Origin of the sequence: Planococcus sp. 11815, assembly GCF_051096385.1 — a bacterium.
Lineage (GTDB): Bacteria > Bacillota > Bacilli > Bacillales_A > Planococcaceae > Planococcus > Planococcus citreus.
Genome location: NZ_CP096991.1, coordinates 3007981 through 3123323 on the forward strand (window position 1 = coordinate 3007981; position 115343 = coordinate 3123323).

Annotated in this window: 121 protein-coding genes, 2 pseudogenes and 2 riboswitches (2 of these 125 only partly in view); of the genes and pseudogenes, 40 read left to right on the forward strand and 83 right to left on the reverse strand. The window is 45.6% G+C overall.

The window, feature by feature from the left end; all coding sequences use genetic code 11:
• Positions 1-386, reverse strand: partial view of an MBL fold metallo-hydrolase gene (locus M1Q06_RS15065; protein ID WP_434400401.1) — the 5' portion only. Its footprint begins 730 nt before the window's first position; 386 of the gene's 1116 nt are visible here — the first part of the coding sequence; it begins with the start codon at positions 384-386; its stop codon lies beyond the left edge, outside the window.
• Positions 387-741: 355 nt separating this feature from the next.
• Here M1Q06_RS15065 and M1Q06_RS15070 point away from each other — a divergent pair, with 355 nt between their 5' ends.
• Entirely contained in the window at positions 742-1755 is a 1014-nt protein-coding gene (locus M1Q06_RS15070) for a DNA/RNA non-specific endonuclease (RefSeq protein ID WP_434400403.1), read from the forward strand.
• 164 nt (positions 1756-1919) lie between these two features.
• On the opposite strand, the gene M1Q06_RS15075 is transcribed toward M1Q06_RS15070, so the two are convergent.
• Positions 1920-2354 (reverse strand): DUF4357 domain-containing protein, encoded by a 435-nt coding sequence (locus M1Q06_RS15075; RefSeq protein WP_434400405.1) that lies wholly within the window; start codon positions 2352-2354, stop codon positions 1920-1922.
• 146 nt (positions 2355-2500) lie between these two features.
• Positions 2501-2737, reverse strand: coding sequence for a glutaredoxin family protein (locus M1Q06_RS15080; protein ID WP_101191783.1), 237 nt, complete (start codon positions 2735-2737; stop codon positions 2501-2503).
• A gap of 188 nt (positions 2738-2925) precedes the next feature.
• Here M1Q06_RS15080 and M1Q06_RS15085 point away from each other — a divergent pair, with 188 nt between their 5' ends.
• Entirely contained in the window at positions 2926-3525 is a 600-nt protein-coding gene (locus tag M1Q06_RS15085; protein WP_101191784.1) for a hypothetical protein, read from the forward strand.
• A 63-nt stretch (positions 3526-3588) separates the two neighbouring features.
• Here M1Q06_RS15085 and M1Q06_RS15090 read toward each other — a convergent pair whose 3' ends face one another.
• The 6 genes from M1Q06_RS15090 to M1Q06_RS15115 all read right to left on the reverse strand — a co-directional run bounded on the left by M1Q06_RS15090 (position 3589) and on the right by M1Q06_RS15115 (position 8188).
• Positions 3589-6009: a DEAD/DEAH box helicase family protein gene (locus M1Q06_RS15090; protein ID WP_434400407.1), complete on the reverse strand. Its 2421-nt coding sequence runs from the start codon at positions 6007-6009 to the stop codon at positions 3589-3591.
• Positions 6002-6328, reverse strand: coding sequence for a nucleoside triphosphate pyrophosphohydrolase (locus M1Q06_RS15095; RefSeq protein WP_434400409.1), 327 nt, complete (start codon positions 6326-6328; stop codon positions 6002-6004). The genes M1Q06_RS15090 and M1Q06_RS15095 overlap by 8 nt, the downstream gene beginning before the upstream one ends.
• Positions 6329-6368: 40 nt before the next feature.
• A complete protein-coding gene (locus tag M1Q06_RS15100) occupies positions 6369-6611 on the reverse strand; it encodes a hypothetical protein (RefSeq protein ID WP_434400411.1) in 243 nt (80 codons plus the stop codon).
• Positions 6612-6836: 225 nt separating this feature from the next.
• The gene (locus tag M1Q06_RS15105) at positions 6837-7151 is read right to left on the reverse strand and encodes a hypothetical protein (protein ID WP_434400413.1); all 315 of its coding nucleotides are present in this window, start codon (positions 7149-7151) and stop codon (positions 6837-6839) included.
• A gap of 57 nt (positions 7152-7208) precedes the next feature.
• Positions 7209-7433, reverse strand: a complete 225-nt coding sequence (locus M1Q06_RS15110) for an HTH-like domain-containing protein (protein ID WP_434400415.1) — start codon at positions 7431-7433, stop codon at positions 7209-7211.
• A 32-nt stretch (positions 7434-7465) separates the two neighbouring features.
• A complete protein-coding gene (locus M1Q06_RS15115) occupies positions 7466-8188 on the reverse strand; it encodes an HNH endonuclease (protein WP_434400417.1) in 723 nt (240 codons plus the stop codon).
• Between the two features lie 245 nt (positions 8189-8433).
• On the opposite strand from M1Q06_RS15115, the gene M1Q06_RS15120 reads away from it, so the two are divergent.
• The 3 genes from M1Q06_RS15120 to M1Q06_RS15130 all read left to right on the forward strand — a co-directional run bounded on the left by M1Q06_RS15120 (position 8434) and on the right by M1Q06_RS15130 (position 11063).
• Complete coding sequence (locus tag M1Q06_RS15120) at positions 8434-8862, forward strand: very short patch repair endonuclease (protein ID WP_434400419.1); 429 nt, start codon at positions 8434-8436, stop codon at positions 8860-8862.
• A 115-nt stretch (positions 8863-8977) separates the two neighbouring features.
• Complete coding sequence (dcm, locus tag M1Q06_RS15125) at positions 8978-10240, forward strand: DNA (cytosine-5-)-methyltransferase (RefSeq protein ID WP_434400421.1); 1263 nt, start codon at positions 8978-8980, stop codon at positions 10238-10240.
• A 154-nt stretch (positions 10241-10394) separates the two neighbouring features.
• Complete coding sequence (locus M1Q06_RS15130; RefSeq protein WP_434400423.1) at positions 10395-11063, forward strand: BglII/BstYI family type II restriction endonuclease; 669 nt, start codon at positions 10395-10397, stop codon at positions 11061-11063.
• 41 nt (positions 11064-11104) lie between these two features.
• Here the strand turns inward: M1Q06_RS15130 and M1Q06_RS15135 are convergent, their stop codons facing one another.
• The 8 genes from M1Q06_RS15135 to M1Q06_RS15170 form a co-directional block, all read right to left on the reverse strand.
• A complete protein-coding gene (locus M1Q06_RS15135; protein ID WP_434400425.1) occupies positions 11105-13654 on the reverse strand; it encodes an SNF2-related protein in 2550 nt (849 codons plus the stop codon).
• Complete coding sequence (locus M1Q06_RS15140) at positions 13647-14855, reverse strand: ParB/RepB/Spo0J family partition protein (RefSeq protein ID WP_434400427.1); 1209 nt, start codon at positions 14853-14855, stop codon at positions 13647-13649. The genes M1Q06_RS15135 and M1Q06_RS15140 overlap by 8 nt, the downstream gene beginning before the upstream one ends.
• Before the next feature lie 24 nt (positions 14856-14879).
• The gene (locus tag M1Q06_RS15145; RefSeq protein WP_434400429.1) at positions 14880-16430 is read right to left on the reverse strand and encodes a MutH/Sau3AI family endonuclease; all 1551 of its coding nucleotides are present in this window, start codon (positions 16428-16430) and stop codon (positions 14880-14882) included.
• A 510-nt stretch (positions 16431-16940) separates the two neighbouring features.
• The gene (locus M1Q06_RS15150; RefSeq protein WP_434400431.1) at positions 16941-18020 is read right to left on the reverse strand and encodes an RNA-guided endonuclease InsQ/TnpB family protein; all 1080 of its coding nucleotides are present in this window, start codon (positions 18018-18020) and stop codon (positions 16941-16943) included.
• A 4-nt stretch (positions 18021-18024) separates the two neighbouring features.
• Positions 18025-18432 carry an IS200/IS605 family transposase gene (gene tnpA, locus M1Q06_RS15155; protein WP_434400433.1) on the reverse strand — a complete coding sequence of 136 codons (408 nt, stop codon included), beginning with the start codon at positions 18430-18432 and terminating at the stop codon, positions 18025-18027.
• Positions 18433-18731: 299 nt separating this feature from the next.
• Entirely contained in the window at positions 18732-19577 is an 846-nt protein-coding gene (locus M1Q06_RS15160) for a S1 family peptidase (RefSeq protein WP_434400437.1), read from the reverse strand.
• A 56-nt stretch (positions 19578-19633) separates the two neighbouring features.
• Positions 19634-19774, reverse strand: coding sequence for a hypothetical protein (locus M1Q06_RS15165; protein WP_434400439.1), 141 nt, complete (start codon positions 19772-19774; stop codon positions 19634-19636).
• A gap of 1 nt (position 19775) precedes the next feature.
• Positions 19776-20387 carry a DUF6338 family protein gene (locus tag M1Q06_RS15170; RefSeq protein WP_434400441.1) on the reverse strand — a complete coding sequence of 204 codons (612 nt, stop codon included), beginning with the start codon at positions 20385-20387 and terminating at the stop codon, positions 19776-19778.
• Between the two features lie 281 nt (positions 20388-20668).
• On the opposite strand from M1Q06_RS15170, the gene M1Q06_RS15175 reads away from it, so the two are divergent.
• The 5 genes and pseudogenes from M1Q06_RS15175 (at position 20669) to guaC (ending at position 24902) form a co-directional block, all read left to right on the forward strand.
• Positions 20669-21031: a cyclic-phosphate processing receiver domain-containing protein gene (locus M1Q06_RS15175; protein WP_434400443.1), complete on the forward strand. Its 363-nt coding sequence runs from the start codon at positions 20669-20671 to the stop codon at positions 21029-21031.
• 314 nt (positions 21032-21345) lie between these two features.
• Complete coding sequence (locus tag M1Q06_RS15180) at positions 21346-22128, forward strand: alpha/beta hydrolase (protein ID WP_434400445.1); 783 nt, start codon at positions 21346-21348, stop codon at positions 22126-22128.
• A 203-nt stretch (positions 22129-22331) separates the two neighbouring features.
• Positions 22332-22805 (forward strand): hypothetical protein, encoded by a 474-nt coding sequence (locus M1Q06_RS15185; RefSeq protein WP_434400447.1) that lies wholly within the window; start codon positions 22332-22334, stop codon positions 22803-22805.
• 196 nt (positions 22806-23001) lie between these two features.
• Positions 23002-23745, forward strand: a pseudogene (locus tag M1Q06_RS15190) (DUF817 domain-containing protein); the annotation flags it as partial.
• A gap of 173 nt (positions 23746-23918) precedes the next feature.
• A complete protein-coding gene (gene guaC, locus M1Q06_RS15195; protein WP_434400449.1) occupies positions 23919-24902 on the forward strand; it encodes a GMP reductase in 984 nt (327 codons plus the stop codon).
• Positions 24903-25095: 193 nt separating this feature from the next.
• Here guaC and M1Q06_RS15200 read toward each other — a convergent pair whose 3' ends face one another.
• From M1Q06_RS15200 to M1Q06_RS15225, 6 genes are all read right to left on the reverse strand, one after another.
• Positions 25096-25848: a CPBP family intramembrane glutamic endopeptidase gene (locus tag M1Q06_RS15200; protein ID WP_434400451.1), complete on the reverse strand. Its 753-nt coding sequence runs from the start codon at positions 25846-25848 to the stop codon at positions 25096-25098.
• A 197-nt stretch (positions 25849-26045) separates the two neighbouring features.
• Positions 26046-26492 carry a GNAT family N-acetyltransferase gene (locus M1Q06_RS15205; RefSeq protein ID WP_404466881.1) on the reverse strand — a complete coding sequence of 149 codons (447 nt, stop codon included), beginning with the start codon at positions 26490-26492 and terminating at the stop codon, positions 26046-26048.
• Between the two features lie 29 nt (positions 26493-26521).
• Positions 26522-27037 carry a hypothetical protein gene (locus M1Q06_RS15210; RefSeq protein ID WP_404466882.1) on the reverse strand — a complete coding sequence of 172 codons (516 nt, stop codon included), beginning with the start codon at positions 27035-27037 and terminating at the stop codon, positions 26522-26524.
• Between the two features lie 14 nt (positions 27038-27051).
• Complete coding sequence (locus M1Q06_RS15215) at positions 27052-27327, reverse strand: hypothetical protein (protein WP_434400454.1); 276 nt, start codon at positions 27325-27327, stop codon at positions 27052-27054.
• A 13-nt stretch (positions 27328-27340) separates the two neighbouring features.
• The gene (locus tag M1Q06_RS15220) at positions 27341-27751 is read right to left on the reverse strand and encodes a DUF4181 domain-containing protein (RefSeq protein WP_434400456.1); all 411 of its coding nucleotides are present in this window, start codon (positions 27749-27751) and stop codon (positions 27341-27343) included.
• Between the two features lie 136 nt (positions 27752-27887).
• On the reverse strand, positions 27888-28709 hold the full coding sequence (locus tag M1Q06_RS15225) for an SDR family oxidoreductase (RefSeq protein WP_434400458.1): 822 nt from the start codon (positions 28707-28709) through the stop codon (positions 27888-27890).
• 98 nt (positions 28710-28807) lie between these two features.
• Between M1Q06_RS15225 and M1Q06_RS15230 the strand changes: the two genes are divergently transcribed.
• The 3 genes from M1Q06_RS15230 to M1Q06_RS15240 all read left to right on the forward strand — a co-directional run bounded on the left by M1Q06_RS15230 (position 28808) and on the right by M1Q06_RS15240 (position 30317).
• Positions 28808-29323 carry a TetR/AcrR family transcriptional regulator gene (locus M1Q06_RS15230; protein WP_434400460.1) on the forward strand — a complete coding sequence of 172 codons (516 nt, stop codon included), beginning with the start codon at positions 28808-28810 and terminating at the stop codon, positions 29321-29323.
• Between the two features lie 57 nt (positions 29324-29380).
• A complete protein-coding gene (locus M1Q06_RS15235) occupies positions 29381-29776 on the forward strand; it encodes a hypothetical protein (protein WP_434400462.1) in 396 nt (131 codons plus the stop codon).
• 163 nt (positions 29777-29939) lie between these two features.
• Positions 29940-30317 carry a hypothetical protein gene (locus M1Q06_RS15240; RefSeq protein WP_434400464.1) on the forward strand — a complete coding sequence of 126 codons (378 nt, stop codon included), beginning with the start codon at positions 29940-29942 and terminating at the stop codon, positions 30315-30317.
• A gap of 54 nt (positions 30318-30371) precedes the next feature.
• Here M1Q06_RS15240 and M1Q06_RS15245 read toward each other — a convergent pair whose 3' ends face one another.
• Positions 30372-30662, reverse strand: coding sequence for an RNA polymerase alpha subunit C-terminal domain-containing protein (locus M1Q06_RS15245; RefSeq protein WP_434400465.1), 291 nt, complete (start codon positions 30660-30662; stop codon positions 30372-30374).
• 144 nt (positions 30663-30806) lie between these two features.
• On the opposite strand from M1Q06_RS15245, the gene M1Q06_RS15250 reads away from it, so the two are divergent.
• Positions 30807-31181, forward strand: a complete 375-nt coding sequence (locus tag M1Q06_RS15250; RefSeq protein ID WP_434400467.1) for a hypothetical protein — start codon at positions 30807-30809, stop codon at positions 31179-31181.
• Between the two features lie 47 nt (positions 31182-31228).
• Here M1Q06_RS15250 and M1Q06_RS15255 read toward each other — a convergent pair whose 3' ends face one another.
• Genes M1Q06_RS15255 through M1Q06_RS15265 form a run of 3 tightly spaced genes read right to left on the reverse strand, consistent with a single transcriptional unit; the run spans position 31229 to position 33146 of the window.
• Positions 31229-31780 carry a class I SAM-dependent methyltransferase gene (locus tag M1Q06_RS15255; protein ID WP_112229835.1) on the reverse strand — a complete coding sequence of 184 codons (552 nt, stop codon included), beginning with the start codon at positions 31778-31780 and terminating at the stop codon, positions 31229-31231.
• A 23-nt stretch (positions 31781-31803) separates the two neighbouring features.
• The gene (locus M1Q06_RS15260; RefSeq protein WP_434400470.1) at positions 31804-32733 is read right to left on the reverse strand and encodes an NAD(P)/FAD-dependent oxidoreductase; all 930 of its coding nucleotides are present in this window, start codon (positions 32731-32733) and stop codon (positions 31804-31806) included.
• On the reverse strand, positions 32730-33146 hold the full coding sequence (locus tag M1Q06_RS15265) for an Rrf2 family transcriptional regulator (protein ID WP_434400471.1): 417 nt from the start codon (positions 33144-33146) through the stop codon (positions 32730-32732). The genes M1Q06_RS15260 and M1Q06_RS15265 overlap by 4 nt, the downstream gene beginning before the upstream one ends.
• A 322-nt stretch (positions 33147-33468) precedes the next feature.
• On the opposite strand from M1Q06_RS15265, the gene M1Q06_RS15270 reads away from it, so the two are divergent.
• The 3 genes from M1Q06_RS15270 (at position 33469) to M1Q06_RS15280 (ending at position 34458) form a co-directional block, all read left to right on the forward strand.
• A complete protein-coding gene (locus tag M1Q06_RS15270) occupies positions 33469-33756 on the forward strand; it encodes a hypothetical protein (protein WP_434400473.1) in 288 nt (95 codons plus the stop codon).
• Positions 33757-33848: 92 nt separating this feature from the next.
• Positions 33849-34130, forward strand: a complete 282-nt coding sequence (locus M1Q06_RS15275) for a DJ-1/PfpI family protein (RefSeq protein ID WP_434400475.1) — start codon at positions 33849-33851, stop codon at positions 34128-34130.
• Positions 34063-34458: a DJ-1/PfpI family protein gene (locus M1Q06_RS15280; RefSeq protein ID WP_434400477.1), complete on the forward strand. Its 396-nt coding sequence runs from the start codon at positions 34063-34065 to the stop codon at positions 34456-34458. Before M1Q06_RS15275 ends, M1Q06_RS15280 begins: the two co-directional genes overlap by 68 nt.
• A 49-nt stretch (positions 34459-34507) precedes the next feature.
• Here M1Q06_RS15280 and M1Q06_RS15285 read toward each other — a convergent pair whose 3' ends face one another.
• The 5 genes from M1Q06_RS15285 to M1Q06_RS15305 form a co-directional block, all read right to left on the reverse strand.
• Positions 34508-35071 (reverse strand): GNAT family N-acetyltransferase, encoded by a 564-nt coding sequence (locus M1Q06_RS15285; RefSeq protein ID WP_434400479.1) that lies wholly within the window; start codon positions 35069-35071, stop codon positions 34508-34510.
• A gap of 88 nt (positions 35072-35159) precedes the next feature.
• The gene (locus M1Q06_RS15290; RefSeq protein ID WP_434400481.1) at positions 35160-35936 is read right to left on the reverse strand and encodes a PAS domain-containing protein; all 777 of its coding nucleotides are present in this window, start codon (positions 35934-35936) and stop codon (positions 35160-35162) included.
• Positions 35937-36014: 78 nt separating this feature from the next.
• The gene (locus tag M1Q06_RS15295) at positions 36015-36407 is read right to left on the reverse strand and encodes a hypothetical protein (RefSeq protein WP_404466898.1); all 393 of its coding nucleotides are present in this window, start codon (positions 36405-36407) and stop codon (positions 36015-36017) included.
• A 623-nt stretch (positions 36408-37030) separates the two neighbouring features.
• The gene (locus M1Q06_RS15300) at positions 37031-37876 is read right to left on the reverse strand and encodes an alpha/beta fold hydrolase (RefSeq protein WP_434400483.1); all 846 of its coding nucleotides are present in this window, start codon (positions 37874-37876) and stop codon (positions 37031-37033) included.
• A 30-nt stretch (positions 37877-37906) separates the two neighbouring features.
• Positions 37907-38095: a hypothetical protein gene (locus M1Q06_RS15305; RefSeq protein ID WP_434400485.1), complete on the reverse strand. Its 189-nt coding sequence runs from the start codon at positions 38093-38095 to the stop codon at positions 37907-37909.
• A 277-nt stretch (positions 38096-38372) separates the two neighbouring features.
• On the opposite strand from M1Q06_RS15305, the gene M1Q06_RS15310 reads away from it, so the two are divergent.
• Entirely contained in the window at positions 38373-38828 is a 456-nt protein-coding gene (locus M1Q06_RS15310; protein WP_404466905.1) for a GNAT family N-acetyltransferase, read from the forward strand.
• Positions 38829-38878: 50 nt separating this feature from the next.
• Here M1Q06_RS15310 and M1Q06_RS15315 read toward each other — a convergent pair whose 3' ends face one another.
• The 7 genes from M1Q06_RS15315 to M1Q06_RS15345 all read right to left on the reverse strand — a co-directional run bounded on the left by M1Q06_RS15315 (position 38879) and on the right by M1Q06_RS15345 (position 48258).
• A complete protein-coding gene (locus M1Q06_RS15315) occupies positions 38879-39418 on the reverse strand; it encodes a GNAT family N-acetyltransferase (RefSeq protein WP_434400488.1) in 540 nt (179 codons plus the stop codon).
• Positions 39419-39721: a hypothetical protein gene (locus M1Q06_RS15320; protein ID WP_404335201.1), complete on the reverse strand. Its 303-nt coding sequence runs from the start codon at positions 39719-39721 to the stop codon at positions 39419-39421. It abuts the gene before it with no gap.
• Between the two features lie 66 nt (positions 39722-39787).
• Positions 39788-42832, reverse strand: coding sequence for a cell wall-binding repeat-containing protein (locus M1Q06_RS15325; RefSeq protein ID WP_434400490.1), 3045 nt, complete (start codon positions 42830-42832; stop codon positions 39788-39790).
• Between the two features lie 198 nt (positions 42833-43030).
• The gene (locus tag M1Q06_RS15330) at positions 43031-43942 is read right to left on the reverse strand and encodes a DUF5996 family protein (protein WP_404466909.1); all 912 of its coding nucleotides are present in this window, start codon (positions 43940-43942) and stop codon (positions 43031-43033) included.
• Positions 43943-44140: 198 nt separating this feature from the next.
• Positions 44141-45586 carry a M20/M25/M40 family metallo-hydrolase gene (locus tag M1Q06_RS15335; protein ID WP_434400493.1) on the reverse strand — a complete coding sequence of 482 codons (1446 nt, stop codon included), beginning with the start codon at positions 45584-45586 and terminating at the stop codon, positions 44141-44143.
• Positions 45587-45610: 24 nt separating this feature from the next.
• A complete protein-coding gene (locus tag M1Q06_RS15340; RefSeq protein WP_434402898.1) occupies positions 45611-46948 on the reverse strand; it encodes a M20/M25/M40 family metallo-hydrolase in 1338 nt (445 codons plus the stop codon).
• 326 nt (positions 46949-47274) lie between these two features.
• The gene (locus M1Q06_RS15345; RefSeq protein WP_434400495.1) at positions 47275-48258 is read right to left on the reverse strand and encodes a ketoacyl-ACP synthase III; all 984 of its coding nucleotides are present in this window, start codon (positions 48256-48258) and stop codon (positions 47275-47277) included.
• A 397-nt stretch (positions 48259-48655) separates the two neighbouring features.
• On the opposite strand from M1Q06_RS15345, the gene M1Q06_RS15350 reads away from it, so the two are divergent.
• Entirely contained in the window at positions 48656-50605 is a 1950-nt protein-coding gene (locus tag M1Q06_RS15350; protein WP_434400497.1) for an FUSC family protein, read from the forward strand.
• 115 nt (positions 50606-50720) lie between these two features.
• Here M1Q06_RS15350 and M1Q06_RS15355 read toward each other — a convergent pair whose 3' ends face one another.
• On the reverse strand, positions 50721-50930 hold the full coding sequence (locus tag M1Q06_RS15355; protein ID WP_112229815.1) for a hypothetical protein: 210 nt from the start codon (positions 50928-50930) through the stop codon (positions 50721-50723).
• 158 nt (positions 50931-51088) lie between these two features.
• Positions 51089-52062 (reverse strand): annotated as a pseudogene (gene bsh / locus M1Q06_RS15360) (choloylglycine hydrolase).
• Between the two features lie 209 nt (positions 52063-52271).
• Between bsh and M1Q06_RS15365 the strand changes: the two are divergent.
• The gene (locus M1Q06_RS15365; RefSeq protein ID WP_112229811.1) at positions 52272-53141 is read left to right on the forward strand and encodes a cation diffusion facilitator family transporter; all 870 of its coding nucleotides are present in this window, start codon (positions 52272-52274) and stop codon (positions 53139-53141) included.
• Positions 53142-53181: 40 nt separating this feature from the next.
• Here M1Q06_RS15365 and M1Q06_RS15370 read toward each other — a convergent pair whose 3' ends face one another.
• The 4 genes from M1Q06_RS15370 to M1Q06_RS15385 form a co-directional block, all read right to left on the reverse strand.
• The gene (locus tag M1Q06_RS15370; RefSeq protein WP_112229809.1) at positions 53182-53745 is read right to left on the reverse strand and encodes a GNAT family N-acetyltransferase; all 564 of its coding nucleotides are present in this window, start codon (positions 53743-53745) and stop codon (positions 53182-53184) included.
• A gap of 65 nt (positions 53746-53810) precedes the next feature.
• Complete coding sequence (locus M1Q06_RS15375; protein ID WP_434400500.1) at positions 53811-54275, reverse strand: GNAT family N-acetyltransferase; 465 nt, start codon at positions 54273-54275, stop codon at positions 53811-53813.
• Positions 54276-54305: 30 nt separating this feature from the next.
• Complete coding sequence (locus M1Q06_RS15380) at positions 54306-54800, reverse strand: GNAT family N-acetyltransferase (RefSeq protein ID WP_434400502.1); 495 nt, start codon at positions 54798-54800, stop codon at positions 54306-54308.
• A gap of 152 nt (positions 54801-54952) precedes the next feature.
• A complete protein-coding gene (locus M1Q06_RS15385) occupies positions 54953-55387 on the reverse strand; it encodes an Rrf2 family transcriptional regulator (protein WP_434400504.1) in 435 nt (144 codons plus the stop codon).
• Positions 55388-55574: 187 nt separating this feature from the next.
• Here M1Q06_RS15385 and M1Q06_RS15390 point away from each other — a divergent pair, with 187 nt between their 5' ends.
• The gene (locus tag M1Q06_RS15390) at positions 55575-56432 is read left to right on the forward strand and encodes an SDR family oxidoreductase (RefSeq protein ID WP_434400506.1); all 858 of its coding nucleotides are present in this window, start codon (positions 55575-55577) and stop codon (positions 56430-56432) included.
• Positions 56433-56519: 87 nt separating this feature from the next.
• Here M1Q06_RS15390 and M1Q06_RS15395 read toward each other — a convergent pair whose 3' ends face one another.
• The 5 genes from M1Q06_RS15395 to M1Q06_RS15415 all read right to left on the reverse strand — a co-directional run bounded on the left by M1Q06_RS15395 (position 56520) and on the right by M1Q06_RS15415 (position 60552).
• The gene (locus M1Q06_RS15395) at positions 56520-56699 is read right to left on the reverse strand and encodes a hypothetical protein (RefSeq protein WP_434400508.1); all 180 of its coding nucleotides are present in this window, start codon (positions 56697-56699) and stop codon (positions 56520-56522) included.
• A 33-nt stretch (positions 56700-56732) separates the two neighbouring features.
• The gene (locus M1Q06_RS15400; protein WP_434400510.1) at positions 56733-57080 is read right to left on the reverse strand and encodes an ASCH domain-containing protein; all 348 of its coding nucleotides are present in this window, start codon (positions 57078-57080) and stop codon (positions 56733-56735) included.
• A 61-nt stretch (positions 57081-57141) separates the two neighbouring features.
• Positions 57142-58566, reverse strand: a complete 1425-nt coding sequence (locus tag M1Q06_RS15405; RefSeq protein WP_404335237.1) for an anion permease — start codon at positions 58564-58566, stop codon at positions 57142-57144.
• A gap of 331 nt (positions 58567-58897) precedes the next feature.
• Positions 58898-59434, reverse strand: a complete 537-nt coding sequence (locus M1Q06_RS15410; protein WP_404466920.1) for a hypothetical protein — start codon at positions 59432-59434, stop codon at positions 58898-58900.
• 341 nt (positions 59435-59775) lie between these two features.
• Positions 59776-60552 (reverse strand): DUF2785 domain-containing protein, encoded by a 777-nt coding sequence (locus M1Q06_RS15415; RefSeq protein ID WP_404466921.1) that lies wholly within the window; start codon positions 60550-60552, stop codon positions 59776-59778.
• Between the two features lie 161 nt (positions 60553-60713).
• Here M1Q06_RS15415 and M1Q06_RS15420 point away from each other — a divergent pair, with 161 nt between their 5' ends.
• Complete coding sequence (locus M1Q06_RS15420) at positions 60714-61472, forward strand: alpha/beta fold hydrolase (protein ID WP_404335249.1); 759 nt, start codon at positions 60714-60716, stop codon at positions 61470-61472.
• A 126-nt stretch (positions 61473-61598) separates the two neighbouring features.
• Positions 61599-62009, forward strand: coding sequence for a GNAT family N-acetyltransferase (locus tag M1Q06_RS15425; RefSeq protein WP_404466923.1), 411 nt, complete (start codon positions 61599-61601; stop codon positions 62007-62009).
• Positions 62010-62181: 172 nt separating this feature from the next.
• Here the strand turns inward: M1Q06_RS15425 and M1Q06_RS15430 are convergent, their stop codons facing one another.
• Positions 62182-63174: an NADP-dependent oxidoreductase gene (locus M1Q06_RS15430; RefSeq protein ID WP_434400514.1), complete on the reverse strand. Its 993-nt coding sequence runs from the start codon at positions 63172-63174 to the stop codon at positions 62182-62184.
• A gap of 62 nt (positions 63175-63236) precedes the next feature.
• Positions 63237-64085: an alpha/beta fold hydrolase gene (locus tag M1Q06_RS15435; RefSeq protein WP_434400516.1), complete on the reverse strand. Its 849-nt coding sequence runs from the start codon at positions 64083-64085 to the stop codon at positions 63237-63239.
• Between the two features lie 237 nt (positions 64086-64322).
• On the opposite strand from M1Q06_RS15435, the gene M1Q06_RS15440 reads away from it, so the two are divergent.
• Positions 64323-65168: a GAF domain-containing protein gene (locus tag M1Q06_RS15440; protein ID WP_121299035.1), complete on the forward strand. Its 846-nt coding sequence runs from the start codon at positions 64323-64325 to the stop codon at positions 65166-65168.
• A gap of 88 nt (positions 65169-65256) precedes the next feature.
• Here the strand turns inward: M1Q06_RS15440 and M1Q06_RS15445 are convergent, their stop codons facing one another.
• Positions 65257-66096 carry an aldo/keto reductase gene (locus M1Q06_RS15445; protein ID WP_434400518.1) on the reverse strand — a complete coding sequence of 280 codons (840 nt, stop codon included), beginning with the start codon at positions 66094-66096 and terminating at the stop codon, positions 65257-65259.
• A 246-nt stretch (positions 66097-66342) separates the two neighbouring features.
• Positions 66343-66491: riboswitch (cyclic di-AMP (ydaO/yuaA leader) on the forward strand.
• Positions 66492-66610: 119 nt separating this feature from the next.
• Here M1Q06_RS15445 and M1Q06_RS15450 point away from each other — a divergent pair.
• A complete protein-coding gene (locus M1Q06_RS15450; protein ID WP_434400520.1) occupies positions 66611-67942 on the forward strand; it encodes a TrkH family potassium uptake protein in 1332 nt (443 codons plus the stop codon).
• A 63-nt stretch (positions 67943-68005) separates the two neighbouring features.
• Here the strand turns inward: M1Q06_RS15450 and M1Q06_RS15455 are convergent, their stop codons facing one another.
• The 14 genes from M1Q06_RS15455 to M1Q06_RS15520 form a co-directional block, all read right to left on the reverse strand.
• On the reverse strand, positions 68006-68758 hold the full coding sequence (locus M1Q06_RS15455; protein ID WP_434400523.1) for an SDR family oxidoreductase: 753 nt from the start codon (positions 68756-68758) through the stop codon (positions 68006-68008).
• A gap of 27 nt (positions 68759-68785) precedes the next feature.
• On the reverse strand, positions 68786-69283 hold the full coding sequence (locus M1Q06_RS15460) for a GNAT family N-acetyltransferase (RefSeq protein WP_434400525.1): 498 nt from the start codon (positions 69281-69283) through the stop codon (positions 68786-68788).
• Positions 69284-69413: 130 nt separating this feature from the next.
• Positions 69414-69905 (reverse strand): immunoglobulin-like domain-containing protein, encoded by a 492-nt coding sequence (locus M1Q06_RS15465; protein ID WP_404466937.1) that lies wholly within the window; start codon positions 69903-69905, stop codon positions 69414-69416.
• 199 nt (positions 69906-70104) lie between these two features.
• A complete protein-coding gene (locus M1Q06_RS15470) occupies positions 70105-72024 on the reverse strand; it encodes an FtsX-like permease family protein (protein ID WP_404466938.1) in 1920 nt (639 codons plus the stop codon).
• On the reverse strand, positions 72002-72808 hold the full coding sequence (locus M1Q06_RS15475) for an ABC transporter ATP-binding protein (protein WP_404466939.1): 807 nt from the start codon (positions 72806-72808) through the stop codon (positions 72002-72004). Before M1Q06_RS15475 ends, M1Q06_RS15470 begins: the two co-directional genes overlap by 23 nt.
• Before the next feature lie 101 nt (positions 72809-72909).
• Positions 72910-73932: a sensor histidine kinase gene (locus M1Q06_RS15480; protein ID WP_404466941.1), complete on the reverse strand. Its 1023-nt coding sequence runs from the start codon at positions 73930-73932 to the stop codon at positions 72910-72912.
• 14 nt (positions 73933-73946) lie between these two features.
• Positions 73947-74630 carry a response regulator transcription factor gene (locus M1Q06_RS15485; RefSeq protein ID WP_404466942.1) on the reverse strand — a complete coding sequence of 228 codons (684 nt, stop codon included), beginning with the start codon at positions 74628-74630 and terminating at the stop codon, positions 73947-73949.
• 125 nt (positions 74631-74755) lie between these two features.
• Positions 74756-76111, reverse strand: coding sequence for a tripartite tricarboxylate transporter permease (locus M1Q06_RS15490; RefSeq protein ID WP_404466943.1), 1356 nt, complete (start codon positions 76109-76111; stop codon positions 74756-74758).
• Complete coding sequence (locus M1Q06_RS15495) at positions 76111-76350, reverse strand: hypothetical protein (protein WP_404335325.1); 240 nt, start codon at positions 76348-76350, stop codon at positions 76111-76113. Before M1Q06_RS15495 ends, M1Q06_RS15490 begins: the two co-directional genes overlap by 1 nt.
• Before the next feature lie 11 nt (positions 76351-76361).
• Complete coding sequence (locus M1Q06_RS15500) at positions 76362-76979, reverse strand: helix-turn-helix domain-containing protein (protein WP_434400531.1); 618 nt, start codon at positions 76977-76979, stop codon at positions 76362-76364.
• Positions 76933-78222 carry a hydroxymethylglutaryl-CoA reductase, degradative gene (locus M1Q06_RS15505; protein WP_434400532.1) on the reverse strand — a complete coding sequence of 430 codons (1290 nt, stop codon included), beginning with the start codon at positions 78220-78222 and terminating at the stop codon, positions 76933-76935. Before M1Q06_RS15505 ends, M1Q06_RS15500 begins: the two co-directional genes overlap by 47 nt.
• Before the next feature lie 191 nt (positions 78223-78413).
• On the reverse strand, positions 78414-78977 hold the full coding sequence (locus M1Q06_RS15510) for a dihydrofolate reductase family protein (RefSeq protein ID WP_434400534.1): 564 nt from the start codon (positions 78975-78977) through the stop codon (positions 78414-78416).
• Positions 78978-79150: 173 nt separating this feature from the next.
• Positions 79151-79807, reverse strand: coding sequence for a potassium channel family protein (locus tag M1Q06_RS15515; protein WP_404335333.1), 657 nt, complete (start codon positions 79805-79807; stop codon positions 79151-79153).
• Positions 79808-80588: 781 nt separating this feature from the next.
• Positions 80589-81440 carry a mechanosensitive ion channel family protein gene (locus M1Q06_RS15520; RefSeq protein ID WP_434400537.1) on the reverse strand — a complete coding sequence of 284 codons (852 nt, stop codon included), beginning with the start codon at positions 81438-81440 and terminating at the stop codon, positions 80589-80591.
• A gap of 254 nt (positions 81441-81694) precedes the next feature.
• Here M1Q06_RS15520 and M1Q06_RS15525 point away from each other — a divergent pair, with 254 nt between their 5' ends.
• Positions 81695-82588 carry an SDR family oxidoreductase gene (locus M1Q06_RS15525; RefSeq protein ID WP_101191909.1) on the forward strand — a complete coding sequence of 298 codons (894 nt, stop codon included), beginning with the start codon at positions 81695-81697 and terminating at the stop codon, positions 82586-82588.
• Positions 82589-82644: 56 nt separating this feature from the next.
• On the opposite strand, the gene M1Q06_RS15530 is transcribed toward M1Q06_RS15525, so the two are convergent.
• From M1Q06_RS15530 to M1Q06_RS15545, 4 genes are all read right to left on the reverse strand, one after another.
• Positions 82645-82917 carry a hypothetical protein gene (locus M1Q06_RS15530; protein ID WP_434400539.1) on the reverse strand — a complete coding sequence of 91 codons (273 nt, stop codon included), beginning with the start codon at positions 82915-82917 and terminating at the stop codon, positions 82645-82647.
• A gap of 39 nt (positions 82918-82956) precedes the next feature.
• On the reverse strand, positions 82957-83190 hold the full coding sequence (locus tag M1Q06_RS15535; protein ID WP_434400541.1) for a hypothetical protein: 234 nt from the start codon (positions 83188-83190) through the stop codon (positions 82957-82959).
• 210 nt (positions 83191-83400) lie between these two features.
• Positions 83401-83700 carry a TIGR04104 family putative zinc finger protein gene (locus M1Q06_RS15540; RefSeq protein ID WP_434400543.1) on the reverse strand — a complete coding sequence of 100 codons (300 nt, stop codon included), beginning with the start codon at positions 83698-83700 and terminating at the stop codon, positions 83401-83403.
• A gap of 199 nt (positions 83701-83899) precedes the next feature.
• Positions 83900-85831: a fructose-1,6-bisphosphatase gene (locus M1Q06_RS15545; RefSeq protein WP_434402900.1), complete on the reverse strand. Its 1932-nt coding sequence runs from the start codon at positions 85829-85831 to the stop codon at positions 83900-83902.
• 634 nt (positions 85832-86465) lie between these two features.
• A riboswitch (cyclic di-GMP riboswitch) is annotated at positions 86466-86557 on the forward strand.
• Positions 86558-86604: 47 nt separating this feature from the next.
• Between M1Q06_RS15545 and M1Q06_RS15550 the strand changes: the two genes are divergently transcribed.
• The 5 genes from M1Q06_RS15550 to M1Q06_RS15570 all read left to right on the forward strand — a co-directional run bounded on the left by M1Q06_RS15550 (position 86605) and on the right by M1Q06_RS15570 (position 92193).
• Entirely contained in the window at positions 86605-87486 is an 882-nt protein-coding gene (locus M1Q06_RS15550; RefSeq protein ID WP_434400545.1) for an amidase, read from the forward strand.
• 273 nt (positions 87487-87759) lie between these two features.
• Positions 87760-89373, forward strand: coding sequence for a diguanylate cyclase (locus M1Q06_RS15555; protein ID WP_434400547.1), 1614 nt, complete (start codon positions 87760-87762; stop codon positions 89371-89373).
• Positions 89370-90422: a HEAT repeat domain-containing protein gene (locus tag M1Q06_RS15560; protein ID WP_434400549.1), complete on the forward strand. Its 1053-nt coding sequence runs from the start codon at positions 89370-89372 to the stop codon at positions 90420-90422. Before M1Q06_RS15555 ends, M1Q06_RS15560 begins: the two co-directional genes overlap by 4 nt.
• A complete protein-coding gene (locus M1Q06_RS15565; RefSeq protein WP_112229759.1) occupies positions 90422-91819 on the forward strand; it encodes a glycosyltransferase family 2 protein in 1398 nt (465 codons plus the stop codon). Before M1Q06_RS15560 ends, M1Q06_RS15565 begins: the two co-directional genes overlap by 1 nt.
• Before the next feature lie 17 nt (positions 91820-91836).
• Positions 91837-92193, forward strand: a complete 357-nt coding sequence (locus M1Q06_RS15570; RefSeq protein WP_058382484.1) for a response regulator transcription factor — start codon at positions 91837-91839, stop codon at positions 92191-92193.
• A 160-nt stretch (positions 92194-92353) separates the two neighbouring features.
• On the opposite strand, the gene M1Q06_RS15575 is transcribed toward M1Q06_RS15570, so the two are convergent.
• The 6 genes from M1Q06_RS15575 to M1Q06_RS15600 all read right to left on the reverse strand — a co-directional run bounded on the left by M1Q06_RS15575 (position 92354) and on the right by M1Q06_RS15600 (position 100647).
• On the reverse strand, positions 92354-95218 hold the full coding sequence (locus M1Q06_RS15575; protein ID WP_434400552.1) for an ATP-binding protein: 2865 nt from the start codon (positions 95216-95218) through the stop codon (positions 92354-92356).
• A 229-nt stretch (positions 95219-95447) separates the two neighbouring features.
• Positions 95448-96908, reverse strand: coding sequence for a cardiolipin synthase (gene cls / locus M1Q06_RS15580; RefSeq protein WP_434402902.1), 1461 nt, complete (start codon positions 96906-96908; stop codon positions 95448-95450).
• Positions 96909-97068: 160 nt separating this feature from the next.
• Entirely contained in the window at positions 97069-97251 is a 183-nt protein-coding gene (locus tag M1Q06_RS15585; protein WP_434400554.1) for a hypothetical protein, read from the reverse strand.
• 193 nt (positions 97252-97444) lie between these two features.
• The gene (locus M1Q06_RS15590; protein ID WP_434400556.1) at positions 97445-98320 is read right to left on the reverse strand and encodes a GAF domain-containing protein; all 876 of its coding nucleotides are present in this window, start codon (positions 98318-98320) and stop codon (positions 97445-97447) included.
• 160 nt (positions 98321-98480) lie between these two features.
• On the reverse strand, positions 98481-99053 hold the full coding sequence (locus M1Q06_RS15595; protein WP_434400558.1) for an MEDS domain-containing protein: 573 nt from the start codon (positions 99051-99053) through the stop codon (positions 98481-98483).
• A 259-nt stretch (positions 99054-99312) separates the two neighbouring features.
• Entirely contained in the window at positions 99313-100647 is a 1335-nt protein-coding gene (locus M1Q06_RS15600; RefSeq protein ID WP_434400561.1) for a hypothetical protein, read from the reverse strand.
• A 242-nt stretch (positions 100648-100889) separates the two neighbouring features.
• Here M1Q06_RS15600 and M1Q06_RS15605 point away from each other — a divergent pair, with 242 nt between their 5' ends.
• Positions 100890-101720, forward strand: a complete 831-nt coding sequence (locus M1Q06_RS15605) for an SDR family oxidoreductase (RefSeq protein ID WP_434400563.1) — start codon at positions 100890-100892, stop codon at positions 101718-101720.
• A gap of 60 nt (positions 101721-101780) precedes the next feature.
• Here M1Q06_RS15605 and M1Q06_RS15610 read toward each other — a convergent pair whose 3' ends face one another.
• Positions 101781-102173: an ion channel gene (locus tag M1Q06_RS15610; protein WP_434400565.1), complete on the reverse strand. Its 393-nt coding sequence runs from the start codon at positions 102171-102173 to the stop codon at positions 101781-101783.
• A gap of 21 nt (positions 102174-102194) precedes the next feature.
• Positions 102195-102734: a peptide-methionine (S)-S-oxide reductase gene (locus tag M1Q06_RS15615; protein ID WP_434400567.1), complete on the reverse strand. Its 540-nt coding sequence runs from the start codon at positions 102732-102734 to the stop codon at positions 102195-102197.
• A gap of 340 nt (positions 102735-103074) precedes the next feature.
• On the opposite strand from M1Q06_RS15615, the gene M1Q06_RS15620 reads away from it, so the two are divergent.
• The gene (locus tag M1Q06_RS15620; protein WP_434400569.1) at positions 103075-104733 is read left to right on the forward strand and encodes a M4 family metallopeptidase; all 1659 of its coding nucleotides are present in this window, start codon (positions 103075-103077) and stop codon (positions 104731-104733) included.
• Between the two features lie 129 nt (positions 104734-104862).
• Here the strand turns inward: M1Q06_RS15620 and M1Q06_RS15625 are convergent, their stop codons facing one another.
• Complete coding sequence (locus M1Q06_RS15625) at positions 104863-105381, reverse strand: helix-turn-helix domain-containing protein (RefSeq protein ID WP_101191919.1); 519 nt, start codon at positions 105379-105381, stop codon at positions 104863-104865.
• Positions 105382-105561: 180 nt separating this feature from the next.
• On the opposite strand from M1Q06_RS15625, the gene M1Q06_RS15630 reads away from it, so the two are divergent.
• The 5 genes from M1Q06_RS15630 to M1Q06_RS15650 all read left to right on the forward strand — a co-directional run bounded on the left by M1Q06_RS15630 (position 105562) and on the right by M1Q06_RS15650 (position 111737).
• Positions 105562-105813 carry a PLD nuclease N-terminal domain-containing protein gene (locus M1Q06_RS15630; RefSeq protein WP_101191920.1) on the forward strand — a complete coding sequence of 84 codons (252 nt, stop codon included), beginning with the start codon at positions 105562-105564 and terminating at the stop codon, positions 105811-105813.
• Positions 105788-106678, forward strand: a complete 891-nt coding sequence (locus M1Q06_RS15635) for an ABC transporter ATP-binding protein (protein ID WP_434400571.1) — start codon at positions 105788-105790, stop codon at positions 106676-106678. Before M1Q06_RS15630 ends, M1Q06_RS15635 begins: the two co-directional genes overlap by 26 nt.
• The gene (locus tag M1Q06_RS15640) at positions 106675-107442 is read left to right on the forward strand and encodes an ABC transporter permease (RefSeq protein ID WP_101191922.1); all 768 of its coding nucleotides are present in this window, start codon (positions 106675-106677) and stop codon (positions 107440-107442) included. Before M1Q06_RS15635 ends, M1Q06_RS15640 begins: the two co-directional genes overlap by 4 nt.
• Positions 107443-107687: 245 nt before the next feature.
• Complete coding sequence (gene nhaC, locus M1Q06_RS15645; RefSeq protein WP_101191923.1) at positions 107688-109157, forward strand: Na+/H+ antiporter NhaC; 1470 nt, start codon at positions 107688-107690, stop codon at positions 109155-109157.
• Positions 109158-109658: 501 nt separating this feature from the next.
• Entirely contained in the window at positions 109659-111737 is a 2079-nt protein-coding gene (locus M1Q06_RS15650) for a GAF domain-containing sensor histidine kinase (RefSeq protein ID WP_434400573.1), read from the forward strand.
• A 74-nt stretch (positions 111738-111811) separates the two neighbouring features.
• On the opposite strand, the gene M1Q06_RS15655 is transcribed toward M1Q06_RS15650, so the two are convergent.
• The gene (locus M1Q06_RS15655; RefSeq protein WP_434400575.1) at positions 111812-112693 is read right to left on the reverse strand and encodes a LysR family transcriptional regulator; all 882 of its coding nucleotides are present in this window, start codon (positions 112691-112693) and stop codon (positions 111812-111814) included.
• A gap of 123 nt (positions 112694-112816) precedes the next feature.
• Here M1Q06_RS15655 and M1Q06_RS15660 point away from each other — a divergent pair, with 123 nt between their 5' ends.
• Positions 112817-113551, forward strand: coding sequence for an SDR family oxidoreductase (locus M1Q06_RS15660; protein WP_434400577.1), 735 nt, complete (start codon positions 112817-112819; stop codon positions 113549-113551).
• 31 nt (positions 113552-113582) lie between these two features.
• On the forward strand, positions 113583-114155 hold the full coding sequence (locus M1Q06_RS15665) for a DapH/DapD/GlmU-related protein (RefSeq protein WP_434400579.1): 573 nt from the start codon (positions 113583-113585) through the stop codon (positions 114153-114155).
• Between the two features lie 89 nt (positions 114156-114244).
• On the opposite strand, the gene M1Q06_RS15670 is transcribed toward M1Q06_RS15665, so the two are convergent.
• Positions 114245-114763 (reverse strand): cyclophilin-like fold protein, encoded by a 519-nt coding sequence (locus tag M1Q06_RS15670; protein WP_434400581.1) that lies wholly within the window; start codon positions 114761-114763, stop codon positions 114245-114247.
• 280 nt (positions 114764-115043) lie between these two features.
• Positions 115044-115343, reverse strand: the end of a protein-coding gene (locus M1Q06_RS15675; RefSeq protein WP_434400583.1) for a cobyric acid synthase. 1221 nt of this gene lie beyond the right edge of the window; only the last 300 of its 1521 coding nucleotides appear in the window; its start codon lies beyond the right edge, outside the window; the stop codon is at positions 115044-115046.

Below are 115343 nucleotides of genomic sequence, written 5' to 3' on the forward strand. Positions count from 1 at the left end.
CCGAGCATCGGGTCAACGAACAGTTTTTTTCCGTCGATACTTAACAGAAACGTCGAATGGCCGAACCAGGTGACGCTGTCTTGCGCGTCTTCAACGGCCTCCCAGTCGATGTCCGACACCGGCAATTGGGCAGCAGGCGATCGTCCAACGTCGCTTGTAAACAAAGTTTCCCTTAGCATCGACAGCCCTTCCGATGCACTAATGTTCATGTCCGCTTGTTCCAGATTGGTGAATTTCCCGTCTTGGTAATGGCCGCGCTTCACAAAAGACGCCTGCTGCACTTTATTCGGCGTCGCCCCGAGCGGCGCAAGCGTTCTCAAAAATACAGTCGATAGGACAGATGCGGCCGCAACGCCCGCAAGAGAATACAAGGCAAATTTTTTCATGGCTCCTCCAGAATGGAAATAGATTTCAAAAGCTTCGTGGCTTTCAGTATAGACGGAGTAGCGTCCGTTTTGCACATGCGGAAGCCGTCCGCACAATAAAAAAGCCCAGCTCCCCGTTTTTCGACAGAAGATCAGGCTTTTCCTGTTAGCTGGTTAGATCGGCAGCTCGAGAAGATAAGTCTTCACTTTCAGCCTTCGGTGTGGAATTCCCCTGCATTCATTGTAAATTATTGGTATGGTAAATAAAAAAGGATTATATTTCTTCTTACTATTGACGGTGGCCCGTAAATAAATAAGAATCCCATCACCGGTTGAAACCAATCCGAAGAACGAACAACTAGAGGAGTGTCTTCAATTGAAAAAGCACATGAACTACTGGATTGTCCTGCTACTGGCTGTGTTTATGGCCGGCTGCACCGAAACAGAAACTGCCGAAATGCCCGATACCGAAGTGCAACAAGAAGCTGCCGTTGAAACGGAAGCACCGGAAGAAGCGGAAGCCGACACCGAAGCGCCAGAAGCAAGTACCGATGAAAAGGCTGCCGCAAGCGAAACGGAACAAGCCGACACGATAGTTGAAGAGGAACCGGAAACAGAAAAACCCGCCGCAGAACCTGCGCAAGAACAATTCGAAGGATACGAACTCGTCGAAGTGGATGGCGGCGATCTGTCCGGACACCGTGAAGCGAACACCGTCGTCTCCGTCGGCTACGGCGACCGCGAATACTGGGCCTTCACGAATGAACACGGCCAATTGGAACGCGTCACGGCAGACGAAATCATTTTGCAAGATGACACGAGCGAAGATGTATTAGATTCCGGCCGCTATTATTCGGACGAAGCCAAAGTGCCAGGGGTCGAGAGCGACATTCTGGATGAGGGGCACGTCATCGCCGATTCACTTGGCGGGGTCTCGAACGCCTATAACATCACGCCGCAAGAAAGCACGCTCAACCGCCACGGCGACCAGGCGTATATGGAAGACGTCATTCGTGATGCGGGCGGCGCCACGGATTTCGAAGCCATCATCACCTATCCCGATACCGAAACGCAAGTTCCTTCCAGCTACCAATACAGCTATACCGTCAGAGGAAACGAAGTGGTCGACACATTTGATAACGTCAACCCCGATGAAGTCAACGCCTCTCTCGGCTTGACAGACAGCGAGCCCGCGGAAGCGGAAGCCAGCGCTCCGGAAACGAGCAGTCCAGCCACAAGCGGTGACGTCTCGAGCGTCGACGCAAACGGCAACGGCCAAGTGACAATCCAAGAAGCGAAAGACGCCGGCTTCACCATGCCCATCATGAGCGATCATTGGCTGTATCCGCATATGCGCGATAACGATAATGATGGGATGGTTGGGGAATAAAGTTAGGTACAGTAAGTGCAACTCAAAATTAGCATAAGAAAACACTGAGATCGTGTCAGTGTTTTTTCTTTGCGGAAAAACGCAAAAAAGCACCGCTCCAGGCGATGCTTTTGTCGTTTCGTTATCAATTATCCGCAGGCAATCGACTTCACATGTCCCGATACTTAAATCTTCTTCCAATCATGCGCGCCTTTCGCCCAACCGCCGATCGCGACACCCATCGCAATCAAAGGTGAGGCGAATTCCACATCTTCCATCACCAAGTACTGGTGGCCGAGCGGCATCAATTTCCCCGACAGCAATAGCTCTTCCCGCAGCTTCAAATAACGCTTCGGACATTTCGGCGTGGTCGTGCCCGCAAACTTCGAGCTCTTCTGTACGACAAACCGCTCCCCTTGGTAAAACCCGCTCGCATCCGCCCCGCGTTTCGACGTGATGTAGAACAATTCCGGTGGCGTCTCGTGATAAAGTTTCACCATTCCGCTATCGAACGGATCGACCGCCTGCTCTTCCCCGGTCGCCGGATCCACCTCAAAAAAGCGGTACACTTCCCCAAACTCCGGATGCTCAATCGCCGCAACAAAAAACTCCTTTTCCATCAGCCTTCCTCCTATTCTAAGAAAATTGCCTTTCATCTCTTAGATAGATGGAAACTGCGAAAAAGGAGACAGGATGTTGAAAGTTTTTTTAAAAAGTTTGCTGTGAAATTTGGAAACGCCGAAGTATAAGCTTTTCCATTGAAGTTCTATTGCTTCAGCAACGACTGGACTCGTTGCGGATCGAATCCGAGCACCCACTCGCCGTTGATGTTCGTCTGCGGAACACCCATTTGTCCAGTTGCCTGAACGAGACGGCTCGCCGCTACCGGATCTTTCTGGACGTTGATGTCTGTGTAAGAAATGCCGTTTTGATCTAGGAAGTTCTTCATCATGGTGCAATAAGGGCAGGTGTTGGTTGAGTAAACAGTTACTTGGTTAGTCATGTAAATTCCTCCTGTTTGAGTAGAATTATTTTATAAATTAAATATACCCTTTGGGGTATATTTCTTCAAGTAGATTGCTTACATATTTGAGCGCAAAGATTATATTCCCAGCAGTAATTTAGATAGCCCTTCCTTAAGAAACATTTTTACTATAATCTAGTTATAAACAAAGGAGAGGATTTTCTACCATGGCTAAGATACCAGTAAAACTAGTTGCCGATTTGGCAATAAAGCACGGACCGAAAGTCGTTGACCAAATCGCTAAAAATTCCCACCTCATTAAACCTGCTGTCGATAAAATTGACCAATTTGCTAAACGGCAAAATAAGCGCAAGGACGAGAAAGTCGCATCAAGATCAACTCCTTATCTGGAGCAGCAATATAAGTTATATAATGACGAGATTTTACCAAACTTAGATACCTGCCAAAGAAACGAATTGGTCAGCTATAAACTCGATGTTCAGAAAACACTCTTCCAAATGAACCCAGATAAAAAAAGTGGTCCCAAGCCCAAAGTCGTTCTTTCCAACAAGAAAAGCAAAAAATGGGAACAGGTATTATCTCAAATCGAAGGCAAACTGAGCGCAAAAGACTACGAGGAATATTTAAACCTTTATCATAACCCTGAAAGCGAAAGCGTTTATTTCCAAGGCTATGAACAAAATACAACAATCTTCAAGAAACTTTTGGCAGAAAACGATTCTGGCAAAATTCGTGAATTCCTTTCTAACCAAACTAACATGGATACACAGGACATCAATCGGGATTTCTTTCTAGAATTTTCATGACAAATTAAATTAATATCAAAGGACCACAGAGGTAGCAGTGAAGCCGCTCCCTCTGTGGTCCTTTTAATTTCTATTCGCTGCTTTCCTCTCAAAATAAGCATGCAACCGATATTCAGCAATTTCCTTTGTCCACTCATAAAGAATTCGCTGATGTTCATTACTTGGCGATAAATTCAATGAAAACAAATTATCATCAAATGTCACCAAGCCGTCTTTCGCACTGCCGCTCCATTTCGTCATCGGCATCCGTTCAATCAGATCTGCAATTTTCTTTTCATCGTAGTCTCTGAGCTTTCTGCCCTGTACATCATTGAAGTCAGCATTCAGTCGGTATTGTTTCGCCGTCAAGAACTCGTGGAAATAAGGCGCGGCTTCCACTGGCGTGATCGATTCCAGCCAGCTTTCCACACCTTTCGACAACATGTAGCTCAAGACTACCATCTTATAGCTTTTGTTCATTCCGGTCTTCTCGACTTCTAACAACCAATTCTGGTGCTTGGTCCAGACTTCAATCTCATCTGCATTCAGCTCCGCCGCATAAGCGAGCAAACCGAACCAGCTGCCGAACTCCTGCTTGATCGTCTTCGAATCCGCCGTACCTTTGAGATGAAATTCCAAATAAGTTGGGCGCCTTCCGAGCTCCCTTTTTAATTCACGGTAAGCAAGAACCAGTGATTCTTTTCTAGGAGCGCGCTTTTTCCGCAGTTCTTCCAACAGATTGACGACTGCCAATTCTAAATTGAAATCGCAATTTGCAGGAACCAAAGGCTCGACGCCTTGAGTTTTTTCTTTAGCTTGAGGCGCTGTATCAAATACCGAAAGCTTCAAATCTGCATTGCGGTAGTTGCCGATAAAGTCGATGATCACGCAATGATCTTTTTCGTCTGCAATGCGCAATCCCCGGCCGATCTGCTGGGTGTAGACTGTTAGCGACTCGGTCGGTCGGATAAACAGCAAAGTATCGACTTTTGGAATATCGACACCTTCATTGAACAGATCGACTGTGAATATAATTTCCAACTCTCCTGAATCCAATTGTGCTCTCGCCGCTTTTCGCTCTTCTGCAGGCGTACCGCCCGACAAACTCATCGAACGGATGCCTCGCTCCCTGAAAAACTGGTCCATAAATTGCGTCTGCCGGATCGTCGAACAAAAGACAATCGTGCGCGTCTGCTTATGCTTTTGCCACGCTTCAAAAACCACTTCGGCATAGTCTTCCCTCAACTGCGCCTGAAGCAGTTCCTCTTCATCATAACGGTTTCCAAGCCAGCGAATTTTGGAGTAATCCGTGTTGTCGTATACGCCAAAATAACGAAACGGCGCCAGCCAATTGCGTTCGATGGCATCGAGGAAATGAATAGAAATAGCGACGTTACCATCGCATAAGGCGTACACATCCTGGTTGTCCATTCGGTCAGGTGTTGCCGTGATTCCGAGCAAGAACTGCGGGTTGAAATGCTCCAGCAGCCTTCTATAAGTCGGGGACGCTGCATGGTGGAATTCATCCACCACAATTAAATCGAACGCATCTCGCTCAAATTGATCCAAGTGATACTCGCTTCCCAGTGTATAGATGGAAGCGAACAGAAAATCCGCAGTGATGTCTTTTTCTGTCGCATGGTAGAACGCAGATTTTTTATGTGGGTGAACTTTTTGGAACGATTCTTTTGCCTGCTGGAGAATCTCCTGGCGATGTGCAACAAACAACACTCGCTTGAATTTCTTCGCAAAAAACGCCGCGAGATAAGTTTTCCCGAGCCCTGTCGCAAGTACAGCCATCGCACGAGTGTACTCTTCTTCTATCACAGTATCGAGTGCATCAAGCGCTTCTTGCTGGGCAGCCCGAGGCGTTAATTCAGTTATGTATGAAGCCTCTGTTTCAATAATTTCCTGGGGCTGTGATGAACCAAGCATAAGACCGGTTTCTTCCGCTTCTGACCACACAGGGCTGATAGGCCGTTTGAGATTCGCTTTCTCATGAAGCGCTTTATATTCCTGAAGTGTTTCTTTGTTGAGAGGAATCGTCTCATCCGCATAGAAATGCGCTAAAAACTGCTCGGCCGCTTCATCAAATACCGTCTCATCTACTGAGGTCGGAGCGATCAAATTCCATTCCACCCCTTCGGTCAATGCGGAGCGGGATAGATTGGACGAGCCGACGATCAGATGAGAAGTTTCTTCGCCGCGAAATAAATAAGACTTTGGATGAAACGAAGCACCTCCGCTTTTCCATAGGCGAATTTCAGCGGAAGGTAATTCATCCAGCAGAATCTCCAGTGCTTCCGGCTGCGTTACGAAAAGATAATCACCGATTAATAGTTTGATCGGCACACCTCGGTCTGCGGCTTCTTTCAAGAACGGTGTCACGATTCGTACACCCGACTTCATCGCAAACGCGGTAATCCAGTTGATTTCTACAGCCTCTTTTGATAACCGACCCAAGTGACCTACGAGTTGCGAGGTCACCAACTGCAGTTTACTCATCTTCAACCTCGATTAAAAAAATACGTTCTTTGAAACCACCGCGTTTTTCTGCTTTTTCCAGACGAACTTCTTCAACTTCTTCGAACGAAGATCCATTTAGTTCAGCGGCTGCGTGGATTAGTTCCAGGATGTCTGCAAGTTCTTCCACCGCATCTTTTGAATTGTCAGCGTCCTCATATTCACGAAGCTCCTCAGTGAGCTTCTTAGTGACTTCTGTTTTATATTCTTCTTCTGATAGAATACGTGTCTTAAATTGAAGACCGCTATTTTCGATTACTTGCGGTATTTCGTCTCTCACAAGTTTGTTATATATCTGCACTGTTGAACCCTCCCTAATTTTAGTCCACGAAAGAATATTATTAATTCATCTCTTTGTACATGCCCGGATATATATACAAAGATTTATAATACTTTACTGAACTTTCTTTATTAATTATTCTCTTCGCATACTTTGGTGAGACGTATAAGACATTATCAACACGATTGGTTCCCTCTTTCAAGTCATAATCTAAAATCATTACAATGCCTTCAACTTCATTTTCTAATCTCCTAAACCTTACCAAAGAGTCAATAGAGTTTCCTAAAATTATATTAACTTGCATAATCCTAACCTCCTAACTTTTGATAGTTTCAGCTCATGAAAGGGAATTTATTAAAACTATTCCTCATTACTTATCCTCTTCTTTATTGCAAAATTAAAGACACAAGAAAAACCTAAATAAGAAGCCTTTTGACAAGCTACTCACTGAGGAGTAAATCGCACACAAATATCCTTCCTTTAAAGGAATTATAAGTTCATGAAAAAATATAAATTAAATTTCTCTTTATTAAGAAAGTAGTAATCTAAGCCTCACAGATTTATCATTCAAAATATCGACCAGAAGATTACTTACATTTTTCCCACTAACTGTTTCACAATATTCCCCTTTTTCATATTTTCGATCTGCCTTATCACACAGCTCACAGTCTTCACTTACATGTATAGGATACTGGGCATCAGTATTCCAAGTTCTACTGCCAGCATCTTGATAAATATACATTCTATATTCACCTGTGGTATTTTTTAAAGTGAAATAGATTAGGCTATTTAAAATCCCTCTTATTTCTATTGGATCGCTAGCATTTGCTGATTGAAGTTTCATTTCTATTACATCCCTTTTATAATTTTTTGGTCAAATTATAAAATTTGCTCGGATCCGTTAATTCTTCACCTTTACATATTTAGCTAACTTGACCCCTTTATTCACTTCTGTAGCGAACGAAGATTTTATTGATGAATATTCAATTATTTTTTTTATACTCAAATTATTCTCTTTTATCATGTCTGCGTATTGAATACCGAATAAATGTATAAATGTTACTTTATCACCTTCCGGAGCGCCGTTATACATGCCCGATAAAACATTCCCTAATTTCTTTTCCATGTCTTCCCCCTATAATAACTTTTTTTAATTCTTTAATTTTCTCTTCTTAATATATTTCTTAATTCTTCTATACTTAAGACTTTATTCCTCTTTCTATGGAGCATACGATGACAATTCGGGCACACGGGAACTAATTCAGTACGTGGATTTACTATTCTTTTTTCCTCAAACGTACTAATAGGCTTTATATGATGAACTTCAATGAACCCTTTACCATGAGCTCCATAGAACTCTTCGAAGTTGAATCCACATACTGTACAAGAAGTGCCGTGGATTAGAATCGCATTCTTTCTGTTCTCTGCATTTCTCTCATATCTCTTCCCAAAGTATGTTTTAATTTCTCCCTCTGAATAATACTCTTCTTCCTCCAACTTCTCTGACAACAAATCCTCTTCCACTAACTGAATTAGATCGTTTTCAGATTTACTATTTTGTTGAAAACGTTCAAGAATTCTTATTAGATGATCAAATTCTCTATTCTCTTTTTTAAGTATATCTATTACTTCCTTTAAATTTATGCCTTCAAAAATACCTCTATATTCACTTCGTATACCAATGTAATGCAAAATACCCATCGATTGAAAACCTTTACTTTGTATAGGGTCTAAACCTAATATTTCTTTGTCCAATTCCCTGTGAGTTTTCCCTTTAAAAAGATGTTCATAGACAACTTCATCTCTAAAATTTTCTGGATAAAGTTTATATTCTCTTTCTCTTCCACTCGACTTTAAATCAGGAATATCCATTAAAGACATATGTACCCCCCCCATTTACTTTCAATATTTTTCAAAATAGTCATTTGTGCTCATTAAATATCAAGATAATTAATCCTAAACACTCAATCACTTTCAACCATTATATCTATATCCTTCATTTTCAATCAACTAAATATGTGAACTTGATATTTCTAAATTCACCGTTTTTAAAAGAGTTCACTTTGAGTAAAATTTAAATACATACAGAAGCTCTTATTCTTTACAACTGAAAAGGAGGATTTTGCATGGCTGATAGGATGACTAAAGAGCAACGAAGTAGAACAATGGGAAAAATCCGAGCACAATCAAAACTAGAGAATCTCTTCAGCAAATCACTTTGGCATAGAGGCCTCCGCTTCCGTAAAAATGTACGTAAATTACGCGGAACTCCAGATATTTCCATTCAGAAGTATAAAATAGTAATCTTTGTAGACTCTTGCTTTTGGCATGGCTGCCCAATTCATTACAAACGGCCAAAGAGTAATCAAGAATTCTGGGATACAAAGATTTCTCGCAATAAGGAACGGGATGCAGAGGTTGATGCTTACTATATTAATCAGGGTTGGCATGTTCTTAGGATTTGGGAACATGATATACGAAAGGACCTCGACAAAACAGTTGAATCTACACTGGAATTTATCGAGGTAGCTATGAGAAAATATAAAAGTCGTTAATAATAGCGTGTTCCGCTGATTTGAGATAAAGTTATTAAATTCGAGGTTAATTGTTGATCTTTGCAAAACAATTCGATATAATAAAGAAAAGAAAAACCGAAAGGATGTTCGGTGTATGGAACAAACAAAAAAACTCCGGGTGATAGAGCTTTTCGCCGGTGTAGGCGGCTTCCGACTCGGATTACAAAAGGCTAACCATGAACTCTTCGAAGTGGTGTGGGGAAATCAATGGGAACCTTCACGTAAGGCCCAAGATGCTTTCGATTGCTATTCAAGAAACTTCGATACCGGAATCCATTCGAACGAAGATATCACAAAAGTCACGGATGATACATTCCACGATCTTCGTGCTGACTTACTTGTCGGGGGATTTCCCTGTCAGGATTATTCTGTAGCGCGTAGCAAGTCGGGGGAGCAGGGAATCCAGGGCAAAAAGGGCGTTTTGTTCTGGGAGATTAAGCGGGTAATTGAAAACACTCACCCCAAATATGTCCTATTGGAAAATGTCGACCGTTTATTGAAGTCCCCTGCTGCCCAAAGAGGTCGGGATTTTGCAGTTATGTTAGCGACTTTCCGCGATTTGAACTACTCTGTCGAGTGGCGCGTAATCAATGCTGCAGAATACGGCATGGCCCAACGCCGTCGTAGAGTCTTCATTTTCGCCTATAGAAACGGAATATCTTTTGAAAAAGAACAGACAACTTTCTCTTCTGAGGAAATATTGTTCAATGAAGGATTTTTTGCCAAGCCTTTCCCAGTGGAAGGCGAACCTCATAAAAATCGAATTTCTTCCGTAGATCTACCGTCGGATATTGTACAGATTTCAGACGAGTTCTCTTACGGATTCCATAATTCGGGCTATATGAAGAACGGTAAGATTTTAACCGCACATCTATCTCCTGTACTTGAAGATTCGATACCTCTCCAAGATATCCTGATTGACGAGGAGGCAGTTCCTGAAAAATTCTACCTTTCGGAAGCAAGCATCGAGAAATTCGCCTATCTGCGCGGTCCGAAAAAGGTCGAACGGAAAACCGCAGATGGACATGTCTATCACTTTGCAGAAGGGGGCATGTCCCCGGTAGATGATTTGGGCAAACCCGGACGGACAATGTTGACCAGTGAAGGTTCTGTCAATCGAAGCACACATATTGTCGAAGTAGCTGGCAAGAAGCGTCTTCTTACTCCCGTCGAATGTGAACGCCTAAATGGTTTTCCTGATAATTGGACAGCTGGTATGAGCGATCGTATGAGATATTTTTGTATGGGAAATGCACTCGTAGTGGATTTGATTGAGCGGATGGGTATCCGAATTGAAGAAATTGAAAAAGCTAATGAGATAAATGAAATTCAAATGGAATTCCCTGCTTTCGGCTGACATCATAGATGTCAGTTTTTTTTGTGTTAAAATATAGTGAAGAAAGTTGAAATTTGTATATTTAATCTGTTAATTTGATTTACTTAGTAGCTACACAGGTATTAACAGAGATTATGAGAAGAAGCGATTGGTGATTTTAAAAAGGAGAGCTGTCATGGATTACGTAATACATTCACATAGACACGGTTTGACTGTGATGCAAAACGATACCACTTGCACCCCTCTTTGGAATGAAATTATAGATGTTATATCCAATATTAGCGATGATGATATTTATGAAGTACATACTAGATTGTTTCAACACAGAAATAAAAGCTTGTCTTCTGCGCTCAATTCTCTGATTAAAGATCGCTTCATCATTAAAGGTTGGCAATATGAAAGCAACATCTTCAATGACCCTAAATATACACACAAATCATGGAGACTGGATTTCGCCAAAGAAAACATCTCTTTGGAAGTCGGCTTTAACCATAGCGGAACGATTGCTTGGAATCTAATGAAACCGGTTATAGCCAGCGAATTGAACCATGTGAAAAAAGCAATTCAAACTAAGATTGGGGTAATTATATGTGCGACTCAGGAATTGAAGTCAGCAGGTGGTTTTGATAATGCTGTCGGCACTTATGAGCAGTATGTCAACTATCTGGATCCCCTAAGGGTCCAGCTTACAACCCCACTTGTAATTATAGGGCTGAAGAAACCTGAGTTATTATCAATTGAATTATATAAATCTGAAAATAGAACTCTAGGTAAAATTCTAATTAAACCTAGCAAACTTAAATTAAAAGCCTATCTAAAAAATGGTTTCATAATAAAAAGGTGACGAAAAATCAATAAGATTTTTCGTCACCTTTTCAAATTTCGTTATAGTTTGAATAGCGATATTATGTCTTCTACTTCGTTCTCAGGTTCCGGAGTCAGGATATCACTTTCAACTGCCTCAAGCATCCGCTGTTCTTTTTCTTTCAGCCGGACATAAATCTTTTCGTCAATTGTGTTTCTTCTTTCTTCCTGGCCTTCCAGCATAAAATAGTAATACTGAGTATACTGGTCCGCAGGCAGTCCCAGACGATGGATACGATCTCTGGATTGCAGCATATGCGTCAAATTAAAGGAATACTCCAAGTATATGGCATCATGGCAGGTTTTATGGAGTGAAACCGATTCCGCTAGTGTGTGGGGATTTGTTATAAGGACATCGATTTCATTATTTTTGAACCTTCCGATTATATCGTCACGCTCTGATTGAGGTGTACTGCCATAGATTACCGCAGCTTTTATTCCTAAAGCACTTAAATCCCTGTACACTTTATCTATTGTATTCACAAAGATGCACCAGACAATCGTCTGTTTACCATTTTCGAATAATTCCTCCGCTAACTCAATAGCAGCTCTATATTTAGAAGTAATAGGACATTGACGAATAATGCTTACTTCTTCTTCCGAGAAGCTAATTGGGTCACTGGCGAAAGTGTTCTCCCAACTGCCAGCTTCTTCATCGCCATAAATTTCAATTGCATCAATGGATTTAAAAAGTAGTTCCGGATTGGTCGACGCTTGAATCAAACGGATATATAGCAGAAAAGCTGAATGTCCATATTTTTGATACAACAAATCTATGATGGCTTGTTCATCTTCAGCAGCATCGACCTTAATAATTTCATCCGGGTTACTTTCTGGTACTTGTAGTTGTCGTTTGTTCGTCCTCCAAAAGAATGGATATAACTTTTCGTTGATTCGAATCATCTCTGATTCATTGGGACTCTTAAGAGCATTAAGTTCAAAGTTAAAGAACATCTTATACTCTTCTGCATAGAGTATATTCAAAAAGTTATAGATATCCTGATAAGTATTTGGAATAGGTGTCCCGGTCAAAACAAATTTATAACGGGGCTTTTCAGAGATACGTTTAGCAATCTGCGCTCTCTTGCTCGTAATGCCTTTCACTTTGTGGACTTCATCGAAAACTAACATTGTTCTTTCATCTAAAAGATCATGTAATGCAGATTCATATTTGGCTAAAGACTCATAATTTATCAAAATAACGTTTTTATTTCCACTGTTTATCCTCAATTGCACTTCTGCGCCTTCTTCTTGATGTATATCCAGCACTTTCAGCTCTTTCTTCTCACCGAAGTTCTCCTTAAACTCCAATTTCCATGATAGGAATGCATTCTTCGGACCAATCATGATAATCTTATCCACTTTATCTATTTCAGAGGAATTCAAATAAGCAAAGACTCCATAAACCATGGAAGTTTTACCAGAACCAGGGACCGAAAAGTTTGCACTTCTTTGCATCTGGTGCATGTAGAATGCACTCCACATTTGCTGTTCTCTCAGAGGTCTCGCCACTTCTTTAGTCACAACGGACTCGAATTTCTTGAAATCGTTCATGACTTTTGGATTTTTGTTCTTAATCAGCGCCCCATACTGCGATCGCTCTTCAATCCAATATTTCTGTCGATCGATGAAATTCGACAGACGTTCACTCACTACAAAAGAAAATCCTTTCTTATTGGCATACTTGTCTAAAATGAGAATTATGTTCTGAATATCTATATAGGTTAAATCCTCACGGAATTTTGGAAATCCTCCATCGTAGTATTTTACAAGTTTTTTTCCGATGACAAAATCTTTGGGGTTTATGTCATAAGATTTTAGATTGTCATGCAATAAAAGCCGATTATCTTCCAATGTCAAAATCAAGCTATCTTCCTGTAACATTTCTACATCCAAAATAAGCCTTCCTTTATCATATGACATAATCTTCCGTTTTATTATCTCATTGATGTCTTTTATAAATATATTCATTTCTTGAGCTTCATCATTCCATAGATTTTCGAACTGCTTTTTTGCTTGCGAGATTTTTTGTTGATCGAATTCTGATGATAGCCATGATGTGGTAACATCGAAAGATTCATAATTATGCTTGATAGCCGCTTGGGTTTCATTGTTAGATCCTGTAAAATATATTATATCTCCATCTGCATCTTCGCATATCCCGAACTTCGAATGGAATAACCCACCCTTTTTAAAACCGATTTTAATATCGACATAACCTCTCGCAATCAAATAGGCCAGGTTATTCAGTTTCATTTCTTCAGTCGGAGGGATTTCCGTTTCCATTCTTTGTAGGAGATCCTCTGTCAGCTTTCCTCTTAAATCATAACCACTTTTAATCATGTTGAAGTCTTCTTCACTGATATCTTCAGAAATTATTAGTCGGTAGTGGCCATCATTTTTCACTAATCCTTCTAGCCCTTTGCTATAGACAGCGAGGGCTTTGGAACTGAAATATCCGCTGACTCTATCGTAAGTTATAGTTTCGGATAGCACAGGTTCATAGAAATCCTTAAGAACATTCGAAGTTGTAGTATAGTAGCTGGGCTTAAGGCTCAGGGATTTAAACATTCAATTTGTCACCATATACATTCAATGTCTCTCGAATCTTTTGTAACACTTCTTCAAACTCCTCTTTATTTTCTTCACTCATTCTCGAAACAAATGTTTCATCGATGGCGTTTAGAGCATCTAGTGCATCATTCAATAAAACTACAGGCTTGTTACGAACCGTTTCATGTCGGTTCTGTTCGACTTTTTTTCTAATTATATCTTCACTTTTCTCTTTTAATTGAGTATTGGTAGAGATTTTTTCGTTGATTGTCGATAACTCTACATTATCTTCTTCTTGCAGCCCTTCGTAAACTTCTTCCACTATTTCTTCGTATTCTTCGATGAATTTTTCCGCATTTTTAGTTTTGATTATATCCTTACCGATTTGTCTAATATGTCTAGTTAAGTCACCACTAGCTGAAGTTATTAAGGCAGCAAATAGTGAATTCTTTATGTCCTCTTCCATTTCTTCGTCATTGACTCGGTTCAATATACTTACCATTTCCTGGAGAGGCCCATCCAAGTTCAACTCTCGAGCGATGTAATATTTTCCTTCTGCGTTTATGAACTTAAGAAATTCAACCATTAAAATAGCTTTTTTCAAAGTCTTCTCAACTTCGCTCTTCTTCTTATTTACATTGTGTACATATTCAGGAATCGTAAATGTTTTATTCAACTCCAAATCCCTATAAATATCAACTAGATTATCGATGGGATCGTAATCAACGGGCCGTTCCTCTGCATGTTGGAGGTTCAACTCCAACCTTTTGATATCTTTATCCGATATCCCCGCATCCGTGTCCAATATAACTGCATTAAAATAGCAATCTTCACCCTCCGCCGCAATTTCACGCAAACAGGTGAAACGACGATTGCCATCAATAATCCGGCCGTTCTTCAATACCACTCCGGCTATTTTTTGACCGAACATTTTAATGTTAGTTTTCGTTTTATTGAATGCAGGTGCATTTGCACCTTTGATAAATCCATGTAAAACATCGTTATAAGCTTCTTTGTCATCTAAAGTCAGCTGGTTGTTATCACTATTATATTTACTAATCCAAGTGGCGATTCGGCCATTTTGATCATTATAGAATAAATACTCCAAAGGAATTCTGTAGACCTTATGATTTTTCGTTTCGCCTTTCACCGTCAAATTCCTAGTACCATCCGTAACCGTAATATCTTTATCAATCAACTTAATTAAATCGACTGTCATTGTTAATCCCCCATTCACTTAAGATTAATTATCTATTAAACCAAGTACTTCTTTATAATAAATCTCTTTATCACGAAAAATTTTTTCCAAATCTTCCGAGTAAAATAAACCTGAATTTCTTAATAGTGTTATCGCTTCATCGTAATCTAATTGCAGACCACTTCTCTTCTGAGCAGCATCGATAGTTTCTTCTACATTCATGCATTGATTATCCTTCATTAGAAAACTAACGTAATTTTTTATGGAGACATTCTCAAAAGTAAATGCAAATACACTTTTATTCGCTATTTTTAGAGATTTAAAATAGCCCTGCCCTTTTAAAATACTTTCGTAAAATATAGGTTCAAAGCCGTATTCATCAATTTCATGTGTAAAGCCATTCTGATATAGATGATTTAATGTAAAGAACTTGCCAGTGCCTATAAACTCTGCAACTGCATGCTTGTAATCTTGGAGGACTTTCTTATTCAAACCATCTTTTCTAAGCTCTTTATTGGTCAGATATATCCCGTCACCCACATCAATCAATTGATGCGCATTTTCTAGATTACTGATTTTTCTTTTCACATGATCCAATTGAAAAACCGGTAAGTCAGGAACTACAAAATAGTTCTCTTTGAAAATTGTTTGCATCAAAAACACATTTAGACTTTCTACATTTTCAGAAAGCACCACCCCTGGTTCTATTTTGAATCCAATTTCACGCAAATTCTCTGTAGTGATGTCTAAATCATCAATATCTATTTTATGATTCTCAGCTATCTCTAGAAACTCTTCGATTGAATACACTTCTTTGGATAACAACTTTCTGATAGATTTGAAGTCTGCGCTCTTTTTATGATTCGGATATTCCTTTTTAAAAAAATCGGCTTTAAATGGAGGCAAATCTTTAACGATATCGGCAGCATAGCTTGCGTTTATCCAATATGCTTGCTTTGTAATGAAATTACCATCGGGCAACTGTACTTTGTCATTACTGTCCTTTGCCTTTGGTCTAATATGAAGAACTAGATTATCTTTGCTACCCGGCAAATTATTTTTCACGATAGTTTTTTCTTTTTGAATCTTTTCCTTTAGTTCTACCCCTTCATCAAGAATCTGGTGAGTAAGTTCCCAAAAAGATTTGACTTCTCGGTTTAGAATTTCTTCAGGCATTCTCCATAATTTCACACCTCTGAAGTGAAGGACTGGCGTTTGACTAGCGTCTTTTTTATATTGAAAAACAAAAAACAAAAATACCGTTTCCTTGAATTTCTTTTTTAAATAGCTTGTCTCCCACGTTTCTTCATACATTTCAACAAAATCCACTTGTTCGAATGACATGGATTCTTTAGAACCGCCACTTTCATTCAACTTTATTGTTTTAATGGAGAGCTGCATTGGTCTACATCGCTCTATAGCCTGTTTCTTATCAAAACCTACGTGTACCAATAACTTATTAAGTACAGTAACAACTGAAGTTTTTGTAGATATTAAAGCTGGATTAACCCCCACCTCACGGGCTATTTTCAAAAAAGATTGACCTTGAAATTGTTCGAATACTTGTAGATTCAATGTAGTATCATTTATTTTCATAGTAAATACCTTCCATAAATATAGATAGTTGTTTTCCTTATAAGCAAACAGAAGTTATCTTTTTGAGTAATAGCTATTTATAACCAAATCGAAAAAAATTTAATGATTTAATAGTGTAATTTTACCTCATTTTTGTTGTTTTTTAAATCATTTTTCCTAAATATTGAAACTATTACTCCTAAAAACATTTACATTGAATTTTAAGTGCTGAATTAAGCATGAATAAAAAATCCTGGTTATGTCCATTTAGAAGAGGACTTCACCAGGATTCATTTCAACAAATCAAACAATACTACACTTTTAAAGTGATTAATTTCCTTCAAGTATAGAATCTACCATTAGCTTACGCCATGGGAATCATTTGGCATTCCAACAAATCTATAAGTTATAGAATAACTTATGGATCTATTGGATTCGAGAATAGTTGAACGACCGAATCCATTTCTGTTTCGGACAACTTTCAAGATTAGGGTGTGCCAGCACCCCTCCTAAGACAGTGCCTATAGCATCTTAGGCTGATTGACTTTTACCATCAACCACAGGTGCATGACAAATATTGATAGCACCGACAATATCTCGATGAATACAAAAACCACATTTACATCTGTAAATACGGTCTTTAATTTTATTTCTCGCTGAACATTTAGGACAGGTCTGGCTCGTATAAGCTGGATCTACGTACTCTACTCTCATACCTTCTAAATTTGCTTTATATTCAATCAAGACAGTAAGGCGGTAAAACGACCACCTCTGCAAACTTTTATTGTTTTTACGGCTTAACCTTGCCGTCTGTCTTATATTCGTCAACCTTTCTATACGAATGACAGAAATTCCATTATCCTTTGCAAAATCCACTATCCCCCGGCTGATTTTGTGATCTTGATCTTTCATCCAACGCTGTTCACGGTCTCCTAAACTTCGAATGGCATTTAATTTCTTCTTTTGACCAAGTCTTTTCCTACAGGATTGGAACTTTCTCTTCATATATTTATTTCTTCGACCATTTCCAAAAAAACGAATCTTCCCTCCATCGGTAACTGCAACTGCAGGAACCTTTAAACCTAAATCAACCCCCAGTACTTTACCGTTGTCTTTTTCATCCACCACAACTTTGACTGCGATTTGTGCAATCCATTTTGCTGATTTCTTAGTGATACGAAGAGTACCAAGTTTATTTTTCAGGAGTGTAGATATTCTTCCAGCCCCATCATTGAATACAGCTTTAATAGGGACTCTTTTCACTTTTCCATCAGTGATTATTGGTACATATATATTTCCAGAGTCGAATGTATAGTTTTGGTTGTTCCAAATACATGTAGGTTTCTTTAAGACTGGAATGATTTTGTAATTGCTTTTCTTTATCCTCTTTAAAAAAATTCCATTAGCATCTCTAATCGCCTGACATTTCAACACACTCGGAAGGTTTGCTTGTACATGTTTACTAGTTTTTCGAGTCGGGTTCTTCTCAACCAACATTTCAGCTATTAAATCATTTATAAGATCGATATATTCCTTACCCATCTCCTCTAAAATCTTTTCAACTTCTTGTGTGGGAAAGATTTTAATCTTAACGGTGAGAACTTGCTCCATAAGTTCACCCTCTCTTCTTTTGTTCCTCAAGATATCGAGTAATAACTTGATCAGACAAATTGCACTCCGTTGAAACTAGATACGGACGTGTCCAGAGGCTAGGTAAGTGCTGGAGATATGAAAACTCCTTTCTTAATATTTTCGATGTTGTTCTCTTAATTTTAGCCATAATATCCGTAGGACTTAAAAAGGGTGGAGCATTCAATGAAATTTGAACATAATCTTCTTTGCATGTGATAGAAAAGACTTGAATTTCTAAATCTACACATAAAACATCCACTATTTGTTTGAAACGATGCTCAAATTTAGTATCTAAAAAGACCTTTCTTCTATATCTAGAACAAAAAATGAACTGATAATTTAAATTAGCTGATATTGAATCGAATGTTCTGTAATTTTCTGTACCCGACATTGTATTAGTTAAACCCCTTTACTGAAACATTTTTCTCATTAAAATTTATTGGTTCTATTAAACTTTAGAATGTCTCTCGCATTTATTGTGAAGAGAATAGTCAAACGCAACGCTATTACTAAACTATATTTAAGAAAAAAGGTATCCATATGGATACCTTAATTGCTCTTATATATTTCCACCTCTATTTAAGTAATTTTTCTTATTGTTCATAGTCCGCTAACAGTACTTCGCCCTTTACTTTCCCCTAGTCAAGCTTCTTAGTTAATAAGAACAAGTTTTAAAAGGAAATTATCGAATTAATTATCACTTTTTTCATATATTGCATTATGTATATGTTCATCAGTCATGTCTCTATAAAACTCACTGATTATCTCATTCATCTCATGAATCCTTGTACTATTTAAAACCACACCTAGATGATTAGGGATAAATGTATTTGTGCTTGTCGGTATATCTTTAATCACTAACTCTCCTTGTACTGTGTGTTGATAAGTAGCATAGACAACACCAAGAAGTTCTATAGAAAGAATAGGCTCATACGTTTTTTTGTTAAATAGATGCTTTACTGAAAAGACAGGCGATCCACTAGATCCCGGATAAATAGCACAATCGATAAGAAATTCTTTCTCACCTCCGTAGTTTATAGCTGGAGTGGTGGCTAATATACCTTTTCTGAAAATAGGAAGATTATTCATTTCATCCCATAAACCATCTGGATAACCAACAACTACGACATCATCAGTCGGAAGAAAATTTCTAAGCTTTTCACTTGTGGGAATTTGCTCCAAACTAATTCCATAATAATAAGGTTTAATTCTATCTTTTTCTGCCTGTATATATAAATCAGCCAATGGCATTGCACACAAGTCAACTTCTGAGTCAGGATGCATGAAAAATTCATTTGTGGGAACTATAAATTCACAAGGATTATTAATTCTCTCTCCATTTAAGTTGGATAGATGAAAACGTATTACAATTTCTTCTGCATCCTTAATAACATGTTTATTCGTTACAATTGCAGGTACAAATAGTTTTTTTTCATTTATTGTATGTTCAGCAAACCTTATAATAAACCCTGTTCCAGTACTGATAATCACTCCATCATCATTTTTAGAAACTATTCTGGCTGTCGAATAATTCAAAATACTGACGTCCATATATATTCACCAGTCCATTTCATAAATCTTTTTAATTTTACTCACTTTTCCTTCAGAGGTTTAATACTAGGCATGGTTTTTTTTGGCGGCTTAGTTGGCCCACTAGTACTTGGCTGATGACCGCCTGTTTTCTTATTTGGTTGATAACCCTTATTTAATATATTTTTTTTATTTTCTGACACTTCACTCTCCACCTTTCAAAAATTCAATCGCTTTAATCTCCTCTGACTTAATCAATACTCCATTCGAGCCTCTTTTTATTTCCCAATTTCCTTCATCATCAACTTCACAGATAGATTCTAAATAAAGATCCCTTTCAGAAGGAAGTGAAGAAGCATATGAGGAACTACCGAATTTACCGTTAATTATAGTGCCATCTTTAAAATAAATAATTACAAATGTACTTTCTGTTTTATTGAAGAAGTAATCCCATGCTATAGGAATTGATTTTATGGGTTTCACTTTAATTTTCTCAAAAAATGTCTCGTGGTACCTTTTACTTCTTATAAAAACTAAAAGTGACCCTACCATTAATGGACTCCCAAACATTATGAATAAGAATAGCGAGATAGTTAAAAGAGGATGTGATTCATAAAAATCATTAATAAATAGATAATATATCGGAATTGCATATACTCCATAATGATAACAACTAAATAAGAGAAATCGTAAATATGAAGATTCTATAGCACTATTTTTAACTGGTATGAATCTTCTTATTACTGAATCTATTATAAATCCAGGTACTACAAAAAGTAGCACTATTAAGAACGCAATATAACTAGAAGTAAACACTTACCTTATCAGCTCCCTTTATTTATTTAATTCGAATAAATATTTTAAATGATATAGGTTGATTTCATAATTAAATTGAGACATTTATAATTTTATTCCCTTCATTAATCATTTTCACCTATCATAACATACACTAAATATTCCCTATTTTAAATTTTAAAATCTATTTATTAAATGAACAACTTTTATTTCATTGACCTAAAAGAACGTTTGTTCTGTATAATAGAATTCAACAATGGACTACTCACAAAACTTTAAAATCGGGGAGGAGGATGAAGTCCATGAAAAAAGAAATCAATTTGTATGTCGACGATTTGAGGGATTGCCCAGAAGGTTATGTCGTAGCGAGGAATATAGATGAGGCGATTGATTACTTGGAAAACTATAAAGTGAAGATCCTGTCCTTAGACCATGACCTCGGGGAAGATGCAGACGGCCAACTGCTGCCGACTGGATATGATTTGGTCAAGTTGTTTTGCGAGCGGGGTTATCATGCCGATAGGATTTACATTCACACAGACAATGGAGCCGGCCGGGAGAATATGTTCCACACCTTGAAAGGTGCCCAGCGGAGAGGGTTTATCGCTCCGGATATTGAGATTTATCATTATTCGATTACGGTGAACCGGTATTCTGGTGATTAATGCACTCTGAGTTGAAATTTATTCAGATTTACTGCTTTGTTCTCTTCGATAAACTAACGAATCATCAACGAAAAATAAAGACGCCTCCATGTAAAATGCTTACTGCATTTATGGAGGCGTCTTTACTGTTTCTTTTTCACTTTGTTTGAACCGATGTGCTCCACTATTATGAAATACTTCTAATATCTAAACTCGATTTTTTATTCGCTCTGGACAGTAAAGATAATCGACAGCCATTTGAAATGGCGTACAATATCTAATAATAGATATCCATACAGACAGTCATTTTAAGCAGTTATAAGGGAGGTACGGTTTTGTTAGAAACATTTCAGGCATACATTTCTTCATTTAAGCAAGAAAGGTTAATCCGAGTATATCTGCCAAAAAACTATTCGACAGAAAAGAAGAGCTATCCCGTTTTGTATATGCACGATGGGCAGAATGTGTTCCAAGATCTGGAGGCTATCGGCGGGAAATCTTTGGATCTCGAAAATTATTTGGATGCACATGAATTAGACCTTATCGTGGTTGCGGTCGATCAAAATCTACAGGCAAGAATTGATGAGTATTGTCCTTGGGTAAGCGGTGAATACAGCAAAAGCATATTGGGCAAAGAGAGTGCAGAAGGCGGAAAAGGCATGCATTACGTGGATTTTATCGTCAGCGAACTAAAGCCGCTGATAGACAGCAAATACCGGACAGTTCGAGACCAGACCGCGATGGCCGGTATTTCTTTAGGCGGCCTTATCTCTATTTACGCCATGTGCCGTTACCCTCACATTTTTAAACAAATAGCCGTCCTGTCTTCTGCCTTTTACCGCAATCAAGAAGAAATCATGAAGCTGATTGAGCAAACTGATTTGTCACTAGTGAAAAGTGTCTATTTGGATTGCGGATCCAAGGAAGCAGGGACTGATACAAAAGTGAACGAGACGTTTCTAGCTTCCAATCAAATGGTATATGAACTACTAAAAGAAAAAATCCCTAATACTCAATTCGAAATCATTGATGATGCGGAACATAATTATTCGTATTTTAAAGAAAGGGTTCCGCATGTGTTTGGATTTTTTATATTAAATGATTTCCATGAGAAATAGAATGCGGTTATTTGACGAAGCTATTTATAAATACAAAATGAACATAAGCGAATTAGCATTAAAATACATATTTACCAATTTATTTATATACACTAAACATTCCAACTACTTATGCTAAAATATTACTATGAATTCCAAATTAATATATCTACTAAAAAGAACCAGCGGAATTTAAAAGTTTCTAAACGGGAAGGTAGGATTTAATGGAGGAATCGCAACAGGAGATACAAGAAATTAAGCAATTGAAAAAGAAACAATTAATTCGTGGCAACTTTTTTATGCTGGTGATTTTTCTCTTATTTGTCTACTTCTTTGAAAGCGGAAACCTCTTCGTTATCACGTTGTTTATTTTAGCGGGCCTCTTGGTCGTCTTATTGCTCACCTTATATACCCTGCTAACCGGCAAACTGATTGGCACGAAAACCAGCCGGCGTGTTCAGGCATTCGACAGGAAATACTGGGGCAAGAAACGGTGGAAACGCAAAAAAATAATTGAAGCAGCCCTTTATGCAATTCTAGGCGGCGGCTTGGCGTTTTTACTATTCACTGTAGATTTTAATTTTCCAAACCAGCCCATTACCAGCTCTCTCTTCCCTTTTATCGGAGCTTGGATTGGTTATAACATAGGCGAGATCACGAGAATGAAGAACTTGAACGGGCACTCAGCCAATGGCTAGTCGCTCCAGTTTTACATGGTGAAAACCTATGCAGATCAGTTAATTGAATAAACCGCTTCTAAACTCTCAGTTCGGGTAACTGAGAGTTTTTTTATTCCTTATACTACCTCTCCCTCTATCCAAGACCTTTCCCCGGCAACTTCCCCACACCCCCAGCGTCCCCTTTAAAAACCCCACTCCCAGGAGGCGCTGTGTGATGAAAACGTTTTGGCTGTTCGGCTACCGGCAAGCGCTGTGCTGCATTTTTCCCGTCATCATCTTCGTGGCACTGGCTGTGTCGAAATACATCGAGATTCCTTTTGTGCCCCGTTACGATTTTATTTTGCTTGTGTGCATACTTGCGCAAGTGTTTATGCTTACGTCCAAACTGGAGACTTGGGACGAGTTCAAAGTCATTTTGGTGTTCCACGCAATCGGGCTCGGGCTGGAATTGTACAAGGTCCATATGGGCTCGTGGGCGTATCCCGAACAAGCCTACAGCAAGTTTTTCGGTGTGCCGCTCTATAGCGGCTTCATGTACGCCAGTGTCGCTAGCTATATTTGCCAAGCGTGGCGGCGTTTCGACCTGCACATGTACGGATGGCCGAAGCCTTTCTACAGCATCGCCATCAGCGTGTTGATCTACGCGAACTTTTTCACGCATCATTTCACCTATGATATCCGCTGGGGGCTGAAGCTGTTATTGGTGCTAATTTTCTTCCGCACCGTCGTGACGTTTCGCATCGATGAGAAGACTTTTAAGATGCCGCTGATCTTGTCGTTCCTATTGATCGGGTTCTTCATCTGGATTGCGGAAAACATCACTACCTTCCTCGGCGCGTGGCAATATCCGAACCAGGAAGCGGCCTGGTCGCTCGTCCACATCGGCAAAATCAGCTCGTGGTTTTTGCTCGTCATCATCTCGGTAATCATCGTCGCCCAGCTGAAGCGGGTGAAAAGTTCATTACAACATCCTGCGCGAACCAGTGTGATAACAGAAAAAAAAGCTGATAGAAAATTTGTCGCTCCAGTTAAAGAACTTTTGACATTCACCAATAAATGGAGTAAATTATCATATGGACGAACATTAACATTCGTTCTATCGAATAATATTCGTGTTTAGGGGTGTAATTAATGGAAAATGTATTTGATTACGAGGACATTCAATTAGTTCCTGCAAAAGCAGTAGTAAATAGCCGTTCAGAATGTGATACATCCATAGAGTTTGGCGGGCGTACGTTTAAATTACCGGTCGTGCCGGCCAATATGCAGACAATCGTCGATGAAAAGATCGCCAAATTCCTGGCTGAAAATAATTATTTCTACATCATGCACCGCTTCGAACCGGAAAAACGCCTGGCGTTCGCGAAAGACATGCAAGAGCAAGGTCTTTATGCGTCGATCAGCGTTGGAGTTAAACCGGAAGAGTACGATTTCGTCCAACAACTGATGGATGCTGGCGTGACGCCGGAATACATCACGATCGATGTAGCGCATGGCCATTCGAATGCAGTAATCGACATGATCCAGCACATCAAAAAATCGCTTCCGGAAAGCTTCGTCATCGCCGGAAACGTCGGGACACCGGAAGCGGTGCGCGAGCTGGAAAATGCAGGTGCAGACGCGACGAAAGTGGGCATCGGGCCCGGCAAGGTATGCATCACGAAGATCAAAACCGGCTTCGGTACAGGCGGCTGGCAATTGGCTGCACTGCGTTTATGCGCGAAAGCTGCAAGTAAACCAATCATCGCAGACGGCGGCATCCGCACACACGGCGATATCGCGAAATCGGTGCGTTTCGGCGCGTCCATGGTCATGATCGGCTCGTTGTTCGCAGGACATGAAGAATCCCCTGGGCAAACCGTCGAACAGGACGGCAAGCTCCTGAAGGAATACTTCGGTTCAGCGTCCGAGTTCCAAAAAGGCGAAAAGAAAAATGTTGAAGGCAAGAAAATGTACGTGGAATTCAAAGGCTCGATGAAGGACACTTTGGTCGAGATGGAACAGGATCTGCAGTCGGCGATTTCCTATGCAGGCGGCAACCATTTGCTCGCCATCCGCCAAGTCGATTATGTCATCGTCAAGAACTCGATCTTTAATGGAGATAAAGTGTATTAATCGAGTAGATCGAATCGCAGCAGCAAGATTTTCGCAATAAAAAAAACAACCATTGCTATTAGCAAGGTCGGTTGAACAGTACAGTATTTTCTAATTAGAATAAGGTTCGCAACTCCATCGTGGACTCACACATATTAAAAGCTCAGCCCTCTTTTAAGGTGCTGAGCTTTTTTTAGTTAAGGCCGCTTTTTTGTCAGATGATCAATCCGCTATACACCATGCCAATATTTATGACGAAATGAAAAACGATACTTGGGTAGATGCTGTTTGTTTTAAGTGTGATTACTGCATAGATGACTCCGGCAAGTGCAATCAACAAGCTGAGAAGAATGGGAAAACCGATTGCGAGATGGAGAAGCCCGAACCCGATGCTCGTAACGGCAACGGCATATCCGGTGGAGACGCATTCCTCAAGAGCCGAAAGCATGATCCCTCGCCAAATGACTTCCTCGAACACCGCATTGATCAGCGAAAAGACCAAACAAAACACCAGCAGCGATTGGATGGACTCGGGGTCTTGTCGGGCGATGAAAAACGAATATACGATTCCATTCACGGCAATCCCGATCAGCCAAAACCAAAATACATTCACTTGATGAAATGGCAGACGGATCGGATTGGTCCAATCAGGTTTTCTATTGTACCAAACTAACTTCTTCTTAAATAACAGATGATTGAAAACGATGCCGATGAGGATAAAACCTAGAAACAAGCGGTTAAGGATAATCTTCAGTTCTTGTGAGATGACCATCGTTTCAACAAAACCATTGGCAATCATAAATACCGCAAAGCCGATGAGAAACGACAACACTAGCGAGATAAGGAACCGGTTTTTATTATTGACGAATAACAAAATCACAAATCCCGTTAGTATAAGATAGGAGAGAACTTCTAGCTGATAAGAAATAGCTGCAATTCCTAAGAAAAATACTATCGCGATTGCCATTACCAAAAACAGCGCCTCCTTCCCCCTGCGAATCAATGACTACCTTGCCATGTACTGTTTTCCTCATGGACTGCTAAGTAGAGCAGTAACAGCAACAGGCAGGCCAGGTCGAAATACAGCTGGCCTGCCTGTTCGCTTGTGCCAATTTTCAAGTTAAACGCTGCGATGATCTGAAATACTTGTTCTGATTGTTCACTTCAAGAAAACAACTTCTTCTCCAACACAATCTTCAACTGTCCGCGCTGATCGACTTCCGTCTCCAATACATCAAACCCCGTTTGGATGTTCAGCAGTAGCATGCCGCGCCATTTGTTCATCGTCTTGGTGCGGACGATTTCGTAGCCCATGTCTTTTAAGTCTTCGTGCTGCCTGCGCATCAGTTCGGAGGCGATTCCAAGCTTCCGATAGTCTGGCCGCACGCCGCCAAGCCAGCTGTAGAAAGTCTGGCCGTCCAGCCCGTAGCCAATCTTATAGCCCGCTACATGACTGTCGACCAAAGCCACATGGATCAACACATGTTCCTGGCTATTCAGCTTTTCGAGCCAATGGCCTGGCCCGCCGAAAATTTCCCGGTGCAACACAGTAATCTCTTCCACTATTTCTTTGGACGGTTCGGCAATGAATTTTTGATAGCTGATGTTCATAAGTATGCCTCTTTCTATTTACGGATGGTTTAACTGTCTCCGTCGTCTGTTTCAATTGATCTAAATATTTCAGCGTACAGCACTTTTATATTTTCTTCTGTTTCTCCTTCTTCGCCTAAAGCGTATCTCCCAATAGACTGTTCATTATTCGACCTCTGCAAAAACCTAGTCGCGTAATAATCTTTCTTCGTAACACCGAATGTCAGCCCCAAATCAGGCAAAGGATCTTCGCCTTCATTCGAGCCAAAAAAGAAAAACGGGATGTGCACTCCCGTATAGACTGAAGTGTATTCGCTTTCCGCAGCTTCCGCCAGATGCTCCTCCATGATGAACACCGCATCGTATTTCCATAAAGTCGTTTCTTCAAATTCATCAAATGAAATTTCATCAAACTCGACTTGTTGTTCTTCCACACCCGGCGCCTCTCCCACTACCGCGATGCTTAAGTCTCTTCCTTCGTATGGCTCTAGCTCCGACTGGGCGGAACAGCCAGTGAGCAAAATGAATGCCAAAATTGGGACAAAAAGTGTTTGGATGTTCTTCATCTCAGTCCCCCCTTTTATTGTAGGCCAGGAAAAGCCAGCCAATACGCAAGTGGAATAAAGAGCAGCGCAAAGATGCCGGTGCTGATCCAAGTATGCTTTTTCGGAATGTCCCATCTTTTCTCGAGTGCTTGAATGTGAATCGAGACCATTAAGAAACCGCCAAATCCAAGCAGGAAACCGTGCTGATCCTGATGAATCGAGAGCACGCGAATGAGCCCTAGTCCAACCAACAGCATGCCAGCCCTACATAAAAATATATTAAAATACTGTACTTTCTTTTCTTCTGTCATCTTTCCGCTCCTTTCAAACTCCAGTCAAAAAGTTAAAGATGTCGAAATAGATTACCAAGGTGACTGCCGATATCCAAACCGTCATCTCGCTCAGCGTCAAAATCGCCTGTTTCGGCTGTTCGGAGTGCTTCCATTGGAAATAGGCTCTGACGAAAGCGTCTGTTGCTATCCAAGCAATGAATAACAATAGATAGAAGATTATTGGAAGCTCTTCAGCAAATACCATGAAAATAACGATAGTGCTCACCAGCATCCATCCCCATCTCACCCATTGGTCGATTTTTCGGTGGCGCTCATTGGCATAATCGACCGCAAAAAAGTCTTTCTTTTCTTTCTCGATTTTTAATAGTTTCCTGAGAACAAAATTCACTGTGGAGACGAGTGCAACAATCCCTAGAACAACCAATCCGATTTCCAACCACATAGGCGCACATCCTTTATTAAAATTAACATCCTTTTCATTGATAGTAACATTTAATGGAAAATTCGTTATCGATATTCACCGAAATTTCCATACAACAAACCCCGCTGTCTGTCAGCGAGGTTTGTTTACTTATGTATTAATAGCGTTTCATCTTCTCCTGGGACATCGCTGTTTTCATGCGCGGGTAATTGGCGATCGTGCCGCCGTCGATGCGCAGGTCGATGCCAGTGATATAGGACGCCGAATCGCTCAATAGGAACTCGATTGCGGAGGCAATTTCTTCCGGTTCCGCTGTTCGGCGCAACGGCGTATGGGCGAGCATCGTCTTGATATCTTCGTAAGCATCCGGCATGTCCATCATGCCGGGCGACACCGAATTGAGCCGTGCGCCTTTTTGGCCCCATGCCCATGCCTGGTCTTCGACGATCAAGTGGATGGCGAGTTTCGACATGCTGTTGGCGGCGCCCGCATCTCCTTGCGTGAACTGGTCGAGTGTCTCAACCAGGTTGGCCGCGAGCTGCTGTTTCAAAGCATCCATGTACTGGCCGTTTTGCGGCACCATATAGGCGGTCATCGACGATACCATGACGGCGGACGTCTTTTCATTCGCCAGCGGCAATAATGCTTCGAGCACATGGCTCATGCCGATGACATTATCGGCCATCATGCGTTTTGAATCGTTCGCATTCGATAAGCCGGCTGCATGCACGAGCCCTCTCAACGCGCCTAGTTCCGACGCTTTTTCCGCTAAGTTTTCGACCGCTCGTTTCGATGTCAGGTCGGCCGTCTCGCAGTGAACGTCGGTAATGCCTGTTTCGAAAAGCTGTTGCTTTACTTGTTCGAGGCATTTTCCGCATGAATCCACCAACAGCAGCGTTCCTTTCGCGCCGATGCGCTTGGCTAGTGCGATGGCGAGATCTTCTGAACCGCCTGTGATCACATAAACATCCTTCGTCATGAGCAATTCCCCCTGTTATCTACTATAATTAGCGTAAGCGCAATTTCCGTAAATAACACGAGACATTTCCTATGATATTGTCTAATGGAGTGACATAAATGATAACAGCGAAACAAACCATTACTGAAACTTTCATCCACTTGCTCTCGGAACAGGATTTTGAGGCCGTGTCGGTCAAGGACATCGTCTCCTATGCCGGCATTTCCCGCTCCACGTTCTACCTGCATTTCACCGATAAATACGAATTGATGGACGCGGTGCGCAGCCAATTGAACGGGCGTCTCCTACAGATCTATGCCGAACCGTCTGATGCAGAGACGATCAATTTGAAGATCTGCCGCCACGTCTTCCGCTACCGTTCGTTCTACCGTCAAGAGTTTTCCGATGCCGGCCGCATCCATGAACTCACAATCCGCTTTGCCGACCAGCTCGAGCACGTCTTCGGTGATGAGGACCTCGCCGTCTTCGCCGGCTGGGGCACGATCGGTTATTTGGCGTCTTGGGTCAAGGGCGGCTTTGCGATGGCGCCGCAGGAAGCTTCGGACAAGCTGATGAAAATCATTTTTGCCGATTGGACGGCGAATTTGGCGGAGACCCGGGAACGGAGCAGCTAAGCTTTCTTCGCGGCTACAAGCTTGAGAACGAACTTGCAAAATGAAAGGGCTGGTGTGATGAATTTGTATCGACTTTTAATCTTCAGCGCTTTGGCGGTTCTCACGCTTTGGCTCATCACTGATTTCTTTCCAAGCACATTGGATACGCTTGGTCTTTCCACTTGGCTTATTCTGGCTGTCCTCGCTTGCCTCGTCATTGCCATATTCATTACACCCAGTGGTGACGGCCAACCACCAGAAAGAGGAAGGCATGGCAAACTAATCTATACCGCTATCGGACTAGGCTATCCACTTTTGCTGATGGTGCTGCTTACCTTGCTTGGCGGCGAATCGACCACCGGTTACTCGCTCGCAAGTCCGCCCACGTGGATAACGGTGGCCATATTTTTATGGTTTAGCTATTCCGATGACAAAAAAGCATACAAGAAAAAAATGCAAGAATCCAAAGAATAGAACGTAGCCCCCCAATGACGGAGGGCTTTTTACATTTCCAGCTTATGGTGTCACTGAATCTTCACAGCGGACAAGTGATTCAGTTCAATTACTTTTATCTCGAGCTATCTTTGTTAGACTGAAAGGAAGGCGAATATATGCCAGCTAGGAGAGGATTTTTACGATGAAAACCTATTGGCTTATTATTGCTGTATTATTGCTGAACTTGTCTCTGCTGTTGATCGACGATTATTTCCCGGGCACTCTTGCTGAACTCGGCATTCCAACGTGGATTTTGTTTGTGGTCATCGCCTTGATGGTCGTCCTCAGCTGGGCGACCGTCAAGCCGCGCCGCGAGAAGAAACGCTATATGATCATCTTTCCTGCATTGATGGTCGGCGTGCCGCTGTTGGTCATGGCCGTATTAACGGCACTTGGCGGAGAATCCCAAAACAGCATTTCGCTGTCGAGCCCGGCCTTATGGATCGGTGTCACGGTGGCTTTGTGGATTTCCTGGCTCGAGTATGTGCGGGCATCCGAGAAAAAAGCAGAGAACGCATAAAGTTTTGCATGAAAAAAGGCGCTTCCATTTGGGAGTGCCTTTTTTCATGCGTTATCAAGTTTTGAACGTCAAGCCCGCTTCCGTTAGATGCTGCTTCAAAACCGGCAAAGACGCGGGCCCGACGCCGTGAAGCGCCAGAATGTCCTTTTCGCTATAACCGGACAGCTTCTCAAGCGTATCGATTTGTTGCTGCAGCAGCGCGTTTCTCGCCGGCGCACTGAGCTCCCGGAGAAATCCGCGTTGCGGCTTGTTTTCCTCGTTGCATACCGGGCATGTCGGACAGTCGCTGCTTTTGTAATACCGGTGGCCTTTATCGCAAATGCGCAATGTCTTTTCAGCAGGCATGTTCATCGCTCCCCGTCGTTTTCTTCATTATAAGACATCCAATATCATTTTGGGGATGTTCGTTGCAAATGAAAGACGCCTGCCAAAGTGGATATTTTGTTACACTGAAAGGACTTACCCGCGCATCACAGAAAGGATTTTTTCATGAAAACCTATTGGCTCATCTCGGTTGTCCTCCTGCTCAACCTATCGCTGCTGTTGATCAACGATTATTTCCCGGGTACACTCGAAGCAATCGGCATCCCGGTGTGGCTATTGTTTGCGATTATGGCGGCCATGATCGTGCTGTCCGCGCTGCGCTTGAAGCCGGACAAAGAAAAGCACTTCTTGATCATCTTCCCGGTCGTTTCGGTCATCTATCCGCTCCTGTTGCTGGTTGTCCTGACGGCACTTGGCGGCGAATCCGCGAGCGGCTTGTCGCTCACGAGCCCGATTTTGTGGATCGGCGTAATCGTGACGCTCGCCGTGTTCCGCAGGACGTACCGGAAAGCGCAGGAAGAGGAAGCGCAACAAGGATAAACATCGATTGAAAAAGGCTCTCCCGCTAAGGAAGAGCCTTTTTTGATTTATTTCTGTGCCACCAGCACATATAAGGATTGTGCCGGGAAGAATTTCTCCGCCACTTCAAATCCCGCTGCTATGAGCTGCTGTTCCAAGCCACTCGACGTTAGGCGCGGCGCTTTGGGCCCGCCGGTTTTCGGTTCGAGTTCGATGGCGATCAAGCGCCCGCCTGTCTTTAATAAGCTGTGCATATTGTCGAGCACCGGATCGAGCGGCGTGATTTCGTGCAAGACGAGCGACGCGAGGATGATGTCGAGCGAGTCTTCTGCGAGCGCTGCGTTTGTTAATTCTCCGGATACAAACTCGATATTTTCAATAGCTGCCGCTTGCGCTTTTTCGTCGATCAATTCAAGCATTGCCGGATCCGTGTCGAGTGCAAAGACGGTGTCGTCGATTCGCTGTGCGAGCGGCAAGGTGAAATAGCCGGTGCCTGCCCCGAAATCAAGGATGCGGTCGCTTTTTTTAATTGCCAGCTGGTCGAGCAAAACTTCCGCTGTCAGCCCGCCGTTTCGCTGCGGATCGTCCAAATAGGCAATTTTGTTATGGTGCTTGTGCATAGGCTCCCTCTTTTCTCCATGGTTCATTCGCCGAACCGTTCTTCCGTGAAGGCCGCGACAACACTGGTGGCAGCAAGGCTTCCTTGTCCAGCTGCGATGATCAATTGCGCAGGCCCCATCGAAATATCACCGCAAGCAAAGACACCTTCGACATTGGTGCGCTGCATCGGATCCGTCTCCACCCCGCCGCGTTCATTGATGTAGCAACCCAAGTCTTTCGCAATCGAGGTGGACTGGTGCCATTCTGCTGTGACAAATCCGCCGGAGCGCTCGATCGTCGTGCCGTCTTCGAATGTGATGGCGCGCAGCTTGCCGTTTTCACCGTCCAGTGAACGGATCGGTTTTTCGTAGACGAGGACGCCGTGGCGCTCAAGCGTTTTTTGCTCATCAGGAGTGATGTGTTTTTTACCGTTGGTCGCGATGATCAAATTGTTCGTCCAGTTGGAGACGACTTTTGCGAGATGCCCCGCTGCTTCATTTTCCGAAATGATGACCAGTGGCTCGCCGCGCATTTCATAGCCGTCGCAGAACGGGCAGCTGAACAGGCTCGTGCCATAGAATTCCTGCACGCGCGGAATGTCCGGCAAGGTTTCCGTGAATCCGGTCGCAAGGATCACTTTTCTCGCGTGAAATACTTCGCCGCCTTGCGTTTCGATGCGGAAAGATTTCGGTTCTTTCGTGATGGTTCCTACGCGACTGTTGTTAAGTTGAACATCGGGATAATGCGCGAGTTCTTGTTGCGCCAATCGTTTTAGTTCCTGGGGATGGATGCCGTCGCGTGTCAAAAAGCCGTGCGATTCATGCGTCACGCGGTTTCTCGGCTGGTTATCATCGAACAGCAAGGTCTTTTTCAACGAGCGGCCGAGTACGAGTGCTGCATTGAGCCCCGCTGGCCCGCCGCCGATAATCGCACAATCGAGCAGTGTTTCCTGGTTTGCCAGTGAATCGTTCATTTCCCATCGCCTCCTTGGTGTTGTCCTGCCTGTTCCGCAATATCCACTATCAGCTGTTCCTGAAGTTCTTTTTTCATATTGGCTTCGGCGTCCCTCATGACTTTCTCGATCAGGCAACCTTCGTGGCGATGGAGCGTGCAGTCGAATAAATGGCTCTCGCCTTCAATCGCCTGGATCACATCGAAAAACGAGATGTCCCGCTCGCCGCGCGCCAGCCGGTAGCCGCCTTTTGCGCCCGGCGTCGACTCGATCAAGCCGGCTTTTGTCAGCTTGGTCAAGGTTTTCGACAAATAAGTGGGCGATAACTGCTGGGCTTTCGCCAGTTCCTGCACGCCGATCGACGCATTCCGAGGCAGGCGGATCAGCTGCACCATCGTATGTAAGGCGTAATTCGTGGCATTGGAATATTTCATCGCACATCCTCCTCAAGTTCTTTTGTGGATATTAAAGACTCTCGTTATCTGTAATTAAACCTAATTTACCACTAGCTATTGTGCCCGTCAACAAGAAATGCCTGACTTGTATTATTTCCTGGGGAATGAAATTCTATACCCAGCTCCTCTAACCGACAGAAACTTAAGCTTGTTGCGACGTGCCGCTTGATAGCGAACAGCTAAACGCGCTACAGTTAAACAAAGCCGAATTGAAACAAGCGGCTGATTGGAAACCGAATACGACAGGCCAATTGATATTCAATCATTGGGACTGATAAAAACGACAAGGAGTTTGGATATTATGGCTGCTTCAAAAAACAACGATCCTGAAAAAAGCTTGAAAAACGTTATGACACTCTATGGCGCCGCCCTGTTCTTAGGTCTCGCGATCTCGATTTTCGCCCACCACATCGAAGACGTCAGCGGCTTTCTGACCTTCCTCGTGCCGGCAGCGGTGCTGTACTTTTTCGTCTTGTTCGCTTACTTCAAAAAAGGCATGTTCCGAAAAATCGCTTACGGCATCATGGCAGTCATGGGCCTCATTAGCCTGTTTATGATTTTCTATTTGGAAATCACCGGCGGCCATTGATCGAATCGCCACTTCCCGGCAGTGAAAGCCTATGACTGTGCTATAATTCGCTTAACGAAAAAGCGAATATTCACACGAAAGGAATGAACAGCATGAACGAGAAAGTCCTTTTTGTGCTATTGGACGAGTATGCGGACTGGGAAGCAGCGTCTTTGGCGGCGGCATTGAACGAAGAACCGGAAGGCGAGGGCCGCAGATTCGATGTGAAGACGGTGTCGCTGACAAAAGAGCCGGTTCGATCAATCGGCGGCTTTACCGTGGTGCCCGATTACAGTATTGACGATGCCCCGGAGGAATTCGCGCGGATTGATCCTCATCGGCGGCAATTCCTGGCGCAAAGACGGCAGCGAACGCGTCATGGAGCTGATCGATAAAGCAATCAGCCAGCAAGCCGTGCTCGGCGCCATTTGCGACGCCTCGGTATTTCTCGGAAAGAACGGCTTGTTAAACGATGTGCCGCATACGAGCAATCACCTGGAAGATTTGCAGGAAACTTCAGGCGACCGCTACACGAATGAAGCGCACTATCTCCAGCAGCAAGCCGTCCGCAGCGGCCAGCTCATCACCGCGAACGGCTCTGCATTCCTCGAATTCGGGAAAGAAGTGCTCGAAGCGCTGAATGCCGCACCGCAAGCGGAAATCGATGAATGGTACGGGTTTTTCAAGCAAGGCTATCACGATTACACAAAGTCACAGCAGTAGAACGTAGAAATCCCCTTGTTCCGTGTTGGAACAAGAGGATTTTCTTTGCTTATTTGTGATTGATTGAGTAGATCAAGTGATCGACCCACTCTTCGCCTTCATACAAAAAAGCTTCCCGCACGCATTCGAATTTCATGCCCGCACTTTCGGCCAGCCGGACAGAAGCTTTATTATCAAGATTGATATGCGCTTCGATCCGGTGAAAGCCAAGCTGGGTGAAGGCTATTTTCAACGCCTCCGTTACCGCTTCTTTTCCGAAGCCTTGATTCCAATATTGGTTATGGAGGGTGTAGCCAATCCGCCCCCATTGAAAATCTTCGCGCGCCAAGGTTGAGAAATCGACCATACCGATATGACGTCCGTCTTCTTTTTGGAATACGGCGAACACATGGGCCGTGTCGTTATACGCCAGTTGCTGGTGCTTGTCGACGAGCTCCTGAAACCAGTGTTCCGTGCACGCACTCATATCCAGTCTGCCCGGATCGTAGATATGCTTGGAGGGCGAACGGCCGTTAAAGCCTGCCAGCCACTCGGCATAATCCCCTCGTTCCAGCGGGCGGATAATTAACCTCTTTGTTTCTGATGTTGCTTCGAACGTTTCAGCTTCTGCCACTGTCTTCTCCCTTTCAATGCTCTATCATCTGATTGACATTTCCAGTTTATCACAGCAGCATATTTCATCCTTGCTCACCAAGCATTCTCTATTTCGACTGCAAACGCTGGATGACTTGCTGCACCGTCGCAAAGGTCAACAAACTCTGGTCATCATCTTTAATATTGACGATTTCCATGGCGGTTTTAGGGCTGATGCCGGAAATATATAATTTGCTTCCCATCAGCCTCAGCACATCCTGAATCATCAAGAGGTTGGTATAGAGGAAATTCTTCTCCCACAGCACACCCGTGACGTCGATGATGATGTGTCGTGTGCGCGTATCGCGGACGAAATGGCTCAATTTCGAGGTCAAAACGTCAAACCGCAAATTGTTCATTTTCCCGACCAATGCCACCGCCCCGATATTGTCGTCGATCGGCAAAATTGGCAGCATTTGCTCGTTGATTTCCTGCTCTTTTTCGTTCAGCTCCACTTGCTGTTCCACTTCTTGGGTAATGTCCGTTTGCGTGCCGATGAAATACAAGTGGCCGTCCATGGTGATCGGTTCAATGTTCAGCCGGTTCCAAAACGTTGTGCCGTCTTTTCGGTAGTTTTCCAGCGTGACGGTGATTTTCTCACGTTTTTCGATGGCCTGCCGGATTTTTCCGATGGTGAAACGGTCGGTGTTGTCGCCTTGCAAAAAGCGGCAGTTTCGCCCGATAATCTCGTGTTCTGCGTACCCTGTCAGTTGTGCGAAGGTTTCATTATAGTAGATGATCGGGTTGTCTTGTTGTTCGGGGTCTGTAACGACGGCCGCTACTTGGCTGCCGTTCAGCATGGCTTCTAGCAATTCGCTTTTGATGTCTGTTTGTAAGTGGTTCATATTCATTCTCTCCGATCTATAAGGGTTGGTTTCTGTCATATGTGAAGTCAACATTGCTTGAGTTGGATCGGAGATGGATCATGGTTCGATTTCTTTCAGCGCTGCGGCCAACCTCAAGGCAAAATGCCGAGGCGGCTCGAGCGATTCCATCGTGATTTCAACAAGGTTCTGATTCATGTGGATGCACTGGCGAAATGCAATCGGCAGCGGAATCGGGAATTTGCGCAAGGTGTCTTCAAAGGCCAGTATTTCTTCCGGCAAGATGTATACACGGGCTTTATTGACAGCCGCGCCGTCTTGTTGGAAATGCCCGAAGCTGATTTCCATGTCCAGTTTGAAAACGAAAAGACTGGAGCCGAGGAAAATATCCAGTTTCTTGGTTTTCGTAAAACGGAACTTCCCTTCACGGTATTCACAGCGTGCCTTCAAGGTTCTTTTGACTTCATCAGCAATCAATAACTCTTCGTTCACTTATACCGTCCTTTCGTCCTGTTCCGCGGCTCCAAGTTTTTTCCATAATGTCCTATACCCGAAATTACTGCTTTTTTCCCATTCAATGAAAATTTTTCTAAACCTTTTACTCATGCCTTTTTATCAATTTTGGTTAATCAGGACTTTGTGTGCGTTTCGAGAAGAAGGTTTCGGCAACAAAATTGCTTTTAATGATGGTGCCCGGAGCTCCCCGCATCCGATCCGGCCCTTCTTTCAAACTGTCGAGTTCGCTTTCTGAAAGTCCCCCGACAATGAATTGGTGATATTATATGTATTATTTCGACTCTATTCAGTAAACGCCTAAAATCGTATTTTAGATTAAAGCTTGGCAAAACTTATGAAATGTCGCCCCAATAAAAAGAGGGATGCGCCATCGTTCAGCGCATCCCTCTTCCAGCTCTCTTCGCACGATTCAATAAATCACACCCGATAGCAATACAAAATTAGGTACCGCGACAGCCAAATTTGCCGAAAGGTCCGACAGAAAAGCTCTCAGATCAAAGAAGATAAATACCAGGTGATCAGGGTGACAGTATGATTGCGACCAAAAACGTACGCTTCATTCAATCCCTCCCCAAAGCATTCTTTACTATTCCTGGTACTTAGGCTAATTCATCAATGTAATCTTTATATACTCGATGGAATCGTGCCTTTTCCTCGAGAAATGGATAGTGATTGCTATTGTCGAAGATGGCCAGCTGGGCTCCCGGAATCAGTTCTGCCATCTCTTGCGAATAGATGAGCGGGCACTGCACGTCGTGACGGCCGCATAAAATCAACGTTGGGGTTTCAATCAAATGCAGTTTACGGGTTGTATCGAACAGCTGTAGTTCGCGGTTAAAGTAGTCCATTCGGATAGCCGACATCTTTTTGGTCATGGAGCTTGAAAAATAACTTTCGTAATTGTCCGGGTTAGCTAAAGATAGCTTGGTTCTTTCAATCTTCCATTGCTGCTTTTGAAGACCCGTCGATTCTGGACTTTTCAGGTTTTCAATCAGCTCCTGCATCCCTGAAAACAGCGGGTGTGCTGGATTGTAGATACAGTCTTCGGAAAATGTCATATATTCTCTTGCTGCCGCACCGGCAATGACCAGGAACTGGAGGTGCGCTGAGAAATAAATTCCATAAACGACAGCGAGCATGCCGCCGGTTGAATGCCCCGCAAATCCCCATTGCTCAAAACCCAAAGCCGCGCGTATCGCCTCGAGGTCAAAAACGCTCTCCAGCATGCTCAACTCATACGGATGCTGTGCTTTTTCGGAGTTTCCGGCTTCCCGCAGATTAACCAGATAGACGCGATTTGATTCGGTGAATGCTTCTGCAAAATAATCTCCGGTCTCGTTGAATTCCGAATAAAGATGCGTCACGCACAATGGCTCACCGACGCCTTTAGCGAACACTTCAAACTCACCACGTGAAGTTTTGACTATCACATGCTCCCAAGTCATTCCCCAACTCCCCTTTCTCCTCAAGATCCCCTAAGCTGATTTTTCTATCTTTCTTGTTTTCATATACGCATAAAGAGCATGGATGCCAACTGCCACCATGATACTAGCTGCCAAAGCATAGCAAATTGATTTCATCGTGTAGCTGAGCGATGATACGCTGACTGCAGACGAGCCCAGTACACTTGCTAGGACGATGACGAGAATGATTCGGTCTTTCATTACGAGTCTCCTTTTTGCGGGAAATATGAATTCTGCCCCTAAATAAAATCTTTGAAGTGTTTTTAAAAATACCTATATTTGGTATAAGTATATAGCAAAATGACTGACAAATCATGTTATAGTCAAAAGGTCCAGTGCAAAATACGGACACCCATCACGAGTTTAGGAGGCGTTCATTATGACAAACACAACTATCTTCACTATCTATGACTGCAAGGGGATAGCGCCGAATTGATCTGGCTCGTTCGCGTTCCCCGAAATTCGAAAGGGGAAAACTATGAAAATGAAAAATGTAAGCATTACTGAAGTGAATGCTGATAACTGGTATTCCTGCTGCGAGTTAACACTGGCACATGAACAGCAAAGCTATATGGAACCGAATGCGGTATCCATCGCCCAATCGAAATTCGAGACAAGCCTGCGCCCTTACGCCATTTGCGCAGACGGGCAAACTGTTGGGTTTTTAATGTTCAACTCGGTTCCTGAAGAATTGGACGGCTATTGGATCTACCGCATCATGGTCGACCGAGCTTACCAAGGACAAGGGATCGGAAAAGCTGCTACAAAATTAATGCTCACGGAAATGGCTGATTCCTTCGGGGCGAAAAAAGTGATTGTTGGCTATCATCCCGAAAACGCCGGAGCCCATCAATTGTATGCAAGTTTAGGCTTTGAAGACCACGGGCACCGCTTTGGTAAAGAAATGGCTGTAATGAAACAGCTGCCTGATTAACATCACATAAAGAAGAGGCCGGACTGGGGCATCCCAGTCCGGCCTCTTCTTTATGGATTCTGTATTTTATACAAAACGTGCTTTCTTAATGGGCTGCCTTCTGGAACGCGTGGATGCTCGAATTCCCCCACCTTCTCCATGCCAATCCGCTTCATGACGATCTCAGACGGTGTGTTGACCGTTGAAGTAAACGAGTAGATTTCTTTTTTGCCCAGCTCATCAAACGCATACGCCAGGCAAGCTTTCGCCCCTTCTGTCGCATAGCCCTTTTTCCAAAACTTCTGATCCAAGCGCCAGCCGATCTCGGTTGCGTCTTCAATTCCGATATCGAAATTGACATCCAATAATCCGATAAAGCCGATAAACGCGCCGTTTTCTTTTCGTTCCACCGCCCAAAGCCCGTAGCCTTTCTCATCAAAATGCACTTCGATGCGGTCGACCAATGCATCCGATTCGGCGCGGCTCAAGGTTTTCGGAAAGAACTCCATTACGTCAGGGTTTGCATTCATGGCCGCAAACGGTTCACGATCAGGCGCTTTCCACCGCCTGAATCCAAGCCGTTCGGATTCGAATAAATAACCGCTCTCCATCTAATCTTCCTTCCATATTTCTTTTTCGCTCGCATTCTTTTCCTCTTCCACCAAGAAGTATTTTGCCCGCCATTCCCGATCGGTCGCTTTGAATAAAAACCCCAGTCCTGAAAAAAAGAAAATCAGGCTGAAAATAATCGGCACAATCCCCACTTCCCATAAGGCCGATAAATACAGCCCGAACTCTCCTGAATAGCCGGTTTCCTTTAACTGCGGCGAATAAACCGCTGCTGCAATCGACGTGAAGCCGAACAATAGAATACCTGAAATGACGCCGATTCCACCTGCAATTAATTGTTTCATTATTTTACCTCCTATTTAGCTATAAAAAAACAGGCGTCCGGAATCCGAACCGCCTGTTTTCATGTGTTACTCGAACAATTGCTGGATGCTTTGCGTCGGCAAAGCGCCTTCACCGCCAAGGATGTAGATCCCTGTAACGTTTTTCAGCTGCTCTTTGACCGTCTTCACTGTTGCCGCATTCGGTCCGTTCGGTGCAGTCAAAACGAGTGGTGCTTTTGTTTTCGCTGCCAATACGGAGCCAGCGAGTGCATCCGGATAATTTGCGCCAGTCGACAAGTACATGTACTGGCCGCCAAATGATCCTTTGAAATGAGTGATGACCGCGCTGTTCGTTTCATAGCGCGATGCGCCGGAAAGACGTACTGGGTTTTTCACTTCTTTTGCTGTGCTGTCAGAAACAGCGCCTTTACCTCCAACGATGAAGGTTTTGCTGTAAGCTTTTGCTGCGAAATGAGCTTTCACTTCCGCCGGCAAGCCGTTCGGTTTCGTCAGCAAGATCGGCATTTTCTGGCTGCCTGCGACCGGTGCGATCGACAAGGCATCGGCAAATGTTGAACCGGTAGCCACGACAGCTTGCGTTGAAGTTTTCATTTGTTTCGCGATATTGACCGATGTTTCGTAGCGGTTTTTGCCGCTGATGCGTGTTGTTTTAATCTTAAGGTCTTTCAGTTCCATTTCGACCATCGGGCTGATGGCACCCTGTCCGCCGATCAATGTCACTTCGGTTACTTTCAAACGTTTCAATTCATCTTTTACCGCTTGTGGAAGCGAATCGGTTTTCGTGAGTAGCAATGGTGCGTTTTGATACGCTGCAAGAGGCGCTGCACTCAAAGCATCCGGGAAATCGCCGCCTGTTGCAATCACGGCTTTACCGGATGTGCTCCAGCCTTTTTTCGAGACTTCCACCGCTGTATCGTAGCGGCTTGCCCCACTGATGCGATCAGCGAGATTCCATTTATCTTTCAGTGCAAGAATTGCTTGTGCACCGTTCAAACGGCCCCATCCTGAGACAAGGTCAAAGCCAGGTGCCAATTCTTCCATTTCATACGGGAAATCTTCTTCAAAGAAAGGATCTTCTTCGAAACCAGGAGGGGCATCTTCTGCGATAAACTCAACGTCATCCGCTGAAGCCGTCAGTAAATTCTCCAATTGCCCTGGTGTGAGATCCGGGTTGATCGATTTCAAGACGCCCGCAACTGCCGCGACGTGAGGAGCTGCCATGGATGTTCCAGACATTAACGTAACATTGCCGTCCGGCAGCAAGCTCGGGATATCCGTACCCGGTGCGACGAGGTCAAGATCTTTGCCATAGCTCGAGTAATCCGATACCAGGTCCAGTTTGTTCGTTGCGCCGACAGCGATTGCGTGTTTCGATGATGCCGGGTAAGAAACTTCTTCCCATCCGTCATTTCCTGAAGCTGCGACGATCGTCACGCCGCGCTCGTTTGCGTATCTCATCGCATATTCCAAGACACGGCTATAGCCACCGCCAAGACTCATGTTAATAATGTCGGCTCCTTGGTCTGTTGCGTACAGGATGCCGTATGCAATTTGTTCTGTATCGCCGTAACCTGACGCATCAAGCACTTTCACCGGCAGGATTTTCGTCGACTGGTTAATGCCCGTCATCGAGTAATCGTTGTCCGCTTCCGCTGCGATGATGCCGGAAACGTGCGTGCCGTGTCCTTGGTCGTCGAACGCTTTGTTGTCGTCATTGATGAAATCGTAGCCCGTGCTGACCATTTGGTTCTTCAAGTCAGCCAACGAGTAATCAACGCCGGTATCGATGACCGCAGTGATGACTTCTCCTTGCTTTTGAGGAGCTGCCAGTTTCGTCATTTCCTCGAAATCGATATCAGCGTCTTCGATGCCAAAGCCGCCTCCCGCGTTTTCAAGCGACCATTGCTCATCATAATAGATGTCTTCTGAATGAAGCTTGTATTGCTGTACCGGTTCAACGAATTCGACTTCCGGCAAGTCTTCAAGCGACTGCAAAGTTTTATTCGTTGAAGCGGCTGACATGCCTGACTTCAAATCAACTACGAAGAACTGGTCGAATTTCGGTGCTTCGGCATCAAACTCAGAAACCGACTGGATGCCAGCTGTCCCAGCTTCTGCTTTTGTCAGCGTTTCGCCTTCTTTTACTTTCACGATGACTTTGTTCATGGAAGCATCTTTTACGACGTATGGAGTCGGAAGCATTGCCGACATGACTGATTTTCCAGCCAGTTTATTGATGTTGATTGCTTGTCCTGCCGCTTCCACATCGTCTTTCAAATTCGCAGGCGCTGTTTTCAACGCGAGCGCGTATAATTCGCTGATTGCTTTCTGGTCAGCTGCGGTGATCGTTTTCGAGCTTTGGAAGCCATTTTCCGCAATGCTCGTGATCAGACCGTCAAGCTGGTTGAGGTTTTTCTTCAATGACTCACGGACAGTTGCATCCGTCACGGCCTGATAGCCGATAAACGGCGCCAGTTTATAGTAAAGCTTCGTCAATTCTTTGCCGCTTTCTGTTTGGGAAAGCACTTCGCCGCGGATAACGCGCAATTGGTCAAGCAGCGCCTGGTCGCCAGCTGCGTCGCCCATGACAAGTTCTGCTGGGCATTGCTCGTCGTTTGTCGGTTTCGATGCTTTCACAGTAACACCGTCAAAGCCGATCGTGTAGCTCGCATCTTCCGCTTCTTCGCCTTCAGGCAATTCCACGGGCAATTCGTCAGCGTAAGACGAGACCTTTATGTAGTAAGGGCCTTCCCAGGCAATCGGGAATTTCACAGTCGATTTCATTTCTGCAAAACTGTAGTTGCTGAACGGGTCAAAGGGTTGGTCGGCGGTCGCGCGTTCTGCGTCCGGGTAGACAGTAAAGGTCAATTCATCATCAGACTGGAGAGAAACTTCAAAATGTGTATGTGCAGTGACTTGGGCAGGATCGACGTCGATCCGGTACCAATGCTCGTTATCTTCTGCAGAAAACGTATCGCTTACGTCATCTCCTTGTTCCAGTACATCTGCATTCACCAAATCTTCGGCTTGCGCCGTTTGTGTTGCCGGTAAAACCCCAAAAAGTGATACACCCATTAAAAAACTCGTCGCAATCTTGAACGCGCGGTCCATCCTACCATCCCCATTTCAATTTTTTTACAATTTCATTAAATCCATTAAAGCACATCGGAAGACATAAAAATAGATGCTTTCGAAAATATTTTTTCGGGACTTTTGACGCCTTTTAAATACCGTTAAGTGTAACTGAATCGCGCATAGAAAAATGGAGAAAACATGCTCGAATCGGCATACCTTCTCCTCGTCATTCCCTCATTTTTTCGCTTTCTGCACTGGCATATTGAGTGGCGTAAAGTAATACGAACAGTCCGGCCAGCCCAGTTCTTCGCTGAGGATGTCAAAAGTCGAGCGGAAAAATTCCTGCATCGCTTGAGTCGGTTGGGACGAGTCGGCGACTTTATCGAGCATCAGGAAGTATTCGCTTAGCGAAGCTTCAAAATACGCATCGGCAGGCTTTAAGCGTTCGCTGTCGAGTTCTTTATTGACGAACGGGTACGGCAGTACAAAAAACGCGGGCACATCAACATTGCCGTCGCCGAGCCAGAACCCGTACTCTATGAAATGTTCATCGAACGCCGCTTTTTCGATGACTTTGTCTTCCGGATACGGCTGGCGGATGCCTGGCAAAACGAGTGACGAAACGTCGAAGGTTCCCCAGAACAAAGCAGGCTTCATTTTCCGGGAGCGCAGCGGACCGATAAACTTCAGCTGTTCAGCAGCCGCAAAATGAAAGAGTTTGAGCCCGCGTATCGCCTGTTCCCAGTTGAAGGTTAGCAGCGTGTCGTCTTCGTTGAGATTGTTCTTATACGCCATCTCCTGCGGCTTCGGGTTGATCTTCAACTCAATGCCTTTCGATGCCAGCACTTCGAAGATCTCTTCGAAATAAGTTTTAATCGATTTGGCCGTTTCAAGTGCCACGGACTGAACATTCCCTTCGACATTAATGAAGATTCGGCTTTCGTAAATATCCAAGTCGACTTGAAACGCACGATCTTGATGGAACAACAAGCCCGTCGTAAACCCGTTTGGCGTCACAGCGAGTGTGACGTGTGCCCATTGCGGCTCTTGCTGGGCGGTTTCGAGTTTAATCTTGCCGAGGATCTGTGAAATCAAATGCAAAGTGAACTTTGTATCAGCCCATTCGGAATGCTTGATCACATCCATTTTATTTTCCTCCTCTGGATTTCAAATCCATAGGCGCCGGCAGTTTCTATTCCTCCATATATTCGACATGCTTGCTGACTTTCCTATCCAATTGATGGAAAAAGAGGGACAAATACCGGTTTAAAAAAGCTATACGAAAAGCCGTTCCGAAAATGATACCGAAACGGCTTCGTAAGTTGATGCGTCACGTTTTACTTCTCAATGCTTAACCCCTGGCACATCTTTCCGGACCACATCGAACAGGCCTGCGCCGATCACTTCAAGCGCTGATTGCATGCGTTCTTCGGAGACATTGTCTTCAATAGTGTCTTGTGGCGTGTGATAGACTTTTTCAATGTGGTAGACGAGAGGGTTCCAGCTGTCGATACCCATCCAGATGAAGAGGGCGGCCGGGATGCCTGCATTATGGAACGGTACATGGTCACTCGAGCCGAACTGGCCTGGGAGGATGTCCGAGTTCCCGAGGCGTGCACCGGCAGCGACGGTCGATTCAGTGACGATGTTGCTTGAGCCGTCGACGGTCATCGCATACAGATTTTCCGCTTTCTCGTAGCTTGTCGCCACCATGTCCGGATTGTAGACCGCTTCGATCTTGTCACGCTCCGCCTGGCTCAACTGATCGACGTAATAACGTGCGCCAAGCAAGCCGCGCTCCTCAGAACCAAAGGCAATGAACTTCATGTCCTTATTGGTGTTGTAGCTTTTGAAGACGCGTGCCAATTCGAGCATCAGGGCTGTTCCGGATGCGTTATCGTTCGCGCCCGGTGCACCGACGACGCTATCCATATGGGCCGTCAGCAGCACTTCCTTAGCATCCGCATCTTTCGATTTCGCTTTTTTCGTTCCGATGACGTTGACCGATTCGAGGTCCGTATAATGCGTCGCGGTCAAGTTCAGGCTGACCGGCCCATCCGCGAGCTGTTCTTTCAGCCATTCGCCTTGGATGTACGCCGCCCCGTATACCGGCACGTCATAGGATTTCGTCAGGTTCGGGTTGAACGTCGAGCCGTAGTTGCCGCGGCCGCCGACGACACTTTGCAGGATGACGCCCGCTGCTCCCGCTTCGATCGCGTTATCGACTTGTGTACGATAAGCAGCGGTCGATGACTCGCGCGTCAACAGGACAATCTTGCCTTCGGTATCTGCCGGGAAATCGGCTGCCGATGCGCCGCCCTCCACGTAAATGACCGGTGCCTCAACTGCCTGCTGGCTCACTTTGCCGTTCGGCGCAGCGCCCATTTCCCAAACGGTGCCGTCAGAAAATGCAGCTTCCCCGATATACTGGTCCGCTACCGGGAAGTACTGGTACTCGACGTCAAAGCCAAGCCCTTGTAACGTGTCCGCCACATAATCAGCCGCTTCTTTCTCCCCTTCGAGTCCGCCCGGGCGGGAACCGATTTCTTCAGACAAGTAGCGGATGTGCTCAATCGCCCGCTCCGCATCGACGCGGTTGACGATCTTCTGATCATGCGCTGCGCCGGAATTGCCGTTCGCCGCATAGGCGACGCTTGCCGTGCCCGAATCCGCGACCGGCAAGGTCATTGGGGAGACACTCAAGACGAGCGCCCCGGCCAGTGTATAGCTCAGGAATTTCTTTTTCAGCCCTGTGGTTTTCACTTCATTTGATAGATGGTCTTTTTTCATTCGACAGCCACTCCCTCGTCTGGATTATTTTCGGATCAATTGGTAAACGGATGCACCGACCAAATCGCCTGCTTCTTTCAGGCGTTCTGCGCTGATGAATTCAATCGTATCAAGCGGCGTGTGGTAATACGGCTCAAGGTTCGCCGTGCCCGGCTCTCTGCGGATAAAGTTCACTGCCGGAATGCCCGCTTCGTAGAACGGCACGTGGTCGGACGATCCGCGCTGATACAGAATCAGTTCAGACGGCGTGCCGATGCGTTCGCCGGTCGCTTTCGCGGTTTCCGTGACGATGTTCGCCTGGCCATCGAGCGTGTTCATGTAAATCGCCGTGGCATTGTCCCAAGACGTGCCGACCATGTCCATATTGAAGTTGCCGATGCTTCTCGCCACTTCGTCCTCTGTCAGTTCGCTGACGTAATGGCGCGAGCCGAGCAAGCCGATTTCTTCAGCGCCGACAAAGACAAAGCGCACTTCTTCATCGATCGGATAGCTCTTCAAGACGCGTGCAATTTCGAGTGCCACGGCCGTACCGGATGCATTGTCGCTCGCACCGGCCGCGAACGGCACGCTGTCGTAATGCGCGGTGACGTGGACGATGCCGTCACTGCCGCCTTTTTTCGGCGTGCGTGTCGCGATGATGTTTTCCGAGGTCGCGCCTTCAAACGCCTGGACGGTCAACGTGACAGTTGCGTCCGCTGCCAGGACGTCCGTTTTCAACGCTTCCCCGCTCGCTTTGGTGATGCCGCCGACCGGGATGGCCATTTCATTGTCGCCGAGTGACGGATTGAGCGGCCCCGCCTGGTCGATATTGTTATAGATCAAGACGCCCGCAGCCCCTGCTGCTTCGGCATTCTTTACTTTTTCCGCAAAGGTGAAGCCACCGCGTTGGATCAAGGCGATTTTCCCTGACGCGTCCGCGCTGAAATCAGCCGGATAGCCGAGTCCCGCATCATACAGCTGTGCCGTTAAGCCTGCGTCAGCTGTCGCCGCGGAACCCGATGGAATATTGATCAATACTTCATCTCCCGATTCGGTATGCAAATGCCCAATCACCAAATTCGGGATGCTGAATTCCTGTACCTCGACTTCATAGCCGTAGGATTCAAGGCGCTGTTCCAGGAAATCCGCGGTTTCTTTCTCCGCTTCGGTTCCCGCGACGCGCGGGCCGATCGTTTCGGTCAGATGGTAGACATCTTCATACATCCGCTCCTGGTCGATGCGCGCAATCACTTTCTGGTCGAATGCCGCGCCGCTTTTCCCTGGAGCTGCTTGCGCGGCCTGCTGTTCGAACAGGCCGGTCGGTGCTGCGTAAAAACTGGACGTGATGAGCAGCGCCGATAAAAACGCCGTTTTCCACTTCATGTTTTTCAATTCATCTTCCTCCTTTTAATGGGTTCTAGTTACAGCCCTAACAAGTATTCCCTTCTACCCGAAAATTTCCCTTCCCGAAATATTGAAAACGGTTACAAAGTTATAGAATATTCAGTCATTAGAATAGAAAGTACTACCAGCTTAATGAAAATCAGGAAGTGTCCTAGGACTTAACTAATACTCCAAAAAAATTTAGGGAAAGCTTTGATCGTTTTAATCCTGTCGCGGGGATGATTTGGCTTATTTGCATATAGAAAAAACTCCCCTTTCCAGGAGAGTTCAGAACTCAGTATTTATGGATTTTGTGCTTCTGTCAGTTAAATGGACCATTTCACCAGCATGCCGGCATGGATCAAGCCGCCGCCGAATCCGTACAGCAGCAATTGATCACCGGCTTTGATGCGGCCGTCTTTCACGCCTTCGGCAAGCGATAGCGGAATCGAGCCCGCAGATGTGTTGCCGTAATACTCAAGTGAATAAACCGTCTTGTCGAGCGATAGTCCGCTTCTTGCACAGATCGATTCGATGATCCGCAAATTGGCGCTGTGCGGCACGAACCAATCCACTTCGCCAGGCGTGACGCCTGCTTTCTCCATTAAAGCATTAACGCCTTTTGGCACTGTATTGACCGCCCATTTGTATACTTCGCGGCCATTTTGCCAGACGACGTTGCGGGCAGCCAAGTCTTCGCCGAACATCTCGCCGGCCAAGTCTGTGCAATACAGGTTGTTCGCCAATGCTCCGTTCGTTCCCATATGCGATTCGATAAAGCTCGGGTTGTCTGCGTCGTGTTCGACCAGCACTGCCCCTCCGCCATCGCCGAACAGGATGCAGGTCGAGCGATCGGTGTAATCGAGGATCTTCGAGAACGTTTCCACGCCGATTACTAGGATTTTCTTATGCAATCCGGAAGTGATCAAGCCGTTCGCCATCTGCAGGCCGTAAGAAAAGCCGGCGCAGGCCGCGTTCAAATCGATCGCTCCGGCGTTCGGGATGTTCAGTTTCGCCTGGACCATTGCGGCCACGCTTGGCGTTTTGAAGTCAGGCGTCATCGTACAGGCAATGATCAAATCGACATCGTCGAACGATTTTCCGTAGCGCTCTGCCAAATCCTGTACTGCTTTTGTGCTTATATCACTCGTAAATTCGTGTTCTCCCGCAATGCGGCGCTCTTTGATGCCTGTGCGCTGGAGGATCCACTCGTCATTTGTGTCAACCAATTGTTCCAGGTCCAAATTCGTCAGCCTCTTTTCGGGTACATACGATCCGATGGCTGTGATTCGTGCTGCTGATCTGCTCATTCATACACCCCTTTAGCTTACTCACCTCATTTTAGCACCTAACATTAGTATTAGGTACCAATAATTTAGATGAATGGGTAAATACTTTTAATTGCATAATATTTTTAGTAGCTTTCCGATTCATAAGTCATGTACTGTCTAGGAAATAAGAAGCCTAATGCTACTGCAGCATCTTGTGGTAACTGTTTTCTCGGTATTCCCTCAGCTCTCTAATTGTTTGGGAAAAAAGTAAAAGCTTCAAAAAGATAAGAAAAACGTTAAAAAATGAATAATAAATCTGATGATGAACAGAGCTGTTACAAAGAGTTTTCTTCAAGCGAACAGCTGGGACTCGCCCTTCAAAATCGATCTGTGGAATAATGGGCATAAGAGAATTTATTCGTTAGGAGGCGCTGGAATGAAACGAAACCGAATCGCAAAAAATGGTGAATTCCGCAGGCTCCTGAAGCAGGCGTTCGCCATCAACCAACGCCCGCTCCCTTGGGCCAAAGCATTGGCTGCCGGCATCAGTTCCGGGCTTCCTGTACTGATCGGGGTCTTATTGGGCCAGTTGCAATACGGGCTGATCGCAGGGCTCGGGGGCTTGGCATTTCTTTATATGTTCAATGAACCGTACGCGCTTCGATCGAAAAAAATCTTTTTCGCCGCGCTCGGCTTGGCATTTTCTGCAGGGCTCGGCGTGCTATTGTCGCAACAACCAATTCTTGCGGCAGCCGCTGTCGGCCTAATCGGCGCGTTGGCGGTGTTCATCTTCGGCGCCTATCAATTCACAGGGCCGACCGCGATTTTTTTCGTTCTGGTGTTTTTGATCAACAATAATATGGCAGACAATCCGGCGCTATTCCTATTGCATGGCTTTCTTGTGTTCCTGGGCGGCATGCTATCCTGGCTGATGGCGATGTGGGCTTTTCCCTTCAAGCCCCATGCGGCAGAAGCAAAGGCCGTGAAACAGGGATACATGGCACTCACCGCTTTGGCTGAATCGGCCGGGTCCGCTGAATTCTATGAAGTCCGCCAACATGCCTGGTCCACCTTGAAATCCGCCGAAACGGCTCTCAGCAATGCAAGCGCTAACTGGACGCGCTCGAACCGGCTCGTCCAGTTGACCTTATTGCATGCGCAAGCAACATCAGTTTATGCCGAAATCATCAAACGCGGCGACCGCTATTCAGCCGTATCGAAAGAAACCGTGGAGAATTTGCGGCTCATCGCTTCATCAGTCGAAGCGTCAGGCAAAAAATCCTTTGCCGCGGCACCGCGCCTGCAGACGGAAACAGGAGATGCCTTAACCGAAAGCACTCGAAAAGCTTATGACATTCTTACAGGCCAGCGCGATAAACGGACGCGTGATACAGAACTAAAAGCGGAACCGTTCAAGGCCGTCTTTGCCAATGCTTTCAATAAACATTCCATGGTATTTTTCGCCGCCATCCGCTTTGGTGTCGTCTTGGCGTTTGCGGCATTCGTTGCCCACTTCTTGCCGATCGCCCCATCGTATTGGGTGCCATTGTCGGCTGCCGCTGTCATGTCCGGCGCCACGATCCTGTCGACATTCAACCGCTCGCTTCAGCGGTCGGCTGGCACCATTGTCGGCATTGTAGTTGCCGCTGTCATTCTGTCCTTTCAACCGGATGGGCTGTTCATTGCGTTGATGATTTTTGCATTGACGGCGCTCACGGAGCTTGCGATTGTGTTGAATTATGCCGTTGCGGCATTCTTCATCACGCCGAACGCATTGATGATCGCGGAAAGCACGTCGCAGATCGGAGACCTTTCCTATTTCGCTTCCGCGCGCATTGTCGACGTCTTGATCGGTTCTGCTATCGGGCTGATTGGGGTCTTATTGATCGGCAGGCGCCGTGCGTCAACGTTGCTCCCTCCGCTCATGTCCAAAACTTTGCGAAAACAGCAGCGCTTCATGAGCCTGCTGTTTTCACCCTATAGCCCAGACATCGAGGCACAACCGATCGAACAAAAGAAAATGCGCACCAACCTAAGCAATTTGAAGTTAGTACTCGACACAGCTCAAGGTGAATTGCCGCAGCGGCCACCAAATCTCGCCCTCTTGCAGCAGGTGTTTTTCGCTTCCGAACAGCTCGCCTTCCTGCTCGAAAATGCAGCGCAAAAAGACCGGCTTGCCTTATCTCCCGTTCAGCTCGGACAGCTCCATTTGTTTTTCGAAATGATGGCGAATGCGTTGGAAGGCAATTGGCCATTTGCGGAGCACGTGATTCCGGAAATCCCGGGATTCCCGGAAATCGAACAGGAACTCGCCGCCTTGCAGGAAACGGTTCGAATGAGCACACGCAAAATCGAATTACACGAACAAGACGAAACCTTGGAATAGGCTTCGTCTTTTTTTGCGCATGTAAACTTTAAGCAACTGATTGCGATGGTTAAACTTTTAGCTTTTTCTATTAAATAGATAAAGTCCCGCTGCTTTTTTGCAGCGGAACTTTTCATTATTGCACATCGTTTAACCTGTCATGTTGCTGTGCACGAGCTTGCTTCAAATCCGAAATGCCAATCAATGGGCAAATGATGAGGCCACCCACCATGATCCATGTCAGGGCCCAATTATTGCCCCCCGAAGAAATAAGTACGATCAAACAGTTGAAGGCAATGATGAAGCCCCGATACTTTTCGATTGCCGCTACATATGATTTGAACATATTTGCCTCATTCTCCTATCCTCAGTTTAACTTTTTATACCCTAATGGAATGTCCGTGTGTTTCCGATAAACGCCAGTGCCGCTTTCCTGATAGACCCGTATAAAATCAACCTAAAACCGGCAAGTGTCCAGCTCCTCACTGGCATGCTCCGCTGTTTTCAATTGACGAAACGGAACTGCTGGCTCGAAATGAGCGGATAAGAGACGAGTTGTGCGCTGTCTAAATCTTCGGCGTGCAGATCGACCGCCGTAATCTGGCTATTGTCGTACGTTGTGTAATAGTAAATCCTCTTGTCCATATTGCAGCAGGAAGAATATAAAGTGTATTCGAATTTCCCGTCCTCTAGCGCATTGAGCCCCTTCGGCTGCGCCACCGATTTCAGGATATGGAAGAACTGCCCGACACTGTCAGCTTCACTGCTGCCGGATGCCGAGTTGAATTTGGTGAATGTGCCCTAACAAAACGTGAAGTCGAGGACAAATCGCCCGGCAAACCGATGCCGCCCATACCGAGGCTGTAAGGCTTGAGGTCTAATTGTTTCAAGAAACGATTTTCAGGGGCGGAAGCTGTCAACGATAAATACTGGTTCAAATTGAACAAATGGTAGCCGAATTCGGGATTATTCGCCAGCACGCCGACTGGATTATCGTAAACTTTCAGCCCTTCTTTTACAGACTCCACGACGATTGACTGCTGCTGGTCGGAAATCATCCAGTGAAGCGGTGCGATTGGGAGCTGTTCACTGAAAGGAATGTCCGCCAAATTCAGTTTCGACAACAGCATTTTTGCTTCCTCGACCGTTTCACATTGACCTAAAATCCATGGAATGAATTCAAAAGGCGCGATATTGTCTTTGTCCAGATCTTCTCGATGGAAATGAGCATTTCCCGGGAAATTCAACCCCGCCATGCTCAAGCCCTTTTCATTGGTGGCGTCGTAGTATAACGGATAATGGTCGATAACCGCTGCCATGCCGATCAAGGCATGATGACTCATCATGTCCTTGGCTTTACGAAAGTGAAAACGAAAATTCCGCGGTGTGATGGTCACCATTTCGGTATAGGAAACATCTAAATCGAGATTGCGGCCAAAATAATGATCTTTCGTTTCGAAACTGATCGCTGTACACATCACTGTCCGCCCCGCTTTCTGGTTTGTGGTATTATTCGCTACTCCCTTTATACCCAAAGTTTCATTGACCAAATATTCTTCCGTTTTCCCTTCAGAAACTTTCTTTCCTCGCCCCTTTTCAGTTGCTATACTGAAAAAACTTTGCCGTAGACACACTCGATTTACGGATGATATCCTACTCAAGTACTTGCAGGACGGGGGAATTACAGGTGGAACAAGAACGATTCGACAATCTGAAATTAGGCGAGCGGGGCGCGATGCTCAGCATTGCTACCTATATTATTTTATCAGTTATTAAATTATGGATCGGCTATATAGCAGGATCAGAAGCTTTAAAAGCGGACGGCTTGAACAACGTCACCGATATCGTTGCATCAACGGCAGTTTTGATCGGCTTGAAATTATCCCAAAAGCCGGCAGACGCCAACCATCCTTACGGGCATTGGCGGGCAGAAACGGTAGCTTCCTTGGTGGCGTCGTTCATTATCGTCGCAGTCGGGTTGCAAGTTACCTACTCAGCCGTCGTGTCGGTTTTCCAAGGGACCAGCGAAACACCTGGGCTGCTTTCGGCCTGGACCGCAGGATTTTCTGCTATCGTGATGTATTTGGTATATCGATATAACAAAAAGCTAGCCGAGCGCATCAATAGCAAAGCCGTTGCAGCGGCAGCTAAAGACAATTTATCCGATGCCTGGGTAAGCATCGCCGCGGTCGTCGGAATCGTCGGCGCGCAGTTTTATCTGCCGTGGCTCGATCCGCTTGCGGCTCTTCTTGTCGGTGTATTGATCGTCAAAACCGGCTGGGGCATCTTTTGGGAAGCGACACACGAACTGACGGACGGCTTTGACGAGGAACTCATCAAATCGTTCAAAGAAACTGCACTCGCCACACAAGGCGTCACCGAAGTCCGCGAAATCCGCGCGAGAAATTACGGCAACCGGGCCGTAGTCGATGTCACCGTCTTGGTGCCGGGCGATTTGGACATCGCCGTCGCACACGACATCTCGACCAAAGTGGAAGTCAAACTCATGAAACGCTACGATATTTCGGCTGTCCATGTGCATGTGGAGCCACACTAAAAAAACCGGCAGCGCCGGTTTTTTTGTGTTCATCCTTTCTCTATATCATGTGCGGATTCTCTTTATCTGCGAGGTATGCATCAAAATCCTCTTTCCGAAAAACATGCAGGACGCATGCTTGCTTTTCCTTGTCCTCAAGCGCCTTATGTTCTTCCGGGAATTCAGTTTCCACATGCAGGCTAATGAAAGGCAATTTTTCCTGCGCTTTTTGAGAACGGATATTGACCGTTCTTGCCCCCGCGAAGACACGCGACAATCCCAACTCCCCAAAAGCAATTTTCAATATGGCGACTTTAGACGCTTCGTTTAACCCTTGTCCCCAATATTCCTGGCCAATCCACGTTCCGATATGGCAGGAATTCTTCGAGTAATCGATAAACATCAAGTCGGTTAAGCCGACCAATTGGTTTTGCTCCCCCAAAATCACACGCGGTACTCTCGTTCCTGACTTTTCTTCTTCCCTTACCAGCTGGCTGAAACGAATAGTATCTTCCAGAGTTCCATCCGGCAAACCTAAAGCATCTTTTACAGCCGGCATAGAAGAAAGCCTGAAAATTTCTTCGCAATAGGCGTCATCGTGCGGCACCAATCCTACGCTCCCCATTATTATTCCCCTCTCAAATTTTGAATAGCTTAACGTAAATACATGTTTAGCAAAACAATGATCCGCTATTCATTATATTTCATCCTCACAAAATCGTACTGCCCCCCGTTTGTCGGCTGCACGAAAGATGCCACTTTTTTAAATCCAAGCTTTTCATATAAGTTTATGGCCCGCGTATTGAACGCCGCTACTGATAAAGTTATGTTCTTCGGGCGATACCTTGTTTCGGCAAACTGCAAGCCTGCTGCCAAGAATGCCGCACCGTTGCTTTTACCGGTCAACTCCGGTTTCATTCCAAGCCCGATATCCACCGTATCTTTATCAGATTGTTGAAAGCTGTAAAACCCGATGATTTCATTTTGGGAAAGAACCACAAAATATACGCCCTCGCGTTTTTCAGGATCTAAAAACTCCTCTAAGTCCTCCGGGTCTGCGTTCATATCATAAAAGGAATATTCTCCTTGATAACGCCAGCTTGCCGCAATATCTTCTGATTGCTCCTGCGTCATGGCTTGAAAAATATAGTCCAACCGTTTTTCACCTCTTCATTCCCAAGGTCTTCATGTCGACCAGTAAATTTTCCCTTCACGCTCACCTAAACTAGTGAAACCCGCTTTTTCCAAAACCCTTGTAGAAGCCGCGTTGTTGGGGTCGCAGCTCGCGATAATGCGCTCTACTCCCTCTAAGTTAAGCCCCCACTCAATAATTGCTTCGGCCATTTCCGTCGCATAACCATAGCCTTCATAAGCGGGAACGATGCTATAGCCCAATTCGATTTCTTTTGGATTGTCGGTGCTTCGCCGAAAGCCCATATCCCCGATGACGCACTGGTCTTGCTTATGGATAATGAGCCCTTCCCATTCGTTTTCCTCCGGGAAATGCCGGTAGCGCTGAATTTTATAAGGAAGAATTTCTTTATAGGTTTCACTTGGATACCCACTAGCTACGGAATAGCCTGTTGCTACTTCCAGCTCCTCCCTAGTCGAAGTCGCGGCTTGCATCATTTCTGTCGTGAAAGTCATCAACTCTAACCTATCTGTATAGAGATGCGGCATTTTTCATCCTCCTTCAGTTTTTGTAGTAAATCGTCTCTTTATTAATTATTATCATAACCTTTGAAAAAACCCTTCAACACAACTAAATTTTTCATACCTAAAACTTTCATACACTTTTTAACTAAAAAAGACATCCACGTGGAATGTCTTTTTCACTTAATATATTCTTTCGCTTCAATATCTTTTACGATGTCTTCGAGCGTCAGGTTCTGAAGCACTTTTTCCATTGCCGACTGGGCGGCTATGAAAATCGGTTCGATGGTGCTTTGGATGTTTTTGCCGACTACGCACTCAGGATGCGGCTGGTCGTGGACGCTGAACAACTCGTTTTCCTCGACCACGTTCACGGCCTTGTAAATATCGAACAGCGTGATTTCCGATAACTCTCTCGAAAGTTTAGCGCCCGCCACTCCTGGCTGCACGTCGATCAATCCTGCTTTTTTCAGCATCCCCATGATCTTTCTGATGACTGCTGCGTTGGTGTTGACGCTGCCGGCGATAAATTCGGAAGAGGAGGCGGTTTCTTTATTCAAATCAATTAACGCCAGTATGTGGATTCCGACGGCGAATCGGCTGCTGATTGACATGTTGAGCCCTCCATTGTGTATTTATGTTGAATTCCACATGATGTAATTGTTCCGGTTACAAGTAATTGTAACAAATTTCGAGACGAAAATATATCAAATCCTACCTGTTGACAAGTTGGTTACAAGTGAATAAACTAAACATGTAATCAATTCAGTTACAAGAAGAAATGAACAGGAGGAATTATTGATGAAAATTTTGGTGACAGGAGCAACAGGAAAACTGGGCTCAAAAGTAGTGGCATCTTTATTGAAACAAGTACCTGCTAGCGATCTTGCTGTAAGTGTCCGCAATCCCGAAAAGGCTGAAGACCTGCGCGCTCAAGGTGTAGATGTTCGCCACGGTGATTTCGATGCTCCGGAAACACTGGATCAAGCTTTTCAAGGCATCGACCGCTTATTGATCATTTCAACCGACGGTGACAACGAAACGAGAATCCGCCAGCACGAGAATGCGGTTCATGCCGCTGAGCGCGCAGGCGTTAAATTTATCGCCTATACGAGCCTCGCCAATGCGACAGAAAGCCAAAACCTGATGGCTCCGCCGCACGTGGCGACAGAAGCGGCCATCATCAAAACGGGTATCCCTTACACATTCCTTCGCAATAATTGGTATTTGGAAAATGAAATAGGCAGCATTCAAGCTGTAGAAGCAGGCGCGCCTTGGGTCACTTCGGCTGGGGAAGGAAAAGTCGGCTGGGCTTTGCAGCAGGATTACGCCGACGCAGCTGTCGCCGTATTGACTGGCAGCGGCCATGACAACAAAACTTACGAACTTTCCGGCCCCTTGTTAACGCAGGAACAACTAGCTTCGGCACTTGGTGAAGTAATGGATAAACAAGTTCCTGTCCAACAAGTAAGCGACGAAGAATACGCAGAAGTGATGAAAGGTGCCGGCGTGCCGGACTTCGCCATCCCGATTGTCGTCGGCATCCAGGAAAGCATACGCAACGGTTCGCTCGAAGTCGCAAACAGCGATTTTGAACAAGTGCTCGGACGTCCGCTAACACCGATCCACGATGGCCTCGCACAGCTGGTTTCAAAATAAAAAACAATACAAAGAACGGAGCTGATCTTGTCGATCGGCTCCGTTTCTTTTTAGGTGCATAACTCACCTATAATTAAATCGATTATCCTAGTTTGATCTCTTTTGGGTTTTCAGCAAGAAAAAGGCGCTGCTTCCCATAAACCACCCACCTGCTACAGCAAGCGCAGTACCAACAGCCACCGCAAAAGTGGATAAGTATGTGGATATATACATACCAGCCATAAACATTAGTAAGCCTGTGGAAAACATAATTATGGTTTTTGTCATTTTCACAGCTCCTTCAACAGTTTATCCACTGTTTTAAGAAGAAAGCAGCTCAATTTCAATCGCTAAGCTGCCCCATTCTTGTTCACGCGCTGGTGAATAGAGGGTGTGGATGGATTCAACGCGTTTTTCAATATTGTTATCCACAATTCCGAATTTCTCAGCGGGAATGTCTTCAAACATTTCCCTAAACGTCGGATATGTGCATAACTTTGTGATTTTCACTAGTAGTTTTTCGTCTTCGCTGGGCAGTTTCGTGAATTCTATCGTGTCGTTCTCTTTTAATTTTCTTCTCTTTGGATCATGAAGCCTGATTTCCACCGTTTTCTTTCCGGACTGGATTGCCCGGAAAGGTTCTTCGTAAAGTTTCATTTTGTGCTCCATCGCTATCCTCCAAAGTCATTGTTTATTGTCAGAGAAAAAAGTTTGAGAAATTTATTCTTTATTACCAAAGGCCAAGCGCTTTCCACCATAGGCCGCCTGCGCCAAACCAGACCACAATGTGGATCAGGGAAATGATGAACCCAAGGCTCCACCATTTCTGTTGGCTGACATAGCCGCTTCCGAAAAAGACCGGAGCCGGGCCTGCGCCGTAATGCGTCAAGCAGCTGAACAAGTTCGAGAAGAACGCGAGAATCAGTGCTGACAATAGCGGTGGTGCGCCTGAAGCGACGATGACCGACAAGAACGCCGCATACATCGCGCTGACGTGAGCCGTGTTGCTGGCAAAGAAGTAATGAGAGTAAAAATAGACGATCGCCAAAATAACCAAGGTCATCATCCACGACAGTTGTCCAACAGCATTCCCCATCAAGTCGCTAAACCAAGGAATCATGCCTAATTCGTTCAAATATGTCGCCATCATGACAAGTACAGAGAACCAGACGAGCGTATCCCAGGCACCTTGTTCTTTCTTGATATCCGACCAGGTCAACACGCCGCTGAGTAGCAGCACACAAAGTCCGACGAACGCACTGGTCGTCGCGCTGATGCCGAAGTTTCCGCCAAAAATCCAGAGTGATAACAGCAGGACGAAGACGCCAATCATATAGCGTTCTTCTTTTTTCATCGGCCCCATTTCCTTCAATTTCTCTACCGCAATGGCAGAGGCTTCCGGTGTTTCCTTTAATTCAGGAGGGTACAATTTGTAAATGACAAAAGGAATGAGCGCTAAACTGATCAAGCCAGGCACTAATGCGGCAAGTGCCCAACCACCCCAGGTGATTGTTTCTCCTGTAATTTCTTGCGTAATCTGGACAGCGAGCGGGTTTGCGGCCATAGCCGTGACGAACATCGCCGAAGTGATCATATCTCCTTGGAAAGAGACCTTGACCAAAAATGCCCCGATGCGCCGCTCTGTGCCGTCTCCAACTCTCGAGTCGTACGTTTCAGAAAGCGAGCGAATAATCGGGAAAATGATTCCGCCGGCCCGTGCAGTATTTGATGGCATAGCTGGTGCCAAAATCAAATCACTCAGCAGCATCGAATACGACAAGCCGAGCGTTTTCTTGCCGAACAGCCGGACAAACAGGTAAGAAACCCGCGTCCCCAAGCCGGTTTTGATAAATCCGCGGGAAATGAAAAAAGCGATGACAATCAACCAAATGGTCGTATTTTGAAATCCGCTTAACGATTGTTCCAAGGTGAGAATTTGGGTTAGCGCAATTATTGTCAGCGCAAGAATCGCCGTGCTTCCCATCGGTATCGGTTTGATCACCAATGCCACAATCGTAGCCACAAAGATACTGAACAAATGCCAGGCATCCGTTTCCAATCCAGAAGGTGCGGGAATGAACCAGATAGTCGCCCCGATGGCGACACAAATCAAGAGCAACTTCCAGTTCACTTCTCCTTGTTTTTGAGTATTCATCCTACTTCTCCTTTTTAAATACTGTATTTTATGCAAGGAGGATTATACGCCTTTCGGGCTGTTGAATGAATATATCCGCTCGGCTATTTTATGCGGATCAAGAACAGGAATACGCTTACTTTTACCCGGCAGTTGCCCTCAACCCCGGAACGGCGGGAACGGCATTTAACTGCTTTTGTGTTGTTGTAAATTTCGACTTTTTGTTCACAAAAAATTGTATGCGCTATCAATATGGATAGCCTGTTGTTACGATGATCCAGTGACACATAAATTCAAAATTTTCTCCATTCACCGTCTTAATTTTGTAGTTCACGAACGGCGTCTACGACAGTTACTTTTCACTCTTCATGATTTGATTTGCAAGAACTTCGACAGCTAAAGTTCCATCTACAAGTAAATCAGAATCCGGCTGAATAGTTTCAATCATGTTGAGATAAGCGCGTCTTCCGTGACTTGCATAATGATTCACTTGTGCCACTATTTCTTCTCCGGAACTATTTTGAAAGTCTCTACTAACCCGCCTGGCCAAGGCAAGATCGAGCGGTGTCTCAATGAAGACAGCCAGATCAATAAATTCTTTCATTTGCGTATGTTGATACGCAAACGGATAGTCTAAAAATATGTATTCCAACGGTTGCTTCAGCAATTCCATGAAATCCGCAACAAACGACTCGAGGTTCCACTCATCAGATTCGGCGCCGCGATCGATCCATTCCAAGACATCTTCCGGTCCGTCCAAGTCGTAATCATCAAAGAACAGCGCTTTGGCGTTATTTGTATGTGTGGCCAAATGAGTGGTGAGCGCAGTTTTACCGCCGCCTGAAACACCAGCGATTGCTATAGTGATGGGTTTATTCAAATTGTTCACCGGCTCTCACTCATGGAACTATCGGTTTCCGATTTTTTTCTGTTCCATCTAGAGATAATGACAAATAACACAGCTATTAGATTGACCAAAAACATAATGATGTAATAGAGGTGTGTGTCGCCTTCCATTAGATAAGTGCCGTATCTTAGCGTGTTGAGCGCTAGGACAATGACTAAGAATATATGAGTTTTGTTATTCAAGATCGGCCTCCTTCCACTCTTCTATTTACGGGAGTGTATAAGGATCAGTTCCCAAAACCGCATTAAAGAGTCTTTAAATTTCTGACAGACAGGCCCCTATGCTTTTTTGGAGCGGTAGTAAGTCAGGATCATTATCAATCTCTACATAGAAGTTTTTAGGAATTTCTTGCAGTTGGCGCATAGGTACCAATAGTTTTCTTCTGCTAGTTGGCCTTTTTGCTTTTCCAACTCAAGAGGAATATTTTCTACGAAGCCTTGTATCACTTCGCATGGCAACCCCTGCTTTAACGTATCCAATAGAGGAATCAGGATCCTTTCTTCTTCATCGTGAATATAGACAGAGTCTGTTATAAATATTTTTTTCCATAAGACATTTGCCAGTTCTACATAATCATCAGCTGTGATTTTTTTATTTTTAATGAGTTCATCGAAGGCATCCGCAATATGGGCGATACTATGCGCCCAACCTTTATCAACGACAAATCCCCTCAAGTCTTTTTCGAGAGTGATATACGAAATTAATTGATCCTTCACTTCGGAAATTTGCTCTTTTGAAAGAAAATCTTTCTGGTTATCTGCGTGCAGTATGAGCGCTATTAACAAACTGGTGAACGACCTCGTAAAAACGCTGTCTGTTCCGTATTCGCCTACCCTTTTGAACAGCATTTGTTCTTTTAAACAAGACTTGAGCATCTCGCTCAATATGTCCGCTTCTATTTCATCTCCCAAAACCAGATCACAGAATGCACCATATATTAATCTGTCGCGCAGCTCACCATCTGGGGAGCCGATATGTAACATCATTGATTTTATTAAAATTAATTTATTTTCTTCTCCCCATTTTTCTATTTCTGTGTCTCTTAATATTTGTTTTAACAGCTCCGCTTTTAATGGCACTACATTATTCAAGGCGGCCATAGTTCACCTCCATTTGATTTATGGATAAAATCATCTTCCTTCTACTATATCCAATTATTGTATATACATCCAATCAATTTACAGAATATTGTAGTATAATTAGGGAAATATTTTTTCACGCATTAATTCAGAGGAAGTGCTCGATGAAATGGAGGAAATTTATGACGAAGCAGATGGAAGACGCACGCGTTGATATCGGAGGAATTCAGCTTTATTGCAAAGTGTTAGGGGAACGTACGGATGGACCTGTAATTGTTTTCGATTCAGGGTATGGAGTGCCCACGAGGAGATGGAACAGCATCAAGGCGGAAGTCTCTTCATTTTCCCAACTGCTCATCTACGACCGAGCTGGTCTTGGACGGAGCACTGGAGACTCACGTCCGCACCATAGCCTTCAAAATGTTGCGAATCTGCGCAGCTTGCTTCAAGAAAAGGAAATAAAACCTCCATATATACTAGTCGGCCATTCTTTCGGCGGCTTGAATGTCCGCCTTTATGCAAGCATGTATCCAGAAGAAGTAGCTGGACTGATTCTTTTGGATTCATGCCACGAAGATCATAATAAACTGATGGCTGATGAATTATCTCCTGATATGCAAGCTGATTATTACGGACAGTTTGGAGCAGAAGGCACTTTAGCAGAATTCGAAGAAAGCTTGGAGCAAGTACGGAAATACAAAACACTCGGCGACATGCCATTAACCGTCGTGACCGGCGGCAACCAGCCTGATCATACTGAAGAGTCCTGGAATCACTGGATGAATTTCCAGAGAGACCTAGCCAGTCTGAGTACCAATAGCCGTCACGTCATACTGGAAGATGCGGGACATTCCGTTCATATCGATAATCCACAAGCCGTCATTCATGACATTCAGCAGATGTATGATTCGTTGAAGTATCCTGGAGCAGGAAGCGACTGAAAAACTCATTAGCTTGAGAATAAACGAAAATAATTTATAAAGATGCCTAGTTCTGAAAGGAGGCATAAGACAGTGGAAAAATTGCGTTCACGCTCTTCAAAATAATAATTTTGAGGAGGAAAATTAATGGCCGTTATATTCAAAGAACATAAGCAAATCCCACGGGAGCAGTTGAAAGCACTTTACGAAGATGCTGAATGGTATGCCTATACAAAGGATATGGATCAGCTGGAACAAGCCCTATTATGTTCATTGTATGTATTATCTGCATGGGAAAAAGACAAGTTAGTCGGGCTGATTCGTGTAGTCGGCGATGGGTTAACGATTGTTTATATCCAAGATATTCTCGTGTTAGCAAGTCAGCAAAACAACGGAATTGCTTCAGATCTTATGCACCAAACCTTGTATAAATTCAGCGGAGTGCGCCAAAAAGTACTATTAACCGAAGAAGCGCCGAATGTTCGTCATTTCTACGAAAAGAACGGATTTCGTTCATGTGATGTAGGGACGCTCGTAGCCTTTGCTAAAATGGATTAATGTGAATTTGAAATAAGAAAAAGCGCATTCGATTTTACCGAATGCGCTTTTTGTTGATTGTATAAAGGTTCTTTATGTTCAGGGCAAAACCATTTCACCCCTACCTATTCATTTTCTAAAATGCTTTAAAGAAGTGAATCTCTAGCTTCCTGAAAAGAGTTCCAAACTGCCTTTATTTCATTCGGACAACGACTTTTCCTTTTGCTCTCCCCGTTTCAAGATAATCGAGTGCTTGCAATACATCTTCAAAATCAAATACTTTGTCGATGACAGGAATAATTTCTTTTGATTCCAATCGTTTGGTCAGCAGCTCTAATTGCTCGCCGCTATGCTTCATAAATAGAAAAGTGTAGCGGGTGTTATGTTTTTTCGCCAATTTCATCACTTTTGCGCTAGCCAGTGAAAACAAGAGCTTCTTCATCGTGCCCAATTTTTGTTCTTCTGCAAATCGGCCGGTCGGCGCACCAGAAACCGACACGACCTGTCCTCCATCCTTCAAGACAGCAAAGGATTTCTCCAATGTCGCTCCCCCTAAAGTATCGATAACCGCATCGTATTCCCGGCGAACGTCTTCAAAATTTTCTTGTTTATAATTAATCACCCGGTCGGCCCCGAGTGTTTTTGCCAACTCACTTCCACTGCTTGCTGTTGTGGCCACAAACGCTCCCATTGATTTGGCCAGTTGAATGGCAAAGGTGCCAACTCCGCCGGATCCCGCATGGATCAATACCTTTTGTCCTGATTTCACTTGCAAGATGTCATGCAAAGCTTGATACGAAGTCAATCCTACCAAGGGCACTGACGCCGCTTCTGCAAAATCCAAGGTGGAGGGCTTTAACGTGATATCGTCTTCGTGAACGACCAAGTATTCCGCAAAAGTTCCAATTTTACTGGCTCTGGGACGGCCGTAAACCTCATCCCCCACTTTGAATTTAGTAACATTCGCGCCCGCCTGGATGACCTTGCCGGCAAAGTCGTTGCCCAAAGTCAACGGCATGTCGTACTTCAATACCAATTTTAAGTCTCCCTTGCGGATTTTCGTATCGAGAGGATTTAAACTGGCCGCATATATTTCAATCAACACTTCATGGTTCCCTGCAACTGGCATTGGGCGATCTTGGAAAATCGGCTTTTCCCCATACTTTTCAATTACTAATGCTTTCATCAGAAGCCCTCCGTTTCTTGGAATGGAAAAATCAGCTATCGAACTCAAGTTTCTATGATCAATCAATAAGCCTCTGAGTCGAGGAACTGATTCACATGTTTTGCGAATTCTTTCGGGAATTGGAACAAGTGGCCATGGCCCGAGTCAGGGTAAACGATAAGCTGGGCATTCGGCAGTTTCTCTGTTAAAACATAGCTGTTGGCGGTTGGCACCATGACGTCCGTGACTCCATTTGTGACAAGGACAGGATGGGTAATTTGTTGAAGCCACTCAAATTGCTGATTTTGTTTTGGTTGCGCCCATTTAGCGATTGCCTGCAATTGCGCTTGCTGTACCTGGTCGGAGCTATTGATCGTCTTCTGCGCGAAGATTCTTTGCAGCGAAGCCATGCCCCGCGCTCGGCTGCTTTCAGTCGGTCTGTAGAAGAAGAACATGAAATCTTCAATTCCTTCTTCTTGTGTCCCTCCATTTTTATTCATTCTCTGAACAATTTCGGAGTCTGGGTTAATTCCGGCTTCCGGAGAGGTTCCTGCCAAGATGAGGCGTCTTACCAACTGCCCTTGTTGCAGCGCCACTTCTTGCGCTACCATCCCGCCGATCGAAAAGCCAAGGATATCAACTTTCCCCAGTTCCAGGGCTTTGATGAATTGTGCCGCATCGCTTGCCATCTCGGCTATGGTAGTAGGTGTTTCGCCATTGGTCTCACCTACGCCTTTATTATCGAACAGAATTACCGGACGTTCTTTCGCGATAGGTTCGATCATGTGAGGATCCCAATTTTCGATTGTCCCTCTAAAGTGAATGAAAAATACTAGCGGCACTCCTGTGTCTGCCCCCAATTTTCTGTATGCATAGCGTGTTCCGCCGACTTCGATAAATTCAGAAACGCTTGGAATCGTAAAGTTTGCCATAATGATATTCCTCCTATAATGATTCATTTTTTCGGAATGCGAAATGTTTTTCTTGACCGCTAAAACTGATTTCTATAGTCTTAAGGGCAGAAACACGAGGGGCTGCCCTACTGACTGGACGATAAAAGTGGAGTTTTTATGAAAACCTGAACGACATCAAGTTGCACGTAAAGGAAATGACTCTATACATCAAAGATGACTGGCAGGGTCCCCCCAGGACATGGGGAGGAATGAAAGATGAACGACACACAGAAAATGTCTACACACGATTCATTGAAAGCCGTCTCCTATAAATTATTCCAAGTGATCAGTGATGAACTGGACGTCAACACTGCTTATGTGACGCAGCGCGGACCGACGGCGATGAAAGTAATCAGCTCATTCAATAAAGACCATTATATTATTCCCGAAGGTTATGCCGTGGATTACGACGGCACATATTGCCGCCTGATCATCCAAAGCGACCAGGAAGCAATGCGCACAAAGAACCTCGGCTCTTTCACGTTAACAAAAGACTTGGAAGTGACGCCGCAGCTTGAAGTAAAAGGCTTTCTCGGTGTGACGCTGCGTGATTTCTACGGCGAAGTGTTCGGCACCTTATGCGTCATGGACAAAGAAGAAAAAGATTTTAGCGACCAAGACGTTCATTTCCTCAAGCAAATGGCGGAAGTGCTGTCATATGTCATCCATTTGGATTCTACCTTGGCAGACATCGAGCTGTTGAGCGTGCCGATTATCCCGATCAAAAAAGGCTTAGCGATCCTGTCATTGCAAGGGAATATCAATGAATCACGTTCCCAGAAAATCATGGAAGATACCTTGCATTATGCGGCCGACAAAGGCATCCATTCCTTTATCATCGACTTGTCGCAATTGATGCTGCTGGAAAACCAGTTCCCGGACGTCTTGAAGAATCTGGTGTCAGGCTTGAACGTCATGGGTGTCCAGGTCATGATGACCGGCCTCCCGCCTTGGCTCGTTCAAATGCCGGGCGTGAGCGAACACTTATCACAGTTGAAAACCGAGTATGTCGCCGACATTGAATCGGCGTTGAATAAAATCGGTTACAAACTGGAAAAATAAAAGGAAGCGAAAAGCTCAAGGGCTTTTCGCTTCCTTTTGTTATAGCTGGAAAGGTAAACACTCACCTAATGTCAGTGTCTAGTTCCCTTTAAAAGTCAAAGTTGTCCGGGTCTGGGCCGACACGGCGGTCTTCGTTCAATGCTGAAATCTGTTTCATGTCTTCCTCCGTCAATTCAAAATCGAACACTTGTGAGTTTTCCACAATGCGCCCTTTATGGGTCGATTTCGGAATGGTCACGACGCCATTCTGCAGATTCCAGCGCAAAATAACTTGAGCGACCGATTTATCGTGTTTCGCTGCGATTTTTTTCAGCTCTGGCTGTTCTAGCGCTTCGCCTGCCATGAGCGGCGACCAGGATTCCGCCTGGATGTCGTGTTCGCGGCAGAACGCGAGCAACTTCTCTTGCGTCAAACGCGGGTGGTACTCGATTTGATTGACGACCGGCTTGATGTCCGCATCTTCCATCAGGTCTTTCAAATGGTGGATCTGGAAATTGCTGACGCCGATTGCGATGACCTGCCCGTCCATATAGAGATGCTCGAGCGCTTTCCACGCCTCTTTGTATTTGCCTTCAACGGGCCAGTGGAGCAAGTACAAGTCCAGATACTCCAGCCCCAATTTTTTCAGGCTCGTCCCGTAAGCTTGGATGCCGGACGTATAGCCGAAATCGTCATTCCATAGTTTCGAAGTGATGAACAAGTCTTCCCTCGAGATCCCCGCCGCTTTGATTCCCTGGCGTATCCCTTCCCCAACGCTTTCCTCGTTTCCGTAAATGGCGGCGGTATCGATGCTGCGGTAGCCGTTGACGATCGCCGTTTTGACGGCTTCAGTCGCCTCAGGCCCGTCTTCTACCCGGAATACGCCCAGGCCGAGCCATGGCATTTCGCTTCCGTTATTTAATGTGACAGTAGCTTGTAAGTTTTTCATGAATGATGTCCTCCTATTTCTTATCTAAAGCAATAAACTTACTATACCCACTTGCCTAAGAAACTATCGTATGCGAATGAAAATACGATAGTTAATCTATAATCATTTCTTTTCGACTAGGCCATTTATTATTTAAAAGTAATTTATAACCACCACTAATTGGATAAAAAATTCAACTTAGACTCGCAAATAGCGTTGACTTTTTCAAATAGAGGCGTATATTTTAGCTTGTACAACAGAATCCACCTTTTATTATCGCTGAGACAGAATGAATTTCTGTGCGGGGGAACCAATTCGATCGCAACTTGATCTCGGGGTGAATCTTCAATTTGAAGAAGGGGTACTCTCCATCCCTAATCCGACAGCTAACCTCGTAAGCGTAGAAAAGAGAGAAAAGGTCTATCTCAGACCGTTTCTTTGAAATGGTTTTTTTGTGCTCAAATTTAAGGGAAAAGAGTGGAAGAGAAATGAGATGGACATCATGCCACATACTGAAGAATAGCTGGCCACACAGATGAATAAAACCTATCTATTGAAGAAAATCCATATGTCACCCCCACAAGTGCTGTCCATCACTTTTCTGGTGGCCATCTTTTTTGGGGCCATCCTGCTGTACTTGCCTGTCTCAACTACGGCTCCGATTTCTTTTTTGGATGCATTATTTACCGCCACTTCCGCAACCACAGTGACGGGCCTTGCCGTTCTCAGCACAGGAAATGATTTTACGCTGTTTGGCCAAACCGTCATCATGGTGCTCATGCAAATCGGCGGGCTTGGTTTGATGACGTTCGCCGTGTTAATCGTCATGCTGTTGGGAAAAAAGATCGGATTAAGGGGACGGATCTTGGTCCAACAATCGTTCAACCAGTATTCACTCGGCGGCATGATCCGCCTTGTGCGAATTATCCTTCTTTTCACTTTCGGCATCGAAGCGATAGCTACTGCCTTTTTGGCCGTTCGCTGGGTACCCGAATACGGCTGGGGCTTCGGGCTGTTCACCAGTGCTTTTCACTCTGTCTCTGCATTCAATAACGCAGGATTCTCGTTGTGGGATGATTCCTTGAGCGCTTATGTCGGAGATCCTGTCGTCAATATTATCATCACTACGCTGTTCATCACGGGCGGCATCGGATTTACTGTCCTATACGATATGTGGAGCGCCAAAGAATTCCGGCAATTATCGCTGCATTCGAAAATCATGCTGACCGGGACACTCGCCGTCAATCTCTTCGCCATGCTGTTCCTATTCGTGTCGGAGTACGGCAATATGGAGACGCTTGGGTCGATGCCGCTCGGTGATAAGATATGGGCTTCCTATTTCCAAGCTGTTACCCCGCGTACTGCAGGATTCAATTCCATCGATATCGGCAGCATGGAGACCGGTTCGATCGTGCTTATTTCGCTTTTAATGTTTATCGGAGCGGGCAGTGCCTCGACGGGGAGCGGCATCAAGCTCACCACTTTCCTAGTTATCATTTTGGTGACCGCATCCTATCTGAATGGAAAAAAAGAAGCTGTCATTTTCAACCGCGCGATTCCTTCGCACTTGCTGGAACGGTCTCTTGCGATTGTGTTCATCAGCATGACCGCAATCTTTACCGGCATTTTGATCTTAAGCTATACCGAAAATGCGCCTTTCGAATGGATCGTTTTTGAAGCGTTCTCAGCTTTCGGGACAGTCGGACTGTCGATGGGCTTGACCGGAGACCTTTCCAACATCGGCAAATTCGTCATTATGATTTTGATGTTCATCGGCCGAGTCGGCCCTGTGACACTAGCATTCGCGTTGGCGCGCCAGCATCGGGAACCCATTCGCCATCCGAAAGGCGATATCTTTACAGGTTGACCTTGGATTAACTTAAATGAAAAAGCTGCACCCCAAAATTTGGGTGGTGAAGCTTTTTTGGCGTTAGCTTCTCAGAAACCCGCCTTCCGAATGAATCACTTGCCCGGTGAGCCAGCCGCCTTCCTCGCTGGCAAGAAACGCGATCAAGTTTGCGGCATCTTCGGGTTTCCCGATGCGCCCCAAGCCGAATTTCGGCCGCAGGTAATCCCGGATGTCATCATCCATCCAATTGGTGTCGGTCGGTCCTGGATTGACGGCATTCACGGTGATGCCCAGTTCCGCGAGTTCGGCGGACAAAGATGAGGTGAATGCCGAAATCGCGCCTTTTGTTGCCGCATACGCCAAGTTCCCTGGCATCGGCCCCTGATCCTGTCCGGAGGTTAAATTAATGATGCGCCCATCTTTTCGGCCGGTTTGTTGAAATTCTTTTGCGAATTCCGTGGACAATAAAAACGTTGCTCTCATATTCACCATATAATGATCGTCCAAGATCTTGCCGGTCAGATCCGTATAGTTGGAATCGATTGAATGTGCAGCGTTATTGATAAGGATATTCGGAAATCCGATAGCGCTTGTTATATGCGTCAGGTTAGCTGCTTTGGCATCCTGTTGCGCTAAATCGACCTCCGAAAACTCACAGCGTACGCCAAGATCCAGGATTTCTGAACGGAAGCGCTCTGGAAAGCCAGTCGCTGCTTGCCAGTGGGTAAAGAAAATATCTGTTTCTTGCTGCGCCAGTTTGCGGCACACAGCCGCTCCGATTCCGGTGTCGTTACTGACGCCGGTGATCAATGCCGTGCTTTTTGATTTCACCAAGCTGATAGCCTCCTTTTGTGCAGCTTATTAAAGCAACTTTGCCATATAATACTCATCCACATAGCCATCATTGATGAACAGCGAATCCCGTTTCACGCCTTCAATTTCGAGCCCCATCTTCTGATATAAAGCGACTGCTGATACATTTTCTGCTATCACTGTCAGTTCCAAACGATGGAGATCGACGGATTTTGCCCAAGCGATCACATGGGAAAACAAAGCCTTTCCGACACCTTTGCCGCGGCTATCGCTATGAACACCCATCACTATATAAGCGCGATGTGAAATTCGTCGGGGGTTCTCATTTTGCACAATCAAGTATCCTAGAACTTGATGTTCTTCGCACGCAATAAAAACACCTGACTTTTCATTGGCACTCAACACTTCGATGAACTTTGCGAACGATTCGGGTGAAATTTGCCGTTCACCCGGATTGAACATCATATATCCTGAATCCTCAGCGTTTTTGATGACCTCCACGATTTGTTCTGCGTCGCGGCTGTCAGCTTTTCGAATTTTAATCACAGTTACACTCCTATTCTGTTACAAAGCGTTTCAAGTTCATTCAGCTTTAATATTTCCTGGGAAATAATCAGTGTATAACTATATACCGCTTTTCTACTCTAGAATCGATTCCATATTTCAATATCTCTGACTACTTCTTGATTTCCAACTCCGCCGCTAGAGCAATCTCCTCTGCTCCTTCATTAATATAAAAAGTTTTGACGATTCGGTACGTGCCAGTCGTCAGCTCATAGTCCAAAAACTCAAGTGGCATCTCCTGCTCCAGGTTCTCTCCCGCCCCCAAACCCAAACCAATATCCGTAAAAGCGAACTGTTCTCGGTAAGGAACTTCATACCATGTGCCTTTTTGAAATTTCTCCAGCACTCGCTGCTCACCGAATCCGACAGTACTTGAACCCGAGTTGGAAATGATTAATATTATCTCATCGACAGGAAGAGTGTAATTTTCTTCATCGCTTTGCATTGAAATTGCAGTTTCTCCATTGGTGAAGGTATTTGGCAAGTTTTCGTGAGAAGAAGGGTTTTCTAGAACTTCTTTCTTTTGATTTGTTTCAAACAGTGAACAGCCAGACAGTAATAAGAGCGAAGTTAATAGAAGAATGGTTAATTTTTTTCCGATCATCTTCCCACCCTTCGACAACTAGTGATTAATTAACTAAATTCTACCATTTGTTCAATACAATAGATTCCTATTTTTATAGATTATCTCATTCCATAATAGTAAGGTCTTCAATTATTGAATCTTCTCCAATTTTCTTTAGCGTTACTATATTAACTAACAAAAAGCACGAAAGAAGATTACTTCTTTCGTGCTTTTCATTCTATAATGCCGCTTTGACCGTCTTCTTGTAATACCCGACCGCCAGTACGGCGAATACCAGATAAATCAATGCATAGACACCCATTGCCACCGATGCCGGGAACAGGATGTCGGTGCGGAACAGGAACGATGCCGCTTGAATGGCAAAGATGGAATGCGCCAAGCCGATCGCCAGCGGAAGCCCGAAGACAAAGGCCTGTTTGCGGACGATGCCGCGCATGATGTCTTTGACCGTAAAGCCGAGTTGACGCAATGTCGCGTAGCTTTGTTTTTCCTGTTCGGCTTCGGTCATTTGCTTAAAGTACAGGATGCTTCCGGTCGAAATGAGGAACACCAGTCCTAAAAATCCAGCGATGAATATGAGCAAGCCATTGGACTGAACAGCGTCTTCATAAGACGAGTAATAATCGACGTGAAGATCCGAAGTTTTATATTTGTCCTGCTGGTAGATAGCGGATGCTGCGGCCATATCCTCTTCCGCAATGTGGAAACCGTCCATTTGCTGAAGTGCCGTCTCACCTGACTCACCCGCCAATTGCTCTTTCAGCGTTTGGTAGGTTTCTTCGTTCACCACGATTTGGCTTGTGAAGAATGACCAATTGAGCACATTGTATTGGGCGATTTCCGTAATAGACAAAGTGGTTGGCACTTCGTCTTGGAAGGCGAGGTCAAACGGCAGATCCACCGAATTGAAAAGCGTCGAGACCGATACGTCATGGAAGCTCGCTTCACCGTTTGCCGGCACATCAACGTCGAGACCAGCTTGCTGCAATTGTTCGCTGCTGAGCACAGCGATGTCTGTTGCCCGTTCTAAAAACGGAGCTGGCTTTTCTTCGAATTCAGCGGGTACGACAAAAGTTTCCACTGCTTCGCGTTGATAGGAAATCCCGTTGCTCTCGAGTTCCTCGCTGATTTCATCCGCTAGTCCGGCTTCATTTTCAAACATAAAATCAAATGGCATGATGGCCTGTGTTTCCCGCTCCGTTGAATAATACATGGAATAAGCTGCCGCGGTCATGGTCAAGGTCATCGCCGACAGCACCGTGATGATGGTCAGTGAATTGGCATTGCTTTTCATGCGGTGCATGAGCGGCGCCAACGATAAGCTATTCTCGAGTCCGAGGTGGCCGTTTTTACTGCGGCGGATGCGGTACAGCAGCCAGCTGATCGTCACCCGAAACACCAAATAAGTGCCGAGGATGACCGTAGCCAAGACCGCCAGCATATTAAAGAACAGCATCTCGTTCAACATGCGGCCAGATAGCCAATAGCCGAACGCGATGAGCCCTATGCCCGACAACGCCAATAGCGCGGAAACGGCGGTCTTCGGCTTTCGGGGGTGCTGCTCCTGTTTTTCCGAATTGAACAAGGACAGCAAGGAATTGCGATACACCGTAAACACCATCTGGATGGTCGTCAACACGAAAATAGCGAGGAAGACAAAGAAGGTTTGCGTGACCGCAGCTGTAGAGAATGATACTTCAATAAACGCCTCGTAGCCGATCAGCTTCATGAGCAGCAATAAAAAGACACGGGACACGAGCATGCCGACTGCAATCCCGACAATCAGCGCCATGATGCCAAGAAGCATATTCTCGAGGATCAATAGCCTGGCGACGGCGCGCTTAGTTAGCCCGATCAATTGGTATAAGCCGATTTCCCGGCTTCTTCTTTTCAGGAAAATGGCATTGGCATAGACGATAAAAATGCCTGCGATACCGATCAGCAAAATTCCAGCCACCTGAAATGCGGTACCCATTGTCCCAGTGCCTTGTTCAGCCACTGCCGCATCGTGCTGCAAGGTCGCGAAGACGAAATACAGCACCACACTGAGGATTAATGCGAAAAAATACAGGTAATAATGCTTGATGTTTTTACGCATGCTGCGTTTGACGAGATCAAAGAGCGTCAACGCTGTCACCCCCGAGCACAGCCTGCACATTCAGGATTTCCTGGAAAAAGGCTTGTCTCGTTTTGTCTCCCTTGTACAGCTCTGAATAGACATTGCCGTCTTTGAGAAAAACGACGCGGCTGCAATAACTCGACGCCAGCGGATCGTGTGTCACCATCATGATCGTCACGCCTTGCTGCTTGTTGACGTCAGCCATCGTTCCGAGAAGCGATGACGCGGATTTCGAGTCGAGCGCGCCAGTCGGTTCGTCGGCAAATACGAGAGAAGGCTGGTTGATGAGTGCACGGGCTGCTGAGGTGCGCTGCTTTTGCCCGCCTGAAATTTCATGGGGATATTTATCCGCCAGTGCTTCAATATCGAGGATTTTTGCAATCGACTGGAACTGGGATTCCGCCTCTTGTTTCTTCATCTTCCCGAGCGATACTGGCAGCAGGATGTTTTCTTTCACCGTCAAGGTATCGAGCAAATTATAATCTTGGAAAATGAAGCCGAGCTGGTTTCTGCGAAAAGCAGATAGTTCAGCATCTTTCATCTTGGAAATATCGACGCCGTCGATCAAGATTGTGCCTTCCGTCGAACGGTCGATGGTGGCGAGAACGTTGAGCAAAGTCGTCTTGCCTGCCCCCGACGCGCCCATGATACCCACGAATTCCCCTTCCGCCACGCGCAGATCGATGCCTTTCAGCACTTGCTGGACATTGCCGCGCGCACCGAAAGATTTCCGGATATTGTGCGCTTGCAACACGGTTTGCTTGCTTGTTTTTGGTGTGATTGTTTTATTTTCTGTGGTCATGTTATGGCCTCCCTGTAAACTTCTCCCCTTATCTTACTGCGCAACAATCGCCGGGTCGTTTGATTTGTGTGACAAACCAGGAGGCTAATGTGACGATGATGTCACTTACGGATATGGTCAAAGTCGTTTTCCAGCGGGAACGCGATTTCCATCGTAGTACCATGCCCGGTCCGGGAATCTGCTGAGAGCGTGATGCCGATTTTATCCGACACCGTTTTCGCCAAATAAAGCCCGAGCCCTGTCGCCGCGTTATGGAGCCGCCCTGTGCCGCCCGTAAAGCCTTTATCAAAAATGCGCGGCAAGTCGTGTTCAGGTATCCCCGGCCCCTCGTCTTGAACCCTTAGGATGCTGTGGCCCGTACTGTCTGTGCGCGCTGAAATATGGATCGTGCCGCCTTGCGGGCTGTACTTCACTGCGTTCGATAAAATTTGGCGCAAGACGAAGCGGCCCCATTTCTTATCGCTCATGACGAGTATATCCAGGCCCTCTAATTCAATTTCCAACTGTTTCTCCCTGCACCACGCCATCAATTCACGGACTTCAGGAGCCACTATGTCTTTTAACATCACCTTATCCACTTCATAATCGGCTTCTAGAGAAGACAGCCGTGATATGTATAATTGTTGGTCGACCAGCAAGTAAAGGCGCAGCCATTCCGCTTCGATCCGCTGCATGCCCGGAGCCGAGCGATTCGAATCGATCAACAGGCGGATTGCCGTCAGCGGCGCTTTCGCTTCATGAACCCATGCCGCTGTGTAATCTGCTTGGATGAGGTTCTGCTGGCGCAATTCGTTTAATTGCGCCGCCATCGATGCGGCAGCTGTCTGCAGTACTTCGTTCATCTGCTCATCGCGCTTGAACTTCGCTTCCGGCAAAAGCTCATGCCAATCGGCTGCTGCTTCGCCTTCCAAACGCACCAGTTGCCGGCTATAGGCCGTTTCTCTTCTGTAGCGCCAGATGATGAACACCGCCAGTGCAATGAGCAGCAATGCATTCATATACAGCAGCGAAGAAAGTTCGACCGCAAGGCCTGCATCGAGCCAAAGAAGTGCATCCGCAGCTCCCAAAGCCGCAATAAAAAAGAAGATCCAGCTTTTTATATCCTTCACATAAGCCCAAAACATCGAATCCCTCTTTCCTATAAGGTGACGGCCACGTAGCCCAATCCTTTTTTCGTCAAAATGGCATCGCCGAGTCCCAAATCCGCCAGCTTTTGGCGCAGCCGCGTAATGTTGACGGTTAACGTATTGTCGTTGACGAAACGCTCATCGTCCCATAGCTTTCGGATGATCTCATCACGGGAGACGATTTCATCTCTCGCTTCGACGAGCACTGTTAAAATGAAAAACTCGTTTTTCGTCAGTTCAGCTTCCTTGCCGCCGAGCCGGATGATGCCGCGCTTCAGATCGATCATGGCACCGTTCCATTCCAATATGTCAGAAGTTTCTTCGCCGTAGGAATACACCCGTCTCAACGTCGCCTGGATTTTCGCCAGCAACACATCGGAATGAAACGGCTTCTGGACATAATCATCTGCCCCCATCTGCATCGACATGACCATGTCCATCGGATGGTCGCGCGAAGACAGGAAAATGATCGGCACTTTCGAAACCGCCCGGATTTCACGACACCAATGGAACCCATCATACACTGGGAGCTGGATGTCCATGATGACCAATTGCGGCTTCTCAGTCATAAAACTGCCCAGGACATCGTCGAAAGAATCAGGGCCGACCACTTGCATCCCCCATTTGCCCAAGCTTTCCTTCAAGGATTGGAAAATCGCCTGATCGTCTTCCACGATGAAAATCTTCATGTCCATTTCGCGCACTTCCTTTCGTTGCGATTGTTTCCTCCATTCTAATGGAAATTCGAATGGACAGGAAATGAGAACGCAAAACAGGACGCCCACACGAAGCGGAAGTCCTGTTATTTACATAATCATATTTAATTTCCGACAACCCCTAATAGCCAAGGAGCTGCATATAAAATCATAAACATGACACCGTAGTTGACGCCATGCCGGTGTAAAAGACCGGAAACCAAAGCGATTAAAATTACTCCAAAAATATTGACCCACCCGGCATCCATGAATGCCAACATCACGACGAGGCCTGCAAATAAACCTATCATCGCTTCATGTGGAATGTATTTAAATACAAAAGAACATATTTCGTTCGAATATTTAATAGTTGCATAAAACGTAATGAACAAAGCAATCGCCGCTCCTACAACACTCGCAAAAACAATTTCACCCATCGATAAAATATGATGGATATTATTCTCAGGCGTTAAAATCGGCGGGGCATTGAATAAAGCATTCGCCGGGCCGATAGCCATCGGTGACAGCGGGAGACCTATTGCTAGTAACGGGATTAATGTACCGGAAAGATATGCGGCATTGGTGAGGCCATCCATAGAAGAAATCGCTCTTGATGCCCGCTTTACAGGATCTTTGATGTGCCTGGTTAAACTTTCCCCTAAGAAAATTGTCATACCTACTGGAGACAAAAAGAAAGTCAGTGTACCAAGAGCACTCGTTAAAGCGGAAGTACCTACCTCTTGCTTAGTTAAAATTGAGAAAGGATTGGGGAATCCTTTTACCGGTTTAGGCTTTTTCAAGGATATTTCTTTAAAACCTAAAATCTGGCTGGAGTTACGGCTTTCTTTATTCGTCAGTTCAAATAACTTAAAAATAATCGGCCCGATTGTGATCCCTAAGAAAAAGGATACAAAGACAGTAGTTTCGGGCGGAACAATTCCAGTGTCCCAATACAAATGGCGAAGACCTTGTATTAATAATGCAAATGGAAGAATGATGACGAGTGATAAAAATTTACTCGATGACATCAACGCTAGAAATACGGCGCCTAAGAAGAAAATCAATCCAGAATGGGCGCTGATTGCTTCTGCATACGGGATAATCAGTGAAGCGACCAACACACTGAATGGAATGGAGACAAGCGTTCCGATAACAGATCCCGAAGCCATTTTTCGGATACTAACATCAGGAAGTCCATGCTTTTTAAGCACCATTGCATGTTCAACCATCGGCGCTGCCATGACTCCTCCAGGAATCCCTGCAATGGCTACTGGTATGGAATCAGTTAATTTCTTAGCGACAATTGCAGAGATGAAAAAGGCCAAGACAACCTGAGGCGGTACTTCCAATAAGACAAGAGCCAATGTAACCGGGGCTAAAACGGCTGTTTCATCAGTTCCCGGAGCAACTCCGATGATGGTATATAAAACAGCTCCCCCGACACTAGCGGCCACCATCAGTAACAGAATAGTTATATCCATCAGGAATCCACCTCTTCTTCCTTCGTTATATGCCGTTTAGGCTTAAAAATAAAACTGCAGATAATAAAGGCGACAATTCCACCGACAAGGCCAAAAATCAAAGGAAGGGGTTGGTCGTTAGGGGCTAATAAATATCCCCCTAAGGTTCCTGCTATCGAAGCTATCATGGATATCAACAAATCTTTCAAGCTGACATTATCTCCCCAGACATCATAGAAAATATCATTTCGGTTTTCCATCGCTTACCTCCTTATTCTAAATGCGCAACAAAGACAGACAGGACTTTAGCTTCTTGGCTATTCACTGGTAAAAACACATGAGGCGTAGTGCCTTTGAAATATGCACTGTCGCCTGCTTTCAAATATTGATCTTTACCGTCAAAGTTCAGGTTGATCTCTCCTGAAAGCACGAGGATAAATTCATCTTCCGAGTGCGTATAGGGCTGTAGATTTTTATTCTCTGGCAGCACACTGACAATAACGGGTTCGATCTTGCTATTGGCTGAATGATTGGCAAGCGGTTCATATAAATAGCCTTTTTCTTCTCCAGCCGCTACTGTTTGCCGCTCTTCTTTTTTCATAATAACTAGCGGTTCACTTTGATCTTCTTGAAGCAACCAAGCCAAACTTACACCGAGTGCAGCGGCAATCTTAGAGAGTGTTGCGATGGCTGACCCTGTTTGGCCATTCTCGATTTTTGAAAGCAAGCTATTTGTAAATCCGCATTTTTCTGCGAGTTCTTGCTGCGTCATATTTTTTTTGCGCCTTAATTCTTTTATTTTCTTGCCAATTTCTTGGGAATTCATAAAATCATCTCGCTTATCATTTTTTTTCGGCTTGTTTGAGCAATTCCGTTGCCCGATCGACATGCACATCTTTTTCTGACACCATCTGCTGGGTTAGCCAGTCAATCTGATCTTTTCGAGCACCGGCTTGAACAGCGATGTTTCTCGCATGGAGTGCCATATGTCCCCTTTGGATTCCTTCCGTTGCCAGTGCTTTAATAGCTCCCATGTTTTGAGAAAGTCCAACAGCTGCTATTAGCTGGGCCAGCTCTGAGCTTGTTTCTATTCCCATTAACTTCAAACACAACTGAGCAGTCGGATGCGTTTTAGTGGCTCCGCCGACAATTCCTACAGCCATCGGCAATTCAAGCGTCCCATGTAAGCGGCCATCCTCCACCACCCATTCAGTCAACGCACGATATTGGCCATCTTGAACCGCATAAGCGTGAGCCCCAGCTTCAATGGCCCGCCAATCATTTCCTGTGGCCACAATCACTGGATCTATTCCGTTCATGATTCCTTTGTTATGCGTCGCTGCCCGATAAGGATCGACAATCGCTATTTCATTTGCGAGAGCCATTCGCTTGGCAACTTCTTCACCGGAGAAGCCCTCTGTTTCTAAATGCTCCACTGGAATAGATACTTGGGCTTTGGCCAATCGATACGAAGCAAGATTGCTCAAAATCCGCAACAATACTTTTCCACCAGTAATTTGTTCTATTTCTGGAGTCAACTTTTCCGTCATTGTATTGACTGTATTTGCCCCCATTGCATCTAGTACATCTACAATTAGGTGAATAGCTAAAACGTTTTGACCATCTCGTAATTGAAGCGAGCGCATTTCAATATCTCTTGCACCTCCGCCCAAACGTACTAATGTTTTGTCGAAGGAGTTTGCCATCTCCAATAATCTCGGTTTAGCTTCTCGTATCTTTTCCTTAGCACCTTCTGTATCTTCCAACTCAAGAACATGCATTTGAGCAATCATCAAAGAACCTGTGTAGGAGGTACGGAACCCGCCAGATTTCCGTGCAATACGTGCCATGTTTGAGGCAGCTGCAACAACAGAAGGTTCTTCCACTGCCATCGGAATAAGATAATCTTTATCGTTAATGGTGAAATTAGTGGCGATTCCGAGCGGGAGTTGGAAAGTTCCTACAACGTTTTCGACCATCCGATCTGCTACTTCCAAGGGCAGCCCCTGAGTTTCTGTGCTTATTTTTTCAAATTCTGCTTCTTCTATTTCGAATGAATTCTTTACCAATTGAAGACGTTCCTCAATTGATTTGTTATAAAATTGGACAATACGTGAAGTGAATTTCTCCATAATAGACCTCCTATTTTATTTTCATTCAATAAAGTTGAATTTAGTTCAACTATTTGACAAAAAAATAAAGCGCTTTCATAAGAAGATTATCATTACAAAAATCAATTATCAATGTTTTTTGAAAATTTTATTTATAGTCTTGATTTATTAGATTGAAATGCTCGTTAATGTCGCGCACAAGAAAAAAGCCGTCAGAATTTTTTTGACGGCGACTTAATGACTTTATAGTAAATCTCCATTTGCTCATCCGTCTCAATCGTCCGGATTTTTTCCAATTGAATCTCCATATCATCCAGGTGTTCGAACATGCGGGTTCCAGTACCAAGAAGCACTGGAGCGATGGCAATTTGCAGTTCGTCCACCAGATTTGCACGCAATGCTTGCTGGCCGACATCGGCGCCAAGTACAACGACATCTCGCTCCCCTGCGGTGGCTTTTGCTTTCCGGACTGCTGTCTCTATGCCGTCCGTCACGAAGGTGATGCTCAAATTGTCATTTTCTTTCGGATGCTTGGCCGGCGGATGGTGCGTCAGGACAAAAATAGGCACCTGGAATTCATAATCGTCGGCATAGGCATCCGGGTCGTCCGTCATATCATAGGTTCGCCGGCCCATGATGACCGCTCCTGTATTCGCCATCACCTCATTGATTTCATCATTGGGCTTGAAGCTTTCGTAAAGCTTGTCGAGTTTTCCATGACGGTCGCTGATGAACCCATCGAGAGAGGTGATCATTCCAAAACAGACTTTTGCCATATCGCGCACATCCCTTCCTAATGTTCAACGAGTCTCTTTGCTAATCAATTCCTCTTCGCACATCATTCTCCTTCTATATATTAAGTACTTAAATTTTTATCAATTAAAAAGAGAGGCACACTTCCATCGAAGTGTGCCTCTCTTTTGGGATTTGCCCGAATTCAATAGCTGTTCTAAATTCCTTTTTCTTCAAAGCGCTTCAAATCATTACGATGTCCCATAGCGACCAGCACATCGTTCAACTTTACTTGATCGTCCGGCATCGGCGCGACATTCACTTCATCTCCGCGCTTGATAGCCAGGATTGTGCATTGGTATCTTGCACGGATGTCCAGTTCGAGCAAACTTTGATTCATCAATTTCTCGGAAGCCACCAATTCGATGATGCTATAGTCTTCCGATAAATCGATATAATCTACGACTTTCTCTGAATCCATATGATGGGCGATGCGGATGCCCATCTCTTTTTCCGGCTGGATGACGCGGTCCGCCCCTACCTTCTCGAGAATCATTTGGTGCTGCACGTCTTTCGCTTTGACCCATACGAGCGGAACGCCAATTTCCTTGAGCATCAATGTGCACAACACGCTCGTTTGCATATTCTCGCCGATCGCCACGACTGCGTGTTCAAAATTCCGTACTCCAAGTTCCCTCAAGCTTGCTTCGTCTGTCGCATTCGCCACAGCGGTATGGGAAGAAAAATTTCTCATCATGTCGACACGTTCCGGCGATGAATCGATTGCCATGACATCATGTCCCAGATTGAACAGCTCTTTGCAGATGCTGCTGCCAAATCTCCCAAGGCCGATCACGATAAATTGCTTCTTCAAGTCATTTCCTCATTTCTATATTCCATAAAAAATTAGGGCCAAAGCTGCTCTGGCGATGAATATATTTAATATCGATTCCAGCTCTTTGTGAAGCCTCTCAATCGTTATGTTCAATTGACTAAAATCTACATCTGTTGAGTAATATTGTCAATATTAACAATAGGAAGTTTTTTCTTTCAGAAGCGGAGCTGATATACAAGAAAAAACACCATCCCCTATTCAAAAAACTGGGAATGATGCCTTCTAACCGTAGTCAATATATTATCCTTCTAAAAGTGTCCAGGCAAAATAATCAAGCTGCCTTTTCTTGTAGATTTAAATTTCAATAGCCATTTAGCTGCATGTTCTTTCGTTATGCAACTGGCATTGTACTTTTCTTTGCATACTCGCTATTGTGCTGTTTGTACATTCAATTAAATAAAATATTAATCTTTTATTCCCACTAAACTGCTGCGGACATTTCCACAACTGATGAAAAACTTCTGTTAGGACGCGCTCGCATTCCGCTTGGTCGTTAAATTTTCGGTAACAGACTTTCCAAAGCAATAAATAGTATTCATCGTATATCAATTCCAAGGCGGCTTTGTCTCTAAACTTCAGTCTTTCCAACAATTGTCCATCCGTAGTCATTTAGCACCTCTCTCTTCTTATTCAAAATACCCATTAAAAGAGAAGTAAAACCCTATATTCATTATAATATTAGGATAATAAATTAGGCGTTCATAATAAAAAGGATCGGCACTGATTAGACAATGCCGATCCTTCACTTTCTATTGTTCGCTTATGACTGGACAGGATTCCCCAAACCTTTGTGAATCGTGACCTGATGTGGGAAAGGGATTTCGATATCATGGGCATCGAGTGCTTCCTTAATGGACTTGCGCAACTCGCGCTCGACTCCCCATTGCTCTCCACTTTTCGCTTTAGCGATGATGCGCAGCGTTACATCAGATGCACCGAACGCCTGGACGCCGATGACATCCGGCCCTTCGACGATGGCAGCATTGTCTTTCCCAACTTTTTCACATACCGTTTTTAGCACGGCCATTGCTTCGTCGATGTTTTCGTCATACGATACGCCAATATCTACGAGTGCACGCATATTCCCACGGGAATGGTTGCTGACAGTCGTAATATCGCGGTTCGGAATGAAATTCAAGGTACCGTCGAAACTGCGGATTTGCGTCGTCCGCAACCCGACTGATTCGACCACGCCGTCAATGGCTCCAACCGTTACATAATCGTTGACGTCAATCTGTTTCTCCAGCAATAAGAAGAAGCCGGTGACCACGTCGCTGACGAGGCCTTGTGCGCCAAAACCGATCGCAAGGCCGACGATTCCTGCGCCGGCTATAAGGCTGGCGACGGACAGTCCGAATATATTGAACAAAGTCGCAACCAAAATAAAGATCAAAGCATACGAGAAGACGTTTTCCGACAACGCGCGAAGCGTCAAAGCGCGGCCATTGGTCACGTCGCCTTTTTTCGTCAAGCGGTCAAACGAGCGGTTGATCAGCTTTTTCCCGATTGCCCGCACAATCACGAATGCGATTAAAATCCCGATGACTTGAGCGGCAATGATTCCCGCCTCAACTAATAAATTTCCCCAGTCAATATCAATAAAATCAAACAAACAATCATTCCTTTCATTTTCTTGCGCTGCATTGAATAAACTCTAAGCGGCGCCGCTTCTATGTATTTACCTGTTTCTTTATAACATATATGAGAGCATCATTTCATTCCTGCACCTTGAATTTGAACCGTTTATAGAGCCCTTTCACTTTTTTGCCAATTGGAACGCTTACATTTCCACTAAAGGTTTCACTCTTGTTTCAAGTGGTAGATAAAGGTAGAAACCAACTATTACCAACCTGAGGAGAGATTGAAATGGCGAATATCCAAAACCCTAGAACGCAATATACAACGGAAGATTTTCCGAAACAATACCAGGAAGCCCCTGGCGTGCAAAACCAAATGACTCCTGTGCCGGACTGCGGCGAGAAGACGTATAAAGGTTCAGGCAAGCTTGAAGGACGCAAAGCGCTAGTAACCGGTGGTGATTCCGGAATCGGCCGTGCTGCAGCCATTGCATACGCTAGAGAAGGGGCAGACGTGGCAATTAATTATTTGCCAGCAGAGCAATCCGATGCCGATGAAGTGAAACAATTAATCGAAGCAGAAGGCCGCAAAGCCGTCTTGATTCCCGGCGACTTGAGCAACGAAGCGTTCAACAAGGAAATGGTTGAAAAAGCGAACACTGAACTTGGCGGATTGGACATTTTGGCACTCGTAGCCGGCAAGCAGCAAGCCGTCAAAGACATTGCCGACCTTCCGACAGAACAGCTTGAAAAAACATTCCAAGTCAATGTCTATTCCATGTACTGGACAGTGAAAGCGGCGCTTCCATACCTACCAGAAGGCGCGTCGATCATCACGACAAGCTCAGTTGAAGGCTTTGACCCAAGCCCGATGCTGCTGGATTATTCAGCAACGAAATTCGCGATCATCGGCTTCACTAAATCCTTGTCTAAACAATTGGCGGACAAAGGCATCCGCGTCAACTCCGTCGCGCCAGGCCCAATCTGGACAGCGCTTCAGATTTCCGGCGGACAGCCTCAGGAAAACATTCCTGAATTCGGCAAAGGCACACCAGAGACGCCAATCGGCCGCGCAGGCCAACCGGCAGAACTCGCTTCTGTCTATGTCTTCCTGGCTTCCATCGAAGCTAGCTATGTTACAGGACAGATCTACAGCATCACTGGCGGCATGACGACCGCTTAAGTTAATATTCAAAAAGCGTGAGGTACCGAATCAATCGGTGCCTCACGCTTTTTTCATTACATATTTTTGAGCCACGTCATCAGGCGCAAAATCTCGAAGGGTTCTGCCCAGGTGATGACAAAAAGGATGACGAAGAAAATAGAGAGCGACCAAACTTTCAATTGCCCCGGCTCTCTTTTCAACACGGCAATGAAAACGGTGCCCACCGCTCCAAACAGCAGCAGGAAACCGATAAGTGCAAGCGGCTCGGAATACCCAGAGATCAAACGGTTGAGCATGAGCAATAGACTTCCCAAAATGATGAGTCCAATTGAATATTTACTGAACATCTCGTCTCCCCCTTTTTCAAGAAAGCCCGCTGTTAATCATCACGGCGCAAAGCCGTAGTAGAACAGGATATGTGCATAAAAACCGACGAATGCGACTACTAAAGTCACCAGGACAAATAACACCACCATGATGATTTTGGAAAACTTGCCGATATCCAACCGCCATACGCCTTTATAGACCTGCACCCATAGCGCCACGACGAATGGAACGACCATCAATAGATAGAAAATGGCGAGGCCGTTCCCAAAGACATCGAAATAATCCCGGTTCACACTGTCGCTGGTCCTGAAATAACGGCTCATCCTAAAAAAGAACGCGAGAAACGACAACTGAACCACCACACCATAGATGAGTAGCGGAACCCTGAATTTCCCCAGGTTTCGCAGCATCCACAAAACTATGCAGTACAGGATGGCTATTAGAACGGCTATGTAAAAACTGAATGGATAAAAGATATGAACACGTCCTTCTTCCCGCTTACTTTACCAAAGCGGTTCGTCTTCCTCTGTCAATTCGACTAAAAATGGGTAGGCAGCTATAACGATGACCCCACTGGCGATGATCAATATGAATATCGTAACGACCGAGAGATTAAATAAAACCCCGAAAAGCATAGCCAATGGCGTTAGGAAGTTTAAAAGGCCGGCTCTTTTTTTCGATTGCGTGGTAAGCAATTGCTTTTTCCCGCAATGCGGGCAAATCATGCTGGTATCCAAAGTGAACATCTTTTTAACCGTTTGCTTCCAACTCCATCGCTTGTGGCAGTTCTGACAAATTGGCATGGACTCCCTCCAGTCATCTTATAGTTTAAATTACGCTCATTAAGACCTTGTCCTTATTAGACTAACAGAGATAACCAAAAATTCCCACAATACAAATTCCAATTAACTGGGTTTCGCTCTTTGAGTTAAGAGCTCTCCCGAATCTATCTTCACTAAAAAAAGAGCAAGAACTGGATGCCAGTTCTTGCTCTTGATGCGGTTAATTCATATAGCGATGCTTTCTTAAGCTGTTCAAATTGGCGATTTCCTGCAGGAGCTCTTCCCCGATATTCGTCTCCCGCACCTTTTTGCGCTCAAGTTCTTCGTCGACCAATCGTTTAATCGACAAGACGTCGGTTCCATTTTGCAATACTTCTTCCTTGGAATTAAAACGCTGATGCGCGACGAGCTGCATGCCGTAAGAGTTGTACAACAGCGTATAGCCGGCGATTCCCGTCGTTGACTGATAGGCTTTCGAAAACCCGCCGTCGATGACGATCATTTTGCCGTTCGCTTTGATCGGGTCTTCGCCGTCCCGTTCTTTGACCGGCGTATGCCCGTTGATGATGCGGCCGTAGTCGGGGTTCAAGTCGAATTCCGCAAGCATTTTGCGGCACATGTCTTCGTCTTCACGCAAATGGTAATACGGGTTTTTCCGTTCTTTATGCGTTTCTTTGTCTTTGATGAAATAGCGTTCGAAAGTCGTCATTTCGCGTTTTCCGAACAGCGAGGAGTTTTCGCCTGTCCATTGGTACCACACCATATCGGTCGCGAAATCATCGGTTTCTTCCGGATGCGCAAACGCATAGCGGGTATACTCTTCGAAAACATCAAGCAATTCCCGTCCTGCGTAACTTTCGCCTTCGATTTCCATTTGCTTCATATCACCGTTTTCTTCGAGCGGGATACAGCCGTGAATGAGCAAATTGCCATTGTATTGGAGATACAGCTTGCCTTTTTTCATAAGGAAGTTCATATGCCGCGACAGTTTCTCGGAATGCTGGATGGAAAACAGCAATTTGTCGATGACTTGCTGTTCTTCTTCGAGTAAGCGGTCGGGGTGTTTCGGATCGATTGTGGCAAAGCATGTGTTCTCTAGCGGATAAGTTTTGCCGTGGATCGTCGCTTCGTTTTTATCGTAATCGACTTTCTCCAATAGCAGGCGGTCTTCCATGGCGAAACAGGAGCGCCGTTTGATGATCGGGCTTTCGAGCTTGAACTGGATGATCGAAATCGCCTGATGAATCTTAGTGATCTGCAGCTGTTCCTGTTCCGTTAATTGTTCATCTGAAATCCGCTTTGGATGGAATGCCGGATTGTCCTCATAATATTTCTCCGCCAAATTCAATAACGGACGTAAATTGATGCCGTACACATCCTCGATAATGTCCAGGTTGTTATAGCGTGCACAAATGCGGATGATGTTCGCGAGGCAGACTTTGGAGCCGGAATAAGCGCCGATCCACAGGACATCGTGGTTGCCCCATTGAATGTCGACGGAATGATAATCAATAAGCGTGTCCATAATCTTATGCGGATCCGGTCCCCGGTCGTAAATATCGCCGACGACGTGAAGATGGTCAACGGTCAGCCGCTGCATCGTATAGGCGAGGCCGACAATCAGCTTGTCCACTTGCCCCAATGAAATGATTTGCTCGAGCATCTTCGCATAATAATCTTTCTTATTGGTGAACTCGTCCGTTTTATATAGAAGCTCTTCAATAATGTAGACGAATTGCTTCGGCAAGGCTTTGCGCAATTTGGAGCGCGTGTATTTGGATGAAGCGTAAGCTACCAGCTTGAGCAGCCGCTCGATCGTTTCGATATACCAGTCCTTCAGCTCTTGCTTGCTGCTGAAATGGCTTTTGATCAGGCTCAATTTTTCTTCCGGGTAATAGACGAGCGTCGCGAATTCGTTGAGCTCTTCTTCTCCCATCTCACCCTCGAACAGATCCCTAATTTTCACTTTGACGTTGCCGGAGCCATTGCGCAGCACGTGCTGGAATGCCTGGTATTCGCCGTGGAGGTCGCTGACGTAATGCTCCGTCCCTTTCGGCAAATTCAAAATGGCTTCCAAGTTGATGATCTCCGTCGCCACCTTTTCTTCGCTGTCGTATTTTTCTGCCAGTAGATCCAAGTATTTTGAACTGATCATACGGAACCCTCCTTCAAGTAATATGTCTTAATCGAATTCAATTGAAAGCAAATTCCTGAAAAGCGTGTTGATCAAACGGGTATGTGGAAGGAATTTCTCTATATTCCCAGTCTATAGGAGTTTCCGCGAAGGCTCTAGTATTAATTGAAGGGCGGCAGTAAATTGGAAGGCCGTTGATGCTTGATTGCCAAACTTGTGAACCATAAACTATTCATTCCTAAAAATTCAGCGTGATCCACCCATTTAAGGGTAAGAAGAAATAACACGAAATAACTTTTATATAGAAAGGAATCGTTATGACACAATCTCTAATAAGCTTGCTCATACTAGCTTTTATTGTAATAACCCATATTATGGCTTGGAAATGGGCCGCCTATATTCAAGAAAAATATGCCGGCGATGCTAGGAAAAGACGGCTTGCTGTGGGCGCCCTTTTTATGTCCATTGCGGCATTGTTCGGTTTAACCGCCTTCTTTCTCATACAATCTTCTTTTTAAAATCGTGAAATCAAGAAAAAGAATGATAGGACACAGCTTTTTATTTCAAACTTCTCGATAAGTGTCATGTAAAAGCTTTAATAGGTACATAGTTACTATTTTAATGCAACATACTGGAATTATAATAAGAAAAAAACTGAAAAAGGCAAACTTACCTGAAAAGGAAGGACGCAAAGCCATGAGCCTACCCACTGCTTAAGCAGTGCACGGTCGTCAGGTTGCCAGGTACCCATTCTGCGGGCCTCGGCTGACAGAATGGAGGAACAACAGAATATGTTGAAGAAAGCGGCGATGTTGATGTTCGCAATGTCTCTTATGCTGGCGTTCAGCCATGCAGGAAACGTACAGGCAAGCGGCGATGCGCCTGATACCCGTGCCACTTGGCTATGGAATCCGTGGATGTTCGTGGAAGATGAAGCAGCTGTGCTCGCTTTTCTCGAAAATAAAAACGTCAATAAAGTCTATGTCCAGATCGACCGCGACATTCCCAAAAATACGTACCGCAGCTTTGTCACGCAAGCGCATGCACGCGGCATAGCTGTATTTGCGCTCGACGGAGCACCAGCCTGGGTTGCGCCAAAAGGCTATACGAACCAGAACATGTTGATGAACTGGCTGGGCAATTATCAAAGCGGATCGACACAACAGGCAGTTTTTGATGGAATCCATTTGGATGTGGAGCCTTATTTATACAGCGGATGGAATTCAAACCGCGCCGCTACTGTGAAATCCTATCAATCGCTTCTGCAAAGAGCCGCAGTGAGCTCTGCACAGTTGAACTTACCGCTCGAAGCCGACATGCCATTTTGGTTCGACGAGATCTCTTATAAAAATACGTTCGGCAGCGGGTTATTGGCCGAATGGGTGATCGCCAATACGGACGGAGTGACATTGATGGCTTACCGGGATTCCGCGCCGATGATCATCGATATCGTCAAAACTGAAATTGCCATGGCCGAAAAATACGGCAAACATGTGGTAGTGGGCGTAGAAACAGGCGTCACCGATGAAGGCAGCATCATCACTTTTGCCGAAGAAGGCGAAGCGTTCATGAATGTGCAGTTGGCTGAAGTGGCCGCCCATTACTCGGCATACTCCGCCTACGAAGGAATTGCTATTCACCATGTTGGCAGCTGGATGACACTTAAACCATGACCAGACCGGACACTTCTCCTAATCTTTGGAAGTGTCTTTTTATTTTTCTTTGCTTTGCTGCAGGAATCAGGTAAATGGGCAATGTCATTGGATAGCCATGTTTCTGGGTGTAAATCACTTACTTGGATGCTAATTGATGTTATTCTATAAGTGGAAAATATTATCTATTTAACTATTCAAATGACATATTAATGAACATCATTTTCAAGCCCAAAACTCCGCATATCGTCCCACATCAAGTTCGGGACATTCTTTGAAGGACGGTGAAAGAAATTGGCCCAAACAGATTATAAAGCTTTACTTGCCACACGAATGGAACGGGATTTCTCGAAATGGGCTGCTCAAGGCACAATTCCAGAACGCGAAGTCTACCGGTTTTTGCATACGATGAAAGGCACTGCCGGAACGATTGGCATGATGGAACTGTCCGATTTTTGCGCACGCGAGCTGGATGCTTTCTCAGAACACAGCACCGAGTTGCTTGCTGTCGATTCGCTGGCAGGATTCATGTCTTCATTCCGAAATTATTTTGCAGCTGACGAGCCTGCAAGCCAACAAGAGACCGAGTTGGAGGCGCCGGAAAGCAAAGCCTCGAGTGAAGAAGCCCTCGTATTGGTCATCGATTCCGATGCTGAATTCGCCGCGAAGCTCAAAGAGACATTGGAGCCTAAAGGCATTCCTGTCGTCATCGCTTTGAATGGCCAAAAAGGCACGGAATTATTTTACACATTGCATCCGCAGATGGTGTTATTGGATGCGAAGCTGCCGGATGTTGACGGCTTCAGCCTGGCCGAAAGAATTGCCGAAGCCGGCAGAAGCCGCCACCTTCCCCTCGCCGTCATGAGTGAAGATGACAGGATCGATCACCATATCCGGGCAATGGAAGTCGGCGCCACCGATTTTTTGGCCAAGCCATTGAATATGGCGTATTTCCTTCCCTATTTAGCCAATCGCCTGCGTGGCCAGGAAATCATCTTGCAAGGCACGCGAATTGATGAATTGACCGGAGCCGGAAATCGCCAATCCTTTGATGAGGTCCTGCTGCAAATGACCAATCTCGCTGAAAGAACCGGCAAGCCGTTTACATTGGCCTTGCTCGATTTGGACCATTTCAAGAAAATCAATGATGACCACGGGCATTCAGTGGGAGATGAGGTTTTACGTTCCTTCAGCCAGTTTGTGTTGAACTTGAAACGTGAATCGGACTCGTTCTTCCGCTATGGCGGAGAGGAATTCGCCTTGATTCTACCCGAGACCAAGCCGCAGGAAGCTGCCGCATTCATCGATCGCCTGCATAAGGCACTATCTGAAACGGAATTCGCTATTCACGCCAACGCCCCGATTCGCTTGACGTTCTCTGCCGGTGTCAGCGAATACCGGCTCAAACAGGAAACGATCGTCAATAAAGCCGACAAAGCTTTGTATCAAGCCAAGCGAAATGGGCGCAACCAGACGATGGTCTATGAATCCGCAGAACATGACTTAAAACGTAAATTGAATATCGTCATTGTCGACGATGACTCACTCGTGCGCAAACTGGTCGCCAAGCAGTTTTCCAATTGGAAAGCGGAGGATTTCGATATCCAGATTGAAGAATACGCAGACGGTCTCGCGCTGGTCGATTCCGACTGGTACCGTCCGGATGAGAATTACATGATCCTGCTGGACGGCGTCATGCCGAAAATGGACGGACTGGAAGTGCTGAGCCATGTGCGCTCGCAATATCCGCACGACAATATCGTCGTGTCCATGCTCACGTCCCGCAACAACGAATCCGATATCGTCTTGGCCTTGAAGAGCGGAGCCGATGATTACATCGTCAAACCGTTTTATGCACAGGAAGTCGTAGCCCGTGTACAGCGGCTCACGAAGAGGATGTTCCAGTGAACTTATCCCATTTCTGGATCCTCATTGCCTCCCTGTTCCTCGGCCAATTGCTTCTCTTGTTGATCTTAGCTTGGCGCAAGCAGCGTTCGAATAAACGGGAAGCCGCAATCAACGGCCAATACGATGCCTTAACTGATTCATTCAGCTCTTATATGATGGATCCTTCAGACGAACGGTTCATCGAAGAATTGAAAGCTTCCCCTTACCATTTGGTCGTGCTGGAACGCTTATTGAACCATTACGTATCCGTCACCAAGGGTGGCGCTGATTCGCCTGCTGTCTCACGCCTGTCGGAAGAATTCCTTTCCAAGCGCTACGTCAGGCTGCTCAAGCGCGGAAACTGGGCGATGCGAATGAATACTTTATATTTCATCGAAGACTTTCGGATGGAGTCGCTCGTTCCACAGCTAAAGGAAAAATTAGCGAAAAGTTCCCGGCTCGACCAGGAGACGCAGCAATTGATCCGCACGCTCGCTTCTTTAAACGAGACGGTGGCCATCAAGGCGCTCGCAAAACACCCCGATGCCCCCGCCCGCCTGTATATCGATGTTTTTAAACGGTTGGACGAACTGACGAAACTGGACGAGTTGAATGCTGCCTTAAACGAAGAAAACGACAACCAGACGTTGAAGCATTCGGCCATCTCCTATATCGGCATGGCCGGCATGACGCTGTTTCTTCCGCGCATTGAAGAAGAGTTGCAGCATCCTGAGATGGAAATGCGCATTCAGGCACTGAAAGCGATCCTTCATCTGCAATACATGAATTCCCCAAGCGCCCTTGCACCGTTTTTCCAGTCGGCTGCTTGGCCTGAGCGCATGTTTGCCGCCCAAATTGCCGGAAAGCTGCAATTGTCGCGCTATAAAGAAACGCTAGGCGAGTTGCTCGGGGATCCGGTCTGGTGGGTCCGCTACTCATCAGCCGAAGCCTTGACCCAGTTTTCTGAAGGGGATATCGTGCTTACCCATCTCGCAGAAAGCCATCCCGACCGCTATGCACGCGACATGGCGAATCAATGGAAAACCTCCCTTTTAGGAAGTGAACAATAATGCAGGAAGTAGCGCTGATTTTATCCTATATCGTCATCGCCTATATGCTTTTTTCAAGCCTGAGCTATCTCGGGCTCTTTGCGCTTGCATACGGGAAAGTCAAAAAAGAAAATAAGCTCGATAAGCGAGAGTCTACAGAAGATTTTTTAAGAAACCAATCGACTTATCCGGTGTCGATCCTCGTGCCTGCGTACAATGAAGAAGTCGGCGTTGTCAGCACGGTGCGTTCGCTATTGGCACTGGAATACCCCGAAAAAGAAATCATCGTCATTGATGATGGCTCGAAAGACAGCACATCGCTGCGCATGATTGAAGAATTCAAAATGAAGAAAATTCCTTTCGCCGTCCGCACACACATCGAGACCGCGGAAGTCGAGGCCATTTACCAATCCTCGATCTTCCCTTATATCCGCCTCATCAAAAAAGCGAACGGCGGCAAGGCGGATGCATTGAATGCCGGGGTCAATCTCTCTTCCTTCCCGTACTTTTGTGCGATTGATGGAGATTCCATTTTGGAAAACGACGGTCTGTTAAAATGCATGAAACCGATTATCGAATCAGATGGCCAAATTATCGTCACGGGCGGATCTGTCCGAATCGCCAACGGCTCGACCATCTCCAGAAGCAAAGTGGAAATTGTCGGACTTCCGAAAAGCCCGATCGTCCTCATGCAGATCGTCGAGTACTTCCGCGCCTTCTTGATCGGCCGCCTGGCACTTAGCCATTTGAATATTTTACTCATCGTCTCCGGGGCTTTCGGCGTTTTCAATAAAGAACGCGTCATCCAAGCCGGTGGCTACAATAAGAACACCGTCGGCGAAGATATGGAATTGGTCGTCCGGCTGCACCGTTTGCTGAGGGAAGAAAAATCCAAGCAGCGCATTGAATATATCCCAGACCCTGTCTGCTGGACAGAAGCCCCTGAATCACTGGAAGTGCTCAGGTCTCAGCGGATCCGCTGGCAGCGCGGGCTGCTTGAAACTTTGTGGAATCACAGAAAAATGATGCTCAATCCGAAATACGGCTCGATCGGTTTGTTTTCGATGCCTTATTTCCTGTTTGTCGAATTGCTCGGCGCCGTATTCGAATTTATCGGCTACTTCATCATTTTTGGCGGCTTTTTCTTCTCATTGGTCGATCCGCAAGTCGCCGGCGTCATGTTCTTGGTGACGGTGTTCTACGGCTCGCTCATTTCGGCACTTGCTGTATTATTAGAAGAATTAACGCTCCACAAATACCCGAAGGTTTCCCATTTGATGCGCCTTTATTTCTGGGCATTGACTGAAGCCTTTTGGTACCGCCCGCTTATGGTATTGTGGCGAGTCAGAGGAATTATTGCCACTTTCCAAAAGAAAGCACATTGGGGCGATATGAAACGCAAAGGAATTTCGACTTAATTGCAAGGAGGATACTTATGAAGAAAATATTGATCGCAGATGACGAAGATATTTTGCGCATCCTGATCGCGGATACATTGGAAGATGACTTCCTGATTGAAGAAGCAGAAGACGGCAAAGAAGCCCTGGAGAAGATCCGGGCCAACGACTACGATCTGGTCGTGCTCGATTATATGATGCCTTATTTGACTGGCATGGAAGTGCTCGAGGAAGTCAGGAAAGACCAAAACGACACGAAAGTGCTAATGCTGACAGCAAAAGCGCAAGACGCGGACCGCGAAAAAGCCATCTTGAACGGGGCGGATTATTTTATGTCCAAGCCGTTCAGCCCGATGGAATTATTGGCGCTTGTGGAAGATATATTGGTGTCCTGATAAATTGTGTTTTCCGAAGCTTGGATAGCCCACTGCTTCATTGAGATGAGAAAAGCTTTCGCACACTATATCGATCCAAAACAGAAAAATATTTAACACTACAAAAAACGACCAGCCCCTATCTTAGGAGCTGGTCGTTTTCAATTCCCTGTACTATTTTTTAGCTCTCCGGCTCGTCGTCCAGGCCGTATGTGGCGTAGAAGATGACGCCGTTTTGCTCTTGGCCGTTTTGCAGGTTCTTCATCACTTTCGACAAATTCACCGGCGCATACGGTTTGGTCAGGTAATGGTTAATCTTGCTGATTTTACTGGCATCAGCCGATGAATCGAGTGCGGAAGAAATGACGATCGGGATATCCTGTGTCGTCGGATCTTCTTTCATCATATCGACCAAGTCCCAGCCGCTCAATTCCTCGCCGAGCATGATATCCACGACTGCGCCGACCAAAGGCGTGCGCTTCGCTTCTTTGAAGGCTTCCCTCGGTGAGGTGTGGTAAATCACTTTAAAACCGTTAAGTTTCAGCTCTTCCGATAACAACAATGCAAGGCTCATATCGTCTTCCACAATCATCACAGGCGGGTTTTCTTCTGCGCCATCTTGCGGGACATACTCCTGCATGCCGGAGACAAGCGGCAATTCAAAGTGGATGGTCGTGCCCTGTCCTTCCTGTGATTCGATCCAAATCTTGCCGTCGTGCTTGACAATGATTTCCTGGCATATCGCAAGGCCCAGCCCGGTTCCGCCGATTTTGCGGCGTGAACTATTGTCGATGCGCTGGAATTTGGAGAACAGCTTCGGAATGTCTTCAGCTGGAATGCCGATTCCTTCGTCCTGGATAGATACGCGCAAGTGATTCGCATGGTTTTTCATGCAGATGGTCACATTACCGCCTTCCGGGGAAAACTTGATGGCATTGCCGACCAGGTTCATCAATACTTGGGCGAGACGTTCTCGGTCCCCTTCCACTTTCACATCCGATGCATCGTCGATCAAAACGACAGAATGCGTCGACTGCGTCCTGAATTTTTCTGCCGCTTCGATGACTAGCTCATTCATCGACAGCTTATCCATCCGGTACACTTGGTCACCGGATTCCATCCGCTGCAAATCCAAAAAGTCGTTGATCAAGTTGGTCAAGCGCATCGCTTCTTTATAGATCGTCTTCAAATAACGCACTTGCTTGTCCGGTTTCAATTCCTTATTAAGAAGCAGCTCCGTAAACCCAAGCACACTGGAAAGCGGCGTCCGCAGCTCGTGGCTGACAGTGCTGACCAATTCGGATTTCATCTTGTCGACTTCGTGTTCTCTAGTAATGTCGCGGTGAACAAAGATCGTCCCTGTGCGCTCCCCGTCGACAATGACTGGCGTGCTATAAACATCGATGACCCGTTCATACGGGGCTTTGACCGTATATTGGAAGGTCTTCGCTTCGCTTCCTTTTTCATGGATGCAGGCGCTGAGGAAATCGACCATCGCTTGTGGATCGGTCGTTTGTTCGGCCATCCGGTGAATCCACACGTCTTGTGTGATGACCGCGTCCAGCGGCGCATTGCCGCAGCTCAGCATCGTGCACATCGTTTCATTGCGCTGCACCATGCTGCCATTTTTTGCAATGAACTGGATGCCTTCATTGATATTATTGACGATGCGTTCGTTCAATGTCCGTTCATGGATTGCCGCGTCGTACAATTGGATCCGGTCGATTGCCAAATGGATGCGTTTCAACAATCCGTCGATATCGGCTTCTTCCTCTTTTGAAAAGGCTCTGCCGACGCGCGACAAACCAATCAGCGCGATGCCTTCGTTTTGCTCATTTTTTACAGATGCGTATAAATCATGAATATAGACCGGCCCGTCCACAAAGCCTTTTTGCTCCAGCGCTTCCCTTGTGACCGTAAAGGATTCATCTTCTTTCAAACGGGCCGATAGATAAGGGATTTGCTGCTCCTGGAATTGCTCGAACATGTTCTCCGTGAAGCCCTTGAGCGCGTATTCGCCAGAACCCGGCAGCCAGAGCACGCCCGTATCGATCTCGTAGGTATCGGTAAAGTACTTGAGCGTGGCATTGATCAATTTCTGTTTATCCAATGTAAACGACAGGATATGGTTCAAATCGTTGAAGCGGATCAAGCGGTCTTTCGTCTTTCCGGTTTCTTCCAGTGCCTCTTGCAGTTCTGCCTGCTTTTCCTGCAGCTGGCCCTTGTTCACCAATAATGCCTGGTTTTGGGCAGTAAGGTCTTCCTGATTTTCGCGGATGGTATTCATCATCCGGTAAAAAGTCATCGACAATAAGCCGATCTCATCTTTCCGTTCGATAGGAGCGTAAGACATTTGCTCGCCATTGCCGAACCCTTCGATGGATTCGCGCATGCCTTCCAACGGCTTGACGATATCATTCATGGCCCGATAAATGATCAAGGCCGTGGTAATGAACAGCAGGATGAACAATAAAATCAACGCAAACGAAAAATTCTCCGACTGCCTGATCATGTCTTCGTTCAATTGTTCCAATTCTGCTTCGGATGCGGTTTTGTATTCGTCGGCAAAAGCGACAAATTCATTTACTGCAGCATTGGTGCCATCATTGGACAGGTTCCTCAACGCTTGATAATCATCGTTTTGTACCGCTTCAAGCGCATTGGGAAATACTTGTTGCTCGAATGTCGCTATAAATATAGACAAATCCGAAATTTCCTGTTGTTCTTCATTCGTAATCGACAAACTTTCCAGCCTTTCAATCGCGCTCTTCAAGATTTCCAGCTCTACATACGCCAGTCTGAGCTCTTCCTGATTTTGAAAAGCATAATACCCTCTTGTGCGGAAAAAAAGCTGGTTCAAGGATTCGGAAAGCCCTTGCAGCGTCTCCTGTTTTTCAGCAAGCAAATCGTATTCCGCCTGCCTGTCCTGTTGCTGTTTGTTCATATAGAAATAAATACCCGCAATCAATAATGAACAAATAAGCAATGAAGATAAGGTTAATCGAAGATATTTGTGCCTGATGCCTTTTTCCGATGATTTATGCATGTTGCCCCGCCCCCAGTTTTTCGTTGGTTTTATATATCAAAAAAAATTTCAAAATTTAACCTTCATTGTAAATATTCTTCTCTTGTCATAGTATACGATTTTGGGTATTTATAGAATCTTTTTTTCAAGCCTGGGTTCCTTAAAAATCCTCCGTCAAAACAATAAAAAAGCTCGAGGCAACGAAAGCCTCGAGCTTGAATGATTTTTTCCGCAACAACGATAGCGGGCTTTATAAAATTGGCGACACCAATTTGGCAATGTCCTGTTTGGCTTTTTCAATCCAGTGCTGTTCCTTGAAGTCCGCTTCTGTTAATTCGACAGCGAGTTTGCGGTCCTGCAGGAACAAGTCCGCCATTTCCTGTGCCGATTCGCCATCATAGACGAAGGCATTCAATTCGAAATTCAACGCGAAGCTGCGGACATCCATATTGGCCGAGCCGACCGAGAACGCCTCCCTATCAACAACGAGTGTTTTGGCATGCAGAAACCCGTTCTGGTAGCTATAGACTTTGACGCCGTCTTCGATCAATGCACGAGCAAAGGAAAGCGTCGCCGAATGGACGAAGAGGTGATCCGCCAAATGCGGAATCATCAACTGCACGTCCACTCCGCCGAGCGCCGCCGTCCTTAGTGCATCCATGATGGATTTATCCGGAATGAAATAAGGCGTCTGCAAATAAATCGACTCCCGGGCATGATGAATCATCTTCAAATAGCCGTTCTTGATGTCTTCATGCGTTTCGAGTGGCCCACTTGCCACCATTTGCATCGGAACGCCGGACGGATGATCCATTTCCGGAAAATAAGTTTCCGCATACTTCATCGGATATTTTTCAGCAGCTTGGTTCCAGTCGATGAAGAACCGGTTTTGCAGGGAATGCACCGCGTGCCCTTCAATGCGCAGATGCGTATCGCGCCAATAGCCGAACTCTTTTTTCTTGCCGATGTATTCATCGCCGACATTAAAGCCGCCAGTATAGCCGATACGTCCATCGATGACCGCCAATTTCCGGTGATTTCGGTGATTGAGCCGTGGGTTGATGCTCGTCAGCATGGCCGGCAAAAACGCAGCCGATTTGCCCCCTGTCTCGTGGAACGCATCAAAGAAATGCTTTGGCAGGCTGCTCGACCCCAAATCATCGTATAGGAATAGCACTTTGACACCTTGCTGCGCTTTCTCAGTCAGCAGCGCTAAAAGCGTTCGGCCAAGATCGTCGTCATTAAGGATGAAGTACTGGAGGTGGATATGCTTCGAGGCAGCGCGGATGTCGTCGAATAAGGCATCAAACTTCCGTTTGCCATCATTGAATATTTGAATATCAGCGGCTGTCGATAAAGGCGCGTCGGTCCGCGCAGCATTCATTTGGACAATATCCATCCATTTTCCTTCTAGTGCAGATGGCGGCTGGAAGCTTCTTGATTTCATTTCCGCGAGCTGGCGATCCTTCAGATCCATGAAATCACGGTTCTCATAAGCAACTGGCCGATTCAGTCGGCTGCGCCTCAAAGGTTTTCCGAACAATAAGTACAGCACAAAGCCGAGGATCGGGATAAAAAACAGGATTAAAATCCATGCCCATGCCGAAGAAGCCGTTTTCCGCTCAAAAAATAAAATGAAAAACGCCAGCACAATATTTACAATTATGAAAAGGTTGCTTATAGCACTGAACCACTCAAATGAAATCTTAATCCCTCCTTAAGCTCCGGCTTTATTGTGCAGTTTCGATTCAAAGAACCACTAGTACTTATCCCCGTCCCATACCTAGCTGATGATAAAGGCATCCTCCGATAGGAGAAGTTATAAAAAGGCAAAAAGCCAATACGCTGTGCGTTTGGCCTATGTTTTGCCCTTACTCTTCATCTTCTTCATCCGCGATCGGCTCTTCAGGGACTAGTTCTTCTTCTCCCTCTTCCGGCGTCACATCCACATCTTCATCTACAGGCTGCTCGTCTTCTGCGTCTCCACAAGCCGCCAGCATGCCGATTGACAGAAACGCCGCTGCCCCCAACTTTACCCATTTGGATTGAACCATTCGAAAACCCTCCTTTCACTTTTAAGCTTTGAACCCATTTTTCTTGTGCTAACACTTTACCCTTTATGCCAGCGGCCAACACATCGAATTGGTTTGTATAGCTTCATTTTTCCAATTGAATAAAAGCAATAAAACGGCCCCGTCTGGAGATGCTTTAAAAGCTTCTCCAGACGGGGCCAGAATTCCCAGTAGTTTATTTCCAACGGGAGTTAGCGAATTCATTTTTCTTCGTTAACTCAAAACCAAGCTGTTCAATGGCGATTTTCAGCGTCGCTTCCATTCGTTCGCCTTTCAGGGAATGGGCGAAATGGGGGACGTTCATTGCCATTGTCGGCAAAATTCCTGTAATGATCGGAGTGATTCCCATGATCTTCAAAGCTTTAATCAAATCTAGCAGAGGATCTTCGATGCGCGGGTCGATTTGCGTAATGTCCGAGAAATCCAAGATCAGGTAATCGATGCCTTCGCTCGCTTTCATCACGACGTCGTCGATCAATTGATAAGCACGTTCAAGCGTAATGTGGCCGATAATCGGCAAGATCGAAATCTCATCCGATAAGGGCACGAGCGGCGACGACAAGGTCTGGATTTCCTTTTGGGCTTTGTCGAGCTCCAAGATATAGCTCAACAAGGAAGACATCATCTCGAACATCTCCTGCTGCTCTTCCGTGAACGAAACCGGGTGCTTGTCCAAGCCACAAATCGTGCCATACACTTCCCCGCTTTCGTAGTAGATCGGGATGCCGATGAACGCGCCGTTGCCGAATTGTGCCGAAATCTCAAGCTTGCCGGCATTGTCGTCTTTTGAGATGTCTTCGATCAATAGCGGCTCCTGCCCATAGTTGATCGCTAAGCTGCAAAAGGTCTGGTCAAGTGGCGACTGGCTGTCTTCCACTACCAGCTCTTCATGTCTATTGAACGCTTTCTTGATGGTATTGGTTTTTCCGTCATTTTCAGCAATGAAGAGCGTGTTGATATCCATTTGCTTGCTCAACATGTTCAAGATCTGATTAGCTGCATCATTGAAGTTCTGAAATTTTCTGGAAGGGCTAATTGTCTGGTGGTGCATGTGATCCCTCCTCTACGGGGAGTGTCCAAAGCGAAAATTGGCGCACTTTTCCTAACGATACTATAAGCCGTTCTTCGATTGCAATGTGCAGGCTTTCTGGTATCGCCGCAATCGGCGGAACCCGTACTCCACAAAGTTTTGGCTAAATGAAAAACCAGGCTTAAGCCTGGTTCGACACAGATTGGTACTGAGGCGAAGCAATCAATTCGTCTTCCATCAAGACATATGGATGGGTTTTCATCAAGCTTTCCCTTAAATGAACAGGCATTTTCTTTTTTTCGTAAGCGCAAACTAATGGAAAATCAAATTCGTTCACTGCGCGATCCGCAATCTTTTCGAAATCTTCTATAAGGAATAATGGTTCTTTCACACTTTCCCATTCCACATGCGCCCATGACCGGAAGCTCAATTTGTTTTCAATATAAGGGGCCACGGTTTTGGTAAAATACTCATGGATGGCTGGTGGATGGTAACTTCCACTCGACCAATAGAAATGAAGGCTATTGACGAAATGTACCATTTTCAGTTGTTTTTCAGTATATTGTTTTTCCATATGCCGCTTAATTTCACGAGTCATCCGCTCATTTTCAACAATCAAAATATGATCACCAGCGTGAATTCCCTCGTCTATGTAGTTCAATAGCTGCCTCACATAATTTTCAGTTCCATCGAAAGCATATAGCACGTGAACACTGCGCTGGCTTTCAAGCAATTGATTCATCTTACTTCTCAAGCGATCTACCTTCTTTCTCTACGCGATTTCAACCAAAAAAGAAGTTCAACACTCGACAAACTGGAGAATCGAGAAAAACAGCTTTCTTTCTATTAAATTATACCATTACCCTGTACTTTTCTGCTGTTATTCTTTTGTATGCCCGCCAACCTGGACGTTAAGCACTATACACAGCGTTTCAGAACTTATACAACAGGAGAGAACGCAGTCCCAATCATAAAAAAAGAAAGGGCCTGGGCCCTTTCTCTACAATCTTTCGTTATTGTTTTTTAGTTTGACGATACGTTAGTGTTCCAGCTGACATGAAGATCAATGTGCTAAGTGCTACCCACAAGATCATTGTATTGGATTGGCCAGACATGCCGCCGAATCCAGTTGAAGGCATTTTGTCAGGAGCTGTGTTCTCGAAGTTCTCTGGGAATTGGTCGACGATTGCGCCACTCAATCCTTTCCCGATATCGAACATGATCGCATAACCTGTGCGGTATGTGTCATATGACGCGGCATAGTCACCGTTCACGTACTGTTGGAAAGTATCTACAACGGATTGTTCATGCGCTTCCACGCCTGCAATCGTTTCATCCAACGGCATGCGGTCTTCTGTTGCTTTGTTCAAGAATGTGCCAAGGTCTGTTGCAAATGTGCTAGTCAAAGTCGAAACGGCTTGCTCTTTCGCTTGCTCGTCTTCTGAAGCTATCGCATTCGCCAAGTCGCCTTGGACAGCGATGTGTTCGTTATTCCATAGTTCAACAAACTGGTTGCTCGCTTCTTCACCGTAAACGGAAGCTAGAGCCGAACGGAACTCTTCATTGTTTTGGTCTTGTGCCCAGTTGACGAAATCGAAGTCAGCCGAACCGTTATAGCCTTTTGCCATGCTCAATTGCGCGAGAGCAAAATGTTCTGCTGCAATGCGGTTCACTGTCGAACGGAAGTCGCCGGCTGGTGTGTTGGGGTCAGAAAACTGATCCGGGAATTGAGCCGAAATCGCTCCGCTGATTGCGCTGCCTGCACCGAAGATTTGCGTGAAGCCTTCCAAGTACATCGTGTAAGCAGCTTCGTAATCGCCTTCTACATAAAGATCAAACGTGCCTTGAACGAAATCTTCATGTTCACGAAGTGCGGCTGTCGCACCGTCTTCCGGAAGATTTCCTTCCGTTGCCGTACCGAGGAACTCGCCCATTTCATCGACGAACGATTGGATTTGATCCAATGCTTCTTGTTGCATCGCTTCGTCATCCGCTTTCACGGCCGCTGCGTATTCATCTGTTCCCATATTGTGCTTATCGAAGATTTCAACGAAGGCCGCTCCGCCATCTTCTCCGTAAACGGAAGCGATGACCGGTTCCATATCGGCTGCGTTCTCATCGAGTGCTGCCATGGCTTCTTCTGCTGCTTCGTCGCCATCATAAATTTTCATCATGGAATCCACTGCGAGCGCATAATGCTCGGACAATAACGAATCCAATGTTGCGCGAAGTTCGACGCCTGTTGTTTCCGTCGGCGGTGCTTCTTCAGCTGCCAACACGGTAGAACCGATTCCCGGAACCAAAAGCGACGCGCCTACTACTGGTAGTAAAAGCTTTTTCATTTTCATCTAACCACTCCTCTGTTTTGTTTTCCTATAAGCTCAACGGAGCGGGTTTGAAATTAGATCACAATTTCTCAAAAAAAGTTCGCACCGGTTAAGCGGTTACATCGGAAAAGCCGGTTTAGCGCCTATTTCAGGTGGTAGTTAAGATAAAGTATCGTCATTTAAATACGAAAGCCCCGGCACAAGATATGGCCGGTTAGATAATAGGATTTTCAAGAACAGACTATATAGAGGAGGAACAGAACATGGGTAAACTACAAGATAAAGTAACCGTCATTACAGGCGCGGCGACAGGTATCGGCAAAGCAACAGCAGAACTGTTTGCACAAGAAGGCGCGATTGTCCTGCTTGCGGACATTAAAGAAGAAGAATTGCAGGAGACGGTCGCCAAAATCAATGAAAACGGCGGCACGGCGAAAAGCTTCCAGGTGAATATCGCCAAGGAAGAGGACGTCACTTCTTTCGCCAATCAAGTAAAAGAACAATACGGAACGGTTTATGCGTTGTTCAATAACGCCGGGATCGACCAAGAAGGCGGCAAAGTGCATGAGTATCCGGTCGATTTGTTCGACGACATCACCGCTACTGATTTGCGCGGCACGTTCTTGATGAGCAAATATTTCATCCCGCTCATGATGGATAATGGCGGGGCGATCGTCAACAACGCCTCCATGTCCGGCAGCTTTGCCGATTTGGACCGCTCCGGTTATAACGCAGCAAAAGGCGGCATCATCAACTTCACGAAATCCATCGCCATCGAATACGGAAGATCCGGCATCCGCGCAAATTCCGTATCCCCTGGCACGATTGAAACACCGCTGATCGATGAATTAGCTGGCTCTAAAGAGGAAGAAGCGGGACGTGAGTTCAGAGAAAGCAATAGATGGCTCGCTCCTCTAGGACGCCTTGGCTTACCGAAGGAAATCGCTACGACGGTATTGTTCCTCGTCTCGAGCGACAGCTCTTACCTGACGGGCCAAGACATCGTTGTCGACGGCGGCCTCACCGCTTACACATGGCCGGGCAAAATGGTCATGGACGACAGCTGGAAAAAAACGACCACAAAAGAACAATAAGAATACAAAAAGAACCCCGAACGGCAGCCGCTTTCACCAGCAGCCCGTTCGGGGTTTTTACTATTTATTTTTGGTTTTCTGTTTCGGTTTAGACTTAAGATTGCCTGCCTTCACGTCCAATTGCTCCGGCCGCTCGAGCTTTACTACCGCATATGCGAGCCTCAACAACACCATGACCATCACGCCGACGCCGACAGCCAAATAAATCATCGTAAAGCTTCGGCTCAGGTTGCCGCTAGGCACGAGACCCGTATCGACTCCAGTCGGAATCAGGCTGATGAACGCGAAGTAAAAGGCATCAAACAAGGCCCAGCCTTCTATTTGATAATAGAACAAAGTTCCCGACAGCACGATGAACGCCAAAGTCAGCAGCAAGGTCCTGAACAAGGGCTCTTTTCCTATCCGGAATATGGCCGACAGCAAGCGTTTCAAAGTCAGTATAAGTGAAATCATCGGGTCATCACGCTCTTTTCTTTACGCATACTTGGTCAATAAAGCTGTTGGGATATGGCAATAGTCATCGGGGCATCTGTCCAAACGGTCCTGATGTTCTGCTGCACTCGCTATATAATTTTCAAGCGGCAAGACTTCGACTGCGATGCGTTCCGAATCCGTTCGTTCATTAATGAAGGCTTTCGCTGCCGTTAAATGGCCGGCGCTTTCGCTATAGACGCCGGTCCTGTATTTCTCGCCGATATCCTCGCCTTGTTTATTGATGCTATAGGGATCGATGATTTCGAAGAAATACCCCATCAGTTGTTGGACCGACACGCGCGAAGGGTCGAACGTAGTTTTGACGCATTCTGCGTAGCCGTCGTAATCGCCTTCTAGCGATTGCGTCCTGCCGTTTGCCCGCCCCGCTTCGGTCGACTCGACACCCGGCAAGGTCTTGATGAACGCCTGCACGCCCCATAAGCATCCGCCTGCAAAATAGATAATCTCTCTATTGCCACTCCTCTCAACCTGTAAATGGATCTTTCTTTTGCTCTGGCACACAAGCCGAGCTGTTTCCATCAGTATAGCATCTCAAGGAATGCCGCATGAACCTTCGTCAATTCCCCGATTTCACCTTTTGATTAAGCCCGGATATATTGTTTCAATAAACCGCTTTTTGAGAATTATTAACCGTTAAGATCACCTGCGTCTTTTCTACATAGCGAAATGGCTCCAGTGATAGAACCGATAGACCCACGAGATGTCCAAAAGGCTTTTCTTCCCCATTTCCAGAGGTGCAATCCTCACTTTTAACGGCTAACCAAAATACATACTCTACCCTATATATTCAGAATAATTAAATAGCTATGATGTTTTTACCGAGTTGCATTTCCGGTAAGACGAGAAGGAGTGACTATTGATGAGCAAAAAAAAATTACTGACTTTAAGTTTGGCAGCATCACTCGCATTATCCGCCACAACGGTTTCCGCCGATACCCTATCTAAACAGGCAACAGAAAAAGTCCATGTCAATAAAGACACCCAGACACCTGATTTCATTTCCGGAACGTTGACTGAACCGACCGATCAAGATGCAAAAGAAATTGTCTTTACATATTTAGAAGAAAACGAAGACACGTACAAAATCGATAAAAAAGACCTTTCCAGCTTCAAAGTCATCAGCCAGGAAACAGATGACCTCGGCTTCACCAAAGTGAAGCTTCAGCAGAAATTCAAAGGCGTGCCTGTTTTCGGTTCCGTAATCAATGCCCACGTTGACCAAGACGGCGTGCTCACTTCCATCTCCGGCAATTTGGCGCCGGAATTATACGATAAGAAATCCTTGAAGAAAGGCGCAACTTTGAAAGCCGGGGCTGCAGTCGAAAAAGCAGCGGCCGACCTGGAAGAAAAAATCGGCAGTTCCCCAGAGCTTGAAGCTGAAGTTACACCGGAATTGGTCATCTATTTCAAAGATGGGCAAGCGTATTTTGCCTACAGCGCTGAATTCGAGTTCCTCTATCCGGAACCGGGTAATTATCAATACTTCGTGGACGCCAAGACGGGCGACATCCTCGATTCCTATAACCAGATCCATGAGGCGAAACCTTCCGGCGGCGGTGCGAGTTTGACCGGCGAAGATTCGACTGCGAGCGGCAAAGGCGTGTTGGGCGATACGAAATCGTTCAATACTTTAGTCAACAGCAACGGCTCTTACCTGGTCGACCGCACGCGCGGCAGCGGCATTTTCACGTATGACGCAAAAAACCGCACACGCACGCCTGGCACACTGTGGCTCGACAGCGACAATGTCTACAATGCCGCTTATGACGGCGCTGCAGTCGATGCCCATACTTACGCTGGCCAAACCTACGATTACTTCCAAGACGTCCATAGCCGCAATAGCTACGACGGCAACGGCGCTGAGCTGATTTCCACCGTCCATTACGGCCGCAGCTATAACAACGCGTTCTGGAGCGGTTCCCAAATGGTCTACGGCGACGGTGATGGCACTACCTTCGTGCCGCTGTCAGGAGCGCTGGACGTTATTGCCCATGAATTGACGCATGCCGTGACCGATACGACGGCCGACTTGATCTACCAAAATGAATCCGGCGCGATCAACGAATCGATGTCCGATATTTTTGGAACGCTTGTTGAATACCATTTCAATAACAAGCCCGACTGGCAAGTAGGCGAAGATATCTATACGCCGAACGTTGCGGGCGATGCACTGCGCTCGATGGAAGACCCGACATTGAGCGGAGACCCGGATCATTATTCGAAACGCTACACCGGCACGGGTGATTACGGCGGCGTCCATATCAACTCCGGCATCAGCAATAAAGCGGCGTTCCTACTCGCCAATGGCGGCACGCATTACGGCGTGACGGTCGCTGGCATCGGCAACGACAAAGCGGGCGATATCTACTACCGCACTTTGACGCAATACTTGACGCCGAACTCCAACTACAGCCATTTCCGCGTTTCCACCATCCAAGCGGCAACGGATCTGTACGGCGCATCGAGCGCTGAAGTCGCAAGCGTCAAAGCAGCGTTCTCGGCTGTCGGGGTTAACTGATCGATCGGCCAAAGCAACATAACGCAGCTATAAGTGCAGCTTTCATTTGCGCATCACTGCCTTCTCAATAAATAAAGCACAGCTGATCCCATTCAGCTGTGCTTTATTGCGTTCATATTTATTTTCGGATTATGGAATAATCACCAACGAAACAGCGCGTTCGGTTCCTTGTTCCGGCTCCTGCGCATTATAATATTTCTCCATTAATGAGCCAAGCTCCGATTGAAAATCATTGAATCTATCGTCTGTTAAATTCAGCTTCACTAAAGAAAATGTCGATTGATCCTGGGACTGCTCTTCCACGCTGCGCTCATGGTAATTTTTATAGTTTTGCAGAATGTACATGAAATAGTACGTGATGAACCGGATTCTCTCGCTATAAGTAGCTGACTGCCAGTCTTCCTGACTCACTTTATAAGCTTGCGTGTTCAGTGCATAGAGTTTTTCTTCCACTTTCCCGCTGCGGTTTATGCCCACCACTTTCAGCAAGTCATCCTCCACCATGGAATTCACGTGTCTGTACAAAGTCGCTTGCGACACTTCTTTCAATAGTTTATTCAGCTGCAGGATCGATAAGCCCTCATCAACATCGATCAATTCCAAAGCTATTTTAAACCTGACTTGGTTTTTAAATAAATCAAATTCCATGTGCAATGTCCCCTTTTTGAGTGCGCTTAATTAGCTATTATATATTCTTTCCGTTGATTTACCAACTCCACCTAAATGGCCGGCTGGCAACTCGAAACCTGATTAAAATACGGAGCATGCATAAAGTAGTTGACGTTTCTATTATCATTATTGATAATGATAATAGAAAGGGTGATAAATATGAATACTGATATTACTGCTTTACTGGAAATCGATTGGGCAAAAATCCTGCCGTTCGCCTTGCCCATTATCTTTTTCAACTTATTGCTCATTGGCGTCGCACTGTACGACTGGTTTAAGCGGAAAGATCGGATTGCGGCACCGTATGCTTGGCTCGCCGCCATCTTATTATTCCAATCATTAGGGCCGATCTTGTATTTGGTCATCGGAAGGAAGGTCATTCGCCATGATTACAGTCGAGAAACTTCATAAGAGGATCAAAAAACGAAAAATCTTGAGCGATGTCTCTTTTACGGTTGCACAAGGGGAATGCATTGGTTTATTGGGGCCAAACGGTGCCGGCAAAACAACGCTTATTAAATGCATGACTGGCGTTTTGCACTATGAACAAGGGAACATCACCTTCCATTCCAAGCCCATTGCCCAGCACAAGCAAGATATCGGCTATTTGTCCCAGCATACAGACTTCAAGCCGTGGATGAGCTGCGGGGAATCGCTTCGTTTCTTCGGAAAACTATCAGGCCTGGATGCGGTATTTTTACAGGAGGCTATCCCCGCGGTGTTGGAGGAAGTTGGCCTGAAGGATAAAGAGGGCTATAAAGTGGAGCAATTATCCGGTGGCATGAAGCAGCGGCTCGGAATCGCACAAGCCATTTTGCACGAGCCGCAATTATTGATTTTGGATGAACCGGTCTCAGCTCTCGATCCGATCGGCCGGAACGAAGTGAAAAAATTGATCGCCCGCTTGAAGAAACGGACGACCATCATTATTTCCACACATATCCTGGATGATGCCAGTGCGTTTTGCGACCGCTACATTGTGATCAAAGATGGCGCGATTTCTGGAACCATCGACAGCCAACTTCAGCATGCAGACCGTACACAAATTTTGGTGAAGACAGCGAAGACTCCACCAGCAAGCGGCATTTGGCCCGGTGATGGCGTGGCGTATATTGAACGCCTGTCCCCTACCGCTTTCCTTTTGACAGGGACTGAACAACTTGATTTGAAAAAAGTCGTCCATGACTTGGATGCACAAGAGCTGGATGTCACGTCCATCGAGTTTTATGAAAAAGGAATCGAGGAAATTTTCCTGGAGATGGTGTCGGACACATGACCAACTTTTATACGCTAACCCAAACCGAGCTGGCGGAAGCCGCAAAAGAATACAAATTTATTTGGCTGACATTGTTTTTCGTCATTTTGGGTGTCACCCAGCCTTTGATTAATAACTATATGGACGTGATCCTCGAAAACGTAGGCGGCGCAGATGGCATCACCATTGACCCGAACCGGCCGGTACCGAGTTCCGGAGAAGTTCTTCTGTCGACCATTTCCGGGCAGTTCAATCAAATCGGACTCATCATTTTAATCATCAGCTTCATGGGGCTCATTGCGTCCGACCGCAATAGCGGCATGCAGGACTTTATCTTGACCCGCCCGGTTGCCATTCCGTCTTATTTATTGTCAAAGCTTGCAGGCCACTGGCTCATCAGCATGTTCGCCATTGCCATTGGAGCCGCCGTTTCCTACGGCTACACGATTTTTTTATTCGGTTCGTTCTCTTTTTCCGATTTCTTGTTATTTCTTTTGATGTACAGTTTGTGGATTCTCTACGTCATCAGCCTAGCGATTCTAATCAGCACATTCATCAAGGGGCCCATTCTCATCGCGGTCACGACGATTGCCGTCTCCATTTTCTTGATCCTGATCAAAAGCTTTAACCATCTTGTGTTTCAGCTGTCCCCAGGCGGCGTCTTGAACGTCGCAGAAAACCAATTGCTGCCGGGTGGTGAGGTCAATCATTTCAGCATCCTGTCGTGTGGAGTGTTCATTGTGTTTAACATTTGGCTGGCCAAAATCAATCTGAACAAACAGTAAGCGGGTTCCCTTTGCGCACTACAGAAGCTCAGTCCATCCATAACGGGCTGGGCTTCTTTTTCGATCACCTAAAATCACCATCCTCCGTGATACTCGTCAAAAAAATCACTTTCAAAATAGTGCAAAAATATTTTGCGCAAAAATTTTAGATATTTAAATTTTTGAAAAAATCATTTGCACCTCTTCGAAGCTCATGGCAAAATAGTTGAAAAGGCTTTCATTATCTTGCATTGAGGAGATGAATCATGAAAAATCAACAGAAAATAGAAATTCCTTTTGTTATGGCGTTAATTCCATTCATCGTCATGATCAGTATCATGGCAATTACCATCATCAAATTTGGCGGTAGCCCGCACGTCCCGTTATTGATCGGTGCGGCAATTGCTGCCCTGATCGGCTGGCGCTACGGATATAAATGGGAAATCATCGAGGAAGGCGCTTATAAAGGCATCCGCATGGCGCTTCCAGCGATTGTCATCATCCTTCTCGTCGGTTTGATCATCGGAGCTTGGATTGGCGGCGGGATTGTGGCCACGATGATCTATTACGGATTGAAAATCATCACCCCTTCCCTATTCCTCGTGACCATCTGCATCATTTGCGCGATTGTCACTTTGGCCATAGGCAGTTCCTGGTCGACAATGGGAACGATCGGCGTCGCGGGAATGGGCATCGGCGTGAGCATGGGCATCCCTGCTGCCATGGTAGCAGGCGCGGTCATTTCCGGTGCTTATTTCGGCGACAAAATGTCCCCGCTGTCTGACACAACCAATTTGGCGGCCGGAATTACCGAAACGCCTTTGTTCACGCATATTAAGCATATGGTGTATACGACGATTCCTGGCCTCATCATTGCGTTAGTCGCTTACTTTATCCTCGGCAGGCAGTTTGCCGGCACTGCCGTGGATATCGGCAACATCAACAGCATCCTTTCCGCATTGGAAAGCAATTTCGTCATCTCCCCTTGGCTGTTGCTCGTGCCGCTTGCGGTCATCGTCTTGGTAGCGAAAAAGGTTCCTGCACTGCCGGCTTTGACGATTGGCGTGTTGCTCGGCTGGCTGTGCTATGTGTTTATCCAAGGCGGCAGCGTGGCCGATGCCGTCAATACGCTTCACGACGGATTCGTGATTTCGAGCGGCAATGAAATGGTAGATAATTTGTTCAACCGCGGCGGCATCGAGTCGATGATGTACACGGTGTCCTTGACGATTGTCGCGATGATCTTCGGCGGCATCATGGAACAAGTGGGGATGCTCCAAGCGATCGTCAACCAAATTCTCAAGGTCGCGAAATCAGCAGGCAGCCTGATTGCCGCGACAATCGTTTCGGCCTTTTTCACGAATGCAACCGCTTCTGAACAATACATATCGATTCTTCTCCCAGGTAGAATGTACGCCAAAGCGTATCGGGACAAAAAACTGCATTCGAAAAACTTATCACGGGCATTGGAAGACGGCGGCACCGTCACTTCGCCTTTGATTCCCTGGAATACATGCGGCGTGTTTATCGTGGCGACTCTCGGCGTCAGCACCTTCGCCTATGCGCCTTACGCGATTCTGAACTATACCGTGCCGATTATCTCCATCTTCATGGCATTCTTTGGGCTGAAAGTCGAATTCTTGACCGAGCAGGAATTAAAAGCGCTGGAAGAAAAAGAAGCACGGCAATCGTCAAAACCCGGCGACAACGATGCTTCAGATTCTGTCCTGACCTAACTCAGAAAACATCAAGCTAATCAAAGCTTGATGTTTTTTGATTGTTGAAGAAGTCTATAATCCGCTATTAATTAATACTGAGCTTCCCTTTTCTATATTCAAAATCAATGTTCTAGCTAAGTATTTGGAGAAGCGTTCGCTCGACTCCAGTGGTAAAGCGAGACGACCGAGACCCCGCAAGGCGCAAAGCGACTGAGGAGGCTTGGGCGCGAGCCCACGGAAAGCGAGCGATAAGCTTCGGAAAATACGACTTCTTCACTTTCTCGACAACCTAAAAAAACATCAAGCTAATCAAAGCTTGATGTTTTTTTAGATTGCCGGGCATCCATTCCCTATTCAAAAGAAAATTTTTTATACAAACATTTATTAACAAATAAAAGGATTGTAACTACTCAGATATAGTAATATTGTAGACAGATATATAAAGTAATTTGGAAAAGAAATGTTAAAGGCACTTGCAGATAGGCCCCAACGATCAGTTGGCGAGAATGGAGACATACTATGGTGAATGATCAATCGCGGTATTCGAGGCTTGCGAACATCACACGCATTGTAAATACAAAGCTGGATTTGCATGAAGTTCTGCAGCAGGTCACGACGGCTATTTCCGAGGAAATCGTCCGATGCGATTCTGTTGGGATCTTTTTGCCAGAAGGCGATGGCACGTATCGCGGATTTGCGGGAAAGCCGGAGATGATGAGCGGCATGACGCTGCAATCGCAAATTATCGACCCAAACACAGACAACCTGGCAGCGGAATTGATAGCGACACGGAAAACCATCTATATAGCGGATACATCAACAGATAACCGGCCGGACTTGAAGCCAGTAGGCGCCTTCCAAATCAATTTCTTATTGGCGTTGCCGATTTCCTTTGAAAAGGAATTCATGGGGATGGTGTTCCTGTTCAATTACGGGACCCCGATGAATTTGACGCAATCAGAGATTGAAAGTGTCGAAGCTTATGTAAATATGGCAGCGGTCGCCATTCAAAACGCGAAGAGCTTCAATCAAAAAGAGAAATTATTGAGGGAAAAGCAATTATTGCTCGACCTTACCCGTGAACTATCTTTCTGTTCGACGATCCAGGAAAGCCTGAACGTTTGCTTCGGCTATTTGAAACAGGCGTTCGGCGAGGGTGGTTTTGCCGCACATATCATAAAATCGCCAAGCATGAAAGGCGGCACGCCGACCCAATTTCAGGCAGCCAATGATATGACCGAACAGCACTGGCAGAAACACCTCGCCGAAATGGGGCTAAACGCCATTTATGCAGAACTGCTCGCACGTGCTGTATTGCAAAAAGAAGTCATCCGCGCAAACTTGGGTGCTCAACACGAGTTACTGCTGCTCCCAATGATTTCTATGGGAAAAGTCCACGGGATCGTATCAGCGGTATGCCGGCGCGAAGCCGCAGAAGACGCAGTGGATTTGCAAATCCCTGTCGCCCAGTCCGTTATCGAAGCCACCGCTCCGGTTTTTTCGAATTTATTGTACATGGACCAATTGGAAGGAATGGTCGAAGAGCGGACGAGTGCATTGTACGCCGCGAACAAGCGGGTCAATAGTGTGATCGAAAGCATCACGGACGGTTTTTTTGTGCTCAATAAAAACTGGGAATACACTTACATCAACCAGCATCTTTTTTTACCGAAAGGCAAAAAAGCAGACGAAGTGCTCGGCAAAAACATTTGGGATGTGTTTCCGGAAACTGTCGATACACTTACCTATAACGAGTTCCATCGCGCCATGATCGACCGGGTGACGGTTCGCTTTGAGTCGCAATCCGATGCGGAAGACTTTTGGTTTGAAATTACCGCCTATCCGTTTGATGACGGCATTTGCTGCGTGCTGAAAAACATCAAGGAAAAGAAGCAGTACGAGAAAGAACTAAAACGGCTGGCCAATTTGGATTTGATCGGCCAGATGGCGGCGGGAATCAGCCACGAGATCCGCAATCCGATGACAACGGTGCGCGGTTTTCTGCAACTGATGGTCATGAACGAACAATTGGAGCCGCATGCTGCGCATTTCAACCTGATGATCGCTGAATTGGACCGGGCGAATGCCATCATCACTGAATTTCTGTCCGTTGGCAATACGCGCACTTCGGACATGAAAATGATGAGCTTAAACACCATCCTTGATGATATTTCACCATTGATCAAAATCGATACAGCCAATCAGAACAAACAAATCCATATTTACACGCAGGAAGTGCCGGAACTACTATTGAATCATAATGAAATCCGGCAATTGATCATCAATTTATACCGCAACGGACTGGAAGCGATGGATGAAGGGCAGACACTGACCATCGGCACCTATCCGGAAAACGAAAATTACGTGGTGCTGGCAGTGCAGGATCAAGGCAGCGGCATCGATCCCGCTATCATCGACAAAATCGGCACGCCTTTCTATACGACAAAAGATGAAGGCACGGGACTCGGCCTAGGCATCTGTTACGCGGTGGCGGCACGCCATAATGCGACGATCACCATCGAAACAGGACCCGAAGGCACCATCTTCTTCACGAAGCTTCCGGTTGAACCAAAGGCAGATGGTGAGCCTAATAAATAAAATTTCAGTTTCCCGACAAGTAGAAAAAACATCAAGCCAATTAAAGCTTGATGTTTTTTTCTATTTATAGAGCTCTAGTTGTGTAAATGAATTCGAAGTTGCTGCAAAAACAAATTCGCTGCACTGGAGAAAACCTGATGCTTTTTCCAAATGATATTTAAGTTCGCTTCTAGTTTTGGGCGCAATGGGATAAAACACAGTTTGCTGTCTTCGCCAGTATTCACTAACTTATCCAGACACAATGCATAGCCAATGTTTTCTTCCACCATCAATGCCGCGTTGTAGATCAAATTGTAAGTTCCAACCACACGCAGGTCCTCAATATTTTTCCCGAACCAGCCGGACATTTCATTGCTGACCGCCGTTTGGCGAGAAATCAGCAAGGGCTCATCCATCAAATCTTCAGGCTGGATAAACGGACGTTGTGCGAGCGGGCTGTCTTTTCGCATTAATACACCCCAACGGTCAGTCGCTGGCAGCTTTATATAATCGTATCTCTGCTTGTCCATCGGTTCGATGACAATACCGAAATCCAGCAAGCCATTCTCCAATTTATCGGTGATGTCGTCTGCGTTGCCGCTGTAAAGATGGAAACGGATACCCGAGTGGTTTTCGAGCAGCTCTTTGCATGCTTTCGCAATGAATCGCATCGCTTCGGTTTCACCGCCGCCAATATAAATTTCCCCGCCAATCTCTTGTTTCGTCCCTTTCAAATTAGCTTCGGTTTTCTCGGTCAATTCCACGATTTCCTTCGCTTTATTGAACAGGAACAGCCCTTCTTCCGTTAAGGTGATTTTCCGATTTCCCCGTTCAAATAAAGTTGTCCCCAGTTCCGCTTCCAGTTCTTTCAATTGCCGGGATAATGTCGGTTGAGACAAATGCAGCTGTTTGGCCGCAGCCGAAATGTTTTGTTCTTTCGCTACCGCAATAAAGTAGCGCAATACGCGAAGTTCCATAATAGCCTCCTTTTCTTATGCTCAAAAAGCATAATAGATTATTTGATATAGGTATTGGATATCTGAATCCTATCATTTTATGATGGGAACGAATAGATAATTATTTTGAAGGAGGAATTCTACATGGCAATTGAAGGAAAAGTCATTATCATTATGGGAGCATCCAGCGGCATTGGAGAAGCAACAGCCAGAATTTTAGCCGAAAAAGGCGCCAAGTTGGTATTGGCAGCGCGCAGAGAAGAGCGCTTGAAAGAGATCAAGGAATCACTGCCGGAAGCACACATCGTCTACAGAAAAGCTGATGTATCAAATCATGAAGAAGTGCAGCAAGTCATTGATTTGGCGATTGCCGAGTACGGTCAATTGGATGTACTGTTCAATAACGCCGGGATTATGCCGACCGCCCCGTTGGCTGAAACGCGACGCGACGAATGGAAAAACATGCTGGATATCAATGTCATGGGGGTGCTGAATGGCATTGCAGCGGCGTTGCCGAAGATGGTCGAACAAAAATCCGGCCATATCATCTCCACCGATTCTGTGGCAGGGCATGTGGTCTACCCGCATTCAGCCGTTTACTGCGGAACCAAATTTGCTGTCCGGGCCATTATGGAAGGCTTGAGACAAGAGCAGCGTGAAAACAACATCAAATCCACGATTATCTCACCGGGCGCTGTCCTGACCGAATTATATACAACCATCAATGACAAAGAAGTATCGGCCGCTCTTCACCAAGCCCAATCAGAATGGGGACTTGTCGCAGAAGATATTGCCCAGGCAGTCGCTTATGTCATCGATACACCGGACCGCGTTTCGGTCAGCGATATGATCATTCGCCCGACAGCTCAAGAGGTATAAAGGAAATAGGATAAGGAAAGGCGGTTTTCAGATGGAGATGCAAGAATTTATCGATTTTTGCAAAGCAGGCAACCCCATTTCAAGTACAGATAAAGAATTGCACGGCCTATTGGTGCAAAGCAGTTTTCAGGCCCAGAAAATCATGGTGGAGTTGAACTCAACTTTCAACACCCAAGAAGAAATCGTCGCGCTGTTCTCTGAACTGACAGGCGCACCAGTCGACGCTTCGTTTCTATGTTTGCCTCCGTTCCACACGGACTTCGGCAAGAACATACGCATCGGTAAAAATGTGTTTATCAATACCGGTTGTTCGTTCCAGGACCGGGGCGGCATCACCATCGGCAATGGCTCATTGATCGGCATGAATGTCTCGATCGCTACCTTGAATCATGGCTTGCCCTTGGAAACAAGAGGCACCACCATGCCCTTTCCTGTAGTTATCGGCGAAAACGTATGGATTGGCTCAAACGCCACCATCCTTCCCGGTGTTACGATTGGGGACAATGCCGTTGTGGCGGCAGGGGCTGTCGTTTCAAAAGACGTCCCTTCAAACACGGTAGTGGCAGGAGTCCCAGCAAAGGCCATAAAGAAAATTACGGAATAGCTGCGAATCATTTATTCACTAATTGGATGAGCGATAAAAAGAACGCATCGAGTCTAGGACTTGATGCGTTCTTCAACTATATAAGCCTTTTATCCATCATTTTCGGCGAAATCAAGAGCGACCGTGATATCCCCCTCTCCGACCGCTTGAGTAAATCTTTCCACATTTTCGATATAGCCGAGACGGGTATATTGATGGGAAGTTGAAAGCTTGTCATAAAAGAATACCAGGCAATCGTCTCCGTAAAGCATAATGTCCCCCGCATTAATATGCCCTGGGCTCTCAGAATTTGTTGGGAGCCTTTCTGAAAGATAAAAGAACTTTTCATTTCCATGAAGATCTTCCATATCTATGGTTAACGGAAGCAATTCAAGCAATGCTTCGGTTGTATCGCTTTCGTAAAGTTGTGCTGAGAACACTTCGTTCCCTATTTGCAATTCTAAAGCAAGTAGATTTGCCATCTCCGCTTCCTCCCTTTCCTGGTTATCCCCGTTGCTTGGTTGTTCTTCAGCATTCGGCGCATCTCTTTCATCCGTTTCGCTCGCATCACAAGCACTTAAGCCAAGAGCCATGAGGATGATACCTAATGGCAAAGCTGTTTTTTTCATTTTCATTTCCCCTTCCTGTTGAGACTATGGAGAAATTTACTGAATCTAAATTAAGTAGGCTGATTTACTCGTCTTAAATAGATATTTTATATTTTCAATATCATCATAAAGCGATGGAATTCAAATGACCAATACCTATATCAAATAGTCCGGTATATGTTTTGGGCATACGATCTTTAAAAATGCCTTCAATTTAAAAACCGGACTCCATAGAGGAAGTCCGGCTTTTTGTTCTTTACCATCCACTATTTTCTAGTAGTATCGAAAAACACATTTCTTCTTACATTGTGCTCTTGTGGGCCGCGTAAGCAGATAAGCCGAGTAATTGGTAAACCGCTGCCACGTTAATATGGCTGCGAACTTGTGCCGCTAGAAAATCATACTCTTCTTCCCTTCGCTGGGCATCGGGTTTCACATCGTCTTCCAATGGTTCTAACCCTTTTTTGACTCGTAATTCATTGACTAGTTCACGCGTGAATTTCCGGTTATGGAAAATGCCATGGAGGTATGTGCCGATCACGCTTCCATCTGCACTGACTGCCCCGTCCATCCGGCCGTCCGATAGCTGCATAAATGGCAC

Bases quoted from the DNA above. Each gene is read 5' to 3' on its own strand.
- nhaC (WP_101191923.1), top strand. From the start codon at position 107,688: ATGAAAAATCAACAGAAAATAGAAATTCCTTTTGTTATGGCGTTAATT.
- M1Q06_RS15355 (WP_112229815.1), bottom strand. From the start codon at position 50,930: ATGTTCAAATCATATGTAGCGGCAATCGAAAAGTATCGGGGCTTCATC.
- M1Q06_RS15215 (WP_434400454.1), bottom strand. From the start codon at position 27,327: ATGACAGAAGAAAAGAAAGTACAGTATTTTAATATATTTTTATGTAGG.
- M1Q06_RS15345 (WP_434400495.1), bottom strand. From the start codon at position 48,258: ATGAGCAGATCAGCAGCACGAATCACAGCCATCGGATCGTATGTACCC.
- M1Q06_RS15325 (WP_434400490.1), bottom strand. From the start codon at position 42,832: ATGGACCGCGCGTTCAAGATTGCGACGAGTTTTTTAATGGGTGTATCA.
- M1Q06_RS15660 (WP_434400577.1), top strand. From the start codon at position 112,817: ATGGCAATTGAAGGAAAAGTCATTATCATTATGGGAGCATCCAGCGGC.
- M1Q06_RS15495 (WP_404335325.1), bottom strand. From the start codon at position 76,350: ATGGAAAACCGAAATGATATTTTCTATGATGTCTGGGGAGATAATGTC.
- M1Q06_RS15570 (WP_058382484.1), top strand. From the start codon at position 91,837: ATGAAGAAAATATTGATCGCAGATGACGAAGATATTTTGCGCATCCTG.
- M1Q06_RS15665 (WP_434400579.1), top strand. From the start codon at position 113,583: ATGGAGATGCAAGAATTTATCGATTTTTGCAAAGCAGGCAACCCCATT.
- M1Q06_RS15080 (WP_101191783.1), bottom strand. From the start codon at position 2,737: ATGACTAACCAAGTAACTGTTTACTCAACCAACACCTGCCCTTATTGC.
- M1Q06_RS15640 (WP_101191922.1), top strand. From the start codon at position 106,675: ATGACCAACTTTTATACGCTAACCCAAACCGAGCTGGCGGAAGCCGCA.
- M1Q06_RS15150 (WP_434400431.1), bottom strand. From the start codon at position 18,020: ATGGAGCAAGTTCTCACCGTTAAGATTAAAATCTTTCCCACACAAGAA.
- M1Q06_RS15485 (WP_404466942.1), bottom strand. From the start codon at position 74,630: ATGGACATGAAGATTTTCATCGTGGAAGACGATCAGGCGATTTTCCAA.
- M1Q06_RS15450 (WP_434400520.1), top strand. From the start codon at position 66,611: ATGAATAAAACCTATCTATTGAAGAAAATCCATATGTCACCCCCACAA.
- M1Q06_RS15480 (WP_404466941.1), bottom strand. From the start codon at position 73,932: ATGTTTTGGGCTTATGTGAAGGATATAAAAAGCTGGATCTTCTTTTTT.
- M1Q06_RS15630 (WP_101191920.1), top strand. From the start codon at position 105,562: ATGAATACTGATATTACTGCTTTACTGGAAATCGATTGGGCAAAAATC.
- M1Q06_RS15320 (WP_404335201.1), bottom strand. From the start codon at position 39,721: ATGAAACAATTAATTGCAGGTGGAATCGGCGTCATTTCAGGTATTCTA.
- M1Q06_RS15510 (WP_434400534.1), bottom strand. From the start codon at position 78,977: ATGGCAAAAGTCTGTTTTGGAATGATCACCTCTCTCGATGGGTTCATC.
- M1Q06_RS15120 (WP_434400419.1), top strand. From the start codon at position 8,434: ATGGCTGATAGGATGACTAAAGAGCAACGAAGTAGAACAATGGGAAAA.
- M1Q06_RS15525 (WP_101191909.1), top strand. From the start codon at position 81,695: ATGGCGAATATCCAAAACCCTAGAACGCAATATACAACGGAAGATTTT.
- M1Q06_RS15255 (WP_112229835.1), bottom strand. From the start codon at position 31,780: ATGCACAAGCACCATAACAAAATTGCCTATTTGGACGATCCGCAGCGA.
- tnpA (WP_434400433.1), bottom strand. From the start codon at position 18,432: ATGTCGGGTACAGAAAATTACAGAACATTCGATTCAATATCAGCTAAT.
- M1Q06_RS15415 (WP_404466921.1), bottom strand. From the start codon at position 60,552: ATGGCCGCCTTGAATAATGTAGTGCCATTAAAAGCGGAGCTGTTAAAA.
- M1Q06_RS15620 (WP_434400569.1), top strand. From the start codon at position 103,075: ATGAGCAAAAAAAAATTACTGACTTTAAGTTTGGCAGCATCACTCGCA.
- M1Q06_RS15585 (WP_434400554.1), bottom strand. From the start codon at position 97,251: ATGGTTCAATCCAAATGGGTAAAGTTGGGGGCAGCGGCGTTTCTGTCA.
- M1Q06_RS15390 (WP_434400506.1), top strand. From the start codon at position 55,575: ATGAAAATTTTGGTGACAGGAGCAACAGGAAAACTGGGCTCAAAAGTA.
- M1Q06_RS15335 (WP_434400493.1), bottom strand. From the start codon at position 45,586: ATGAAAAAAGACCATCTATCAAATGAAGTGAAAACCACAGGGCTGAAA.
- M1Q06_RS15100 (WP_434400411.1), bottom strand. From the start codon at position 6,611: ATGCAAGTTAATATAATTTTAGGAAACTCTATTGACTCTTTGGTAAGG.
- M1Q06_RS15245 (WP_434400465.1), bottom strand. From the start codon at position 30,662: ATGCCTGCTGAAAAGACATTGCGCATTTGCGATAAAGGCCACCGGTAT.
- M1Q06_RS15500 (WP_434400531.1), bottom strand. From the start codon at position 76,979: ATGTCGATCGGGCAACGGAATTGCTCAAACAAGCCGAAAAAAAATGAT.
- M1Q06_RS15610 (WP_434400565.1), bottom strand. From the start codon at position 102,173: ATGATTTCACTTATACTGACTTTGAAACGCTTGCTGTCGGCCATATTC.
- M1Q06_RS15260 (WP_434400470.1), bottom strand. From the start codon at position 32,733: ATGAACGATTCACTGGCAAACCAGGAAACACTGCTCGATTGTGCGATT.
- M1Q06_RS15445 (WP_434400518.1), bottom strand. From the start codon at position 66,096: ATGAAAAACTTACAAGCTACTGTCACATTAAATAACGGAAGCGAAATG.
- M1Q06_RS15250 (WP_434400467.1), top strand. From the start codon at position 30,807: ATGAAAACCTATTGGCTCATCTCGGTTGTCCTCCTGCTCAACCTATCG.
- M1Q06_RS15395 (WP_434400508.1), bottom strand. From the start codon at position 56,699: ATGACAAAAACCATAATTATGTTTTCCACAGGCTTACTAATGTTTATG.
- M1Q06_RS15240 (WP_434400464.1), top strand. From the start codon at position 29,940: ATGAAAACCTATTGGCTTATTATTGCTGTATTATTGCTGAACTTGTCT.
- M1Q06_RS15175 (WP_434400443.1), top strand. From the start codon at position 20,669: ATGAAAAAAGAAATCAATTTGTATGTCGACGATTTGAGGGATTGCCCA.
- M1Q06_RS15400 (WP_434400510.1), bottom strand. From the start codon at position 57,080: ATGGAGCACAAAATGAAACTTTACGAAGAACCTTTCCGGGCAATCCAG.
- M1Q06_RS15185 (WP_434400447.1), top strand. From the start codon at position 22,332: ATGGAGGAATCGCAACAGGAGATACAAGAAATTAAGCAATTGAAAAAG.
- M1Q06_RS15265 (WP_434400471.1), bottom strand. From the start codon at position 33,146: ATGAAATATTCCAATGCCACGAATTACGCCTTACATACGATGGTGCAG.
- M1Q06_RS15625 (WP_101191919.1), bottom strand. From the start codon at position 105,381: ATGGAATTTGATTTATTTAAAAACCAAGTCAGGTTTAAAATAGCTTTG.
- M1Q06_RS15305 (WP_434400485.1), bottom strand. From the start codon at position 38,095: ATGAAAGACCGAATCATTCTCGTCATCGTCCTAGCAAGTGTACTGGGC.
- M1Q06_RS15615 (WP_434400567.1), bottom strand. From the start codon at position 102,734: ATGGAAACAGCTCGGCTTGTGTGCCAGAGCAAAAGAAAGATCCATTTA.
- M1Q06_RS15220 (WP_434400456.1), bottom strand. From the start codon at position 27,751: ATGTGGTTGGAAATCGGATTGGTTGTTCTAGGGATTGTTGCACTCGTC.
- M1Q06_RS15425 (WP_404466923.1), top strand. From the start codon at position 61,599: ATGGCCGTTATATTCAAAGAACATAAGCAAATCCCACGGGAGCAGTTG.
- M1Q06_RS15315 (WP_434400488.1), bottom strand. From the start codon at position 39,418: ATGGAGAGCGGTTATTTATTCGAATCCGAACGGCTTGGATTCAGGCGG.
- M1Q06_RS15290 (WP_434400481.1), bottom strand. From the start codon at position 35,936: ATGAACCACTTACAAACAGACATCAAAAGCGAATTGCTAGAAGCCATG.
- M1Q06_RS15405 (WP_404335237.1), bottom strand. From the start codon at position 58,566: ATGAATACTCAAAAACAAGGAGAAGTGAACTGGAAGTTGCTCTTGATT.
- M1Q06_RS15550 (WP_434400545.1), top strand. From the start codon at position 86,605: ATGTTGAAGAAAGCGGCGATGTTGATGTTCGCAATGTCTCTTATGCTG.
- M1Q06_RS15235 (WP_434400462.1), top strand. From the start codon at position 29,381: ATGAATTTGTATCGACTTTTAATCTTCAGCGCTTTGGCGGTTCTCACG.
- guaC (WP_434400449.1), top strand. From the start codon at position 23,919: ATGGAAAATGTATTTGATTACGAGGACATTCAATTAGTTCCTGCAAAA.
- M1Q06_RS15135 (WP_434400425.1), bottom strand. From the start codon at position 13,654: ATGTTTAAATCCCTGAGCCTTAAGCCCAGCTACTATACTACAACTTCG.
- M1Q06_RS15330 (WP_404466909.1), bottom strand. From the start codon at position 43,942: ATGGATGTGATCAAGCATTCCGAATGGGCTGATACAAAGTTCACTTTG.
- M1Q06_RS15210 (WP_404466882.1), bottom strand. From the start codon at position 27,037: ATGAAGAACATCCAAACACTTTTTGTCCCAATTTTGGCATTCATTTTG.
- M1Q06_RS15435 (WP_434400516.1), bottom strand. From the start codon at position 64,085: ATGGCAAACTTTACGATTCCAAGCGTTTCTGAATTTATCGAAGTCGGC.
- M1Q06_RS15505 (WP_434400532.1), bottom strand. From the start codon at position 78,222: ATGGAGAAATTCACTTCACGTATTGTCCAATTTTATAACAAATCAATT.
- M1Q06_RS15340 (WP_434402898.1), bottom strand. From the start codon at position 46,948: ATGAAGTGGAAAACGGCGTTTTTATCGGCGCTGCTCATCACGTCCAGT.
- M1Q06_RS15145 (WP_434400429.1), bottom strand. From the start codon at position 16,430: ATGAAAATAAATGATACTACATTGAATCTACAAGTATTCGAACAATTT.
- M1Q06_RS15655 (WP_434400575.1), bottom strand. From the start codon at position 112,693: ATGGAACTTCGCGTATTGCGCTACTTTATTGCGGTAGCGAAAGAACAA.
- M1Q06_RS15300 (WP_434400483.1), bottom strand. From the start codon at position 37,876: ATGACTTGGGAGCATGTGATAGTCAAAACTTCACGTGGTGAGTTTGAA.
- M1Q06_RS15430 (WP_434400514.1), bottom strand. From the start codon at position 63,174: ATGAAAGCATTAGTAATTGAAAAGTATGGGGAAAAGCCGATTTTCCAA.
- M1Q06_RS15370 (WP_112229809.1), bottom strand. From the start codon at position 53,745: ATGGGGAGCGTAGGATTGGTGCCGCACGATGACGCCTATTGCGAAGAA.
- M1Q06_RS15230 (WP_434400460.1), top strand. From the start codon at position 28,808: ATGATAACAGCGAAACAAACCATTACTGAAACTTTCATCCACTTGCTC.
- M1Q06_RS15385 (WP_434400504.1), bottom strand. From the start codon at position 55,387: ATGTCAATCAGCAGCCGATTCGCCGTCGGAATCCACATACTGGCGTTA.
- M1Q06_RS15200 (WP_434400451.1), bottom strand. From the start codon at position 25,848: ATGGCAATCGCGATAGTATTTTTCTTAGGAATTGCAGCTATTTCTTAT.
- M1Q06_RS15600 (WP_434400561.1), bottom strand. From the start codon at position 100,647: ATGAAAATGAAAAAGCTTTTACTACCAGTAGTAGGCGCGTCGCTTTTG.
- M1Q06_RS15130 (WP_434400423.1), top strand. From the start codon at position 10,395: ATGGATTACGTAATACATTCACATAGACACGGTTTGACTGTGATGCAA.
- M1Q06_RS15310 (WP_404466905.1), top strand. From the start codon at position 38,373: ATGAAAATGAAAAATGTAAGCATTACTGAAGTGAATGCTGATAACTGG.
- dcm (WP_434400421.1), top strand. From the start codon at position 8,978: ATGGAACAAACAAAAAAACTCCGGGTGATAGAGCTTTTCGCCGGTGTA.
- M1Q06_RS15420 (WP_404335249.1), top strand. From the start codon at position 60,714: ATGACGAAGCAGATGGAAGACGCACGCGTTGATATCGGAGGAATTCAG.
- M1Q06_RS15140 (WP_434400427.1), bottom strand. From the start codon at position 14,855: ATGACAGTCGATTTAATTAAGTTGATTGATAAAGATATTACGGTTACG.
- M1Q06_RS15575 (WP_434400552.1), bottom strand. From the start codon at position 95,218: ATGCATAAATCATCGGAAAAAGGCATCAGGCACAAATATCTTCGATTA.
- M1Q06_RS15670 (WP_434400581.1), bottom strand. From the start codon at position 114,763: ATGAAAAAAACAGCTTTGCCATTAGGTATCATCCTCATGGCTCTTGGC.
- M1Q06_RS15075 (WP_434400405.1), bottom strand. From the start codon at position 2,354: ATGGAAAAGGAGTTTTTTGTTGCGGCGATTGAGCATCCGGAGTTTGGG.
- M1Q06_RS15115 (WP_434400417.1), bottom strand. From the start codon at position 8,188: ATGTCTTTAATGGATATTCCTGATTTAAAGTCGAGTGGAAGAGAAAGA.
- M1Q06_RS15635 (WP_434400571.1), top strand. From the start codon at position 105,788: ATGATTACAGTCGAGAAACTTCATAAGAGGATCAAAAAACGAAAAATC.
- M1Q06_RS15565 (WP_112229759.1), top strand. From the start codon at position 90,422: ATGCAGGAAGTAGCGCTGATTTTATCCTATATCGTCATCGCCTATATG.
- M1Q06_RS15605 (WP_434400563.1), top strand. From the start codon at position 100,890: ATGGGTAAACTACAAGATAAAGTAACCGTCATTACAGGCGCGGCGACA.
- M1Q06_RS15475 (WP_404466939.1), bottom strand. From the start codon at position 72,808: ATGACCACAGAAAATAAAACAATCACACCAAAAACAAGCAAGCAAACC.
- M1Q06_RS15440 (WP_121299035.1), top strand. From the start codon at position 64,323: ATGAACGACACACAGAAAATGTCTACACACGATTCATTGAAAGCCGTC.
- M1Q06_RS15270 (WP_434400473.1), top strand. From the start codon at position 33,469: ATGGCTGCTTCAAAAAACAACGATCCTGAAAAAAGCTTGAAAAACGTT.
- M1Q06_RS15205 (WP_404466881.1), bottom strand. From the start codon at position 26,492: ATGAACATCAGCTATCAAAAATTCATTGCCGAACCGTCCAAAGAAATA.
- M1Q06_RS15490 (WP_404466943.1), bottom strand. From the start codon at position 76,111: ATGGATATAACTATTCTGTTACTGATGGTGGCCGCTAGTGTCGGGGGA.
- M1Q06_RS15225 (WP_434400458.1), bottom strand. From the start codon at position 28,709: ATGACGAAGGATGTTTATGTGATCACAGGCGGTTCAGAAGATCTCGCC.
- M1Q06_RS15650 (WP_434400573.1), top strand. From the start codon at position 109,659: ATGGTGAATGATCAATCGCGGTATTCGAGGCTTGCGAACATCACACGC.
- M1Q06_RS15105 (WP_434400413.1), bottom strand. From the start codon at position 7,151: ATGAAACTTCAATCAGCAAATGCTAGCGATCCAATAGAAATAAGAGGG.
- M1Q06_RS15110 (WP_434400415.1), bottom strand. From the start codon at position 7,433: ATGGAAAAGAAATTAGGGAATGTTTTATCGGGCATGTATAACGGCGCT.
- M1Q06_RS15090 (WP_434400407.1), bottom strand. From the start codon at position 6,009: ATGAGTAAACTGCAGTTGGTGACCTCGCAACTCGTAGGTCACTTGGGT.
- M1Q06_RS15465 (WP_404466937.1), bottom strand. From the start codon at position 69,905: ATGATCGGAAAAAAATTAACCATTCTTCTATTAACTTCGCTCTTATTA.
- M1Q06_RS15380 (WP_434400502.1), bottom strand. From the start codon at position 54,800: ATGCCGCATCTCTATACAGATAGGTTAGAGTTGATGACTTTCACGACA.
- M1Q06_RS15350 (WP_434400497.1), top strand. From the start codon at position 48,656: ATGAAACGAAACCGAATCGCAAAAAATGGTGAATTCCGCAGGCTCCTG.
- M1Q06_RS15085 (WP_101191784.1), top strand. From the start codon at position 2,926: ATGGCTAAGATACCAGTAAAACTAGTTGCCGATTTGGCAATAAAGCAC.
- M1Q06_RS15275 (WP_434400475.1), top strand. From the start codon at position 33,849: ATGAACGAGAAAGTCCTTTTTGTGCTATTGGACGAGTATGCGGACTGG.
- M1Q06_RS15590 (WP_434400556.1), bottom strand. From the start codon at position 98,320: ATGCACCACCAGACAATTAGCCCTTCCAGAAAATTTCAGAACTTCAAT.
- M1Q06_RS15530 (WP_434400539.1), bottom strand. From the start codon at position 82,917: ATGTTCAGTAAATATTCAATTGGACTCATCATTTTGGGAAGTCTATTG.
- M1Q06_RS15540 (WP_434400543.1), bottom strand. From the start codon at position 83,700: ATGCCAATTTGTCAGAACTGCCACAAGCGATGGAGTTGGAAGCAAACG.